General features: G+C 34.7%; 94 protein-coding genes, 1 tRNA gene, 1 pseudogene and 1 riboswitch (1 of these 97 running past the window's edge). Of the genes and pseudogenes, 28 read left to right on the forward strand and 68 right to left on the reverse strand.

Going from position 1 to position 115,343, the window contains the following annotated elements; translation table 11 throughout:
- The 16 genes and pseudogenes from KCG49_RS09645 to mraZ all read right to left on the reverse strand — a co-directional run.
- On the reverse strand, positions 1–865 hold an 865-nt coding region (locus KCG49_RS09645), incomplete at its 3' end, for a phage integrase SAM-like domain-containing protein (RefSeq protein ID WP_218546174.1).
- Positions 866–1,143: 278 nt separating this feature from the next.
- Positions 1,144–1,217: transfer RNA gene (locus KCG49_RS09650), tRNA-Arg, on the reverse strand.
- Between the two features lie 33 nt (positions 1,218–1,250).
- Positions 1,251–1,700: a GatB/YqeY domain-containing protein gene (locus KCG49_RS09655; RefSeq protein WP_218546176.1), complete on the reverse strand. Its 450-nt coding sequence runs from the start codon at positions 1,698–1,700 to the stop codon at positions 1,251–1,253.
- Between the two features lie 150 nt (positions 1,701–1,850).
- Positions 1,851–3,779, reverse strand: a complete 1,929-nt coding sequence (gene ftsZ, locus KCG49_RS09660) for a cell division protein FtsZ (protein WP_218546178.1) — start codon at positions 3,777–3,779, stop codon at positions 1,851–1,853.
- 48 nt (positions 3,780–3,827) lie between these two features.
- Positions 3,828–5,156 (reverse strand): cell division protein FtsA, encoded by a 1,329-nt coding sequence (gene ftsA, locus KCG49_RS09665; protein ID WP_218546180.1) that lies wholly within the window; start codon positions 5,154–5,156, stop codon positions 3,828–3,830.
- A 3-nt stretch (positions 5,157–5,159) separates the two neighbouring features.
- Positions 5,160–5,882 carry a cell division protein FtsQ/DivIB gene (locus KCG49_RS09670; protein WP_369680356.1) on the reverse strand — a complete coding sequence of 241 codons (723 nt, stop codon included), beginning with the start codon at positions 5,880–5,882 and terminating at the stop codon, positions 5,160–5,162.
- Positions 5,869–7,272 (reverse strand): UDP-N-acetylmuramate--L-alanine ligase, encoded by a 1,404-nt coding sequence (gene murC, locus KCG49_RS09675; protein WP_218546182.1) that lies wholly within the window; start codon positions 7,270–7,272, stop codon positions 5,869–5,871. The genes KCG49_RS09670 and murC overlap by 14 nt, the downstream gene beginning before the upstream one ends.
- Before the next feature lie 408 nt (positions 7,273–7,680).
- Positions 7,681–8,772, reverse strand: a pseudogene (gene murG, locus KCG49_RS09680) (undecaprenyldiphospho-muramoylpentapeptide beta-N-acetylglucosaminyltransferase); the annotation flags it as partial.
- Complete coding sequence (locus KCG49_RS09685) at positions 8,772–9,971, reverse strand: FtsW/RodA/SpoVE family cell cycle protein (RefSeq protein ID WP_218546399.1); 1,200 nt, start codon at positions 9,969–9,971, stop codon at positions 8,772–8,774. The pseudogene murG and the gene KCG49_RS09685, both read right to left, overlap by 1 nt.
- A gap of 113 nt (positions 9,972–10,084) precedes the next feature.
- A complete protein-coding gene (gene murD, locus KCG49_RS09690) occupies positions 10,085–11,422 on the reverse strand; it encodes a UDP-N-acetylmuramoyl-L-alanine--D-glutamate ligase (RefSeq protein ID WP_218546184.1) in 1,338 nt (445 codons plus the stop codon).
- 54 nt (positions 11,423–11,476) lie between these two features.
- Entirely contained in the window at positions 11,477–12,718 is a 1,242-nt protein-coding gene (gene mraY, locus KCG49_RS09695; RefSeq protein WP_218546186.1) for a phospho-N-acetylmuramoyl-pentapeptide-transferase, read from the reverse strand.
- On the reverse strand, positions 12,719–14,182 hold the full coding sequence (locus KCG49_RS09700; RefSeq protein ID WP_218546187.1) for a UDP-N-acetylmuramoyl-L-alanyl-D-glutamate--2,6-diaminopimelate ligase: 1,464 nt from the start codon (positions 14,180–14,182) through the stop codon (positions 12,719–12,721).
- A complete protein-coding gene (locus KCG49_RS09705; RefSeq protein ID WP_218546401.1) occupies positions 14,179–16,137 on the reverse strand; it encodes a PASTA domain-containing penicillin-binding protein in 1,959 nt (652 codons plus the stop codon). The genes KCG49_RS09700 and KCG49_RS09705 overlap by 4 nt, the downstream gene beginning before the upstream one ends.
- Before the next feature lie 57 nt (positions 16,138–16,194).
- On the reverse strand, positions 16,195–16,515 hold the full coding sequence (locus tag KCG49_RS09710; protein ID WP_218546189.1) for an FtsL-like putative cell division protein: 321 nt from the start codon (positions 16,513–16,515) through the stop codon (positions 16,195–16,197).
- A gap of 87 nt (positions 16,516–16,602) precedes the next feature.
- Positions 16,603–17,499 carry a 16S rRNA (cytosine(1402)-N(4))-methyltransferase RsmH gene (rsmH, locus tag KCG49_RS09715; protein ID WP_218546190.1) on the reverse strand — a complete coding sequence of 299 codons (897 nt, stop codon included), beginning with the start codon at positions 17,497–17,499 and terminating at the stop codon, positions 16,603–16,605.
- Positions 17,486–17,956: a division/cell wall cluster transcriptional repressor MraZ gene (gene mraZ / locus KCG49_RS09720; protein WP_218546192.1), complete on the reverse strand. Its 471-nt coding sequence runs from the start codon at positions 17,954–17,956 to the stop codon at positions 17,486–17,488. Before mraZ ends, rsmH begins: the two co-directional genes overlap by 14 nt.
- Before the next feature lie 282 nt (positions 17,957–18,238).
- Here mraZ and KCG49_RS09725 point away from each other — a divergent pair, with 282 nt between their 5' ends.
- From KCG49_RS09725 to KCG49_RS09735, 3 genes are all read left to right on the forward strand, one after another.
- The gene (locus KCG49_RS09725; protein ID WP_218546193.1) at positions 18,239–19,003 is read left to right on the forward strand and encodes an alpha/beta fold hydrolase; all 765 of its coding nucleotides are present in this window, start codon (positions 18,239–18,241) and stop codon (positions 19,001–19,003) included.
- 98 nt (positions 19,004–19,101) lie between these two features.
- Complete coding sequence (gene yihA, locus KCG49_RS09730; RefSeq protein WP_218546403.1) at positions 19,102–19,710, forward strand: ribosome biogenesis GTP-binding protein YihA/YsxC; 609 nt, start codon at positions 19,102–19,104, stop codon at positions 19,708–19,710.
- 14 nt (positions 19,711–19,724) lie between these two features.
- Entirely contained in the window at positions 19,725–20,528 is an 804-nt protein-coding gene (locus KCG49_RS09735) for a sulfotransferase family protein (protein ID WP_218546194.1), read from the forward strand.
- On the opposite strand, the gene KCG49_RS09740 is transcribed toward KCG49_RS09735, so the two are convergent.
- Entirely contained in the window at positions 20,525–21,619 is a 1,095-nt protein-coding gene (locus tag KCG49_RS09740) for an ABC transporter permease (protein ID WP_218546195.1), read from the reverse strand. The genes KCG49_RS09735 and KCG49_RS09740 overlap by 4 nt on opposite strands.
- A 149-nt stretch (positions 21,620–21,768) precedes the next feature.
- Complete coding sequence (locus KCG49_RS09745; protein WP_218546196.1) at positions 21,769–23,943, reverse strand: carboxy terminal-processing peptidase; 2,175 nt, start codon at positions 23,941–23,943, stop codon at positions 21,769–21,771.
- A gap of 169 nt (positions 23,944–24,112) precedes the next feature.
- Here KCG49_RS09745 and surE point away from each other — a divergent pair, with 169 nt between their 5' ends.
- The 6 genes from surE (at position 24,113) to KCG49_RS09775 (ending at position 30,294) form a co-directional block, all read left to right on the forward strand.
- Positions 24,113–24,883, forward strand: a complete 771-nt coding sequence (surE, locus tag KCG49_RS09750) for a 5'/3'-nucleotidase SurE (RefSeq protein ID WP_218546197.1) — start codon at positions 24,113–24,115, stop codon at positions 24,881–24,883.
- 37 nt (positions 24,884–24,920) lie between these two features.
- Entirely contained in the window at positions 24,921–25,208 is a 288-nt protein-coding gene (locus KCG49_RS09755; protein WP_218546198.1) for a hypothetical protein, read from the forward strand.
- The gene (lpxB, locus tag KCG49_RS09760; protein ID WP_218546199.1) at positions 25,209–26,330 is read left to right on the forward strand and encodes a lipid-A-disaccharide synthase; all 1,122 of its coding nucleotides are present in this window, start codon (positions 25,209–25,211) and stop codon (positions 26,328–26,330) included.
- A 23-nt stretch (positions 26,331–26,353) separates the two neighbouring features.
- Entirely contained in the window at positions 26,354–26,863 is a 510-nt protein-coding gene (locus KCG49_RS09765) for a C40 family peptidase (RefSeq protein WP_218546200.1), read from the forward strand.
- Between the two features lie 177 nt (positions 26,864–27,040).
- The gene (locus KCG49_RS09770; protein WP_218546201.1) at positions 27,041–28,498 is read left to right on the forward strand and encodes an alkaline phosphatase PhoX; all 1,458 of its coding nucleotides are present in this window, start codon (positions 27,041–27,043) and stop codon (positions 28,496–28,498) included.
- Positions 28,499–28,500: 2 nt separating this feature from the next.
- Positions 28,501–30,294 (forward strand): cytochrome-c peroxidase, encoded by a 1,794-nt coding sequence (locus KCG49_RS09775; RefSeq protein ID WP_218546202.1) that lies wholly within the window; start codon positions 28,501–28,503, stop codon positions 30,292–30,294.
- Between the two features lie 172 nt (positions 30,295–30,466).
- Here KCG49_RS09775 and KCG49_RS09780 read toward each other — a convergent pair whose 3' ends face one another.
- A complete protein-coding gene (locus tag KCG49_RS09780; protein WP_218546203.1) occupies positions 30,467–31,021 on the reverse strand; it encodes a DUF6705 family protein in 555 nt (184 codons plus the stop codon).
- A 26-nt stretch (positions 31,022–31,047) separates the two neighbouring features.
- Entirely contained in the window at positions 31,048–32,400 is a 1,353-nt protein-coding gene (locus KCG49_RS09785; RefSeq protein WP_218546204.1) for a hypothetical protein, read from the reverse strand.
- Between the two features lie 170 nt (positions 32,401–32,570).
- Here KCG49_RS09785 and KCG49_RS09790 point away from each other — a divergent pair, with 170 nt between their 5' ends.
- Both KCG49_RS09790 and KCG49_RS09795 read left to right on the forward strand, forming a co-directional pair.
- Positions 32,571–32,771 (forward strand): hypothetical protein, encoded by a 201-nt coding sequence (locus KCG49_RS09790; RefSeq protein WP_218546205.1) that lies wholly within the window; start codon positions 32,571–32,573, stop codon positions 32,769–32,771.
- 61 nt (positions 32,772–32,832) lie between these two features.
- Positions 32,833–34,863: a ComEC/Rec2 family competence protein gene (locus KCG49_RS09795; protein WP_218546206.1), complete on the forward strand. Its 2,031-nt coding sequence runs from the start codon at positions 32,833–32,835 to the stop codon at positions 34,861–34,863.
- A gap of 8 nt (positions 34,864–34,871) precedes the next feature.
- On the opposite strand, the gene KCG49_RS09800 is transcribed toward KCG49_RS09795, so the two are convergent.
- The 5 genes from KCG49_RS09800 to rsgA all read right to left on the reverse strand — a co-directional run bounded on the left by KCG49_RS09800 (position 34,872) and on the right by rsgA (position 40,938).
- Positions 34,872–36,818: a transglutaminase family protein gene (locus KCG49_RS09800; protein WP_218546207.1), complete on the reverse strand. Its 1,947-nt coding sequence runs from the start codon at positions 36,816–36,818 to the stop codon at positions 34,872–34,874.
- A gap of 5 nt (positions 36,819–36,823) precedes the next feature.
- A complete protein-coding gene (locus tag KCG49_RS09805; RefSeq protein WP_218546208.1) occupies positions 36,824–38,740 on the reverse strand; it encodes a DUF3858 domain-containing protein in 1,917 nt (638 codons plus the stop codon).
- Between the two features lie 113 nt (positions 38,741–38,853).
- Complete coding sequence (locus tag KCG49_RS09810) at positions 38,854–39,387, reverse strand: metal-dependent hydrolase (RefSeq protein ID WP_218546209.1); 534 nt, start codon at positions 39,385–39,387, stop codon at positions 38,854–38,856.
- Positions 39,387–39,839, reverse strand: coding sequence for a D-aminoacyl-tRNA deacylase (gene dtd, locus KCG49_RS09815; protein ID WP_218546210.1), 453 nt, complete (start codon positions 39,837–39,839; stop codon positions 39,387–39,389). The genes KCG49_RS09810 and dtd overlap by 1 nt, the downstream gene beginning before the upstream one ends.
- A 148-nt stretch (positions 39,840–39,987) precedes the next feature.
- A complete protein-coding gene (gene rsgA, locus KCG49_RS09820) occupies positions 39,988–40,938 on the reverse strand; it encodes a ribosome small subunit-dependent GTPase A (protein ID WP_218546211.1) in 951 nt (316 codons plus the stop codon).
- Between the two features lie 83 nt (positions 40,939–41,021).
- Between rsgA and KCG49_RS09825 the strand changes: the two genes are divergently transcribed.
- On the forward strand, positions 41,022–41,492 hold the full coding sequence (locus tag KCG49_RS09825) for a hypothetical protein (RefSeq protein WP_218546212.1): 471 nt from the start codon (positions 41,022–41,024) through the stop codon (positions 41,490–41,492).
- A gap of 48 nt (positions 41,493–41,540) precedes the next feature.
- On the opposite strand, the gene KCG49_RS09830 is transcribed toward KCG49_RS09825, so the two are convergent.
- From KCG49_RS09830 to KCG49_RS09845, 4 genes are read right to left on the reverse strand one after another with little or no spacing between them, the layout of a single operon-like run.
- A complete protein-coding gene (locus tag KCG49_RS09830; RefSeq protein ID WP_218546214.1) occupies positions 41,541–42,623 on the reverse strand; it encodes a bifunctional 3-deoxy-7-phosphoheptulonate synthase/chorismate mutase type II in 1,083 nt (360 codons plus the stop codon).
- A gap of 6 nt (positions 42,624–42,629) precedes the next feature.
- The gene (locus KCG49_RS09835; protein ID WP_218546216.1) at positions 42,630–43,502 is read right to left on the reverse strand and encodes a prephenate dehydrogenase; all 873 of its coding nucleotides are present in this window, start codon (positions 43,500–43,502) and stop codon (positions 42,630–42,632) included.
- 10 nt (positions 43,503–43,512) lie between these two features.
- On the reverse strand, positions 43,513–44,655 hold the full coding sequence (locus tag KCG49_RS09840) for a pyridoxal phosphate-dependent aminotransferase (protein ID WP_218546217.1): 1,143 nt from the start codon (positions 44,653–44,655) through the stop codon (positions 43,513–43,515).
- Positions 44,652–45,479 (reverse strand): prephenate dehydratase, encoded by an 828-nt coding sequence (locus KCG49_RS09845; RefSeq protein ID WP_218546219.1) that lies wholly within the window; start codon positions 45,477–45,479, stop codon positions 44,652–44,654. The genes KCG49_RS09840 and KCG49_RS09845 overlap by 4 nt, the downstream gene beginning before the upstream one ends.
- Positions 45,480–45,728: 249 nt before the next feature.
- On the opposite strand from KCG49_RS09845, the gene gldA reads away from it, so the two are divergent.
- On the forward strand, positions 45,729–46,622 hold the full coding sequence (gldA, locus tag KCG49_RS09850) for a gliding motility-associated ABC transporter ATP-binding subunit GldA (RefSeq protein ID WP_218546220.1): 894 nt from the start codon (positions 45,729–45,731) through the stop codon (positions 46,620–46,622).
- Between the two features lie 39 nt (positions 46,623–46,661).
- Here gldA and KCG49_RS09855 read toward each other — a convergent pair whose 3' ends face one another.
- The 5 genes from KCG49_RS09855 to KCG49_RS09875 all read right to left on the reverse strand — a co-directional run bounded on the left by KCG49_RS09855 (position 46,662) and on the right by KCG49_RS09875 (position 52,249).
- Positions 46,662–47,408, reverse strand: coding sequence for a head GIN domain-containing protein (locus tag KCG49_RS09855; protein WP_256259944.1), 747 nt, complete (start codon positions 47,406–47,408; stop codon positions 46,662–46,664).
- 75 nt (positions 47,409–47,483) lie between these two features.
- A complete protein-coding gene (locus KCG49_RS09860) occupies positions 47,484–48,578 on the reverse strand; it encodes an acyloxyacyl hydrolase (protein ID WP_218546221.1) in 1,095 nt (364 codons plus the stop codon).
- Between the two features lie 228 nt (positions 48,579–48,806).
- On the reverse strand, positions 48,807–49,877 hold the full coding sequence (locus KCG49_RS09865) for a homoserine dehydrogenase family protein (RefSeq protein ID WP_218546222.1): 1,071 nt from the start codon (positions 49,875–49,877) through the stop codon (positions 48,807–48,809).
- On the reverse strand, positions 49,840–50,856 hold the full coding sequence (locus KCG49_RS09870; protein WP_218546223.1) for an alpha/beta fold hydrolase: 1,017 nt from the start codon (positions 50,854–50,856) through the stop codon (positions 49,840–49,842). The genes KCG49_RS09865 and KCG49_RS09870 overlap by 38 nt, the downstream gene beginning before the upstream one ends.
- A gap of 100 nt (positions 50,857–50,956) precedes the next feature.
- Positions 50,957–52,249 (reverse strand): O-acetylhomoserine aminocarboxypropyltransferase/cysteine synthase family protein, encoded by a 1,293-nt coding sequence (locus KCG49_RS09875; protein ID WP_218546224.1) that lies wholly within the window; start codon positions 52,247–52,249, stop codon positions 50,957–50,959.
- Positions 52,250–52,367: 118 nt separating this feature from the next.
- A riboswitch (SAM riboswitch) is annotated at positions 52,368–52,492 on the reverse strand.
- A gap of 437 nt (positions 52,493–52,929) precedes the next feature.
- On the opposite strand from KCG49_RS09875, the gene metK reads away from it, so the two are divergent.
- The 3 genes from metK to KCG49_RS09890 all read left to right on the forward strand — a co-directional run bounded on the left by metK (position 52,930) and on the right by KCG49_RS09890 (position 58,077).
- Positions 52,930–54,183: a methionine adenosyltransferase gene (gene metK / locus KCG49_RS09880; protein WP_218546225.1), complete on the forward strand. Its 1,254-nt coding sequence runs from the start codon at positions 52,930–52,932 to the stop codon at positions 54,181–54,183.
- A 140-nt stretch (positions 54,184–54,323) separates the two neighbouring features.
- Positions 54,324–56,141: a hypothetical protein gene (locus KCG49_RS09885; protein ID WP_218546226.1), complete on the forward strand. Its 1,818-nt coding sequence runs from the start codon at positions 54,324–54,326 to the stop codon at positions 56,139–56,141.
- 127 nt (positions 56,142–56,268) lie between these two features.
- Positions 56,269–58,077: a hypothetical protein gene (locus KCG49_RS09890; RefSeq protein ID WP_218546227.1), complete on the forward strand. Its 1,809-nt coding sequence runs from the start codon at positions 56,269–56,271 to the stop codon at positions 58,075–58,077.
- 69 nt (positions 58,078–58,146) lie between these two features.
- On the opposite strand, the gene KCG49_RS09895 is transcribed toward KCG49_RS09890, so the two are convergent.
- From KCG49_RS09895 to KCG49_RS09910, 4 genes are all read right to left on the reverse strand, one after another.
- Positions 58,147–60,954: a TonB-dependent receptor gene (locus KCG49_RS09895; RefSeq protein WP_218546228.1), complete on the reverse strand. Its 2,808-nt coding sequence runs from the start codon at positions 60,952–60,954 to the stop codon at positions 58,147–58,149.
- A 23-nt stretch (positions 60,955–60,977) separates the two neighbouring features.
- Positions 60,978–61,886, reverse strand: a complete 909-nt coding sequence (locus KCG49_RS09900) for a GLPGLI family protein (protein WP_218546229.1) — start codon at positions 61,884–61,886, stop codon at positions 60,978–60,980.
- Positions 61,887–62,069: 183 nt separating this feature from the next.
- Complete coding sequence (locus KCG49_RS09905) at positions 62,070–62,933, reverse strand: GLPGLI family protein (RefSeq protein ID WP_218546230.1); 864 nt, start codon at positions 62,931–62,933, stop codon at positions 62,070–62,072.
- A 103-nt stretch (positions 62,934–63,036) separates the two neighbouring features.
- Entirely contained in the window at positions 63,037–63,894 is an 858-nt protein-coding gene (locus KCG49_RS09910) for a GLPGLI family protein (RefSeq protein ID WP_218546232.1), read from the reverse strand.
- Positions 63,895–64,015: 121 nt separating this feature from the next.
- Here KCG49_RS09910 and KCG49_RS09915 point away from each other — a divergent pair, with 121 nt between their 5' ends.
- The 4 genes from KCG49_RS09915 to KCG49_RS09930 all read left to right on the forward strand — a co-directional run bounded on the left by KCG49_RS09915 (position 64,016) and on the right by KCG49_RS09930 (position 67,641).
- The gene (locus KCG49_RS09915) at positions 64,016–65,482 is read left to right on the forward strand and encodes a sensor histidine kinase (RefSeq protein WP_218546234.1); all 1,467 of its coding nucleotides are present in this window, start codon (positions 64,016–64,018) and stop codon (positions 65,480–65,482) included.
- The gene (locus tag KCG49_RS09920; protein ID WP_218546236.1) at positions 65,475–66,158 is read left to right on the forward strand and encodes a response regulator transcription factor; all 684 of its coding nucleotides are present in this window, start codon (positions 65,475–65,477) and stop codon (positions 66,156–66,158) included. Before KCG49_RS09915 ends, KCG49_RS09920 begins: the two co-directional genes overlap by 8 nt.
- Positions 66,159–66,240: 82 nt before the next feature.
- Positions 66,241–67,023, forward strand: coding sequence for a hypothetical protein (locus KCG49_RS09925; protein WP_218546237.1), 783 nt, complete (start codon positions 66,241–66,243; stop codon positions 67,021–67,023).
- A 3-nt stretch (positions 67,024–67,026) separates the two neighbouring features.
- On the forward strand, positions 67,027–67,641 hold the full coding sequence (locus tag KCG49_RS09930; RefSeq protein ID WP_218546239.1) for a deoxynucleoside kinase: 615 nt from the start codon (positions 67,027–67,029) through the stop codon (positions 67,639–67,641).
- A gap of 25 nt (positions 67,642–67,666) precedes the next feature.
- On the opposite strand, the gene KCG49_RS09935 is transcribed toward KCG49_RS09930, so the two are convergent.
- From KCG49_RS09935 to KCG49_RS09950, 4 genes are all read right to left on the reverse strand, one after another.
- Positions 67,667–68,665: an App1 family protein phosphatidate phosphatase gene (locus KCG49_RS09935; RefSeq protein WP_218546241.1), complete on the reverse strand. Its 999-nt coding sequence runs from the start codon at positions 68,663–68,665 to the stop codon at positions 67,667–67,669.
- Positions 68,666–68,734: 69 nt separating this feature from the next.
- Positions 68,735–71,431: a choice-of-anchor I family protein gene (locus KCG49_RS09940; RefSeq protein ID WP_218546243.1), complete on the reverse strand. Its 2,697-nt coding sequence runs from the start codon at positions 71,429–71,431 to the stop codon at positions 68,735–68,737.
- A 128-nt stretch (positions 71,432–71,559) separates the two neighbouring features.
- Complete coding sequence (locus KCG49_RS09945) at positions 71,560–73,905, reverse strand: sodium-translocating pyrophosphatase (RefSeq protein ID WP_218546244.1); 2,346 nt, start codon at positions 73,903–73,905, stop codon at positions 71,560–71,562.
- Between the two features lie 112 nt (positions 73,906–74,017).
- Positions 74,018–74,545, reverse strand: coding sequence for an inorganic diphosphatase (locus KCG49_RS09950; protein WP_218546245.1), 528 nt, complete (start codon positions 74,543–74,545; stop codon positions 74,018–74,020).
- Positions 74,546–74,838: 293 nt separating this feature from the next.
- On the opposite strand from KCG49_RS09950, the gene KCG49_RS09955 reads away from it, so the two are divergent.
- From KCG49_RS09955 to KCG49_RS09965, 3 genes are read left to right on the forward strand one after another with little or no spacing between them, the layout of a single operon-like run.
- On the forward strand, positions 74,839–75,267 hold the full coding sequence (locus KCG49_RS09955) for a carboxypeptidase-like regulatory domain-containing protein (RefSeq protein WP_218546246.1): 429 nt from the start codon (positions 74,839–74,841) through the stop codon (positions 75,265–75,267).
- A 38-nt stretch (positions 75,268–75,305) separates the two neighbouring features.
- Positions 75,306–76,319: a transglutaminase domain-containing protein gene (locus KCG49_RS09960; protein ID WP_218546247.1), complete on the forward strand. Its 1,014-nt coding sequence runs from the start codon at positions 75,306–75,308 to the stop codon at positions 76,317–76,319.
- A 34-nt stretch (positions 76,320–76,353) separates the two neighbouring features.
- Positions 76,354–76,800, forward strand: a complete 447-nt coding sequence (locus KCG49_RS09965) for a hypothetical protein (RefSeq protein ID WP_218546248.1) — start codon at positions 76,354–76,356, stop codon at positions 76,798–76,800.
- On the opposite strand, the gene KCG49_RS09970 is transcribed toward KCG49_RS09965, so the two are convergent.
- Genes KCG49_RS09970 through mvaD form a run of 5 tightly spaced genes read right to left on the reverse strand, consistent with a single transcriptional unit; the run spans position 76,763 to position 81,592 of the window.
- Complete coding sequence (locus KCG49_RS09970; protein ID WP_218546250.1) at positions 76,763–77,602, reverse strand: pseudouridine synthase; 840 nt, start codon at positions 77,600–77,602, stop codon at positions 76,763–76,765. The genes KCG49_RS09965 and KCG49_RS09970 overlap by 38 nt on opposite strands.
- Before the next feature lie 41 nt (positions 77,603–77,643).
- Positions 77,644–78,591 carry a carbon-nitrogen hydrolase family protein gene (locus KCG49_RS09975; protein ID WP_218546252.1) on the reverse strand — a complete coding sequence of 316 codons (948 nt, stop codon included), beginning with the start codon at positions 78,589–78,591 and terminating at the stop codon, positions 77,644–77,646.
- A complete protein-coding gene (locus KCG49_RS09980; RefSeq protein WP_218546253.1) occupies positions 78,592–79,494 on the reverse strand; it encodes a geranylgeranylglycerol-phosphate geranylgeranyltransferase in 903 nt (300 codons plus the stop codon). It lies immediately after the preceding gene.
- A gap of 53 nt (positions 79,495–79,547) precedes the next feature.
- Positions 79,548–80,477: a mevalonate kinase family protein gene (locus tag KCG49_RS09985; RefSeq protein WP_218546254.1), complete on the reverse strand. Its 930-nt coding sequence runs from the start codon at positions 80,475–80,477 to the stop codon at positions 79,548–79,550.
- Between the two features lie 35 nt (positions 80,478–80,512).
- Positions 80,513–81,592 carry a diphosphomevalonate decarboxylase gene (mvaD, locus tag KCG49_RS09990; protein ID WP_218546255.1) on the reverse strand — a complete coding sequence of 360 codons (1,080 nt, stop codon included), beginning with the start codon at positions 81,590–81,592 and terminating at the stop codon, positions 80,513–80,515.
- Positions 81,593–81,728: 136 nt separating this feature from the next.
- On the opposite strand from mvaD, the gene KCG49_RS09995 reads away from it, so the two are divergent.
- The 3 genes from KCG49_RS09995 to KCG49_RS10005 all read left to right on the forward strand — a co-directional run bounded on the left by KCG49_RS09995 (position 81,729) and on the right by KCG49_RS10005 (position 84,297).
- On the forward strand, positions 81,729–82,382 hold the full coding sequence (locus KCG49_RS09995; RefSeq protein ID WP_218546256.1) for a porin family protein: 654 nt from the start codon (positions 81,729–81,731) through the stop codon (positions 82,380–82,382).
- Between the two features lie 99 nt (positions 82,383–82,481).
- Positions 82,482–83,318: a glycosyltransferase family A protein gene (locus KCG49_RS10000; protein WP_218546257.1), complete on the forward strand. Its 837-nt coding sequence runs from the start codon at positions 82,482–82,484 to the stop codon at positions 83,316–83,318.
- A gap of 97 nt (positions 83,319–83,415) precedes the next feature.
- Positions 83,416–84,297: a glycosyltransferase family 2 protein gene (locus KCG49_RS10005; protein WP_218546258.1), complete on the forward strand. Its 882-nt coding sequence runs from the start codon at positions 83,416–83,418 to the stop codon at positions 84,295–84,297.
- Here KCG49_RS10005 and KCG49_RS10010 read toward each other — a convergent pair whose 3' ends face one another.
- From KCG49_RS10010 to KCG49_RS10025, 4 genes are read right to left on the reverse strand one after another with little or no spacing between them, the layout of a single operon-like run.
- Positions 84,298–84,828 (reverse strand): DUF1697 domain-containing protein, encoded by a 531-nt coding sequence (locus tag KCG49_RS10010; RefSeq protein ID WP_218546259.1) that lies wholly within the window; start codon positions 84,826–84,828, stop codon positions 84,298–84,300.
- Positions 84,829–85,101: a type II toxin-antitoxin system RelE/ParE family toxin gene (locus KCG49_RS10015; protein WP_218546260.1), complete on the reverse strand. Its 273-nt coding sequence runs from the start codon at positions 85,099–85,101 to the stop codon at positions 84,829–84,831. It lies immediately after the preceding gene.
- Positions 85,085–85,336 carry a hypothetical protein gene (locus tag KCG49_RS10020; RefSeq protein WP_218546262.1) on the reverse strand — a complete coding sequence of 84 codons (252 nt, stop codon included), beginning with the start codon at positions 85,334–85,336 and terminating at the stop codon, positions 85,085–85,087. The genes KCG49_RS10015 and KCG49_RS10020 overlap by 17 nt, the downstream gene beginning before the upstream one ends.
- Positions 85,337–85,377: 41 nt before the next feature.
- Positions 85,378–86,580, reverse strand: a complete 1,203-nt coding sequence (locus KCG49_RS10025) for a BaiN/RdsA family NAD(P)/FAD-dependent oxidoreductase (RefSeq protein WP_218546406.1) — start codon at positions 86,578–86,580, stop codon at positions 85,378–85,380.
- An 89-nt stretch (positions 86,581–86,669) separates the two neighbouring features.
- Between KCG49_RS10025 and KCG49_RS10030 the strand changes: the two genes are divergently transcribed.
- Complete coding sequence (locus KCG49_RS10030; protein WP_218546264.1) at positions 86,670–87,485, forward strand: SdiA-regulated domain-containing protein; 816 nt, start codon at positions 86,670–86,672, stop codon at positions 87,483–87,485.
- Here the strand turns inward: KCG49_RS10030 and ppk1 are convergent.
- The 9 genes from ppk1 to KCG49_RS10075 all read right to left on the reverse strand — a co-directional run bounded on the left by ppk1 (position 87,471) and on the right by KCG49_RS10075 (position 100,748).
- Positions 87,471–89,495, reverse strand: coding sequence for a polyphosphate kinase 1 (ppk1, locus tag KCG49_RS10035; protein ID WP_218546266.1), 2,025 nt, complete (start codon positions 89,493–89,495; stop codon positions 87,471–87,473). The genes KCG49_RS10030 and ppk1 overlap by 15 nt on opposite strands.
- A gap of 69 nt (positions 89,496–89,564) precedes the next feature.
- Positions 89,565–90,848 (reverse strand): DUF2254 domain-containing protein, encoded by a 1,284-nt coding sequence (locus KCG49_RS10040; RefSeq protein ID WP_218546267.1) that lies wholly within the window; start codon positions 90,846–90,848, stop codon positions 89,565–89,567.
- Positions 90,849–90,854: 6 nt separating this feature from the next.
- Positions 90,855–94,559 (reverse strand): metallophosphoesterase, encoded by a 3,705-nt coding sequence (locus KCG49_RS10045; protein ID WP_218546269.1) that lies wholly within the window; start codon positions 94,557–94,559, stop codon positions 90,855–90,857.
- A 168-nt stretch (positions 94,560–94,727) separates the two neighbouring features.
- The gene (locus KCG49_RS10050) at positions 94,728–95,666 is read right to left on the reverse strand and encodes an L-histidine N(alpha)-methyltransferase (RefSeq protein ID WP_218546271.1); all 939 of its coding nucleotides are present in this window, start codon (positions 95,664–95,666) and stop codon (positions 94,728–94,730) included.
- 1 nt (position 95,667) lies between these two features.
- Positions 95,668–96,834, reverse strand: coding sequence for an ergothioneine biosynthesis protein EgtB (gene egtB, locus KCG49_RS10055; RefSeq protein ID WP_369680357.1), 1,167 nt, complete (start codon positions 96,832–96,834; stop codon positions 95,668–95,670).
- A 2-nt stretch (positions 96,835–96,836) separates the two neighbouring features.
- Positions 96,837–98,054 (reverse strand): bifunctional alpha/beta hydrolase/OsmC family protein, encoded by a 1,218-nt coding sequence (locus KCG49_RS10060; RefSeq protein ID WP_218546273.1) that lies wholly within the window; start codon positions 98,052–98,054, stop codon positions 96,837–96,839.
- A gap of 66 nt (positions 98,055–98,120) precedes the next feature.
- The gene (locus tag KCG49_RS10065; protein WP_218546275.1) at positions 98,121–98,402 is read right to left on the reverse strand and encodes a DUF427 domain-containing protein; all 282 of its coding nucleotides are present in this window, start codon (positions 98,400–98,402) and stop codon (positions 98,121–98,123) included.
- Positions 98,403–98,428: 26 nt separating this feature from the next.
- Entirely contained in the window at positions 98,429–99,154 is a 726-nt protein-coding gene (locus KCG49_RS10070) for a flavodoxin family protein (protein ID WP_218546277.1), read from the reverse strand.
- A gap of 28 nt (positions 99,155–99,182) precedes the next feature.
- Entirely contained in the window at positions 99,183–100,748 is a 1,566-nt protein-coding gene (locus KCG49_RS10075; RefSeq protein WP_218546279.1) for a protein adenylyltransferase SelO, read from the reverse strand.
- A 144-nt stretch (positions 100,749–100,892) separates the two neighbouring features.
- Here KCG49_RS10075 and KCG49_RS10080 point away from each other — a divergent pair, with 144 nt between their 5' ends.
- A complete protein-coding gene (locus KCG49_RS10080) occupies positions 100,893–102,164 on the forward strand; it encodes a Pycsar system effector family protein (RefSeq protein ID WP_439901100.1) in 1,272 nt (423 codons plus the stop codon).
- On the opposite strand, the gene KCG49_RS10085 is transcribed toward KCG49_RS10080, so the two are convergent.
- The 8 genes from KCG49_RS10085 to KCG49_RS10120 form a co-directional block, all read right to left on the reverse strand.
- On the reverse strand, positions 102,154–104,532 hold the full coding sequence (locus KCG49_RS10085; RefSeq protein WP_218546281.1) for a GAF domain-containing protein: 2,379 nt from the start codon (positions 104,530–104,532) through the stop codon (positions 102,154–102,156). The two genes, KCG49_RS10080 and KCG49_RS10085, sit on opposite strands and share 11 nt — an antisense overlap.
- 96 nt (positions 104,533–104,628) lie before the next feature.
- Positions 104,629–106,746 (reverse strand): glycoside hydrolase family 97 protein, encoded by a 2,118-nt coding sequence (locus tag KCG49_RS10090; RefSeq protein ID WP_218546282.1) that lies wholly within the window; start codon positions 106,744–106,746, stop codon positions 104,629–104,631.
- Positions 106,747–106,817: 71 nt separating this feature from the next.
- Entirely contained in the window at positions 106,818–107,774 is a 957-nt protein-coding gene (locus KCG49_RS10095; protein WP_218546284.1) for a Na/Pi cotransporter family protein, read from the reverse strand.
- 114 nt (positions 107,775–107,888) lie between these two features.
- A complete protein-coding gene (locus KCG49_RS10100) occupies positions 107,889–109,595 on the reverse strand; it encodes an alpha-amylase family glycosyl hydrolase (protein WP_218546286.1) in 1,707 nt (568 codons plus the stop codon).
- Between the two features lie 161 nt (positions 109,596–109,756).
- A complete protein-coding gene (locus tag KCG49_RS10105; RefSeq protein ID WP_218546287.1) occupies positions 109,757–111,652 on the reverse strand; it encodes an alpha-amylase family glycosyl hydrolase in 1,896 nt (631 codons plus the stop codon).
- Between the two features lie 86 nt (positions 111,653–111,738).
- The gene (locus tag KCG49_RS10110; RefSeq protein ID WP_218546289.1) at positions 111,739–114,171 is read right to left on the reverse strand and encodes a TIM-barrel domain-containing protein; all 2,433 of its coding nucleotides are present in this window, start codon (positions 114,169–114,171) and stop codon (positions 111,739–111,741) included.
- Between the two features lie 52 nt (positions 114,172–114,223).
- Positions 114,224–115,195: an alpha/beta hydrolase gene (locus tag KCG49_RS10115; protein ID WP_218546290.1), complete on the reverse strand. Its 972-nt coding sequence runs from the start codon at positions 115,193–115,195 to the stop codon at positions 114,224–114,226.
- Between the two features lie 67 nt (positions 115,196–115,262).
- Positions 115,263–115,343, reverse strand: the 3' portion of a protein-coding gene (locus KCG49_RS10120; RefSeq protein WP_218546292.1) for a glycoside hydrolase family 13 protein. 1,884 nt of this gene lie beyond the right edge of the window; 81 of the gene's 1,965 nt are visible here — the last part of the coding sequence; its start codon lies beyond the right edge, outside the window; it ends in the stop codon at positions 115,263–115,265.

Genomic DNA, 115,343 nt, shown 5'->3' on the forward strand with positions numbered 1-115,343 from the left:
GTTGAATACTAAAATATCCATTCTTGATATCGGAATATCTTAAATCAGTAGAATCACAGTAACTCAAACCTGTATAGCATAGAAAAACAAATAGATCACGATACACATCCAGCTTTGCATTATTTGACAAGCCAAGTTCGATAATGCTTTTAAAATTATCATTGGTTAAACGAGGTTTTTCTGTTCGCTTAAAAGTGGTCTTGATTCCCAAAAATGGGTTTCTGGTAATCTCTTCCTCCAAAAATAGTTTTGTAAAAAATGGCTTTATATTCTTAATTACACTATGAACCGATTGACCATTTAAAGCGATCTTATTATATTTTTTGTTTGGTTTCTTTAAGTAAGCAATAAACTTGGACGCGTGTTGTCTTTTGAACTCTGTCACATGCAATCTATCAAGCTTTGTATGTTTTAAAAAGTTAGAAAAATGAGTAACTGATCTTTTGTAATTGTTTTTTGTTCCAGGAGCTTTATCCACATCAGGAAGAATATCATACTCGTAAAAATGGTTTACAGCTTGGAGAATTGTTATTGTCTCATCCATTTTAACTCTGTTTAATAAATGATTAACAATTTCGTGAGGTGTTTTAGTTGCCATTTGTGTTTTATGATCTCTTAAATAATGATGAAATTCATTTTCGACTTCATTGAGAAAAAGATTATAACTAAGATATTTTTTGTCTTTTGAATTAAAACGCTGATTCGTTTCAATCCAATTATCAATTTCAGATCCGATAATTGGAGTTAAACTTGTTTTTCCTTCCGCTTTTTTGCGGTTATGAAGGACTCTCAGATAAAAAGGATAACGCTTGCCTTGTTCTAACTTTTTAGGGGCTTTGATGTAAAACTTTAATGTTGTTGCCATAATTTTTAAATTTTTAAAGGTTACTGATTTTTTTAAAAAATTGTGGAACAAAAAAATGACATCAACTAAATTCAATAGAATCTAGTTGCAAGCTACAGCCCAAAACACAATCAAATTATTTCCAAATATTTGACCAAAATCCAAATTTTGGTGAAACATGTCTCACTTGGTGAAACAATAGTGAAACATTTTATGTGTTTTACCGAATCCAACTGAAAACAAAAACCCCGTGTTTCCTACGAAACACGGGGTAATGAATTTAATTGAACCTATTTTAGTGACCTCGAGAGGATTCGAACCTCCAACCCTCAGAGCCGAAATCTGATATTCTATCCAGTTGAACTACGAGGCCAAATCCCTGCTTTCGCAGGGATCTCATGTTATATTAAGACAACTTAGCTTTCACTATAGTAGAAATGGTTTTACCATCAGCTTGGCCAGCAAGTTGTTTGGAAACGATCCCCATAACTTTACCCATATCTTTCATACCTTCTGCCCCTACCTCATCAATTGTCATAACCACAACTTTTTCAATCTCTTCTTCACTTAATGCTTCTGGTAAAAACTGGCTAATTACCTCAGCTTGATCAATCTCTGGCAATGCCAAATCCTTACGGTTCTGCTCTAAAAATATGGCTGCACTATCTTTGCGTTGCTTTACCATTTTAGACAAGATTTTAATTTCTTGTTCTTCAGTCAACTCTTCCCCAGAACCTGAAGCTGTCTTTGCTAATAATATTTCTGCTTTTACCGCTCTTAATGCTGCTAAAGCCGTTTGATCTTTCTCCTTCATGGCTGTTTTCATAGCTGCCATCACATCATTTTGTAAGCTCATTTTCTCATAATTTAATTGATTTGCGAATATACTAAAAAGTTATGGTGAATTTTAGATAAAACCTTATATCAAATAAAAACAAAGACCCAAAAAGTTGAGGGAACTTTTTGGGCCTGACAATGGTGCAAAACACTTAACTTAAACTTGCTATTAATCTACGTTATCGTGTAAAAATGAATTATTACTTCTCAATTGAATATCATCGTTATCATCTGTACCGACAGACATCCTAGAAGCGTTGGTTTCTGAAGAATGCTGTGCATCTTCTAAATTAACACCTTGTCTTTTATAAGCAGGTTCTTTTTCTATTTCGTCAATCTTTGCTGTATTGAACTTATAGTTAAAATCTTTCATATGCTTTCTACGCTCATCTGCACGTGCTTTAATGAGTTCGGAAATTGGGCTGTTCATAGGGTCGATTTCGTCCTCAATAGCTTCTTCATTATCTTCAACAGGAAGTACTTTTTTCTCAAAAACGATTTCTTCCTTTACTTCAACTTCTTTGGTATTTATATTCATCGAAGATTCAAAAGTTTCAAAATCGTCCAATGCATAGCGCTTCTCCCCTTCTTCATTCACTTCTGTAACCGAAATAATCTCCACAGGCTCGTTGACATTGATATCTTTTACATCTTCATCTAAACTGAAAAACATCTTTTCTTCTTCAGATTCTGGCTCTTCAACTTTTTCAGATTCATTGTTTGAGAGTGGTAAGTCGAATGTTAAGGTTATCTGCTCTTCTTCAGACTCAACCTCAAGCTCTTCTGCTTTATTTTCAATTGGCGTGATGATAAACTCCTCTGGTTCAACTTCAACTTCAGATTTAGTATCTAATACTTCATCATAAACCACATTCATATTCCTTAATAAATCTGTAGTGGGAATGATATCCATACCATTATCTATTTTAGGCTCAACCTCATCTTCATCAATCAAAACATGTTTTACAATTGGCGTTTCTTTCTTCTCCTCCAAAACAATGTCTGGAGTAATAATCGCTGGTTCTTTTTCTTGCGTACTAAGCTCTTCCACGAGGTCTTCTTCTAAAGCATGAATTACTTTTTTGGTCTCAGTATTTGAAATTTCATTTTGTTGATCTAAATCAAATCCTGTAGCTATAATGGTAACAGCAATTGACTCTTGTAAAGACTCGTCTTCACCAACACCCATAATAATATTAGCACCATGCCCAGCTTCATTCTGAATATGGTCGTTGATTTCACCAATCTCGTCAATAGTAATTTCCTGAGAACCAGAAACGATAAGCAACAATACGTTTTTAGCTCCTGTGATTTTATTATCGTTAAGTAATGGCGAATCTAAAGCTTTCATAATAGCTTCTTGTGCTCTGGTTTGTCCAGAGGCAGTAGCTGATCCCATAATGGCAGTTCCGCTATTGCTCAATACGGTCTTAGCATCACGTAAATCGATATTTTGCGTGTAGTGATGTGTAATGACTTCTGCTATTCCTCTTGAAGCCGTGGACAATACCTCATCAGCTTTTGAGAACCCAGCTTTAAAACCTAAGTTACCATAGACTTCGCGAAGTTTATTGTTATTTATAACGACCAATGAATCTACATGTGTACGCAGGTTTTCAATACCACGTTGTGCCTGCTCATTACGCATTTTACCTTCAAACTGAAATGGCATCGTTACAATACCAACGGTAAGAATATCTAATTCTTTCGCCATTTTTGCAATGATTGGCGCAGCACCAGTACCTGTACCACCTCCCATACCAGCAGTGATAAATACCATCTTAGTATTGGTATCTAACATTCTGCGAATATCTTCTAAACTCTCTACCGCTGCCTGCTCACCTACATCTGGGTTGGCTCCTGCACCTAACCCTTCGGTTAAGTTGACACCAAGTTGAATTTTGTTTGGAACTCCACTGTTTTGAAGTGCTTGTGCATCGGTATTACAAATCACAAAATCAACACCTTTAATTCCTTGTTGAAACATGTGATTAATGGCATTACTACCACCACCACCTACACCAATGACTTTGATAACGTTAGATTGATGTTTGGGCAAATCAAATGAAATATTTCCAAATTCGTTGCTATTACTCATACTTTTTGAGATTATGTGATTCTATATTTTGATTAATTAATTTTTCTATCATTCTGCGTTGTCTAAAAACTCTTTAACACGCTCTGTTAACTTGTCTAAAAATGAACGGCGCTCTTTAACTGGTTCTTCAACTACAGCTTGTGGTTCTGTTTCAGAACCTTGCTCTACTTCAGCTTCACCATGCACTTCTTCTGCTTCTTCTGCCTTTTTACGATCTTGACGTTTTAATCCATCCATAACCAAACCAACTGCTGTTGCGAATAACGGACTTGCAATGTCGTCGTCACTATCTCCTGCCAAATGCTCATTAGGGTAGCCTATTCTGGTATCCATTCCTGTGATATATTCCACCAATTGCTTTAAATGCTTTAATTGGCTTCCACCACCTGTTAATACAATACCTGCAATTAGTTTTTTCTTTTGCTCTTCGTGACCGTAATTTTTTATCTCTACATAAACTTGCTCTATAATTTCTACAACTCTGGCATGAATTATTTTAGACAAGTTTTTTAATGTAATTTCCTTTGGTTCTCTTCCTCTAAGTCCTGGTATTGAGACTATCTCGTTATCTTTATTTTCACCTGGCCATGCTGAACCAAATTTCATTTTTAAAAGTTCGGCTTGCTTCTCTATAATGGAGCAACCCTCCTTTATATCTTCGGTAATGACATTACCGCCAAAAGGAATAACAGCAGTATGTCGGATGATTCCATCTTTAAAAACGGCTAAATCTGTTGTCCCACCACCTATGTCAATCAATGCCACGCCTGCTTCTTTTTCTTCTTGACTTAATACGGCATTAGCAGAAGCGAGAGGTTCTAAGGTGATGCCCCCTAATTCCAATCCGGCACTTTTAACACATCTACCTATGTTTCTAATTGACGACACCTGTCCGACCACAACATGAAAATTAGCTTCCAATCGTCCACCATACATACCTATTGGCTCCTTAATCTCTGCTTGCCCATCAACTTTAAACTCTTGTGGCAACACATGAATAATCTCCTCACCGGGCAGCATTACCAATTTATGTACCTGATTGATTAAGCGATCTATATCCGTTTCATCGATTACCAATTCAGAATTTGCTCTTGTTATATAATCACTGTGTTGTAAACTGCGTATATGCTGACCTGCAATACCTACGGTTACTTCTTCAATCTTTTCTGATGCCGCAGCTTCTGCTTCTTGCACAGCTTGCTGAATCGATTGAATGGTCTGCGTAATATTATTTACCACACCACGATGCACACCCATACTTTTGGATTTGCCAACACCGAGAATCTCAACTTTACCATACTCATTTTTGCGACCAATCATGGCCACAATTTTTGTGGTTCCTATATCTAAACCTACTGATATGTCATGCTTGTCCATAGTTTATATTTTGGTGCAAATCACTTGTTTATCAAATTTGAGATTCACAAGCTTATAATTATCTAATATTTTGTCTTTCAATGCTTTTTGGTAAAAAGCCTTAAAATTGTTTATTTTCTTTTTTAGTTTTTTTAAAGTTCCTAGATGAACTATAAAATCACTTTTTCGAATTTTAAAATCGATCGTTTTATCACTATTCTGACGAATTTCGATAACATGCTTTTTTAAGAATTCATCTTCATCGACAGCTTTAGCAAATCGAAAAACTGTTTCAAGATCATTTTTCTTAATACTACCTGTAACTAGCGGTACTCTAGCAGCATAATTAGATGACAAAGGCATGTACAACCCTTGGTCATCTATGTAATACGATGCATTAGTATTAACTCTTGCAATAGGTCGTTTTTGTTCGACTTCTGCTGAAAGCTCACCGTTTACTGACATAAACACTTCTGCTCTCTTTATCATTGGGTTAGAATTTAGGGCAGTTTCTAACTCGTTCAAATCTATAATTTCTTTAGGCTGTTCCGTAACCGGTCGCTGATTTTGTATTAACAATTTACTAACAGTGGCTTCTGTGATAAATAATTTGTTTTCTCCAACAAATTCTACATCCGGTTTAGAAACTTTTCTATTGTCATTTCTATATTTAGAAAACGCAAATAAGAAGCCTACCAAAAGGATTAAGCCAATGATTTTTATGTAGTTATAATTAATTCTCAACACTAAATGCTTCTTTTATATGTTTTACTTCTTCACCAATATCTCCCGCACCAATGGTTAAAACAATCTGTGCATTGGATTTTTTAATTTCATCTATCAATGCTGACTTTGAAATCAGTTTTTTATTTTGATTTTCAATCTTTTCTAACAACCATTTTGAGGTCACACCTTCTATCGGCAATTCTCTTGCAGGGTAAATATCCAAAAGCAGCAATTCATCAAAATTTGAAAGACTTTGAGCAAATCCATCTATAAAATCACGAGTTCTTGTATAAAGATGTGGTTGAAAAATTGCCAAAACTCTCCTATCTGGATACATTTCCCTAACTGCTTGATATACTGCATTAATCTCTTCAGGGTGATGCGCATAATCATCAATAAACACAAAATCATCAGTCTTTATCTGGTATGTGAATCTTCGCTTAACACCTTTGTAAGATGCCAAACCCTTGGCGAGCTGGTTGTAAGGGCAACCAAAGTCAACAGCCATCGCCAGGGCTATTATTGCATTCGACAAATTATGTCTACCAGGTAGGTTAAATTGAAAATCTTTATATAATCCGTTAGGTGTCTGCACATCAAACACATAACTTCCATTCTCTATTCTTACATTTTTAGCGCTATAATCTGAATTATCTTCCACTCCATAAGTAATACCCTTTAAAGGCAAACCATTTCTGATGAAAAGCTTTCCATTAGGTTTAATGCATTCAGAAAATTCTTTAAACGTCTTTACCAATTCTGAGGCATCACCATAAATATCTAAATGGTCAGCATCCATTGATGTAATACAAGCCAAATCTGGTGTCAGTGTTAAAAATGAACGGTCGAATTCATCAGCTTCAACTACAGTAACATCAGTTCCGTTTAAGATTAGGTTTGAATTGTAATTCTCGCTTATACCACCTAAAAAAGCTGTAACAGGTACATCACATACATTAAGTATATGACCCAGAATACTTGTTGTGGTTGTTTTTCCGTGAGTACCTGCAACTGCGAGGCATTTGGTTTGTTTTGTAATTTCTCCTAAAACTGCCGAACGTTTTAAAACCTGAAAATTATTTAACTTAAAATAATTTAACTCGGAATGATTCTCTGGAATCGCCGGTGTGTAAACCACCAAAGTATCTTCTTTAATCAAATATTTAGGGTGAACCTCAGCAATATTGTCATTAAAATGAATATAAACTCCTAAATCTTGTAATGCTTTGGTTATATCGGTCGCTGTCTTGTCGTAACCTGCAACATGTTTTCCATTAGCTACAAAATAACGCGCTAATGCACTCATACCGATACCGCCGATACCGATAAAATAGACGTTAGCAGCCCATCCCAAACCCTTCCCAATAGGAAGGACTTTCTCATTATTCTCTATTTTATCAGTTTTACTCATTAACTATTCCCATTGTCTATCATTATAATCGGACTTAAAATCATCCACGTTCTTAAACCCAGAATCTTTTAGTTTTTTAAAGTATGGCGTGAAATCAAAATCTTCTTTATAACTATCTTCTAAATCCCAAATCAAATCTGATACCCAACCCATCCATCTTGGTGGTGGATCATATCGTAATGCATAGTTTAATTTATCATTCTGAGTAAAACTTTGTTCCGCCATCCATTTCCATAAAACTGACAAATGAGTTTCTCCTCCACCCATTCTCCATCTCATACTTACAGGATGAGATTTAGGCGCATAAATCCAAGGCGGTCGCACTTCCCCAAAGTTTTTAATTTCCTCGTCCCTCAATTTTACATACCAATCTTCAGTTTCTTCCCTCTGGGAAGACGGAAGATGGGCTTTCTTCAATAATTTTTCAACCTCATCAACAATATCATTAGTTGCATTCACTAATGCCAAGGCTTCAATATTCTTACTTAATTCTTTTCTTTTTTCTTCATTTGAAATCAATTCAGAAAACTGATTCTGAAATTCAGCGTCTAAATCTTTTTCTCGTATTAGCAAGGCCGCGTTTTTATCTGCAATCGCTTTTGCATTTTTGGTTTGATGATCTTCCGCCACGTTAGGTGATGGGATAAAAATTGTAGGTTTTCCAACAATACATAACTCTGAAACCGAAATTGCACCAGCCCTTGAGATAATAATATCTGCCGCCGCATAAGCCATATCCATGTTATTTAAAAAGGCATGAACCTGAACATGCTTCAATTCATCATTTTGCTTGTACCTATCGTAATACAACTTTCCACATTGCCAAATCAACTGTACATCGAGTTCTTCAAAAAAATCAAGATTTGCTTCAATTAATTCATTTATGCGTCTTGCACCTAAGCTTCCGCCCAATACCAATAGTGTGTGCTTTCCATGCCTAAGCGCAAAAGCATCTTTCCCTTCAATATGTTTTCCTTTGGCTTCGAGTAAATCCTTTCTAATAGGGTTACCGGTAAGCCTTAACTTCTCTTTTGGGAAAAACTCCTCAAGTCCTTCATAAGCTACACAAATCACATTTACCTTTTTGCCAAGTAATTTATTGGTAATTCCAGGATAGGAATTTTGCTCTTGAATGAGACTAGGCACATTTTTAGAAGCTGCCATTTGCAACAGTGGGCCACTCGCAAAACCACCTGTGCCAATAACCACATTTGGCTTAAAGGTTTTTATGATTTTTCTGGATCTTAAAAGGCTTATCAATAACTTAAACGGAAACATTAAATTTTTTAACGTCAATTTTCTTTGAATCCCAGAAATCCATAGACCTTCAATCCTATAACCAGCTTGAGGCACTTTATCCATCTCCATACGATCCGATGCACCAACGAATAAAAACTCAGCATCGGGATAACGCGATTTTAGCTCATCCGCAATGGCAACCGCGGGATAAATATGTCCTCCTGTTCCACCTCCTGATAATATAAATTTATAGTTACTCATTAAATCGTTTCACTTAAAATATCTAAAGGATTATCACCTTCAAAAATTTCTTTTTGCTTTATTTCTTCTCGCTTTGCGCTAACACTCAATATAATGCCAATGGCTAAACAGGTCATCCAAATGGACGTTCCCCCACTACTTATCAATGGCAAAGTTTGCCCAGTTACAGGAAATAATTCTACAGCAACCGCCATATTTATCAATGCCTGAAATACGATTGGCAGACCAACTCCCAAGACTACCAATTTTCCAAAAATGGTATCGGACTTCTGAGATACTATAACAATTCTAAACAAAAGCCAGGAATACATAATGAGCAAGAACAACCCTCCTATTAACCCGTATTCTTCAATTATAATGGCAAATATGAAATCTGATGATGATTGTGGCAAAATATATTTAGTTGGACTCTTACCTGGACCTAGCCCGAAAACACCACCAGATGCAATCGCAGTTTTAGAGCGTTCTATTTGGTAATCGGCTTCCGTATCTTCGCCATTTGAGAAATTTTCGATTCTACTCATCCAAGTATCGACTCGGTTTGGCATGGCTTCAGGAAAAGCTTTTGCTACCAAAACAAACAGCACCAAAGACAATATACCAGTTCCTATGATTATTAAAAGATACCTAATAGGATAACCACCAATAAACGTCAGCATCATTACCATGGTAAAAATGATGGCTGTAGTTGAAAAATTGGCAGGAAGAATTAATATTAAAACAAAGAATACGGGAACCCAAAGTGGCAAAACAGTGTCTTTAAAGGAAATTGATTTATCTCTTATTTTTGATAAATAACGTGCCACATAAACCATTAACACTACGGCTGCAAAAGTGGAAGTTTGAAATGACATATTCACCACGGGAATATTAATCCACCTACTGGTGTTGGTTCCAGATGTATTTGTTGATCCTTGTAAAATTGTAATTAACAGCAATACCAAAACTACCGGAATCAGTATCATTGACAATCCCTTAAAGTATTTGTAGGGAATTTTGTGCATCGCAAACATAATTGCAAACCCAAGGGACAGATGCATAAAGTGTTTTACGAAAAATGAAAGCGTATTGCCACCTTCCCCATAATCTGCTAAATTACTGGCTGCACTGTACACAGGTAAAAAGGAAAAAATAGCCAACAGTGTGGCTATAGCCCAAATAGCTCTATCTCCTTTTATCTGTGAAAATATATTTCCCATCCCATCTGTCCTTTCGGACATTCTTCCTAAAAGGAAGAAAACTTTAGTTATAATTAATCTCTACTGTTAGCCCCAATCGCTTCTTCTCCCTGTGAAGAATTAAGTGGACTTTTTTATAAATTACGTACCGCATTTTTAAATTGACGTCCTCTGTCCTCATAATTTTCAAACAAATCGAAACTAGCACAAGCGGGCGATAACAGCACATTATCACCAGCACCCGCTACTTTATAAGCAATCTTAACAGCCTCACTCATATACTGTGTTTCTACAATAACATCAACCATATTACCAAAAGCCTCAAACAGTTTTTCGTTATCCACTCCCAAACAGATAATGGCTTTTACTTTTTCATTCACAAAAGGGAATAACTCCTTATAATCATTTCCTTTATCTACTCCGCCAACTATCCAAACTGTAGGTGCATCCATGCTTTCTAAAGCAAAATATGTAGCATTAACATTAGTGGCTTTAGAGTCATTGATGTATTGAACCTTATTGATTTTTAACACATGTTCTAATCGGTGCTCCACCCCTTGAAAATTCTCGAAACTCTCACGAATAGTTTGCTTTCTAATTTTGAGTAAATGCGCCACAGTAGAGGCTGCCATTGCATTTTTAATGTTATGTTTACCTTCTAATGTTATGTTTTCTGTTGGCATAATGATTTGATTGTTATCTATTGTTATTATTATCTTATTATTGTCTAAATACGCACCTTCTTCGATAGTTTTGGTCAATGAAAAAGGCAACTTTTTGGATTGAATTTGATTATGCTGAAGCCATTCTGAAATCACTTCGTCGTCTGCATCATAGATGAAATAATCATCTTTTGTTTGATTTTCTGTAATTCTGAATTTTGAAGCTATATAGTTTTCAAACTTATACTCATAACGATCTAAATGATCTGGCGTAATATTCGTTAGAATAGCAATCTTTGGGTTAAAATCGTGAATATCATCTAGCTGAAAACTACTGACTTCCAAAACATAATTATCATAGTTTTCTTCAAGAACTTGTTTTGCAAAACTGTCCCCAATATTACCAGCCAACCCCACATCTAATTCTTGTTTGAGTAGATGGTGGGTTAATGTTGCAGTTGTTGTTTTACCATTGCTTCCGGTTATGGCAACTAATGTTGCATCCGTGTAGTTAGAAGCAAATTCAATTTCTGAAACCACTTTGATTCCTACCTCACGAATTTGTTTCACCAAATCCACTTTATCGGGAATTCCCGGGCTTTTCATAACCACATCTGCATCTAGAATCTTTGATTCTGTATGCTGCTTATCTTCAAATTCAATCTCATTATTTAAAAGAACGTTTTTATACTTTTTTTTAATTTCTCCTTTGTCCGACACAAATACATCGTATCCTTTTGATTTTCCGAGTAATGCTGTGCCTATGCCACTTTCTCCTCCTCCTAATATTACCAATCTTCCTTTCTTCATTTTATCCATAATACATACTTACAAGGTTTTTGAAACCTCGCAGGATTACAATAATTATCGAATTTTCAGGGTTACTATAGATATAATGGCCAACAGGATTCCCACAATCCAAAATCGTGTTACAATCTTACTTTCGTGATATCCTGATTTTTGATAATGATGGTGTAAAGGCGACATTTTAAAAATCCGTCGTCCTTCACCATACTTCTTCCTTGTATATTTAAAATAGCTCACCTGCATCATAACCGATAAATTCTCTGCAAGGAAAATTCCACATAGAATTGGTATTAACCATTCTTTTCTAACCGCAATAGCTATTACGGCTATAATTCCTCCAATGGTTAAACTTCCTGTATCTCCCATAAACACTTGTGCCGGGTATGCATTGTACCATAAAAATCCAACCAATGCACCTACAAATGCTGCAATATAAATTGTGATTTCTTCTACCTGAGGGATGTACATGATGTTCAGATATTTTGAAAAAATGATATTACCAGAAACCCATGCGAAAATCCCTAGGGTTAATACGACAATTGCAGAAGTACCTGCCGCCAAGCCATCAATGCCATCAGTAAGATTTGCTCCATTGGAAACAGCAGTAACAATTATTATGGTGACTAATATGAAAATAATCCAGGCGTACTTTTCCAAATTTGGACTAATCCAAGTGATTAGGTCTGAATAGTCAAATTCATTATTCTTTACAAACGGGATCGTCGTTTTGGTAGATTTCTCTGCCACATCAAACAATTGGGCTTCTTGTAAATTTGGGTTTTCAGCAAGCAACTCTCTTTGCTTTTGAAGTGGTAATTCTTCCTTTATGGTTACGTCTTCATGAAAATATAAGGTCAACCCAACTATAAGACCCAAGCCTACCTGGCCAAGCACTTTAAACTTACCTTTTAAGCCTTCTTTGTCATTTTTGAATTTTTTTATATAATCATCAATAAATCCTATGGTACCCATCCAAAGTGTTGTAATGATGAGAAGAATGATATAGATGTTTTCAAGTTTTGCCAATAGCAAAACAGGAATCAATGTTGCCAGAATAATAATGATTCCACCCATTGTTGGCGTACCTGCCTTTTCTACCTGCCCCTCTAAACCTAAATCCCTTATGGTTTCACCTACTTGTTGCTTTTGCAAAAAACGAATGATACGTTTCCCGAAAATGGTAGAAATCAACAATGACAGAATAATAGCAACAGCAGCTCTAAAGGTTAAGAAACCAAAGAGTGATGCTCCTGGGAATTGGAATTGTTGTTCTAAATATTCAAATAAATAATACAGCATCTATTTCTGTAATTGTTTTAAAAGTTCTCGTACGATTTTATAGTCATCAAAATCAAAGCGCTCCCCTTTAATCTCCTGATATGTTTCGTGTCCTTTTCCTGCAATGAGTATAATGTCTTTAGCGTCTGCCATTTGGCAAGCTGTTTTAATCGCCTGCTTTCTATCTGTAATGGATAAGGTTTTTTTAAAGTTTTGGGGCTCAACCCCTTTTTCCATATCTTCAATAATGGCTTCTGGCACTTCACTTCTAGGATTATCACTTGTAAAAATCACTTTAGTACTTAAAACAGATGCGATATGCGCCATTTTAGGTCGCTTGCTTTTATCTCTATCACCACCACAACCCACTACTGTAATTAGCTCTTCATTTTTAGTACGTATGCTATTGATTGTTTCCAGTACATTTTTAAGTGCATCTGGTGTGTGCGCGTAATCAACAATAGCTGTTATTTTTTCATCCGAAATGAAATACTGAAAACGACCTGAGACATTCTCAAGCTCACTTATTAACCTTAATATTTCGTTTTTTTCCAAGCCCATTAATTCAGCCGTTCCATAGATTGCCAAAATATTATATGCGTTGAAACTTCCTATTAAACGTGTCCACAATTCACTATCATTAACCTTTAACAACAAACCGCTAAACTCATTTTCTAAGATTTGCGCCCTGTAATCTGCATAGTTTTTTAAGGCATATGTGTACTTTTTAGCTGCAGTATTTTGAAGCATCACCAAACCGTTTTTATCGTCCATATTAGATAGGGCGAATGCATCTTTTGGCAAACCATCAAAAAAGGCTTTTTTCACATCTCTATATTCTGCAAATGTGTCGTGGTAGTCTAAATGATCATGAGAAAGGTTGGTGAAAATCCCACCTGTAAACTTTAGACCTTCCGTTCTACTCTGATGAATACCGTGAGAACTTGCTTCCATAAAACAGAACTCCACACCTTCTTCATTCATCAACTTTAGATACTTATTTATGGTCAATGAATCTGGTGTAGTATGTGTTGCTCTATAAGTAGCGTTATCCACCATAACCTTCACAGTAGACAACAGACCAACTTTATAGCCAGCTTTTTTAAATAGTTGATATAAAAGACTGGTAACGGTTGTCTTTCCATTTGTTCCCGTAACTCCGACAAGTTTTAGATTTTCTGACGGATGCTCGTAATAATTAGCTGCCATATAAGCTAATGCTTGATTTGAGCTGGCAACCTCTATATAAGTAACATCATCCTCAAGAGTCTCTGGAAGTGCCTCACAAATGATAGCTGATGCACCAGCTTTTATAACATCTTCAATATATTTATGACCATCAGTTACTGTTCCTAAAATTGCTACAAAAACATCATTAGTTTTTATTTGTCGCGAGTCGAATTCAATCTTGTTAACAGCAATACTCGTGCTACCAACCACAGCATTTATGGTAACTTTATACAATATGTCTTTTAGTATCATCATGATGCTTCTAAGATTATTGTTTGGTTAGGTTTTAACTTCTGATGCCTATCTACAGATTGTTTCTTTACAGTACCACTACCATTCAACTTTACCTTGACTTTAACCTGAAGATTCTCAAGCAAGGCAATAGCATCCATAGCTGGCATACCAACTACACTAGGCATTAACTGTTTATACTTACGTGCATTTTCGTAGTAATTCTCAAAATCTTGATCTACTACATTAGTATTAAATTCTAAAGTTCTAACCTCTTCAATAATTGGCGTGTCTGTATAGATTTTTTGGGCAATACGTTTGAAAACCGGACCTGAAACATCTGCTCCATAGTAACCAACCTTTGTGCTTGGTTTATGAATAACGACAATACAAGAGTATTTAGGATTGTCTACCGGAAAGTAACCAGCAAATGAAGAAATGTATTTTTTGTCCTTTCTCCATTCCTCATAGTTGGCATAATCCGTACGTGCAGTACCTGTTTTTCCTGCCATAGAAAAGGTTTCAGAATACATACGTCTTCCTGTACCACGTATCACAATATTTTTGAGAATATCTTGAATTTGAGATAGAGTTTTATCCGAACAAATTTTATCTACCAAAACTTCTTTTTCAAAAACCTCTATATCCTTATCAAAGGACTTTACAGAACGAATAAATCGTGGCTTAATCAACTCACCATTATTAGCTATAGCATTATAAAATGCCAAAGTTTGTAGTGGTGTCATCGTAAGGTTATAGCCATATGCCATTGACGGCAACGCATTTCTACTCCAATTACTTGCACCTGGCCTAGGAATATCGGGCTTACCCTCACCTATGATTGAAACACCTAGCGGTTGATCTAGCTTCCATTTGCTTAACCTATCCAAAAACTTTTTTGGTTTTTTAGAATAATTGTCATCAATAATTGTCGCCAAACCAATGTTAGAAGATACTTCTAGAGCTCTGGCTGCTGATATTTTTCCATATCCTTTACCCGAATCATTAATAGGACGACCATAAAACATTTTTCTACCATTTTTGGTATCAATCACTGTCGAAGTATCAATCACTTTATCCTCTAAAGCAGCCATCATAGCCATAACCTTAAAAGTAGAGCCTGGCTCATGGCTCTCCCCTACTGCATAATTCAACTTTTCGTAGTATGTTCCTTTTGATGTTTTCGCCAAGTTTGAAATTGCCCTAATTTCTCCCGTTTTTACATCCATCACCACAACGCAACCATGTTCCGCTTCATATTTTTCAAGCTGACCCAATAGCGAATGATGCGCTATATCTTGAATATTAACATCAATAGTTGTATACAAGTCATAGCCGTCTTGAGGCTCAACCTGATCATAATCCGCAATAGGTTTCCATTGCCCATTACCTATTTTTTGTTTTAGTCGTTCCCCTTTTTTGCCTCTCAAATATTTCTCACCAAAAGCCCCATCAATACCAACTCTTGTGGCATAATTATTTTCATCTATTTTTTCGTACCCGATTGATCGCGCAGCAATTTCTCCCATTGGATGCTCACGTCTTGTAGTTTGCTCAACGATTAACCCTCCTTTTATCGCGCCAAGATTTAAGAGCGGAAAATTGCGCATCTTGATGTAATCTGAATAACTAATATTTTTAGCTAAGAGAAAATATCTGTTTTTGTTGTTACGCGCTTTACGAATTATATTTTTGTAGTATGAAGCTGATTTGCCTTTGTAAACCGAAAGTGAATCTGCCAATGCCCCAATATGCTCATTGAACACAGCATCTTTAGCCTGTATAGCATCTATTCTTATATCATATTTTGGAATAGATGTCGCCAACAAACTGCCATCTGCAGAATATACATTGCCACGATTGGGCTCTATAGGAAATCTTTGTATTGTACGTTTTTCAGCAAGTGCCCTATATTCATCTCCTTGAATAAACTGAATGCTACACAATTTAAAAACTACGGCCAATGCAAAGACAAACATGCAGCCTGCCACAAAGTACAATCTGTTTAATATGTTGGTTTCTGTTGTTGCCAAAGCTTACTCCTGATTCGATTTAACTCTAATTTTTGTAGGCGGAATTTCAGAAATCTGAATTCCTTTTTTTGCTACCTTATTTATAATGGACGACTCCATTTTTAACCGCATTAGTTTTGAACGGCCATCTACAAAAGCAGATCTTAATTCTTTTACTTCGTTAGTGAGTCTTGCAATCTCGTGTACTTTTTTGTCTGCACTATGAGAACTCGCTATCATAATAATGGCCAGGAATGAAATAAAAATGATGATGCGCCAATTTTTAAACGAATCATCACTGATTAGAAATTTTCCACGTAATATGCTATAGATGTTTTTTTTCATACTACCTTCTGCGTAGGCAGAAATCTTTTATTATTCTAATTTATCTTTCAGAAATACTTCGACTGCGCCCAGTGTAACAATATTTCTTTATATCTTCTCAGCAATCCTCAACTTTGCACTTCGTGCTCTGTTATTCATTTTTATTTCTTCTTGTGATGGCACTATTAATCCATTCACTTTTTTTAACGGGACTTCAAAATTCCCATACACATCACGCTCTGGCTCACCTTCAAACAAACCGTTTCTTATAAAGCGTTTTACCAATCTATCCTCTAAAGAGTGGTACGAGATAAAACTCAACCTTCCACCAACTTTTAGAATTTCTGGCATTTGCATTAGCAATTCTTTTAACACTTCAATCTCTTGATTCACCTCTATTCTAATGGCTTGATAGATTTGAGCCAACACCTTATTTTCTTTTCTGTGATTAAGAAATTGCTTTAAAACTATCTTTAGGCGTTCACTAGTTTCAATAGGTATATTTTTTCGTTCTGAGACTATAACTCTTGCCATAGCTGGCGCCTGCCTTAACTCTCCGTACTGAAACAAAACTGCTCTAAGCTGCTCTTCCTCATATTCATTAATTACTTCAAAAGCGGATAACTTACTATCCTGATTCATTCTCATGTCCAGCTTTGCATCAAAACGGGTTGAAAAGCCTCGCTCAGCAACATCAAACTGGTGCGACGACACCCCAAAATCAGCCAAAACACCATCAACCTCTTTCACGCCATAAAATCTTAAGAACCTTTTTATATATCTGAAGTTCTCATTTATAAGAACAAATCGATCATCCTCAATCGCATTTGCTAAAGCATCTTTATCCTGATCGAATGCATATAATTTTCCATTTGCTCCAAGACGAGATAGAATCTCTCTACTATGACCCCCACCACCAAATGTGACATCGACATAAACTCCATCTGGCCTTACATCTAGACCATCAACCGTCTCTTTGAGCAAAACTGCGTTATGATATTCCATCGTCACCATCCTCTTGTCCCATTACTTCTTCAGCTAAATCGGCAAAATCTGAAGCTGCATCATCAATCGCCTTCTCGTATTTAGTCTTATCCCAGATTTCTATAATGTTTACTGCAGAAGCCAAAACCACCTCTTTTGTAATACCAGAAAATCCAATCAAATCTTTGGGAATTAATAAGCGACCAGCATTATCAACCTCTACCACTTTTACCCCAGCTGTAAAGCGTCTTATAAAATCATTATTCTTTTTCTTGAAACGATTTAGTTTATTCACTTTAGCCATCAACGCGTTCCATTCTGCCATAGGATAAAGCTCCAAACATGGCTGAAACACAGCACGCTTAAGCACAAAGCCATCTTGCAAAGCAGCAGACAACTGCTTCTTTAAAACCGCTGGAATCATTAATCTTCCTTTGGTATCCGCTTTGCACTCATATGTTCCTATAAATGAATTCAAGATGTTTTATTTCCCACTTAAACGATTAAGATTCAAATATATTGAAAATTTTACCACATTTTACCACAGAATCCCACTTTTGTTAATAAGTTTTATGTCTCTATTTTTTTGAAGGACATACAATTGAGTAACATCAGTGTATTAGAGAAATTTTGAGCGTGGGAATTATTAACACCTAAACCTCTGTGATTTTGAGTCAAAAAAATTCAAAAGCATTAATTCTATTTATTTTACAAAGGATTTAGTTATATTTGTTTTTAACACAAAGCACTAACTTTATAGATGGCACACCTTTTAAAAAAAGAAAAGGAATATAGTTATATTGAAGTAGGAGAAGGCACACCAATTATTGTGCTTCACGGATTAATGGGAGGTTTAAGTAATTTCGATGCTGTTACTGACTTTTTCAGCTCCAATGGTTATAAAGTGGTAATTCCCGAATTACCGATTTACACCACGTCACTTATAAAAACCAACGTTAAAAATTTTGCTAATTACCTTAAAGATTTTATTGAATTTAAAGGTTTTGACGAAGTTATCTTATTAGGAAACTCTCTTGGTGGGCATGTTGGTTTGTATCATACAAAATTATATCCTGAAAAGGTCAAAGGTTTAGTTATTACTGGAAGCTCTGGACTATACGAAAGTGCTATGGGCGGCGGCTACACAAAGCGTAGCGATTACGAAGTTATAAAGAAGAAAGCGCAAGATGTATTCTATGACCCAGCTGTTGCAACCAAAGACATTGTTGATGAAGTTTATAAAACTGTAAACGACAGGAATAAACTGATAAAAACCTTAGCCATTGCTAAAAGTGCCATTAGACACAACATGGCAAAAGACCTACCAAAAATGCACACTCCAACCTGTATTATTTGGGGAAAAAATGACAATGTGACTCCACCTGAAGTTGCTGAAGAATTTCATGAATTGTTACCCAATTCTGATCTGTTTTGGATTGACAAGTGCGGGCATGCGGCAATGATGGAACATCCTGAGGAATTCAATACAATTTTGAATGGGTGGCTTGAAAAACGAAAACTATAAGTCTATTCTTAATCTTTTCCCAAGGAAAGGAAGCACTCTTATGGAAAAACACTAAACGTTTAATTTAAATGAGATTCCCGTTTTCATGGGAACTAAAGATGAGAATAAAATCTGCTGAATTTGTAATGAGTAATTCTGATGTGGCTAAATGTCCTAAGAATCCTATCCCAGAATATGCTTTCATTGGCAGAAGTAATGTTGGCAAATCTTCATTAATCAATATGCTTACTGACCGAAAAAGTTTAGCCAAGACTTCTGGTCGACCTGGTAAAACACAGCTTATAAACCACTTTATAATCAATGACAGTTGGTATCTGGTAGACTTACCGGGTTATGGCTATGCTAGAGTGTCAAAAACTTCCAAAAAGAAGTTTCAAAAGTTTATTACCAATTATTTTGAGCAACGCAAGCAATTGGTATCTGCTTTTGTTTTGGTAGATATACGCCATAAGCCTCAACCCATCGATTTAGAGTTTATGCAGTATTTGGGAGAAAGCGGCATTCCGTTTGGAATTATTTTCACCAAAGCAGATAAATTGAAACCTCAGGCTATTGACAGACAAGTTGAAAATTATTGTAATGTTCTTTTGAAAACTTGGGAAGAACTGCCACCTTACTTCATTACATCTTCGAGTAAAAAGATTGGACAAGAGGCCGTTCTAAGTTTTATTGAAGATACTAATACAGAGATTAATGCCTTGCAATAACTCTTTCTAAGCTTATGAAAGTTAACTTTTTACTTATAGGTGCGGCAAAATCTGCCACAACCAGTTTAAGCGCAGGGCTAGCACAACATCCCGATATTTGTTTCAGCACCCCTAAAGAGCCCGATTTCTTTAATAGAGCGGATTGGAGATTACAGTTAGACGATTATCATTCTTTATTTAAAAAGTCGGCAAAACTATATGGTGAAGGTTCAACAAATTACTCCAAATACCCACGTTATAACAAAAACATCGTCAGTGATATATATGAGTACAATTCCGATATGAAAATCATTTATATAATGCGGCATCCAATAGATAGACTACTGTCTTATTATATACATAGCTATAACAGAGGTTACGAAACCATCAACGACGTAAATATAGCCCTAAAGACAGGCCAGCACTACATCGATACCGGCAAATATGCAATGCAGATTGAACCCTACATTAAGACCTTTGGTAAATCCAATGTACTATTATTGTTCTTCGAAGACTTTATAAATGACCCAAAAAAAACAACCAACCAAGTTTTTGACTTTTTACATTTACCGCTATTTGTCCTGAACAGTAAATCTCTTAATATCAACAAAAGTTTTAATAGACGTACTTTACACCACAAGTATGATGACCCAAAAAGTTTTGGTGCCAAACTAAATAAATTAATTCAGATTTTACGAAACTATTCCAATTCAGATTTTATTGACCAAAAACCATTAATTTCAGAAGCTACAAAAGCTTATGTAATTGAGCATTGCAAAGAGGACATTTTGAAGATTGAAAAAATAGCTCAAAGGGATTTATCTCATTGGATGCACTAAGTCTTCACATCCAAGGCATCACGCAAAGCATTCCCAACTAACATGAAAGCCATAACAAGCAACATAATACATAGCCCCGGAATCAGGGCTAAGTACGGCTTTCCTAGGATAATATAATTGTAATGGTCTTTTATCATCGCACCCCAACTTGCCATTGGTGGTTGCGCACCAATACCTAAAAAGCTTAAACCACTTTCTATTAAAATAGCTGCTGCAAAATTAGCAGCTGAAATCACAATCAGTGGCCCAAAAATATTTGGCAGGATGTGTTTAGTAATAATTCTGTAGTCATTATAACCTAAAGCTCTAGCCGCAGTAACGTACTGCATTTCTTTAGCACTAATAATTTGTCCGCGAACTACTCTTGCTACCTCTACCCACATTGTTAAACCCACAGCAATAAAGACTTGCCAAAAGCCTTTTCCCAATGCTAACGTTATAGCAATTACCAATAACAATGTTGGTATAGACCAAGTGACATTAATAACCCACATAATTAGCGCATCTACTCTTCCACCGTAATAACCCGCTAGACTTCCCATTAAAAGCCCAACTATAAGTGAAATAAAAACTGCTACAAAACCGATAAAAAAAGATATTCGTGAGCCAATTAGAATACGGCTTAAATAATCTCTACCATATTTATCTGTACCGAAAATAAAGCTTCGATTGTCGATGTAGGATCTATAATCTGAATTGGGGAATTGACCTAATTCAACTTGTTTTTCTAAACCTATCAATCCATCTGAAGCATATTCAATATAAGTTAGAGCATTAGCACCAACTTTGTAGGATGCTATCGGAATTTCGGTATCCGTATTTTTCTTTCCGAAAAATAATTTTGAAAAAAAGTTTTGATCAGATTGTATTCCTGAGGGAATGGTTAACATTTGCACTTCAAATCCAGGAGACTTGGAATGAATGGACAGGTGCATCTGGTTGGCATTCTCAGAAGCGTCTGGTGCGAATATATAAGCGAAAATTGAAATGAAACCAATACATCCGATAACCATCAAACTAAAAACGCCCCAAAAGTTCTTTTTAAACTTTTGGAGCGCCAAACTTGTAAGTGAGTTATTGTGATTTTTCATTTTATAAATACACTCCCTATAGTCCCGCTTCGGCAAGCTCAGCACATCGCCTTAAAGGGGACAATCTCAAAAACTATTGATATTTAAGATTATTTTTCTTTTGTAATTAAACGCATCATAGAATCCGATATGTGCAAATTAAACTCTAATCAATTCTTAACTCCTGCAACGTTATTTTTTATCGCATAAGTCATCTTTAAATCGTTTAGTACATTTAAGGCTTCTTCTATATATACATCTTTTGCTAAACTTTTGTGCCACCGCTCACGCTTCTCTTTTAAGACTGAATCTTGCTCCATCAACTTTATCTCATATGGCAATGAACTAAATGTTAAATTGGTGCTGTATTCAGATAGTTTTTCAAATCGTTTTGCCTCTTCTTCATTGAGTTCCATTTCTTTTTTATACGCATCATAATTCAACGAATATATTTCACGATCTCTAATCTTCTTAACCCATTTAGCATTAGCGTCGATTAGCTTTAACTGCTCGTTGTTGGCCATACGTGCTTTGCTTCTTTCAATAGTTGTATCGTAATCAAAATAATTTCCCCATAGGTCATAATCTACAGCATCAATCTTATCCCAAGGTAATGGATTCTCTTGATCTTTTTCTCCAATATTTATATAGCTATAACGATCTGGAACTACCACGTCACTTTTAACTCCTTCCAACTGGGTAGAACCACCATTAACTCTATAAAATTTCTGAGTGGTAAACTTTAAAGCCCCCATATCTCCATTAGAATTGTTACGCACCATTCTATTTAAATCCAATACATTCTGCACAGTTCCTTTTCCGTAGGTTTGCTTACTTCCAATTACTATGGCACGCTTATAATCTTGCATTGCAGCAGCTAAAATTTCTGAAGCAGAAGCTGATAATTCATTTACCATGATTACCAATGGCCCATCCCAAATAATGGCTTTATCTTTATCTTTAAGAACTTCTTTAGGTTCTCCTGTAGTTTTAACTTGCACGATTGGACCTTCTTCAATAAATAGACCTGCAATATCTACAACGGTTTGCAGCGATCCACCACCATTATTTCTAAGATCTAAAACTAAACCTTCGATACCTTCTTCTTTGAGTCTAAGAATCTCCTTCTTAATATCTGAAGCTGCATTACGCTTATTATAATCTTCGAAATTGATATAAAACTTAGGTAAATTAATAACCCCAAACTTTTTATCTTCTTTAATAACGGTTGATGATTTTGCATAAGTCTCCTCAATCTCTACTATATCTCTTGTGATTGAAATCTCCTCAATGGTACCATCTACCTTTTTGAGCGTTAAATTAACAATGGTTTCTTTTGGCCCTTTGATCAATTTTATGGCATCATCTAAACGCATCCCAACAACATTAACTGGTGCTTCTTCATCTTCTTGTCTTACCTTCATGATTTCATCACCTACTTCGAGTTCGTTTGCTCTCCATGCTGGTCCACCACTAATAATTTCATTTACAATGATCGCATCCATCTTTTTCTGTAATCTTGCTCCAATACCTTCAAAATTTCCAGACATAGCGACATCGAATCGGTCTTTGTCCTCTGGTGCAAAATAGAATGTATGCGGATCGAATTCCTCTACAATTGCATTTATATATACTGCAAACCAATCCTTACGCTGCCTATCATCAATGAAATCGTAAAGCTCATCAAGCGAACGTTTTGTCATTTCTCTTGCTTCTTTTTCTATTTCTTTTAGAGATTTCTTCTCATTGGTTTTAAACTTTTCGTTTTCAGCAGAAAATGCACTCTCCGGAAGATTATTAGTTTCTAAATCTGTATTGCGCTGCGAAACGGCATCATCGTAATTTGCAATAGTAGAAAACTTAAGCTGTTGTCTCCAACGCTCTTTCATTTCACGCTTATTGGATGCATAATTCAAATTTTCGTAGTCAGAAGAATAGGTTTCCTCTTTTGAAAAATCGAAAGGTTTATCCAAAATTTCAGAATAAATCTTTTTAGATTCTTCTATTCGCTTCAATAATCGCTCGTGCGTAATGCTAAAAAAGGACACATCATATGCTTTTATCTGATCATCAATCTGATCTTTGTAAGCTTCAAATTCTTTGATGTCCGATTCGTAAAAATAACGCTTAAACGGATCTAATTGATTTAAGTAATCTTCAAACACATTAGCCGAAAATTCATCATTTATATCTTGAGGGTTAAAATGCCCTTGGTCTAGGACATAGGTAATCAGTTGTATTAGTAATTTGTCTTTATCTGGATCATCAAACTTTTTGCTCGTAAAACTACATGAAGCAAAAGCGATTAATAACGCTAACAATAAAAATTTATAATTCCCTTTCATCTGTTTAAATTTTATAGTTCGTACCATAAACAAGTCTCAATAATTCACTAAAATAGCAGAAAAAACCGTGCCATAAAAAAACAAGGCACTAATTTTTTGTTAAAGGTACTATTCCATACAATTCGTAAGCTTTTAGTATTTTTACGCTATTAAAAGTAAGCTGAAGCATATGAGTAAACGTCCTTTGATTTTAGTGACCAATGATGATGGTATTACCGCACCCGGAATTAGAGCCTTGATTTCTGTAATGAACACTATTGGAGATGTGGTTGTAGTAGCACCAGACAGCCCTCAAAGTGGAATGGGACATGCAATTACAGTAAACGCAACACTATATATCGAAAATGTGGAAATTGATGGAAAACAACAAGAATATAGTTGTTCTGGTACACCGGCAGATTGTGTAAAACTGGCGGTAAGGGAGATTTTAGACCGAAAACCAGATATTTGTGTCTCTGGTATTAACCATGGCTCTAACTCTTCTATAAATGTTATTTATTCTGGTACAATGAGTGCTGCACTAGAAGCTGGTATCGAAGGTATTCCTGCCATTGGGTTTTCATTATTGGACTATAATTGGAATGCCAATTTTGAACATTGCAAACCTTTTGTAGAAACCATTACAAAGCAAGTTTTAGAACACGGCTTACCAGATGGAGTTGTTCTGAATGTTAACCTTCCCAACTTAAACGGAGAAGACATTAAAGGTATAAAAGTTTGCAGACAAGCGCGTGCCAATTGGGTAGAAGAGTTTGATAAACGCACCAACCCTATGGGTCGTGATTATTATTGGTTGGCTGGTAAATTTGTAAATATGGACAATGGCGAAGACACCGATGAATGGGCTTTAGCAAATGGTTATGTATCTGTAGTACCTGTTCAGTTTGATTTAACAGCACACCACACTATACAAAAGCTAAACACTTGGAAATTAAATTAAGTTTCATTAATTAAAATTACCGCTTTTGCGGAAAAAAATGACTAAAAAAGAAATAACAATTGGTTTTTTTGTTGGATTAATTGCTGCAACTTTCGGACTGATTGTTGCTATTCAAATTTTTGGAAAGTCCGATGACTGGGGACAAGTTGTTTCGCAAGCTATAAAAAATGGCACACTTACAAAATTGATGAGCATTGGCGCCTTATTAAACCTAGGTGCTTTCTTTTTGTTTCTGAAGAAAAATCAAGATCAAAGAGCTAAAGGTGTATTAATTGCTACATTACTTATTTTTATTACAACGATGGTTATAAAATTTATAAACTAAATGAAGTATTATATCATTGCTGGCGAAGCTTCGGGCGATTTGCATGGTTCTAATCTTATGAAAGCCTTATTAAAACAAGATGATAAGGCTGATATAAGATTTTGGGGAGGAGACTTAATGCGTGCTGTTGGCGGTGAATTGGTTATGCATTACAAAGAACGTCAGTTTATGGGTTTTGCAGAAGTGATTTTTAACCTCCGAAAGATCGCTAAGCATATAAAATTCTGTAAAAGTGATATTGAAAAATTTCAGCCAGATGTTATTGTTTTTATTGATAATTCTGGCTTTAATTTAAGAATTGCCAAATGGGCCAAATCACGCAAATTTAAAACGCATTATTATATATCCCCTCAAGTTTGGGCATCTAGAGCGAGTCGAATAGAAAAAATTAAACGCGATGTTGACCAAATGTACTGCATTTTACCTTTTGAAAAAAAATTTTACAAAACATACAATTACGATGTACACTTTGTTGGCCACCCGTTAATTGATGCCATTGCAGACCGTCCCCAGACTAATGAAAATGAATTTAGAAAAATACATCAACTCAGTGCCAAACCCATAATAGCCTTATTGCCTGGAAGCAGAAAGCAAGAAATCACCAAGATGCTCGGCATTATGCTAAATGTGGTTGATGATTTTGAAGATTATCAATTCGTTATTGCTGGAGCTCCAAGTCAAGATTACGAATTTTATAAAGATTTCATCAAGCAAGAAAATGTGAGTTTTATTTCTAATAAAACCTATGATTTATTAAGCATTTCGAATGCTGCCTTAGTAACCTCTGGCACAGCAACTTTAGAAACCGCATTATATAAAGTTCCGCAAGTAGTGTGTTATAAAGCCAATGCCATTTCCTATCAAATTGCGAAGCGCATTATTACTTTAAAGTTTATTTCGTTGGTTAATCTAATAATGGATCGTGAGGTAGTTACTGAACTTATTCAAGGTGATTTAAACAAGAAACGCCTCAAAAAAGAACTTTCCGATATATTAAACTTCGATAAGCGCGAACAACTATTTTTAGACTACTATGACTTAGAACAAAAACTTGGTGGTAAAGGGGCGAGTGAGAATACGGCGAGGTTAATCTTTAATGCTGTTAGAAATTCAAACAACTAAATTCCAAATCTCAAAAGCTATAGATGAAGCGATTACTACCAATACTATTACTAGCTCTCTTATTAAGCAGTTGCAAATCCAAAAAATCATATTCCAACAAAAAAAGGCAAACCCATACGGTTAAGGTCAATACGACTGCAAAACCGTCTGAAGAAGCTGAAACCATTGCTAAATACGCCAAAAAATTCAATGGTACACGCTATAAATATGGCGGCACCACAAAACGCGGTATGGATTGCTCTGGTTTGGTATACACATCATTTAAAGACAATAAAGTTTCTGTACCCAGAACTACAAGAGATTTATCGAGTTATGGTGATTGGATAGATTTAAAAGAAGTCAATGTTGGTGATTTGGTATTTTTTGCCACTAAAAAAAATAGCCGTAGAGTTAACCATGTTGGTATTGTAACAAATGTTCGACCTGGCAATGTTGAGTTTATCCATGCCTCAACCAGTAGAGGTGTTATAATTTCATCATTAGCCGAAAAGTATTGGTATTTTGCTTTTGTACAGGCGAGGCGCGTGCTATAAAATAAATTTCTATCAACTGACGCATCCAAAATACATTAGATTTCCTAATTTAATTTCATTCTAATTATTAATAATAAAATAACAAAGTTTACATTAGGAACACCTTTTCTTAATAATCCATTCAGCATCTGTTAACGTAGTCAAAGTAGTTTTGTTTCAACAAATAATAAAACTACCATGAAAACACTTAAACACATTTCAATTCTTTTTACCTTATGTTGCTTATTATCCTGCAACGACGATGATGACAACAATCGCCAGTCCCCAAACTTGGTTGACTTACAATCACACTCTGACACACCAGTTTTACTAAAATTAGAGCCAGAATTCTCGAGTGTAAACATTTACAACTTTTTGAGTTCTGAAGACCAATTAGAAAACACACCAAATTTTGTGTATGGTTCTATGGCTGATGGTGCTGGATTGTTAAAAAACAATGACAATACTTACACGCTTATCAATAATATTGAAGCTGATTATTCTATTGCCAGGATTACTTTAGACGAAACCTTTAAGCCTATAGCTGGCGATTACATTCTAAATGCAGCAGCTACTGCTTCTACTGCACAATGCTCTGGATCTCTCATTACGATGGAAGAACATGGGTTTGGCCCACTATATCTTTCTGGCGGAGAATGGGGAGGATCTTCTAAAGGCGTTTTTGCTACCGACCCCTATAAATCAGCAAATTCTGCTTCCTCTGCATTAATGTTGCCAGCGTTTGGGCAATGGTCTACTGAAAATGCCGTAGTTATCGGAAAAGATGCCTACCCAAACAAAACTGTAGCCTTTATTGGAGACGATCATTCTGACAACACTATCCCTTCTGGCCAGTTAGGGATGTATGTTGGAGATTTTGGAGACTTAAACGGCGGACAACTTTACGGTTTACGAGTAACGCAGGCTGGTATCAACTTTGAAATGGATATGCAAGAGGGCGTATCATATCCCATGAATTTTGTTGCCTTGAACGAAACCAATATAGACTTATTGGATGCTGAGGCAAAAACTAAGGGCGTAATGGGGTTCTCTAGATTAGAAGATATTGATTGGAGAAGGGGTTCTGCATATAACAACAGGGAAATCTATTTTTGTGTTACAGGAAGACAAAAACCAGATTTAGTTGGTAAAGGAACAACTTATGGCCGTATCTATAAAGTCGTTTTAAATGAAAATGACCCATCTGGTGCCGGAACTATAACATGTGTATTGGATGGAGATTTAACCAATGGCGTTGCCAAAGCATTTCATAGCCCTGACAATATTTTAGTTACTGAAAACTACGCTTACATACAAGAAGATCCCAATGGCTATTTTGATACCGCAGACAAAACCCATTTTGCAAGACTATACCAATACAACCTTAATACAGGTGCTCTAAAAGTTGTATTGGAATGTGACCAAACAACAGCAGCAGGTCTAGGCTATGGAACAATTGACAGAATATGGGAGCTTACAGGCATGATTGACATCTCTGACGTGATAGGAGTCGATGAATCCTTTATTTTGATTACTCAGAATCATGGTTGGGAACCAGCCGACGGCTCTGCGTTTACCGATCCTAATGCAAACCCAGATCCTGATAGCAGAAAAGAAGGAAGTATGTTATACGTGCTCCAAGGATTAGACCGATAATTATGAAATATTTAAACTCAAAAAAGGCATACATTGTTTTTGTATGCCTTTTTTCAATCGTTTTTGGTTGTAAGGACAATACACCCAATTATTCTGAAGTAATTACAAAAACAAAGCAGCCCCTAGACGTATTAGAACTCAATTACAAAAAACTACTCAATAACTGCATTAATAATTTAAACGCCCTAGAACATTGCGAAGATTATGAAACTGCCCTAAAATACTATACAAAAGCCAGGCATAACTTTAAATCCCTAGAACCTATACTTGCATTTGTGGACAAGAACAATTACATGTCGCTCAATGCCCCCAACATTCTTAAAGTTGAAGAAGAAGATGCTACCGATATAAAAATCAAAAAGCCCTTTGGTTTTCAGGTTATAGAAGAAGCACTACATGATGATGCCCTTAGTTTAAAGGATGTTGCAAAAGTTACCCAAATTACTAAAAACCGACTAAAACTTATAGAGCAAAACACACAACTTAAATTAAAGAATTACCATGTCATTTGGTTACTGAGAGATCAAATAACAAGAATGGCTCTTACAGGAATAACAGGCTTTGATTCACCTGTTCTAGAAAATTCACTTGAAGAAGCCAAATTGAACTACACAACATTAAAAAATATATTGAACCTATACTCCAACAATTTTAAAAGTCTAGATTTATTAAACGAATGGAAAAAAGAGATTAGTGTATCACAAGATATGCTGAGTGGTGATTTTAATACTTTCAACAGATATAGTTTTATAAAAAACCATACACACAAACAGTTGAAGTTGTTGAATAAAACAGTATACGATTGGAATGTGAACTTTCCTTTTGCGTTGGCATTCAATAATGATATGACCTCATTGTTTTCCCATAACACTTTTAATATTGATTTTTTTGCCAATTATGTAGAAAAAGATTCAATACGAGATAAAAAATCAAAGCTTGGCAAAATACTTTTTAACGATAAGCGCCTTTCAAGAGACCAAACCATGAACTGCGCCACTTGTCATAAACAGGAACTTGCATTTACAGACGGACTTAAAAACTTTCCGGAGCAAAAACGCAATACACCTACGTTGACATATGCCGCATTGCAACAGAGCATGTTTTATGATGGTCGTACGGGAAATCTAGAGGGCCAAATTGTGGATGTGGTAAACAATAAGGATGAATTTCACAGTAATTTAGAAGACTTGTCTTTAGTAGTAAAATCAGATTCTACATACACAAATTTCTTTAATAGGCTTTACGAAAAAGGTGTTAACGATGCCAACATTAGAAATGCTATTGCCGTTTATATTAGAAGTCTAAACAAGTTCAATTCAAAATTCGACAATAACATCAATGCTTTGGAAAACACAATAACCGAATCTGAAATAAATGGTTTTAATCTATTTATGGGTAAGGCGAAATGTGCCACTTGCCATTTTGCTCCCGTTTTTAACGGCACTGTACCACCTAACTTTACAGAAACCGAGTTTGAATTGTTAGGTGTCCCAAAATCCAAGCATCTTCCTGCAGTTACCGATACCGATTTGGGACGGCATGATGTATTTAACACCCCTGAACGCAAGCATTTTTTTAAAACCCCAACCGTAAGAAATATTTCTAAAACAGCACCTTATATGCACAATGGTATTTATGATGATTTAGAAGAACTTATGGATTTTTACAATAACGGTGGTGGTGCCGGGCTAGGACTTGAGTTTGAATACCAAACCCTACCATCTGATTCCTTAAATTTAAATGCAGATGAGATAAAGGACATTATTGCCTTTATGAAAAGTCTAGAGGACAATTGACCGTTAAAATAATCGCACCATAAAAAAGCTGTAGTGTATATTACTTTAGTGACTTATTGTAATGAAGTTACTAAATTTTAATATCATAAAGCTTACTGCATGCTTAATCTTAGGGATTATCCCTGCGCATTATTTTGTTAACGACGCTAGAGTTTCGTATGGTGCTATTATACTATTTTTGTTTGTTTAGGATTAAACTTGTTGGCACTGAGAATCCTTTTTTTGGCTTTGTTCTATCAAAAGTTACTTTTCCACGCTCTGTCTCAACTAAAGTCCATGAAGCTTTACCATTTTTTAATATTTCAAATGTAACCTTTCCATATTTTTTATAGCCAGTATCGAAAAAGCTAAAACAAATTTTATCTTCAAATTGATCATCCCATTCACTTTCATAAACTAGAGTCTTATTACTTTCATTGCTATATTTACAATCATTACTTGTATTAGAATGGCAATAAATACCTTTTAAAACTTTAACATAATTACCTGTAATCTTTGAAAGCTCTTTAACACTCATAATTTGAACCTTGAATGTTGTATTAGCATCTTTATAAATCCACTCACCTTCAAATTTTTCCGATACTTTGTCAGGAACTTTATAGGTAATTCCTTTTTTTGATGATTTAGGCCACACTTTACCTTTTTGCACTATTATTTCATCTTTTTCTTGTGCGCTTATATTCATTATGTTTAAAACTATTGCTATTATAAATATTAAATTTTTCATTTTTTTGTTTTTGTTTTTGTTTTATATTAATTACAATCACCATTAACTATGCCATTGTTCCTATTCAAGTTTAGTTTTTCCCAACTGTCAAAGTTTGAGCTTCCTTTAGTTAAAATTAATCCTGAATCCTCTAATGCTTTTAACAATGCTATCTCGCGAGCTGTTATTTGATTTTCCCCACTACTAATTAGGGTCATATATTCTAAAGTATAAGCACTAAACCATGTATTGAAACTTTCTTGTGAACTCAGATTTGTGTTTCCGAAGTTGCTAAACTCATCAGCATTATCAATTACAATTGTATAAGCTGTATCTTGTGGAGTGACAACACTAAAGATAAATGTGTCAGTATTCTGTATTAGATCATAATTATATAACTCATATAGTCCAACTATATCTCCTGGTGAAAATATTGAATCACCCATTCCAAAATGTGAATGCAAAAACCCGGCAATAGGTGATTGTGGATTTATATCAATATATTGTTCACTTGCATTACCGTCAATAGGCGTATAAACATTATCACCTTCTAACCCTATATAATAACCTTTCTCATAATTAAGTCCTGTGCTGTTTTTCAGATCATTCATTTTATTTTTAAATTCAATATCGGTGCCGAGACTATTTATTTTATCACATGGGTCGCTGGATGGTGTAGCTACAGTGCCAGAAGATCCACCACTTGCTCCAGCATCCCAAGAATTAACACCACTACCATTGCCTTGATCAAATATATCCGATATAACAACATAATTTACTGGTGGTCTACCTCTTTCTACAATGATAACGATTTCATCTAATTCACCACAATAACTGCAAGCTGAAAAAGGACAGTCCGGGCAATCTGGATTAGTCTTAGCACTCGTCATTAATTCCCCAATTCCAATTTGGCTACTACTAATATATTCTGAGTTTAAAATACCGTTAAGAACTTTATAACCATATAAGAAATCACCCGATAAATCTGTAATTAATACATCACCCGAAAAAACTTCGTCTGTTGAGTTTTCATCACTAACCATACTAAAAATAACACTTTGTATTTCGTTATCAATCTCTAAAAACAATATTCTACTATAATGATGATCGTAAATAGTGGTAGCAGGAAAAATTGTTAAAAGCTCATCACTGTTGGTGATTTCTTCTTGTACAGCATTATCAGATACGGAAACTAAGTAACTATCTTCTGTAATTGTTTTATTAACTATGCCTTGATTATTTAAGTTCAAAAATTCTAACGCATCATTTATTTCTACAGTCTTGAAATTCCCTTCCGTTGTTTGCTCTTCTTCTTTCTTTTCACATGTAAAAAGAAGAATTGGTATTCCAAGGATAAGTATTCCGAACTTAAGATAAGTTTCAAGTTTTCTATGTTTCATTTAATGTAGGTTTTTTTGTTCATAATCAAACTTAGGCTTAGATAATGTAATATTAAACTGATAATGAGTAAATTGTATTTTTAGATAAGTAAAACACATCATTGACTTATTGAAATAAATTACAAAACTATCTATAAGACACTTTTTTCTTACAAAAGTCACATCAGTTAATGGTATGCCATAATCTAGACTCTATAAAGCAGCATAGCGGTAACGTAATTAGAAATTATAAAGTTGGTGAACTCGTCAATAGTGGTGAGGGGCTGGGCCTTGAGTTTGAATACCAAACCCTGCCAGCTGATTCCCTAAATTTAAATACCGATGAGATAAAGGACATCATTGCCTTTATGAAAAGTCTAGAGGACAATTGACCGTTAAAATAATCGCACCATAAAAAAGCTATAGTGTATATTACTTTAGTGACTTATTGTAATGAAGTTACTAAATTTTAATATCATAAAGCTTACTGCATGCTTAATCTTAGGGATTATCCCTGCGCATTATTTTGATCTTGACACTAACGTTTCGTTATGTATTATCATTATACTATTAGCTTTCTTAGGTGGTTATTGGTTAGTTCTTCGCCAAAAAATAAACCGTTCGCCCTATTTTGCGCTCTTGACATTTTTCTGCATGATTGGTATTGGCATTAACACCTACAATATTAAAAATGAAAAATTAAGATCAGAGCATTATACCAATATTCACAAAAAACATGAACCTGTAGCATTAGATTTTAAAATTGAAGAACGGTTAAAACCAGATGCCTTTAGCAACAAATATATTGTTTCAGTAAAATCTATTGCAAATAAAAAGGCTTCAGGAAAATTGCTTATCAATGTAAGACGAGATTCAACATCTACAATTTTACCAGTTGATACCGTTTTATTTACATCAGTTGAACTTGAAACCATTCAAAAGCCACTAAACCCTCATCAATTCGATTATAGTAAGTTTTTAGAATTGAGACAGGTTTACCATCAACTGTATGTAGAACAATCTGAACTCTTCTTGGTCTCAAATGAGAAAACCACTATTTACGGTCTTGCAGACCAGTTAAGAATATCAATCAACGAGAAGCTTATTACCGCCGGATTTAAGGACGATGCTTTAAGCATCATAAATGCTTTATTACTTGGCCAACGCCAAACTATAAACAAAAGCACTTACAACAATTATGTAAACTCTGGTACCATTCACATTTTAGCAGTTTCTGGACTTCATGTTGGTATTTTACTTTTGATTCTAAATTTTATACTTAGACCGCTACTTTACTTTAAATATGGCAATTTTATTAGACCTCTAATTATTGTTATTTTACTTTGGGTTTTTGCCATTATTGCTGGCTTATCTCCGTCAGTGACTCGTGCTGTAACTATGTTTAGCATTATTAGTATTGCCATGCACCTTAAGCGTCCTACAAATATTTACAACACCTTGGCGATTTCTGCATTTTTTATACTTTTGGTTAAACCTCATTTTTTATTTTCAGTGGGGTTTCAAATGAGTTATTTAGCGGTTTTAGGTATTGTGAGTGTTCAACCCATAATCTATAGTTTATGGCGACCTAAATATTGGATTTTGGATAAACCGTGGCAAATTTTTACAGTGACACTAGCTGCCCAATTTGGTGTTTTGCCTATAAGTCTGTTTTATTTTCATCAGTTTCCCGGTCTGTTTTTTATCTCTAATATTGTGGTTATTCCATTTTTGGGTTTGATTCTAGGCCTGGGACTGTTGGTTATCGCTTTAGCATTATTGAATATGTCACACAGCTATATTACCACTTCTTATAGCTATATTATTGATAGCCTAAATGAGTTTATTGCTTGGATTGCACAATTTGAAAGCTTTCTTTTTAGGGATATTCCATTTACTTTGTTACAAATGGCATTGAGTTATTTCATTATTGTGACTTTCGTTAATACCTACAAAACCAAGATTTTTAGATGGGTAACATTGTGTTTAGTAGGAATAATTGCCTTTCAGAGCACGATGATTTATAATAAAATTACGGCTCAAGATGATGCGTTTATCGTTTTCAACAAAAGTCGTTTTACTATAATTGGACAAAAAAGCGGCCATCAGTTAATAGTACATCATAACATGGATTCTATAAAGCAGCGTAACGACAATGTTATAAGCAATTATAAGGTTGGTGAATTGATTGATTCTATTTCAAAAGATAGCCTACAACATATTTACCAATTTAAGGATAAGACCATTTTGGTTATTGACAGTTTGGCAGTATATAAAGGTATTAGATTTAAGACCAATTATGTACTGATACGTAATTCACCAAGATTAAATCTCAATCGTGTTATTGACACTTTAAAACCTACGCAGGTTATAGTAGACGCTAGCAATTACAAGTCTTATGTAAAGCGTTGGAAAGCAACATGTGCAAAAAGAAAAATCCCTTTCCATTACACAAATGAAAAGGGAGCTTTTATTCTAGAATAAGTACTGTTTTAAGGCTGTGCTTTTGCTAATACGATTTGTTCTTTCTGTTTGTTAATCATTTGATTAAAGAACTCTTTTAGAAAAAGATATGAATCTGCACTCATAGTAGCTTCATTAAGCTCAAGAGATGATGATAGTTGGATTTTGTTTCCAATCACCTTTGACACAAAATTAAATTCTCCAAGCCCATTTGGAATTTTAACGGCTACGGGCCCAGGGTTGGATTCTAACACATAGCCTTCGGGAAATGCAATATTAACCATGTACCTATTTTTCATTGGGTATCCAAAATCTATGGGAAATGCCCTCGTTTCAGATCGAAATGGATTCTCATTAATCTTTAAGAATAGAAGCGGTTGGATATATATTTTACCGTCGATAATATCGGCACTAGACTCTTTGTAGAAATCATACGATTCAGAAACATAGCCCTTATAGTCATCTGTGTTTTTGGCTTCGTAATTTGATATTTCGATATTTTCTAAAACTTCCTCTTTTTCAGTAATGAACGCATCTAAATCACGGTTTTTAAAGTTCTGTCTAAATTCATAAGCACTGTGATTGGTATGTCTAGATTTGATATTTCCCTCAATAATGCCTTCTTCATCTAATTTGGCAGTAACCATGTATTGAGATTCACCTGTTTTTGGTGTAGAAATACCTACCTTCTTCCATACAAGTTTATTGTTATCAACTAAAATTCCTTGCCAATTGTAGTCTTTAAGCGGCAATAGATTAACATCGCTAAATTCATCTGTTGCATCCAAAAAGTATCTTTTACTGTTTATGTAAGCATAGGCTATAACATAATTTAATCTATCGACTGTTGGAAAAAATGGAATCAAATTATCCTTAGTGCTTATTATCAGAGGATTAGCATCAATACCCGCATATCTTAACATAGCCACTAGAGTAAGATTAACGTCCGCAGCATTACCTTTTTTCTCCTTAATTGCGTTGCGTATGCCTTTTTGAAAATACTTCCCATCTAATCCATTCCACTTAATATTTTGTTTTACGTGCTTAAAAATGGCATTCATTTTTTCAATATCATTTTCTTTATCCGCAATTATCGCGTCCAAAGTATCATCAAAAGATCTTGTTTTATCTAATTCTTCTTTATAATCTTCTGTACTCCCTATAGTCTTGGCCACGTCACCCCAAGTTTTTGCAAAATATCTACCACTACTTCCGTGTCTTTCAATTGAAACGAGCTCAAAAACCACTCCCGCTCTATAATTATCGATATTATCAACAAAACTTTCTTCCTTTAGAGCTGGCACATCATTTAAGGTGTAATTTAGGACGTCTACAGACATACCTATAGCATTGTCCTGCTTCAACGTATGTTTTGGCGAAAAACTTAAATAACCTTTTTGTTTAGCATTAAAATTATATCCTTTAGGTGTTCTAATTTCTGCCTCTAATCGCTTTATTGGTATATCGTATTGAAATCTGAACTCATCAATATTAAAATAAAAAGGTGATGAAATTTTATATCTAATATCCATCACAGAACCTTCTTTTACATTAGGTAATGTGAATTTTACTTGATTATAATTATAGCTATACTCGGTTTTAAAAATTTGATCTTTATCTAGTGCTGTTTTTTCAATCTTACCGTCTATCAAATTAAACGTGTAGGCCTTTATTCTGCTAACTCTCTCTTTTGTATTTCTACTTTTATATAAATTTAAACTTACAGTAGCCTTATCAAAACCATCTTTATTATATATTTTTATGCGCTTATGTATCTCAGTGATAAGCTCTACACCTATGGAACTAGAAACAAAATAAGTTTCTTGATTCTTATACAAAATAACAGCATTGGCCGATGAGTCTTTATCATAGTGTTTTTCTAAAAGCTCAGCTTTATCAACTTTACCAAACTTTGGGGATTGAGAAAAAACAAATTGAACAGAAACCAAACTTAAAAGTAGATATATTTTTTTCATTATAATTAATTTATTGCTTTTAGTACTATTTTTGAATTATCGTTTTTAGATACTTTCTTTCTAAAACTTCTGTAATCCTCATAATCTGTTTTAGGATATTCTCCTTTTTTTATCAATAACTTTCGTTTATAAATAAGCTTACCTTCTTCTTGCCTAACAGTAAAACTGTACTCCCCAAATTTATTTTTTATCTCCACATTATCAGGCATTGCTTCAATTTCATAATTTTTTGGAATCACAAAAATGAACACATCTTCATCGAGATAACCTCGAGTTATATCTACTGGTGATTTTCTGTTTCTATACCTATTGGGAACGTAAGTGTTTTGGTTTAAAGCATTTGGTTTAAAAAGAATTCTGTCGCCAGTTTGTGTTGTGTAGTTTTGGGCTGAAACATCCAGCGTTTCTGTAAATTCAATATGGGTTTTATCATTATGGAACTTGTACTTATCTACCATCAGATCATTTATATAACCCCAATTCTTCTTGTAAAAATTTATTACATCTTTATCAGATTGTCTTTCTATTGAGAAACGATTGTCATATCTTAAACCTTCAGTTTTCCTTGTAACGTGAGCTATAATACCGCCATAACTGTCAAATTTTATATCTGCTTGTGTTAACTGATAATTTAAACTATCGGGATAAATTGTGGTTTTAACTATTTCGCTAGAATCAGGTTTAACTATAAGAACATTTCTATTATCCGTAAAATCTCCTATGAAGTTAAAAGGGTGTATCTGACTAGTGCAATCTAGCCATAACATATCATCCTCGTGTGGTATTGCCAATATAATGTGGTTACCTTGCTCTAGTGAAGCAAAATCATCTTCTAGATCAATCGGATCAGTACCTGCTTCAACAATAGAATAATAAGATTCAACTCCTGCAACTTCTAATAAGGATTGTGTATAATTAGTTAATCCCTTACAATCGCCGTATTTTAGTTCGTCAACTTCTAATGCAGGGATTGGTTGCACACCACCAATACCAACCTGTACGCTAATGTACCTTGTATTATTTTGAACGTATTCGAAAATCTGTTTTGCTTTTTCAACAGGGTCTTCAATGTTAGAAGTCATATCCAAAACTTCTTGTTTGGTTTCTTCAGTAATTTCATTTCTTCCCGAAAGGAGTGCATTATAAACCCAATCTCCAAATTCTTTCCAGTTTTTAGCTTTACCTTCCACTCCATAAAAACTAAAACTTTCCACTGCTACCATCACTTGAGGGATCATTTTATAAAGCGAAGGACTTAAACTCTCTGGCGCTAAAGGTTTAGCATTTTGCAATAAATATTGTAAAGAACTTGCTGTATTCGACTTTTTTAACTCTAATTCGTCTAAATTCTTTTCCTTATATCTCAAACCTAGGCTTGCTTTATCTACCAAGCGATATGAATCTTTTTGTACACTAACATAGTAACTTGTCAATGGTCTCCATGTTGGTATTGCAGCAGTATTTGATGTTTCAGTTTCGCATATAAACTCTACGGTATAAGGATATGAAACAGGGTCATATGCCATAGCAACGACCCGAGAATCGGAATATAAAGTCCCTCCATCTACTGCACTATGATCTATAAAATCTCTTCTCTTTATTTTTTTAATCTCTTCACCTTCAGCGTTAAAAATCCTAGCTCCAATTTTTTTGATCTTATTGTATCTATCATAACCAGAATATGCTTGTGTTGCTAAATTACCTTGTTCGTTAAGTACAGTCACTATTCGCTTTTCAGTGATCTTCATTCGATCATTAGATTCTATCTCAATAAGTACGTCGTTGAATCTCACCACAGCATTGGCCTTGGTCATTAATTCTGGTGGGATAGTAGAGGAATCATACAAAGATTCTTCTTGCGAAAAACTACAGTAGGCAATAAGGATTAAGAAAATAGATAGAATAGGTTTTTTGTGGGGCATGTAAGAGTAAAATTTTATTTATGCTGAGCAATATATAAAGTATATACAGTTTTACAAATGACAATTATCATATTTCCCTGCTCATCTAAATTTTATGCAGTTCATAGAGATAATTACACTTTTTTCTTGGACATTGATCTCTTTTTAATGATAAAAACCATAATTAAAACTATAAAACAGGGCAAACCTATGTATTTTAATTCACTAACAATAACCCTAATCCCCCATTCTGAAAAGAATTGCTCAAAACCAATTGGCGAGACCCTAATCGCTCTAAAAGGAAAAAAGTATCTGGAGTTTTCAAAAGGAATAAAAAAACCCACACCCTTTCCACCCGAAGTCATTGCGTCTAAAATACCGTGGGAAAGTATTGATAAAAACATAACTATAGCAAAAACCCACTTTCTAGTCTTACCAAATAATAGCGACAGCAAAATACACCAAATTAAGGCAAACAAAATAGAATGCGTAAAACCTCTATGACCTAAAGGGTGAGCATAAGGAATACCAAATTTAAACGCTAAAACATCGATATCTGGTAAAATAGCTGAACCAATGGCTAAAAACAAAAGTAGCTTACTTGACTTATAATCAATGATTTTCGATGTCGTAAACGCCACTAATCCATGACCAAAAATAGATGCCATTATGCTCTGTGTTTTGAATCTATGATAATAGTTACTGGCCCGTCATTTATTAAACTCACTTTCATATCGGAGCCAAAATCACCTGTTTGAATCGATTTTCCCAATTCCCCTTGAAGTCTTTTTACAAATTTTTCATATAAAGAAATCGCAATATCTGGTTTTGCTGCTTTAATATAACTTGGACGATTTCCTTTTCTTGTACTGGCATGAAGTGTGAATTGACTTACCACGATAATATCTCCCCCCGAATCTAGCACAGATACATTCATAATACCATTTTCGTCTGGAAAAACCCGAAGATTTACAATCTTTTTGCACATCCAATCTATATCGTCTTGGGTATCCTCATCTACAACACCCAATAATACCAAAAGTCCTTTTTGAATAGAAGCAACCTTTTTTTGACCTATAGTTACCGAGGCTTCTAAAACCCTTTGTATTACTATTTTCATCTCTTTAAGTTCTTATCAGAATCTTTTTAGTCATTTAACCTTGTTAATGATTTAACCTTTGGTTGCCAAATATCAACTAAGCCTTCCCGTCATTTTCTGCAAAAATGAAACTCTACTTTTTTGAAAAAATAATTTTGTGTACAACAATTTACTTTTCATCCCAATTGTCGGTTCGGTAATGTTCATCTTCACCTTCGAGTATTTGAAGATAGCTTCTATACCTTGAGTAGGAAACCTCATCATCCTCGAGTGCTTCTTTAACGGCGCATTTTGGTTCTTTAAGATGTAGACAATTATTGAATTTACAATCTTGTTTTAATGCAAAAAACTCAGGAAAATAATCCCCAACTTCCTCCCTTTCCATGTCGACTACTCCAAAACCTTTTATACCAGGTGTATCTATAATCTTTGCGCCGAAACTCAAATCGAACATTTCTGCAAAAGTTGTTGTATGTTGGCCTTGCATATGCTGTTGGGAAATCTCTTTGGTCTTTAAATCTAAAGCAGGTTCTATTGCATTGACCAGAGTAGACTTACCCACACCAGAATGACCTGCAAACATACTCACTTTATCCACCATAAGGGTTTTTACCTTATCGATATTTTTACCATTTGTGGCAGATATTTCTATGCATTCATAACCTATTTTTCTATAAATACCCATTAAATATTTTACTTCTAGCACTGCATCTTCGTCATAAGAATCTACCTTATTGAACAACAAAACTGTTTTAACCGAATAGGCCTCAGCAGTCACCAAAAAACGATCGATAAAGCTCGAAAACGTGGGTGGGTTATCTATGGTAATTAAGAGAAAGACCTGATCTATATTAGATGCAATGATATGTGTTTGTTTGGATAAGTTTACAGACTTACGAACAATATAATTTTTGCGTTCTTCAATTCTATTGATGACGCCAGTTTCGGCATTGTTCTTTGTTTCTAATTCAAACTCAACTATATCACCAACGGCTATGGGATTAGTACTCTTTATACCTTCCAATCTAAATCTACCTTTAATTCTGCATTCGTAGAATTTACCGTTCATTGTTTTAACGGTATACCAGCTTCCGGTAGATTTATATACTGTCCCTGTCATTAATAAAATTTGCTAGTAACAAAGTAACAACTTTTTACTAGAAAAGTATTTACTTTATAGGCTTAAAACAAACATTGACAATCATGAAAAAAAATTTATTAATTATCGGATTAATTATCATGGGGCTTATTTTATTCTCATTTGTAGACCAAAATCAAACCCCTAACGTAGAATACAAAGTGATTACTAGTGTAGAATCAATTGTTCCAAGTGGGTTAGGTCGTTCTAGGTTAATATCATCTAATGCAGAAAGAGACTATTCAGAATTTACGTCTGAGCAAACTGAAGATAACAATACCAGAAATAAGTCCAAGAGAAAAAATATCCGCGTTAAGGATTTTGAAGAAACAAAACTTTTAAATTTTTACAATATTGGTGGTATTCGTTTTCAAAATATTGTGGCAAACGACGCCGTAATAACTTCTAAATTAATTGCAATGGGAAAAGATGGATGGGAACTTACATTTGTATCTAGCTCATCAGAAAGTGATGCCGGTGAAGGAGATGGCCAAGGCATATTTGTTACAAGATATATTTTTAAGAGACATTTTTAAGTCAAAAATTAATAAAAAAAGGCTCATAAATACGAGCCTTTTTTGTTTTTAATGATTAATAATTTCTTCTTGATGGTTAATCGATTCTTGGTGTATCGCCTTAAACATCCTAAGTATAAACTCTTCACTTAAGTTCTTCTCCTCACCCTCTAAAATCATTTTGCCCAAGATTTCATTCCAACGTTTATTCTGAAGCACCGCAACATTATGCTTCTTTTTCAACATTCCTATATCATCTGCCACTTGCATACGTTTCCCTAAAATTTCAATCAATCGGTGATCTATAACATCAATCTTTGTCCTTAGGGTATTTATCTTGTTCTTAAATTCTGCAGCTTCGCCGACTTCTTTCCTAATTCTTAAATCTTCAGTATACTTTACTAAAGTCTCTGGCGTAATCTGCTGTGCGGCATCACTCCATGCGTTGTCTGGATCGTGATGTGTCTCTATCATCAATCCATCATAATTTAAGTCTAATGCAGTCTGGCTTAAATCGAAAATGATATCCCTTCGTCCTGCAATATGCGAAGGATCTAATATTAACGGTAAATCTGGAAAACGATTCTGTAGATCTACAGCAATTTGCCATTCGGGATTGTTTCTGTACCGCGTTTTCTCGTAGGTCGAAAAACCTCTATGAATCACTCCAAGATTGTTAATGTTGTTGGTATAAAAGCGTTCGACCGCGCCTAGCCATAATGACAAATCTGGATTCACTGGATTTTTAATCAAAATGGGTTTATCTGTCCCTTTTAATGCATCTGCAATATCTTGAACTATAAAAGGACTTACAGTAGTTCTTGCTCCTATCCAAAGTATATCAACATCATGCTTTAAAGCCAATTCTACATGGTTGGCATTGGCAACCTCCGTGGTAATCCTCATACCAGTTTCTTCTTTGGCTCTTTGCAGCCATTTTAAACCTAAAGCTCCTACTCCTTCAAAATTACCTGGCCTTGTTCTTGGTTTCCAAATACCAGCTCTAAAAACCGTGGCATCACTATCTTTCAATTGATGTGCAATTTTTAAGACCTGATCTTCTGTTTCGGCACTACATGGGCCAGCAATGACAAGAGGGTGATTGAGGTTAAAGGCATCTAACCAATTTCGTAATTCTTTTTTATTTTCCATTTGCTATTAATCTGTTTGGGGTTGGATTGAATTAATTCCGTTTAATATATCTTTTATATGGTTTGTTGTTTCCATTTCATTGTAGACCGCTTCAAAATCTTCGGCCTCCATAAGCTTTTTAAAGTGTTTTAGGTTATTGATGTACTCATCTAAAGTTTCAATAACATTGGTCTTGTTTTGCTTGAAGATTGGTGTCCACATTGCTGGCGAACTTTTAGCTAAACGCACAGTACTTTCAAAACCACTACCAGCCATATCAAAAATATCGCGCTCGTTTTTTTCTTTTTCAATTACGGTTTTACCTAGCATAAACGAACTTATGTGCGATAAATGTGATACATAAGCAATATGTTTATCGTGTGCCTTTGGGTTCATGTACCGTATGCGCATTCCTAATTCTGAAAATAACTTTAGAGCTTTTTCCTGAAGCTTAAAAGCCGTCTCTTCTACCTCACATATAATATTGGTCTTGCCTTTGTATAAGCCATGAACTGCAGCACAAGGCCCAGAATGTTCCGTACCGGCAATAGGATGTGCTGCAAGGAAATTTCTACGTTTGGGATGATTCTTAACCTTTAAACAAATATCCTCTTTGGTTGAACCCACATCAAATACAATGGTCTCGTCCGATACGCAGTCTAAAACATTTGGTAAAACTTTTAAGGTAGCATCAACAGGAATTGCCACAATGACCAAATCAGCTTTATTTAAATCCTCAAAGCTTACCTTTTTATCAATGATGCCCAGCTCAATAGCTTTGTTTAAGTAATTGCCATTTCTGTCTATGCCAAAAATGGTACAATCAGGATTTTGTTTCTTTATGTCCAATGCGAAACTGCCACCAATTAAACCAACTCCTATGATAAATATGTTCTTCATGTACTTCTATTTATAATCTAGCTATTGCCTCTTTTATTGTTACTTCTGGCGCGCATAACGAAAAACGTACATAGCCTTCTCCATTACTTCCAAAAACTGTTCCTGGTGCTATAAAAATGGAATATTTTTTTAGTATTAAATCTGTGAACTCTTCAGATTTCACTTTAGGCGGTAACTTTGCCCAAACAAACATCCCTGTTGCATACTTATCGTGAGTACAATTTAACTTACTAACTAATTCCCATATTAGCTCACGTCTTTGTTCGTAAACACTATTTAAACTTACAAACCACATATCCGAACATTTTAATGCTTCAATAGCACCTTTTTGAATACCATAAAACATACCAGAATCCATATTGCTCTTTACTTTTAGTACTGCACTTAAATACTCATAATTACCCACCAACATACCAACTCTCCAACCCGACATGTTAAATGTTTTACTCAATGAATTTAACTCTAAACAAACTTGCTTGGCATTGTTATATCTCATAATGCTAATAGGTCTATCGTTGAGCACAAAACTATAGGGGTTATCATTTACAATAAGTATGTTATGGCGTTTACCAAAGGCTATGACCTCATCATAAAACTTGTTAGGTGCATTTGCTCCTGTGGGCATGTGTGGGTAATTGATCCACATTATCTTTACCTTACTTAAATTCATGCGCTCTAAAGCAATAAAATCTGGTAACCAATTGTTATCTTCCTTTAAATCATAAAAAATCGGCTTAGCCCCTAAAAGCTTGGTTACCGAGGTATAGGTTGGGTAACCAGGATTTGGCACCAACACTTTATCTCCTTTATTTAAAAATGCCATAGAGATATGCATAATACCTTCTTTGCTACCTAATAATGGTAATATTTCTGTTTTACCACTTAGATTAACCTTATAGCGTTTCTTGTAAAAATTTGCGATTTCTTCTCTTAACTCGGGCAATCCTTGATAGCTTTGGTATTTATTTGCTCCATCATCTTCCAAGCCTTCTTTTAATTGTAAGACTGCGTTAGATGGCGGCAATAAATCAGGACTTCCAATACCGAGGTTGATAATTGGTTTCCCTTGTGATTTTAGAAATGCTACTTCTCGCAATTTTTTAGAAAAGTAGTATTCTTCTACGTGTTTTAAACGGTTGGCAACTTCGATCATAATCTTGCGTTTTTATATTCGCCCAACACTTTAAAATTTTCTGCCATTAATTGCATTATTGCGTTTGCTTTTTTATAATCTTCGTAGTCTTCAAAAGTGATGTCTACAAAAAAAGCATACTTCCAAGGTGTATCAATTTTTGGCAAGGATTGAATTTTGGTTAGGTTGAGTTTACAATCACTCATTACATTGAGTATCGTAGCTAAGCTACCACGTTTGTGATCTAATTCAAACTTTAGAGAAGCTTTATTGATGGCTTTTCGTTCAACCTTACTATTTTCTCGCTTAACAATGGCAAAGCGGGTTTCATTATGCTTAATGGTTTGAATACTTTCTGCTAGAACCTCCAAATTATACATCTTAGCAGCATTTTTACTGGCAATAGCTGCAATTCCACTTAAATTTTGTTCTACTATTTGTTTGGCAACATCAGCGGTATCCTTGGCTTCCACTAATCTTATATGCGGATAGTTCTTCAAAAATACCTTGCATTGTAACAAAGCCATAGGGTGAGAATGTACCTCTAATATTGACGCTATAGTTTGCCCTTTTAAAGCCATTAGATTATGCTGAATATCTAGATAGTATTCACCGACTATAGACAAGTTATGGTTGTCAATAAGTGCATAATTAGGAATAATAGAACCCGCAATAGAATTTTCTAATGCCATAACAATATTATCCGTATCGCCTTCCATAAGACGATCTACCGCACTATCAAACGACATGCACTCCACTACTTCTGTTTTTGTGCCGAAGTATTGTTGAGCAACCTCATGATGAAATGAGCCTTTTATACCTTGTATTGCTATTGGTTTTTTCAAATTAGAATTTCATTCAAAGAAAAAGTCCCGATTAAATCGAGACTTTTAAAAACTATATTTTAAATAAAACATACTAAGCCCCGTTCCTTTTGTTATAAAAGAAATAAAACCAGTTGTAATATGTTTTAGATGTGTTCATGTTTATTATGTGGCTAAAGTAACCAATAAAATGAAAAAACAAAACCGATTAAACCAATTTTTATATTTATACGTTTAGTATTTGATTATTTTTACAAAAACTTGACCTAAATGTCTATCGAAGTTAAAAACATTACAAAACGCTATAAAGACCAAAAGGCACTAAACAATGTATCCTTTAAAGTCAATGATGCTGAAATCGTTGGATTTCTTGGTCCGAATGGCGCAGGTAAGTCAACCATGATGAAGATTTTAACGACTTACATTAATGCTTCTGAAGGTGCTGCTAGCGTCAATGGTTTTGATGTGGTTTCAGATAAAAAGAATGTGCAACGTAGCGTAGGCTATTTACCTGAGCACAATCCGCTTTATACCGACTTATACGTAAAAGAGTATTTAAACTTTAATGCCAATGTTTACGGCACATCTAAATCTAGAATTGACAAAGTTATTGAACTCACAGGCCTTTCTCCTGAAGCTCATAAAAAAATAGCACAGCTATCTAAAGGTTACCGGCAACGTGTGGGTTTAGCAAATGCGTTATTACACAATCCTGATGTATTGATTTTAGATGAACCTACAACTGGTTTGGATCCCAATCAATTAGTAGAAATTAGAAATTTGATTAGAACCATTGGCAAAGAGAAAACCGTATTTCTCTCAACCCATATTATGCAAGAAGTTGAAGCGATGTGCGACCGTGTGATTATTATCAATAAAGGTGAAGTTGTAGCCGATAAATATTTGAAAGATTTAAGAGATGGGCAAGAGCAAATCGTAGTCGTGGAATTTGATTATCGAGTAGAAGATGCTTTTTTAAATAAACTCCCTAAAGTAACAGATGTAAAAAACCCTATAGGTTTTGTTTATGAAATTACGTTTTCTACAAAAGACGATATGCGATCTCATGTTTTTGACTTTGCACATGATAATGAATTGAAAATTCTTCAGTTGAACCAGAAAAATGCAAGTTTAGAAAGTTTGTTTAGGGAATTGACGAGTTGAGAAAATAGACCTTAGATCACTTGGCTTTTAGATTATAGACTAGTTAAAAATCAATTCTCCAATATAGATTTCCTCGACATCAACCAAAGGTGGTTCGTTAACAGAAATGACATCTCCAGTTCCTCGTATCAATCCGGTTAGGCTTAATTGCGGATTTACAATCATATCGTTACTTCCACGATGACTTATCACCACGTTTTGAGCAATTAAATCCTCACCTTCAAAACGACCAGAGCCAGAGAAAAAACTAACCGAAAGATTGTCAGTATTTCCGTTAATATAGAATGACGAAATATTATTGGATATAATATTTAAATTCTGATTGTTGATGCTTAGCCTATAATCTCCTACAGTAAAAGCTACATTTTCATTAACGTCTTCTGAAATTAAACTTAAATTGGGATAAGATAGTGTTCCGTTTGATGACACTTCGTACTGTGACGAATTTCTTATCTCTGTTAAGACAGGAGTCTCAACATATATTTTTGTAATACCAAAATCTCTCACATAATTGCAGTTATTATCGTCAGTAAGCACTAATCTATTTCCAATGACTTCCGCTTTAACATCATTAATTAAATTTTCCCCTGTTTCAATAACAACTTTGTAATCTGCTGCTTGAGTAATAATTAATTCTACGTCTCTGTTAACCAGAATTCTTTCAAAACTAGATATTACAACTTCCTCTTGGATAATACTTCCTGCAGTTTGAAAACAATCATTAGCATCCTCGCTATTACAAGCAAAAATTAATACTATGAATACATAAATAAATTTTCTCATCATTTAATTAAAAATTGATTCAGTCCTCACCTCGACAATGTTTCGATAAGCCCAGTACGACACACAAGAATGACAAATCTATAACCTGACTCCTACCCCAAATTCAACAGCTTCGGCTTTTGCACCATGAGACTTTAAAGTCATGGCTCCAAAAAATTTCTTACCAAAATAACGTTTTAAGCCTATTCTAATATATGTTCTCCCTTCAAAATCAAAAGGGTAGTAAACGTAATAACCCAGTTGTGTTTCTATGGACATTCTATTAATAAACAACTCATGCCCAACAAACAAACCAACACGTTTGTAATCTTCATCACCGCTCACATTTTCTTCAGGAAAAGCAACCGATTGGTAATAAATCAATTCTTCCAAAAACTTGGAAAAAAATACATCTGCACCAAGTTGAATGGCACTGACATGGCTTAAGCGTTTATCTGCATAAGCAGACACAATATAAAACGGAAACTGACCACTACCAATAACATCACTTTGATTAATACCTGTCCTAAATGCAATATTATACTTAATGCGTTCTGTAAATTTCTCGTCACTTAAGTTGTCTATATATTCTGAGTTCTCTTCGTCTAAATCATAAGTAAGTCCTAAATTAAAAGCTACAGTGTTTACACTTGTGTTTGGAGCTTTAACATTGGCGTTAGAATAATGTATTAAAGATAAACCTGCTTGCAAACCCACACGATTAAAGAGACGCTCTTTCTTATAATTTACCATCATATAAGTAGAACTCAATATATGCGATCCAAAAGCTATATTTTTATGATTATCTACTTTATCGTAAGGATTGGTATTATAAGCTAAACCTTGCCCAATGCGTAACATTAAATTTCGTTTAAAGAAATAAAAATTATAATGTGCGTAAAGTCCATAATTTTCGCCTAAAACTTCATTTCTTAAATTCTGAAAGATGAAAGACGCTCCATAATCAGGATAGTTATACCGCTGTTGCCAATCTTCGTTTCCAAAGGTCTTTTTATTCCAACTAAAAATAACACCTTCGGGATGGCCAGTAATTAAATGCAGTATATCATTATTATGAAGTGCAATATTTCCTGAGAAATAATTGAGATCAAAATATGAATCTAAAGCTTCCTCGTTTTGCGAAAACAAGGAAAGTCCGAATAGAATTATTAAACTCGTAAGCCAGTACTTCATAAATAAATGGTTACTGGCAAAAGTAAGAGAATATTTAATTTATAATAACGTTGCCAATAAAGATACTACAGTTATTAGCAATAATTTAAATGCAAACCTAAGTTCTATTTTATACTTTTTCATGATTTAGGGTTTTTTCAAAATTCTATAATATCTGGGATTAGAAGTTTATCTATAGCTAAAGAAACCGTTATTAAAACATTATATAAATCAACTTACCTATTTAGATTAATGCAATTGAGCCGATAATTTTAAAACATCAGACAAGACCCCTCTTGCCGTAACAGTTTTTCCTGCGCCAGCACCCTGAATTACCAAAGGCTGTTCTTTGTAAGCTTCAGTATAAAATTCAAATAACGTATCTGCTCCTTTTAGTTGACCCAATGGTGAAGCTTTAGGCTCTGAAATCAATTTTACTTCCAATGAATTATTAACTGTATCTAATTCACCCACGTAACGCAGAACTGATTTAGGTTTTTGTATCTTTTTACTATTTTCAAAAACAGAATTCAGCTCATAAGAACGCGCTCTAAACTGTTTTAAACTTGTTTGCCCATTAAGTTTTTTAGGCACCAAAGATTCTATCTTCACTTGGCTTAACTCAGCCTTTACTCCAAGTTCTCTTGCTAAAATCAATAGTTTTCTGGCCACATCTTTTCCAGATAAATCATCCCTAGGATCTGGCTCTGTTAAACCTGCTTCAGAAGCATTATTGAGTATCTCATTAAAGGGTAAATCTTCTTCAGAAAATCGATTAAAAATATAACTTAAAGACCCCGAAAACACACCTCTTATTTTAGTGATATTTTCACCAGATTGATGCAAGTTTTTTACAGTTTCAATTATTGGCAGCCCAGCGCCGACATTAGTTTCGTATAAAAACCTCCTGTCATTCCTTTTTAAGACTTTTCTTAAATTTTCATAGAATTTATGACTTAACGTATTCGCTACTTTATTTGCTGAGATAATATGGAACCCATTTTCAATAAGCAGTTCGTAATTATTTACAAACTCCTTACTTGCAGTGAGATCAATGGCAATGGTATTTTTGGCATCAATGGATTTAAAATACTTAATAATATCCATAATATTGTAAGGTTCAGAAAAAATCTCAAAGTCGACTTTCCAATTCCCATCAGTCTCATTTGCAAAAAAGGCCAATTTTGAATTTGCAATTACAGGAATCCGTATATCTAATTGCTGTTCATTTTTTAGCTTATGCTTAAGCTTTTGAATTTGATTGATTAACGTAGAACCTACATTACCAATTCCGAATATAGCTAGATTTATAGTTGTCATTTTTTTCGATTTTTAAATTAAAAACTGGTTGTAATAGCTTGGCTAATTGATGGTATTCGATTAGAAAAGCATCGTGTCCATCATTAGATTTCAGCTCACCAATGGTAACGTTTTCCTTAACTGATTTTAGCTCAACAAACGTACTCCAGTTCTCATCCGACTTAAATAATAAATCGGAGTTAATAGTTATAATGTGGATGTGTGCTTCTATACGTTTTGCCACATCTGTAAAGCTATTTTTCCCTTGGGTAACGTCTATGGTCTTTAAAATTTGGTTCATCATTTTATAGGCCGAAAGTTTAAAACGAAGATTCAGCTTTTCACCATGATGCTTTAGCCACGCCTCAATGTTATAAATAGCTTTGGATTTTTTTGATCTATTGAATTTTGAAGTAACCGACTCTGGTGTTCTATAAAATGTCATAGCGTGTAGCCGCGCATCACTTATAGGCTGAGACGAATGATTTAATATTTCATCTTGAATAAAACAATTACCGATTACCCAGTCAGTAGATTTCCAATCTGTAGCAATAGGAACAATATAATCCGCTAAACTAGGTCGCAAGGCAGCTAATTCCCAAGTAACTCCTCCACCAACTGAAGCGCCAATAACAGCATGTAGATGGTAAATATTGAGGCGATTTAAACCTTCTGAAAAAAGCCTCGCAATATCCCTAGCCGTAAATTCTTTGTAATATTTTGTGAAAGATTCATCAATATCACCAAAGCCGTTTCCAGGGCAATTAAATGCTAAAACACAATATCTATTTGTGTCTATGACCTTGTCTTTTCCCACGATATCATTCCACCAACCATTTTCTCCTGTAACTTGTGAGTTTCCTGTTAAAGCATGATTGACTAAAACAATAGGATAATCAGCTATCGGTTTCCCAAAAATCTGATATGATAATCTCAGGTTTATTCTTCTCCCGCTGCAAAGTTCAAAATGATCGAACTCTATATATTGAAGTACACTCATAAAAAAAGATTTCATTATTAATTTTGGTGATTGATAATAAATCAAACCGAGCGAGACCTATCACTCAGTTTGATTAACACAACACTAATAGATTAAGGTATTAAACTAAATGCGGTTTATTTACCCACTGAAAAGCTTCTTTTAAGTCTGCTTTTAAATCTTCAATATTTTCCAAACCAACAGACAAACGAATTAAGTCTTTTGTTACTCCTGTACTTTCTTGAGCTTCATCGCTCAATTGCTGATGTGTTGTACTTGCTGGATGAATAATCAATGATTTTGTATCTCCTATATTGGCTAAAAGTGAAAACAGTTGTGTCTTGTCCGCAATGGTTTTTGCAGGTTCATAACCACCATCTACACCAAAAGTTACAATACCGCTCTGTCCTTCTGGCAAGTATTTTTTAGCAAGATTTCTGTATTTGCTTGTTGCTAATCCAGGGTAGTTGACCCAAGTAACTTCGGGTTGTTCTTGCAACCATTTTGCAAGTTCGAGTGCATTTTCGCTATGCCTTTTTATACGTAACTCCAATGTTTCTAAACCTTGTATAATCTGAAATGCATTAAATGGGCTCAGCGCACCTCCATAATCCCTTAAACCCTCAATCCTTACCTTAGCAATAAAAGCAGCAGCTTCTAAAGCTTCGCTATATATTAATCCATGATAACCTGCTGATGGTTCTGTAAATTCTGGGAATTTCCCATTGGCCCAATCAAAAGTACCTGCATCAATGATGACTCCGCCAAGTGCTGTTCCATTACCATTGATATATTTTGTTAGCGAATGAATAACAATATTGGCACCATAATCAATTGGGTTTAACAAATAAGGAGTCGCCACCGTATTATCCACTATCAAAGGTACTTTATACGCTTTGGCCTCTTTTGAAATGGCTTCTATATCTAGGACATCGAGTTTTGGATTACCAAGTGATTCAATAAAAAACGCTCTTGTATTTTCCTGAGCTGCCTTATTTAAGTTTTCTGGATTTGAAGGATCTACAAATGTTGTTGTAACACCATGTCTTGGAAGTGTTACGTTCAACAAATTATACGTACCACCATATAAACTATTTGAAGCGACAATATGATCTCCAGCTTTGAGTAGTGTAAGCAATGTCGTAGCTATTGCCGATGTTCCCGAAGCTGTAACAACTGCAGCAATACCGCCTTCTAAGGCTGCTAATCGCTGTTCTAAAATATCATTGGTGGGGTTGTTGATTCTAGTGTATATGTTTCCTGTTTCTGCCAAAGAAAATAGATTGGCAGCATGATCCGAATCATTAAACACATACGCTGTCGATTGATAAATAGGAACTGCCCTTGTTCCTCCATTGTTTTGGACATCGTGCCCTGCATGCAACGCCTTCGTTGCGAATTTTTGCGTACTCATTTTTCTAGTTTTTTGAGTTAAAATAAATTAAACCAAAAGCCAAATGCGCCTTAAAAAAGCGTACTTAATAGAAAAATGTTATAAAGAAATTGCTAATCACAGATGAGTAATTAGTCTCGAGTTATCTATCCGAATTTACAAAAAATGACTTGCACATTCAAGTAGAATTTAGCACCTTCTTAGTGAATCTAAGGGTTGCTAAGGCTTCAACGGGTCTATTCCCTCCACCTTTCTTGATAACATTTCAGTAAGTGTTTGAACTTTGTGAGTACAAATATTGCATTACAAAAATTTAATTTCAAAATAATTTGACCACTTTTTTATTTTTTTAACAATCCAAAACTACACAATTCACTGTAAATAAAACTCTTAAGCCAAGAAAGCAACATTAAATACTTATCACAATCATTCTATTTTTAAGATTTACTTATCAGTTAAAGACTTTCTATCTTAAATTTTAATCTTTACTTTTGCCAAGGCTATTTAAATTTTAAACAGTCTTAAAATTAAGAGGAAAAATTTGCCTGATTGCAACCTCTCTGTTTTTTTTATTTTAGAAACAGATACCTAAATAACTTTTAGGGATAAAAATGCTAAAACAGAAAGTAACCCACTTTTGTAGCGACAAAGCAATCACCGAAATTCCTTTTTAGTTTAATAACCTTAACAAAAAGATATTTATGCCATATTTATTTACTTCTGAAAGTGTTTCGGAAGGACATCCAGATAAAGTAGCAGATCAAATAAGTGATGCTTTAATTGATAATTTTTTAGCCTTTGACCCAGAATCTAAAGTGGCCTGTGAAACATTGGTCACTACTGGTCAAGTTGTGCTTGCTGGCGAGGTAAAATCCAACACCTACTTAGATGTACAAAAAATAGCGAGAGATACGATCAACAAAATTGGTTATACCAAGAGTGAATATATGTTTGACGGTAATTCTTGCGGTGTGTTCTCGGCAATACACGAACAGTCGGAAGATATTAATCGTGGTGTGGACAGAGCTTCTAAAGAAGAACAAGGTGCTGGCGATCAAGGAATGATGTTTGGCTATGCGACAAATGAAACCAATAACTATATGCCCCTGGCTTTAGATATTTCTCATTTAATCCTAAAAGAGTTAGCAGCACTTCGTCGCGAAAATTTGGATATCACCTATTTAAGACCAGATTCTAAAAGCCAGGTTACAATAGAATACAGTGATGATAACACACCTCAGCGTATTGATGCTATTGTCATTTCTACCCAACACGATGATTTTGACTCTGATGATGCCATGCTAGCAAAAATTAGAAAAGATATTGTTGAGATATTAATCCCTAGAGTCGTTGCTAAAGTACCAGATCATATTAAACCACTGTTTAATAACGATATTACGTATCACATTAACCCAACAGGTAAATTTGTTATTGGTGGGCCTCATGGGGATACAGGTTTAACTGGTCGGAAAATTATTGTGGATACTTATGGCGGAAAAGGTGCACATGGTGGTGGTGCTTTTTCTGGTAAAGACCCAAGTAAAGTAGACAGAAGTGCAGCTTATGCAACACGGCATATCGCTAAGAATTTAGTTGCAGCAGGACTTTGTGAAGAGGTATTAGTACAAGTCTCTTATGCAATTGGTGTTGTAGAACCTATGGGAATATTTGTGGACACCTATGGCACTTGTCCTTTTAACTTAACCGATGGAGAAATTGCAAAGAAAGTTGAAGCTATTTTTGATATGCGACCAGCCGCAATTGAAAATCGTTTAAAGTTGCGTCAACCAATGTATAGTGAAACAGCCGCATATGGCCATATGGGAAGACAAAATGAAGTCGTAAATAAAACCTTCGATCAACCTTATGGAGAACCTATTTCTATTGATGTTGAATTGTTCACATGGGAAAAACTTGATTATGTGGATAAAGTAAAATCGGCATTCGGTATTTAGTACGCATAATAAGCTTATAGCTTTTATAACCTCACAAACATTGTGGGGTTTTTTGTTTAGTCAATTTATAAAAAGGTAGGGAATTATTAAATCTATCTGTTTTATAAGAAAGATTAGCAACTCAATTAAATCAATACATTATGAAAAACATTAAAAATTTCCCAAATCTTATTTTAATGCTTCTACTTTCGTTATTCCTAGCAACGTCTTGTGAAAAAGACGATGGTGGTTCTGGAAGTGGAGAACAACAAGAAAATATTCCAGATACATTCTCAGAATATTTTGGCAACCAAATATCAAGGGATTTCCTTGGAAATGTTATCGATACTGACAGAAACCCAATCGAAGGCGTTACCATTACCATTGGAAATCAAACAGCCATCACGGACAGTAATGGTATATTCATTTTAAACGATGCTAATGTTAATGAACGTTTTGGCTATATAAAGGCTGAGAAAACGGGCTACATTCATGGATCACGAAGTGTCGTGCCCAGCAATGGAACCAACAAAGTAACTATTATGTTACTTGATGCTACTGTAACTGGCACCGTAAATAGTGGAACATCAGAAACTATAACTGCTAACGGTGGCAGTTCGGTTAGTTTTGACGGTAATTTTATGAAGGAAGATGGCTCTGCATATTCGGGCTCTGTGGATGTGATCATGCATCACTTAGACCCATCAGACGAGGATATGTCCATGCAGATGCCAGGAATGCTCTATGCACAAAATGAAGATGGTGCAGAACGTATGTTACAAACCTTAGGTATGCTTGCCGTAGAATTAAGAGGCTCTGGTGGTGAAGATTTAAATTTAGCAGAAGGGTCAACGTCTGAAATCAAGATTCCTGTGGATGCGAGTTTAATCAGTATAGCACCTGCTACCATTCCATTGTGGTATTTTGATGAAGTCAATGGCTACTGGAAAGAAGAAGGAGTGGCTACACTACAAGGTAATATGTATGTTGGTACGGTTTCACATTTTTCGTTTTGGAACTGCGATATACCAGCTCAAGCGATTACACTTTGTGTCACTGTTACTGATGAAGATGGCAACGCCCTAAACAATCTAAATGTAACCATAACAAGTGGAACATTTGGTACAAGAGGAGGCTATACCAATGAAAATGGTGAGGTTTGCGGTTATGTACCTAGCAATGAAAGCTTAGAACTCAATGTTTATAGTTATGAACTGTGTGGAGATGCTACATTACTTACAGAAATAGTTGGGCCATTTAGTACAGACTCTAGTATCTCAGTTATTTTACCTAGTAATCCAGACATAATACAAGAAACTATTACAGGTAACTTTAATACCTGTAGTGGTGATGCTGTTACCGATGGCTATGTACAAGTTTCTTATGGTAACCAAACCTTTACAGATGTTGTTAGCGACGGAACTTTTGAAGTCAATTTATTACGATGTACAGATAATGACACTTTTGGTATAGAAGGAAGTGATTTTGTTAACCTTCAGTCTACAGATAGTATTAGTTACACGTTTACAACTCCATTGACTAATATTGGCACCATTAGCGCATGCAATACAATTACGGAGTTTATACAATACACTATTGATGATGGTGATTCAGTATTTTTGACGGAAAATATTGATGCAAGCTTTTACATGAGTGGTGATATGCTTCCTAGATTAGGTATATCATCATATTCTAATGACCAAGAAGATTTTTTCTATTTTCAATTTAGACTCAATGACAATCCTCCTTATACTGGAGAATATTTGGCAAATGGATTTGGAGACGCCATAGGCTTTGGGTCAGAAAGTCAAGATTTACCATTTTTTGATGCTAACCCAAATAATACTGTAATTAGTAATATTACTAGCTTTGGCGACGTTGGAGACTATATTGATATTAACTTTAGTGGTGATTTCGTAAGTGTTAATGGCAATATAAGTTCCGTTACAGGAATAATCCATGTGCTGAGAGATAACTAAAGCTCATAAATATATTTTTAGTAAAAGCCTTCTTATAATAAGAGGGCTTTTCTTTTTTTATAAGAATTTTCACGCAACCATTTATTGATTTTTACATCTATTAAAAAAGAAAACTAAATCAATCGCTATGAAATCAACAAAAATTATCTCAACACTGCTGTTCACTTTTCTGTCACTACTTTCTTCTTGTCAAAAAGATGATGGTATCTCAGAACGCAACCAACAACAAGAAAATATTCCAGATACATTCTCAGAATATTTTGGCAACCAAATATCAAGGGATTTCCTTGGAAATGTTATCGATACTGACAGAAACCCAATCGAAGGCGTTACCATTACCATTGGAAATCAAACAGCCATCACGGACAGTAATGGTATATTCATTTTAAACGATGCTAATGTTAATGAACGTTTTGGCTATATAAAGGCTGAGAAAACGGGCTACATTCATGGATCACGAAGTGTCGTGCCCAGCAATGGAACCAACAAAGTAACTATTATGTTACTTGATGCTACTGTAACTGGCACCGTAAATAGTGGAACATCAGAAACTATAACTGCTAACGGTGGCAGTTCGGTTAGTTTTGACGGTAATTTTATGAAGGAAGATGGCTCTGCATATTCGGGCTCTGTGGATGTGATCATGCATCACTTAGACCCATCAGACGAGGATATGTCCATGCAGATGCCAGGAATGCTCTATGCACAAAATGAAGATGGTGCAGAACGTATGTTACAAACCTTAGGTATGCTTGCCGTAGAATTAAGAGGCTCTGGTGGTGAAGATTTAAATTTAGCAGAAGGGTCAACGTCTGAAATCAAGATTCCTGTGGATGCGAGTTTAATCAGTATAGCACCTGCTACCATTCCATTGTGGTATTTTGATGAAGTCAATGGCTACTGGAAAGAAGAAGGAGTGGCTACACTACAAGGTAATATGTATGTTGGTACGGTTTCACATTTTTCGTTTTGGAACTGCGATATACCAGCTCAAGCGATTACACTTTGTGTCACTGTTACTGATGAAGATGGCAACGCCCTAAACAATCTAAATGTAACCATAACAAGTGGAACATTTGGTACAAGAGGAGGCTATACCAATGAAAATGGTGAGGTTTGCGGTTATGTACCTAGCAATGAAAGCTTAGAACTCAATGTTTATAGTTATGAACTGTGTGGAGATGCTACATTACTTACAGAAATAGTTGGGCCATTTAGTACAGACTCTAGTATCTCAGTTATTTTACCTAGTAATCCAGACATAATACAAGAAACTATTACAGGTAACTTTAATACCTGTAGTGGTGATGCTGTTACCGATGGCTATGTACAAGTTTCTTATGGTAACCAAACCTTTACAGATGTTGTTAGCGACGGAACTTTTGAAGTCAATTTATTACGATGTACAGATAATGACACTTTTGGTATAGAAGGAAGTGATTTTGTTAACCTTCAGTCTACAGATAGTATTAGTTACACGTTTACAACTCCATTGACTAATATTGGCACCATTAGCGCATGCAATACAATTACGGAGTTTATACAATACACTATTGATGATGGTGATTCAGTATTATTATTTGAAAACTTTTCAGCTGCATTTAACGAAAACCTCAATAGCTCTTCTGCTCCTAGTATAGATATCGTAGGGCGAGGCAATAATCAAGTTGATTGTTTTTATTTAAATGGTCGATTGGATAACTCAAACTATCTGGGAACATATGACCACATCAACTATGATATCCTTAACGATACTGGATTTTTCATCGGCGAATGCATAAGCATTTCAGACGAAAATAATAGTATTATTTATAACCTTTCGGCCATAGGCGAAATCGGTGAATACATTGATATAAATTTCAGCGGATCTTATGAAGATAATAATGGCAACCCTCACACAATTAATGGAGTTGTACATGTCTTAAGAGACCAATAGAATAAAAGGAAACGAAAAGCCTTATCCACTTCGGATTTGCCAGGTTAGAAGAGAAGGCATCCTTTTAATTTATAAAGTATAAGTCAATCGAAACGTTACGAACCGCGCCTGTATAAAGGTCTCAGAACTAAATACTGAGATATTACCAGCTCCATTGCTAATATTAGAGTCAATGTCTAATAAGTTAGAGGCGATTAATGAGTATTCCCATTTGGCATCTCTATTCTTTCTGTAACGTAAAGAGGCATCCCAAGTTTTAAAGGATTCTTTATTGCCGTCGTTATTTTGCTCTGTAAAGGTAAAATCCGTAATAAAGGTTAAGGCATCCCATACATAAGCATCGAACCTTACAGATGGTGCATGTGTGATAAATTTTGTTGAGTTACTTCCCTGGTCATTATCGTTAACCGTATATCTATATCTTAACCTAACATTTGGTGCTTCTCTAAAGTTGGTTCTTATTTCTGGTGAGTAGCTCTGTGTAAAACTCTCGTTTAAGGATTGCCTCCCCTGTACAAACTGGTTAAGCTTACTATACGAGAAGTTTGCTCCTAATCGTGCTCTAATTTTCCCAAAAGTACGTTCTACACGACCAAAAACTGTAGCGTTTTCATCCGCAAATTGCGAATTAAAGAACGAACTTGTTCTAATAACACTTTCAAAATTTGTTAAGGAACGTATCTGGTCTTCATTAATACTATAATTAACCCCAGCAAAAACATTGGTGTAGTTAAATAAATTAAAACTACTATAGAATAACCTAAAATTATGTGATAAGGCATTTTGTAATTCTGGATTACCAAATTGAATACTATTAAAATTATTTAAGACCAAGCCTTCAGCTATATTGGTGACATCCGTAAAAGTGTTGGTCATGTTATAGTTGAGTTGTAAAGCTTCACTTTTCTTAAACTGAATTCGCATTTCAAAATCTGGCAACACATCAAAGAAGTTATCTTTAAATGTATTATTTGCTTGTGTATTTTGATTGCTATAGGCATGAAAAGATACTCCAGGCGTAAAGATGAATTTACCGGTTTTAAATCGATAATGCACACCCAAATACACATCACTAAAGCGGTATTCAACATCTTCATTTTCAGCAGATAACAAATTACCATCTAAATCTGTGAGTATTGGTGTTGGATCTAAACGTGTATCATCATCTAAAAACTGAAAGAGATTTGAATTGAACTTTTGGTTACTAAAAATTGTCCCCAAAGTAAGATTGATATTGCTCTTAGAATTCAAAATATTATAATAATCTAACTTTACATCTAATTGGTTACTCTTAACACGTCGTTCCTGATTAATATTGTAATTGAACTGATCTCTGTTGAAACCGAGATTTTCAGCAGTTTCATCAAAAGCATCTTCATCTGGCAACATATCATTGGGGTCGTTACCATTATCATTATTTGTAGGATCATTTACCAGCAAAGCATTATAAAACGGATCCTCATCTTTTAGAAGATGTTGTACCTCGAGTGCAAAAATATTATCCTCATTTAAAGTGTAGTAGTAATTTAGATTTTGGTTGATACTATAAGGATTTACCTGGTCTACTTGGTCTGTACTACCTACTACGGATGAGAATAAATCCTGGCGTTCTTCATCATCAGAAATACGTGCTAAAATATCGTAATCTAATTGATTGTTTACATTAGGTTTGTAAGATGCACTCAACTTCGCTATAGCTTGATTTGAAGCTTCTCTACCACTTTGTACTGTAGATTCATCTGGCGGTAAACTTGCCGATTCGTCTATTGGAGTACTTGGGTCATCTTCTACTTCAATATAGTCAATAAAGCTTTCCTCTCTAGTTCTTAAGCGACTGCTGTTGTATATTAAAAACCCACTTAAGTCCAAAGCTTTATTTGGGGAATAGCTAAAGTTAGCTGTGGCTAATTTTGTAATAACTTCTTGGGCATTTTGTATATTGGTAAGACCTCCAAGCCCATTGTCACCCAAGTTAATACTGGTTCCACTTGTTCTACTTGGCAATCTAAATCCTCCACCAAAACCTCTTAAATCTCTGTTAGTAAGTGCCACTTCCCCAATATTATTCATATCGCCAATAATATTGATACTGTATTTTGGACTATAATAAAATAGCTTGGGCTGTACTAAATATAATTCATCATTTGGAGATGGTGCGGCACCAGCACCTGCAGTAATGTCTCCAAACCAAAAATTTTCTTTACCTTCTTTTAGTTTGATATTTATGGCTACATTGTCTTGGTTATTGGTAACACTACGCAACTGACCAACCTCAGAATAATTACGCAATACCTGAACTTTATCCACAGCATTGGATGGAATATTTTTAGTAGCCAGTTTGGTATCTCCATCAAAAAAATCCTTACCATTTACCATAAGTTTACTTACCGTTTTCCCTTCGACTTCAATCTGTCCATCTTCATTAATCTCAACACCCGGTAACTTTTCTAGAACATCTTCCAACTTTCGTTCTGACCCATTTTTAAAGGAATCTGCATTGTATATAAGTGTATCACCTTTAATGGTCACTGGCATCTCATAAGTGAGCTCCACAGCATCTAACGCGTTATCAGTAAGCAATTTAAAGTCTTTGAGGATATTTGCTTCTTTGGTAGAAACAACTTCCTCAAAAGTCTTTAGGCCGATATAGCTCACTTGGATTTTATATGTTGCGTTTTTACCTAAAGCCAAAACGTATTTACCTTTATCGTTAGTAATAGCATAAGACTCTAAAGCACTGGTTTGTTGATTAATGGCAATAACATTAGCTAACTCTAAAGGGTTACCAATACTATCTTTTACAATACCCTGCATTTTAATTTGGGCAAAAGAATAGCTTGCTACTACACAGCATAGTAGTACTAATAATTTTCTCATAAGTTGATTAGATTGTGTTGTTTTTAGTTTCTTCGACCACCTCCGCGACCTCTTCGGCCACCATACATTTCGCGCATTTCTTGCATTTTCTTAGTGATAATTTCGTTATACTCGGCTTGGGTCACCTCTTCTCCTTTTTCAGGTTTTTCTATATTGTCTTTTTCTTCAGGGTTCATTACAATCTTAGTACATAAAATTGTTGTTCTATCTGCACTCACTTCCAAAATAAGTCCCGGTAAACCCCAAAAATCATCAGGACCTTGATTAATCGGTATTTGTGGTGTGTACCATGCCACAACTTCTATAGTTTTTGGAACTTCAATGTCTTGCATTGGGTCGTCACTTGTTTTTGTTGAATCCTTAGCAACTTTCCCTTTGGCCTTTTCTTTATCATCATTTTTTGATCCTTGCCCCGGCCCTCGTCTTCGCATGCTTCTCCAATCAAATTTATCAACAGTTTTTGTAGCTGTAGCTTTAAAGCATGTGTACTGACCTATTTGTTTGGTTTCTGTTCCCATTTTCCACTCCAAGCCTTTCAGTTCATCTTTAATCAAAAACTGTTTACCAAAAAATTCTTGATCTTGTAGCATTTCTTTGGTCTTAACATTTTTATATTTGGGTCCACCCGTAAAGCTACTTCCAAAACGACCAAAGCCTCCGCCAGATCCAGGAGCTTCAAGTTTTTCATCCTCTTCGTATATGGATTCCGTTTTATTAAAAGTTAGTATGTACTCTTTTTCTAAAAATTTTTTCATACGCGCTTCTACTTCCTTTTTTCGTTCTGGTGTCATTTCTCGTCCTCCCCACTGATCGAGATCCATTGTGGTTTTGGACATATAATGAGCTTTACCTTGAAAATCTTGCGAAAAAGAAAATAGACCAGTGCATATAGCAACTATTAATAATATGGTTTTTGAAATTGAGGTTTTCATCTTAAAGGTTTAATGTTGAACTACAAATGTAATCTTAAATATCATTTAGTCTTTCATTAGATAAGCCTTACATTGATAGAATTCAATCTGATTAATATTGAACTCGTTTAATAGAGTTCTTGTGATTTGACCTATTTAGATGCTAAAGGTTAAATTTAATTGTGCTAAACTTATGTTAATTTATTAACCTCGTCTACGCCCCATTCTGTTATTACGGAATTCTTTCATTTTCTCTACTATGGTTTCTTGATATTTTGCTTTGGTTATCTCTTTACCTTTATCTGGAGCTTCAATCTCTAACTTCTCTTCGGGATTCATTACTATTTTAGTACAAAGCATTGTGGTATTACCAGCACTAACCTCTAAAATTAAACCTGGAAGTCCCCAATATTCTAGTGGCCCATGACTAACGGGTATTTGCGGAGAATACCAAGCTTCAACATCTGTCATCGCAACTGTAGTCTCTTCTGTTTCTGTACTTTCGGTATCAGATTCTTTAACGGTATTGTTAGCATTTCTTAATCGGCTCCATGAAAAATCATACCATGCTAAATCGTTGGTTGGAATAGATGCCGTAGCTTTAAAGCACATATAATTGCCTATCTGTTTCGTTTCTTTTCCCAGTTCCCAATCTATGTCTTGTAATTTATCTTTCACCAAAAACTTTTTTCCGTAGAATTCTTGACTTTGAATCTGCACATCTGTCTTTACATTTTTATACTGTTTCCCTGGCGCAAAATTCTTTCCCCAAGAATCAGTCGCTCCAGACATGGCATCTAACTTTTCGTCTTCGTAAAACAATGCTTCTTCTTTATTAAAGGTCAGTATGTATTCTTTTTTTAACCTATTTTTAAGTCTTGCCTTAACTTGCTTTTTCTGTTCTTCACTTAGTCTTGCTCCCCATCTTCCCAATTCCAAAGTAGACTTTGAGATATAATGGGCTTGTCCCTGAAACTCATCAGTCTTAGATTGAGTTACTGGATTAAAATCATTGGGGAAAAAAAATAATACTATTATTAAGCTAAGCTTAAATGCTATTGATTTCATGATATGAAAGTATTAATGTTAATGCTGTTCAACAAAACTACACGAACATTAAACAAAAATGATTTGATTTATCATAAAATTAACTCCTTCAACATATTAATCCTTAACCGCCTATAGTGAAACTCATACTTTCCCCATTTCTATCTCCTTTTTTTGGTCTAAAACGCTCCATCATTTCTTTAGCCTTTTTATCCATAATCTTATCATACTTCTCCTGATTGACCTCTTTACCTTTTGTAGGTTCTGCGATTTCAATCTTTTCTTTAGGGTTTAGTACAATCTTACTACAAATTACAGTAAGTTTTCCGTCATGCACTTCTAGGATTAAACCCGGTAAGCCTTGGTAATAATCTGGCCCATTATTTACAGGAATTTGTGGTGTGTACCACGCAGTAACGGTACGCTCTTCCATATCTGGCTCTTCATCTTCCCCTTTCATTTCTTCATCATTTGTACTTGAAAATAATCTCGGTTTTTCAACCATCTTGGTGAATATTGCTTTATAACATTGGTATTCCCCAATGTATTTCGTTTCGGACTTCAACTCCCAATCAATTTTTTCGAGATTATCTTTCACTAGAAATATCTTACCATAAGTATCTACTTTTTCAGAAAATCTCTGATCTTTTGTATTTTTATAGAGCACATCAGAACCACCGCCACCTCCAATACTGACAATTCTAACACCTTCACCTAAACCAGCATTGGGTTTATCCAATTCTTCCTCTTGTTTATACACAGACTCTTCTTTATTAAAGGTTAACTTAAAGGTCTTTTGAAACTGTTTTTTCATCATTTCCACCATCTTGGATTGCATTTCAGGATTTACCTGAGTACTATCTAGCTTAATATCTAATTGCCTCTGAGTTTTGTAAGTCGCAATACCCTGAAAATCTTGTGCTTGCAAAGTCGCTACCAAACTCAAAAGCGCCATAATCAATGTCCGTATGAGTGTTGTCATTTTACTGAATTTTAAGTGTTACACTACAAATATGTATAAACTATTTTTTCTATTGAGTTAATGAACGTTAACGTGTGTTAAGCGATTAGTTTTACTTAAGTATTACCCATACTTTTGGTGTATGAATGATAGATTGTACAAATATATTCTTTACATCATTTCATTAGTTATTCTAGCAACTATTGGAATTCAAGTCTATTGGAATTATAAGAACTACCAGACAAATAAGCAGCAACTAATTAGAGACGTGCAGATAAGTTTAGACAAAGCCGTGGACGATTATTATGCAAGTTTGGCCAAAGAAACATCTTATACATTTACCACAGACACAGTAGCACCGGATTCTTTAGGTAAAAATAATTCTATAGTAAAATCACATCTAGATGGTTTTAATATAGTCCCAGATTCAATAAACCTTATAAAACTGAAGGACGTCAGTGGTTTGCGAGTAGTGAAAGATTCAAAACCCGATTCACTATTTGTTAATTTTTTTGCCGATTCTGATGCTTTAAACCTTCAGCAAATCGAATTGTTAACTACAAAAATCTTCATCTCCATGCGAAACGACTCATTAGATGTTAGAAAGGTAAACACGCTTCTTATTGAAGATCTAAAAAGAAAAAAACTAGATTTAGATCATCACCTTTCTTATTATCATAATGTATCAGATTCCTTTTTTTCTAATAAAAACATTCATAAGCCCGAACGTGAATTTCTTAATAGCTATAATATATATGTAGAATCTAACTCAGAATTTCTTCCAGAAAACAGTTATTTAAAATTAGGCTTTGCAAACGAAACCAAAACCATTTTAAAACGGAGTTTGGTTGGTATTTTAATATCTTCACTTTTGGTACTTGCGGTTATAAGTTGCTTGTTCTATCTATTAAAAATTATTAAGCGTCAAAAACAATTAGCTGAAGTAAAAAACGACCTCATTAGCAATATTACCCACGAGTTTAAAACCCCAATAGCTACCATTGGAGTTGCTTTAGAAAGCATCAATGATTTTAACGGTATTGATAATAAAGAAAAGACCAAAAAGTACATTGCTATGTCTTCTGAGCAATTAAAAAAATTGAACTTAATGGTAGAAAAGCTCCTTGAAACCGCAACTTTAGATAGTGATAATTTAGAACTCAACAAAACACCTGTAGATGTCGTAGAACTGCTTCACCAGTTAGTCCATCATTATAAAATTCAATATCCCAATAAAGAGTTTAACACTAATATGGAAGTTGACAGTTTAAGGATTAATGTTGATGCTTTTCATTTTGAAAATGCTTTGAATAACATTTTAGACAATGCCATAAAGTATGGAGGAAATCGTATTTCTATTGATTTAACCTTAAAAAAAGGAATTTTTAATATTCTAATTTCTGACGATGGAAATTCATTATCAAAAGAAAACAAAGAGCGTATATTCGAAAAATTTTACCGCATTCCAAAAGGTAATACGCACGATGTTAAAGGCTTCGGAATTGGATTGTATTACACCAAAACCATCATTGACAAACACCAAGGTTCTATTGTGCTTGATTTAAATAAAAGCTTAACCACATTTATAATTACACTTCCAAATGACTAAAAACATAAAACTTTTATTGGCGGAAGACGGAACTGCCTTAGGTCAAATTGTGAAGGAAAGTCTCGAAACTAGGGATTTTGAAGTTGTTCTATGTCACGATGGCGAAAAAGCTTTTGAAAAATATCAAACCGAGTATCCAGAATTATTGGTACTCGATGTTATGATGCCAAAAAAGGATGGTTTTACTTTAGCTAAAGAAATTAGAGCTATTGACGATACTATTCCCATCATATTCTTAACCGCAAAATCCCAACCTGCAGATGTCGTCGAAGGGTTTTCAATTGGTGGCAATGACTACCTTAAAAAACCTTTTAGCATGGAAGAGCTTATTGTTAGAATTCATAATTTATTAAAGCGCACAAAAGTTCAAAAAACAGCTACAATTATAGAAATTGGCAACTACACATTCAATTTCCCTAAGCAACAGTTACGGTATAATAATGAAGACACTGTACAATTAACACATAGAGAAGCGCATCTCTTATTTCATCTTGTACAAAATAAGAATCAGGTTTTAGATCGTTCCTTAATTTTGAACAAACTATGGGGTACCGACGATTTCTTCTCTACTCGTAGTATGGATGTTTTTATTACCAAACTTCGTAAAAAACTTAAAAAAGATGAGAGTATTAAGATTATCAACGTGCGTGGATTTGGCTATAAATTAACGGTTTAATGGCATTTCATCCATAAGATTTTAAAAACCTAATAATTCTCCGTATAAGAATTGGTTCAATTTTTGTACTTTTCTAAATCCTATGCGAAATGTGCTTTTTTTCTTTTTCCTAATAAGTTTTTCAGCAATTGCTCAAAAACAAATACATACCAGTGCAAAAGATTCTACAATATTAAAAGCTGATAGAATATTTGGCGTAGATACTTTTGGAACGCTATACTACACCACAGAAGATAATACGTTTTACCAAAAGACCAAGGACACTACGATTACCTATACCAACTTTCAACTGAGTGAAATAACAACCGCAAATGCTTTTAATCCCCTGAAGATCAATATATTCTATCAAGATTTTAATACCGTAATTATTTTGGACAATCGATTGGCTGAAATTTTTAAAGTCGACTTTAATACTGTTCAACCCTATAAAAATGTGAGCTTTGTTTCTACAGGCTTTGATAATACACTTTGGATTTTCAATCAAGATTTACAGCAGTTAGAATTGTATGATTATAAAACCAATAAAATACGATTAAAAGCAGTACCAGTACAGGCTGATGTCCTAGATCTTAAGAGTGATTATAACTACTGTTATTTACTGACAGAAAAATATCTATACATTTATAATTATTTTGGAAGTCTGGTCAACAAACTTGAAAATATTGGTTATGAATCTATGGCATTTAGTAAGGCACATTTGGTTTTAAAAAAGGGGCAGCAACTTTATATTTTACCTAAAAAAGAGACTGAAATACAACCTATTGCACACCCAAATTTGTTAATAAATCAGTTTTTGGTAACCAATGAAACCTTGTATATTTACGACGACGAAATTCTACGTCAATACCAACTTAAACTAGAATAAATTATGCACATTGCTGTTGCAGGAAACATAGGAGCAGGTAAAACGACGCTCACGAAATTACTGGCCAAACATTACAGGTGGGAAGCGCAATTAGAAGATGTAGTTGACAATCCATATTTGGATGATTTTTATAATCAGATGGAACGTTGGAGCTTTAATTTACAAGTGTATTTCTTGAACAGTAGATTTCGCCAGGTCAACCAAATCCATAATAGCGGAAAGGATATCATCCAAGACCGAACCATATATGAAGATGCACATATTTTTGCACCAAACCTTCATGCAATGGGTTTAATGACCAATCGCGATTTTGAAAACTATTCTTCTTTGTTTGAGCTCATGGAATCTTTTGTAAAAGGTCCCGATTTGCTCATTTACCTACGTAGTTCCATACCCAATCTAGTCGCACAGATCCACAAGCGTGGTCGAGATTACGAAAATACCATTAGCATCGATTACTTAAGTCGACTCAATGAGCGTTATGAAGCTTGGATTACCAAATACGACAAAGGCAACTTATTGATTATTGATGTAGACGATTTGGATTTTGTTGACAATCCTGAGGATTTAGGCGGCATTATCAATAAGATCGATGCGCAGATCAATGGATTATTTTAGGTCATAAAGCCTTTCACAATTATTTTTAAATAACGAACCCATGCTTTTTAGCGTGTTCAATAGCTTGTGCGCTACTTTCTACCATTAAAACTTCTGTGGTTTTAAAACTTTCTACCAGACCTCTAACACGTAACATTTTCTTTTTGTGCTTAACACTACGTAGATAAATGGCCAAAATCCGATCTGGGAATTCCTCTGCAATCTCCATGTATATATCAGGGTCGTGCTCACCACTATCACCTATCAAAATAAACGGTAAATTTGGATATGTTTTTAGTAAATTTAAAATCTCTTTTTGCTTTTGAGGTTTTTCATCCTGCGATCTTCTTTTAAGCAGATTGCTCATGCTCCGCAATAAAATAGGGCCTTTTGGAAAATTGTTCTGTCTTAAAAACAATTCGAGATAACGGTACAAATTCCAAGGACTATGGCTCACATAAAATATAGGATTAGCATTTTTACCAGAAGCACCTCTGTGTAATTTATGATAAAATTCGGCAGCACCTTCAAGCGGAATTCTATTTTTGGCATGTCTAAATACCGAATTATAAATTACTTTCCACTTTAAGGTCGAAACTACTCCCGTATGTAAAATGGTATCATCAATATCACTTGCAACACCAAATTGCGCATTTGTTGAAGGAATAAGAATTTCTCCTGGAAATCTATTTTCGTTTTGAATCGTTCGCTTAACATTAACGTCGTTATAAGATAATTCAAAGGACAGCCAACCTTCCTTATTTGTTATGGCCTTTAAACTTTCAAGATTGGCCTCAACTTTATAATAACCTTCACTGTCCGTAACTCCCTTTAGAATTTTATTGTTTGGCAGTTTTATATTGATACCAACATTTTTGATTTCATCAGTTTCAAAACGTTTCCAAGTATTAACGATAAGATGCCATGTATGCTGGTGCTCAAGGTCAATAGATTCATCTTCCAAGGCTCGTCCACGGGCATAGAAATGAGAGTCTGTGCCATAACCTTGAAATGCAATAATCTGCAGAGGATCTTTTTTGAACATTATATATGTTTGCTATAAAAATAAGAAAGCCTCGTTAAAAACGAGGCTCATAAAAACTAAATTTAATAATTATTTGATTAAAAGCTTTTTAGAAAGACCTTTAGAATTATTAATTATATATAATCCTGAAGTCAAATCTTCTAGATTAAGAGATTTTGAATCAGCGACTTGTTTTATAAGTCTTCCCGACATGTCATAAATTTGGTAATCATCTACTTTACTAAAATTTACTTGATGCGTAGCTGGGTTTGGAAACATACTAAAATTGTCATTTAAGTTATATTCATTAAGACTTAAAGACACATTATCTAGTGAATAGATAGTCAATGTAGCACTGACTTCATTAGAAACTATAATAAGGGCTGTTCCTGTAGGACTATCGTCTTCACTTACAAAAACAATACCTTCTGGCCCAAGGTCTCCACTCTCAGGATCTCCAGCAACTGAGCCACGATTGTTAAGATACTGAATAAATACAGGTGCAGATGGGATGGTGACATCATATATCATTACGCCACCAATACGTTCTAGAAGTACAAACGCATAATATGAGCCATCTATTTCTTCTACTATTACCGCTTCAGGCTCAGGACCTTTATTATCACTTCTATTCTTGAAACTATTGTTGCTATTGCTTGCATTAAAGATTGCACCATAAGTAGCATCTGCCGCAGTTATCACTTCAAAATCATTACCACTATCTGAGACTAAATTACCAGTATCAGCCTCGAAAATACTGAATGATCTACCACCATAAACATGAATCTCTTCAAATTCTGGATCAGTATCTGTATTACCAGAAGCGATAGTTACGTTAATATCCCCCAAATTGGTTTCCAAAGCTAAAATATCGGCATCCCCAAACACCGACGGGTCTAAAACGTAATCACTGTCTCCTAGTTTACGTTCCTCAGCATAACCATTATAATCACGGGCATCACCTTCATTAGCAGTTATGATATAAGATTGACCACCAATGTTAAAATAATCAATACCATCTGGCATATACATTCCATATATTGGCCATGTGGCATCAAAGATAAAATCAGTTTCATCACTTGTATCCAAACTATTCTCTATTTGGCTGTGGTCTTTTAAGCCAAAGGCAACAACATCTGTAACCATATTTGTTGATAAATCCACAATGGCCATAGCATTATTTTCCTGTAATGCAACATAAGCTATTTGGCTATCATCGGATACAGCTATGTACTCTGGCTCCAAATCTTCTGAAACAGTTGCGCCTGGCCCAAAAATACGAACACCTTCTGCCAATAAAGTAGTTTCTTGAGAATCAAAAGCGTTAAAGCTTATATTGATAACATCACTTTGATCTATACCTGCTAAACCGCCTGTAACATCAATAACAGAAATACTGCCTTCTGGATCTATGGTATAGTCACCGTTAGGTTCTCCTTCATTAGCAGAAACTAACTTTGTACCATCTGGGGTAAATGTTATCATATCTGGCAAAGCTCCTACTGTTACTATTACTTGGTTATTGCCGTCAATATCTGAAAACATTACAAAACCTGGATCCGTAGAAGGGTCTGCTGCAATTGCTACCGCTAATAAACCATCACTGACAGCAACACTTTGAACTCCATCTGTATTTGCAGGTAGACCAATAGTTGCTATGGGTGAAATACTACTCGGATCCGAAAAATCCAAAACTTCGATACTTTCATCATTTGTTACAAATAAACGCTGCGATGCTGCATCGTAAGTGGTGATTTCAGCAGTACCGCTCACATCCACCAAATAATCTGACAAAAAATTTACATCTAAAGCAGAAGTATTTTCTGTCGGCACTATGGTATCATCGTCTAATATATAGACAGAAAAAGCAGCCTCGCTTCCAATAGATGCACCAATAGCATTTTCTAACATAACCATAAAATACAAATCACTACCATCCGCACCGTTATCTAAGATCGGGATACTCAATGTTTGATCATCTGTACTGCCTGATAAAAATGTTAATGCTTGTACAGTTGGAAATGTAAAATCAACTCCTTCTGATGCCGTACCTCCAGCAACTAAAACAACATCAACGGTAACGTCTGATGTAGGAGCTTCTGAAATTGAAACAGTCAAAGTGATACTAGTATCGTTTTCCATTACTGAATCATAAACTGCAGTAAATTCTACCTCAGGAAGTGTTGATGGTAGTACATTACCTGGAGAACCGATATTCGGAACATCATTCATAGCTCCACCTAAAGCATCTGTTGCAACCGCATTATTGGCATTACCAACTGTACTAAAAGCTGTAAGACTGACATCGTAAGACTGTCCGTCATTAGCTGCTGTATCTGGATAAGAAGCAGTTTCAAAAGGCGATGACATATTTGGATCCCCTAACCAAAGGGTTACACTGTCGCCACTTCCACCAAGTCCAGCTCCGTCTGTAAAACCAATTTCAATTCCTGTGAGATCCACAACAGCTCCCCAAATATTAGAGAATGTATCTACCTCCCCAGATGCATTATCAGAAATTAAAACGATTACAGTCTCACCAGGTTGAATATCCGTAATACCCAAAATTACATCGGCATCAGCTGCATCTGCCGACTCATCGTCATAGTATAAATCTTCGTTAACACCAGAAACCCAAGCTACAGTGCCTGAATTATAAATTTCGAACCAGTCCTCGGTTAAATCTGTACCGTCCTGACCAGGAAACATTTCGGTAATTTGCAGATTAACTTGTGCAAAACCGATAGTTTGAAGTAATAAAGTTAAGAGTAAAATAGTTTTTTTCATGTTGGATTAATTTTATTTCCATAAAACTAATATCAAAACATATCACCTTTGTTAGGTCTAAGTTAACATATTGTAAAACAAAAAACCACGCCAAATAGCGTGGTTTTTTATCAGTCAATACTTTATAATTATTCTTTCTCTTTTTGTGTTTTTTCGTGAGCACTAGACTTCTTTTCAGTTATAACAGTTTCTACATTTCCAACTTCTGTAATAGTTGCCACAGCTTTTTCTGAATTAGCTGTGCTCTTATTATTTTCTTCCGTTACAACTGAAATTGAATGTTCTACTTCAGCTTCATTTATCACCGCATAACCTTCTTCTGTACCATGACCACCTAAGATAGGTGCAATCACTAAACCAACCAAACACGTCAACTTAATTAAGATGTTCATAGAAGGCCCAGAAGTATCTTTAAATGGATCACCAACGGTATCACCTGTAACGGCAGCTTTATGAGCATCTGAACCTTTCTTTTCTATCTTACCGTTTACCATAGCACCAGCTTCAAAAGACTTTTTAGCGTTATCCCAAGCACCACCTGCATTGTTTTGGAAAATCGCCCACATTACACCACTTACACAAACACCTGCCATATAACCACCTAATGGTTCAGCACCAAATACTAATCCAATAATAATAGGAGTAACAATTGTTATTAAACCAGGTAATAACATTTCTTTTAAGGATGCTTTAGTTGAGATTTCAACACATTTATCATATTCTGGTTTACCTGTACCTTCCATAATTCCTGGAATTTCACGGAACTGACGACGTACTTCTTTCACCATTTCCATCGCAGCCTTACCAACGGATTTCATTGCTAATGCAGAAAATACAACTGGAATCATTCCTCCAACAAATAACATTGCTAAAACATCAGCTTTAAAGATATTAATACCATCAATTCCTGTAAACGTTACGAAGGCTGCAAATAGAGCTAATGCGGTTAACGCAGCAGAAGCAATTGCAAATCCTTTACCGACAGCTGCAGTGGTATTACCTACTGAATCTAATATATCCGTACGCTCACGAACTTCATTTGGCAATTCTGCCATTTCAGCTATACCACCAGCGTTATCTGCGATAGGGCCAAAAGCATCAATTGCTAATTGCATCGCTGTAGTTGCCATCATTGCTGAAGCCGCTAATGCTACACCGTAAAATCCTGCTAATTCATAAGAACCATAAATGGCTGCTGCAAATAGTAATACAGATGCTGCAGTACTCTTCATACCAACAGCTAAACCTGCAATGATATTAGTTGCTGCGCCTGTTCCAGAATTCTCAACAATATCATTTACTGGTGCTTTTCCTAAACTTGTATAATAAGCAGTTACCCAAGAAATCAATCCACCTACGGCTAAACCGATTACAGCACTCCAAAATACATTTATTGAAGGAATAAGTTTCGCACCTTCACCAAAGAAATTCATTGACATTTCTGAAGGTAACATCCAATCAATTAAGAACCAACTCGCTATTAATGTAATTAAAATAGCACCCCAGTTACCCATATCTAAAGCTTTCTGAACCTGTGGTTCTTTAGCCTCATTATTTTTAATACCTACTAAGAATGTGCCCAATATAGAAGCAATGATTCCAACACCTGCAATCACCAATGGTAAAAGAATTGGACCCATCCCGTCAAAAGCTTCTGTGACAGTACCTGCAGCTCTCATATCACGCAATACATAATTACCTAATACCATAGAAGCTAATACCGTTGCTACATACGATCCGAATAGGTCAGCTCCCATACCTGCAACATCACCAACATTGTCACCTACGTTATCCGCAATAGTAGCTGGGTTACGAGGATCATCTTCAGGAATACCAGCTTCAACCTTACCTACCAAATCAGCACCAACATCGGCAGCTTTCGTATAAATACCTCCACCTACACGTGCAAATAACGCAATAGATTCAGCCCCTAATGAGAAACCAGCTAAGGCTTCTAAAACTACAGTCATATTATCATAAAAAGAACCTTCACCAGTCATGTACATATTAAGGAAAAGTATGAAGAAGATACTTAAACCTAATACAGCTAAACTCGCTACACCCATTCCCATTACTGTACCACCACCAAAAGAAACCTTTAATGCTTTTGGTAAGCTAGTTCTTGCAGCTTGTGTTGTACGTGCGTTGGCATCAGTTGCAATACGCATCCCAATATTACCTGCAAGTGCACTGAAAATAGCACCTACAATAAATGCTAGAATAATAATATATTCCGTTGATGGTACTAAATAAGCCACCACGCCTAATAATGCACTAGCAATGACAACGAATACAAGAAGTAAGCGGTACTCTGCACTTAAAAATGCCAAAGCACCTTCTTTAATACTTGCAGAAAGCTCTTGCATACGCTCGTTACCTGAATCTTGTTTTTTAACCCAAGCATATTTTGCCCCCATAAAGATTAGACCAATGATTGCCAAGATTGCTGGCACATAGAGAATGTATTGTTCCATTTTAAATTTGATTTGTTTTTAGCTGGGCAAAAGTAGTAAAATGAATGCGAATAGAAAAACCCTTTGTCGAGTATTGCCAAAGGGTTTTGTAATTGTTATGTTATTACATCAATCAGATGGTAAAATCACCATTAATTTTGTGTTCGCTATTATTATATCTATCAATACATTTGTCAAATATTCTCACAGCTTCAGCTGCGTCTCCCCAACCCCCGACATCTACTTTCTTTTTTTCCAAATCCTTATATACCTGAAAAAAATGTTCAATTTCCTTCAATCTATGAGGATTAAGATCAAAAACATCATTTCTCTTATTCCAAATAGGGTCAGAGACCGGAACACAGATAAGCTTTTCATCCGGACCTTTTTCGTCAGCCATGTGAAACACCCCAATCGGTTTAACTTCCATTACACACATAGGAAAGGTGGGTTCTGCCGTTAGTATAAGGACATCGAGCGGATCACCATCTAGAGCTAAAGTTTCTGGTATAAAACCATAATCACCTGGATACATCATTGAAGAAAATAACATACGATCAAAGCGAATTTTATTCAATTCAAAGTCGTATTCGTATTTATTACGGCTTCCTTTAGGGATTTCTATTAACACATCGAAGGTTAATTTTCCTGTACTTGTCATTGAATTTTTTTTTAATCCCATAAAACGGGAGACTATTACATTATACTCTAAAAAGGCTGTAAAGATAAGTAAGTGTTTAAGTTTCACCAACTAAATAGTAATTGAGTTTTTTGATCTTTCCCTTCTCTCTTAATTACTATCTTATCGTCCTATTTTCATTAATCGGAAAAAATCATAAAACGCTTCCCTAACTAAAAACAGTACTTTACGCATTCATCTATTGGTATAACTAAAACCAATTTTATACCTTTAGCATTAACCGCTAGTTTTGACATAAACAAAACACAACTATTATGAAAGTACATGTATTTACTCAAAAACAATCGTTTAAAGTTTTAGGATTTATAGGATTTTTAATTATGGCTTTACTGGCATTTAATCCAGCTTACGGCCAATCCGAAGTAACAACAACTGAAACCGCCTCTGGTGAACGTACAGTTAAAGGGGTAATAAGCGATGAGAAAGGACCGCTTAAAGATGTTAACATCATTCAAAAAGGTACTAGAAATGGCACTGTTACCAATGAGAAAGGCGAGTTTACATTTCCTGTGAAACTAAATACGGGTGATATTTTATTGATTACTTATTTAGGTTACGAAACACAAAGAGTTAAAATTGAGGATGATACAACTTTTATTGATATTGTATTAACCGATGACTTAATCGAGATCATTGGTACTTTAGACACGGGTAAGCCATACAAGTCTAAACGAAAAAATTAACTAAACGTATTGATTGTCTTAAGCGTAATTCTTCGGATTTGAAACCATTATTAATTAGTCTTCTTTTCTTTTGGATAAATGTAAGTTTTGCTCAAATATCGGATTTTAATCATATCGATTTTAAAAAAGCAGATAGCATAGCATTGTCTTATCCTAATGAAGGTTTGATAAATTTACCCGAACTCTCATTAAAGCTTACATCTCATTTAAATACTGACGTTGAACGCTTTAGGGCAATTTATAGATGGGTTTGTGCAAATATCAAAAATGACTACAGCTTGTATCTAAAAAACAAATACAAGAGGGAACGATTTAAGGATGACAGCATAAAGTTTAAGAACTGGAATACTGATTTTAGAAAAAAATTATTCAACAAACTACTAAGGAAAAAACAAACCATTTGTACAGGTTATGCTTATCTCATAAAAGTATTAGCAGAATTCTCTGATTTAAAGTGTGAAGTTGTACAAGGTTATGACAGAGTGAGCACTACAGATACTGAAAACCTAACATTACCCAACCACTCTTGGAATGCTGTAAAACTTAATGAAAAATGGTATCTCTGTGACCCAACTTGGGCAAGTGGTATACCACACCCAGAAACCAATCGATTTACGTTTAATTACAATGATGGATTTTTCTTGGCAAATCCAAAATTATTTGCAATTAATCACTTTCCGATAGAGGCCAAGTGGTGGCTTTTAAAAGGTGATATACCAACTTTTGAAGAGTTTCTTAACGCACCAGTAATTTACGGAAATGCGTATAGAAAACTTGAGCTTCATGTTGCACCAAAACAAATGCATAAAAACATCAAAGTATCAGAAAAAGTTATATTTAAATATCAGCTCAAAGAACCTTTGGATAAATCTAAAATTCGTTTTGTAATAGATAGTGGCTCAAATCAACGAAAAGTAAAACCTACTTCTATTAGATTTAAAGAAAATTTACTAAATATTGAACAGCAATTTGATACATCGGGATTTTACGATCTTCACTTTTATATAGATAATGATTTAATTTCTACTTATACTGTAGAAGTAAATAACTAAAAGTCTTTGGCTTAATATTTGATTCCCACCAATTATGAAAAGAATATTATTACTTCTAGTTTTATGTATTTCACCTACTATAATAACTTCCCAATCAAAAATTAAAGCATCTGAATTAATTGGCTGTTGGAAAATCTACTCTGAAGAAAACAAGTTCTACAAAAATGCTACAGTATACAGACCCTGTGATTATCAATCTATGTTTGAAAAAAAAGGCAAAAGATTTAGATATAAAATGGTACTAGAAAGTAACCATACTTGTTATTATTTAACCATAGGTGTATCAGACATTCACAAAATGAAACGTGGTAAGTGGGTTTTTAATAAGGAAAATGGTAAAGTGATGATTTACAACAGTAAAGACTATTTGATAAAATCATTCAAAATTCAACTTTTGGAAAAAAACCTTTTACTCATCCAAAATATAAAGGATAAAACTAGATTTAAAGCATTTTTAAAGTATTCACTTCTTGCTCTGTAAGATGCTTCCAGTGACCTCTAGGAATATCTTTTTTGGTTAAGTGACCTATTGCAACACAATCGATTTTTACTAAGTCGTACTTGAAGGCATCAAAAATGGTACGTAAAATGGTATTACCTGTATTTTTAATTTTTATACCTACTTTATTCTTAGACTCTCCTTCAATATAACTTATCTCTTCAACTGTAATGAGCTTACCTTCAACTTTAAAGCCTTCTTGAATTTTTTTTAAGTCCTCAAACTTTAAGTTCTTATCTAATTCTACTTGAAACAAACGTGCTACACCATTTTTAGAATTGGTAAATTTCTGTACCACTTTATCATCATTAGTAAACAATAACAAGCCCAAAGAATTTCTACCAAGTCGTCCGATAGGTTTTATGTTGACATTGGTTGCATTCGCCACTAAATCCATAACTGTTCTACCTTTTCCTTCTGCAGTAGTAGTGGCAAATCCTTTTGGTTTATTTAATAACACATATACCTTTGCTTCTGGTGTAATACGCTGACCATCGAAACGAACCTCATCGGTACGTTTTACTTTATAGCCCATTTCTGTTACGACTTTACCGTTAACGGAAACTAAGCCTATGGCAATGTTTTCATCAGCTTCACGGCGCGAACACATACCCGAATTAGCGACATATTTATTTAAACGAATTTCATCTGGATTAGAAGTCTTCTTAGGCTGTGATTTCTTTTTAAAAGGAGCATTTCCTCTGGAGAATCCTTTGGATTTACCTTTAGCATTTCCCTTACCTGAAGTTTTTCCTTTTCCTCTGCTATCTTGATTTCTGCTCATATTCAAATTTTTTGCAAAGGTATAACAATAGTTAACATTAACTATTTAATTTCTACAGTAGTTTGCCTTTCTGTATTTACGGTAAGTTTTGTGACATCTGGTCTTGAGTAATGACCAACTGGGTCAAAGTTTTGGCGTTCTTCCAATACACGGTTAAAATCAATAGATTGAATGATTAAGGCTTCTTTATTAATCACAGGTTCTACAATCCATTCCCCGTCAGGTCCTGCAATGCAACTTCCTCCATTGGCTAAAGTATTTGGTGCATTCTTAAGAATCTCACCTAAATGCGGGGTGTTTTTAGGGAAATCTGTTTTAAACATCAGACTCGATACCGAAACCACGTACGAACGTGATTCTCTTGCTATGAATCGTGTTATATCTTTTGTATTATGATCGCTTCCAGGCCAAACCGCTATATGTAAATTCTCTCCTTGACCATATAAAGCTGTTCTTGGTAATGGCATCCAATTCTCCCAACAGTTTAGTCCTCCGACGGTAAATCCTTTTAGAGGATGCACCTTTAGTCCATTCCCATCTCCTGGTGCCCAAGTTAAACGTTCGTCGTATGTGGGCTGCAGTTTTCTATGTACAGACTTAATCTCCCCAAATTCATTTATATAAACTAAAGACGCATAGATACTATGTCCTCCCCTATCTGTTGGGCGCTCTATAATACCAAGGTAAATAGCCATTTCGTTTTCTTTTGCCAGTTGACAAACACCATCTAATTCGCCTTTTTCAATACATATAGAGTTATTGACATAATGCGCGTGCAATTTTTTGTTTACATCTGTATTCCACTCCGCACCACCTGTTAAAGCCAGCCAAAAAGGATAACCAGGCAGTAAAGCTTCACCAAAAACAATGAGTTCACAATTATCTTTTGCAGCATCCTTAATTGCTTTTTCTATCTTCTTCAACGTTGCTTCTTTATCTAACCAAACTGGTGAGATTTGCGCCATTGCAATTTTTAAAGTAGTGTTCATTTATATACGATTTAAAACCACTGAGATATCTATTAATAAAATTGAAAACACACCGGCTACAATAATAAACTTAAGAATATTATGAAGTATTAAATAATGTGTTTTCCTGTTTGATTTCCAGAGTATCAGTAGGAAAATAATAAGCAACATTACACTTAAGTAAAAGAAATAATACATATGCCCAATTTTAAAGAATAAAATCAAGGCTATTGTTGCAATTACAGTTAAAACTCCCAATACGGTTAGCATGGCTTTGGAGACTTTTTCTCCATACACTACAGGAACTGTTCTATAATTTAATGCCAAATCTCCTTTAATATTCTCGAGATCTTTTGTGAGTTCTCGCATGGACACCAATAAAAACAAAAAGATAGCGTGTGCAAATATGACGAGCTCAAAATTTTGATAATAGATAAATATGGCAAAAAATGGAGTAACTGTTAATATGGCTGAAACTATATTACCCGTCATAGGTTGTTTCTTTAAACGATGCGAATAAAACCAAATCGCAAAAATGTAAAGCGCAAAGAAAATAACCGCTTTAAATGACACATAGCTTGCAAAGACAACCGCCAAAAAATTTAGTGCAAAATAAAAAGACAGCTTGGTATTCTGGCTCACCAAACGGTCTAACATGGTTTTTCTCGGCTTGTTGATTAAATCTTTTTCAGAATCGTAAAAATTATTAATGATGTAGCCCGCAGCGATTGTAGCTGAAGATGCCAGTACAAGCATTAATAGATTAACATCAAAAAGTACTGACTTAATTGTTTTATTTGGTGCAAATATGTAAATTGATGCCAAGTATTGGGCAATGACAACAACAAGAATGTTATAGCCACGTACTACAGAAAACAAACTGAAAAATTTAATAACAATGTGTTTCTGTCGTCTTGATAACATGACTTAGATTTAGTTATATGACCTCTAGACTGTGCTCAAGGTGACGGACAGAATTAAAAATTATAGACTACTTCTAACTTCTGACCTTTTAAAGCTTCTTTAGCTCTATCAATATTTTCAGTAAATCCTAAAATATAGCCTCCACCACCAGAACCGCAAAGTTTTAAATAGTAGTCATTAGTCTCAATACCTTTTTTCCAAAGTTCGTGAAATTGTTTTGGTATCATGGGTTTAAAGTTATTCAACACCACTTTAGACAGTTGTTTTGTGTTTTTGAACAACGACTTAATATCTCCCTTAAGAAAATCATCCACACACGCATCTGTATGCTTTATAAATTGGTCTTTTAGCATACTACGGAAGCCTTCATTCTTCATACTTTCCATAAAAATGCTCACCATTGGTGCAGTTTCTCCAACAATACCACTATCTAATAAAAATACGGCTCCTTTACCTTCTGTCTTTTGTGAAGGGATGCCCGTTGCTTCGATATTATCTTTAGAGTTGATTAAAATCGGAAGACTCAAATAGCTATTTAATGGATCTAAGCCAGAAGACTTGCCGTGAAAGAAAGATTCCATTGCAGAAAAAATCGCTTTTAATTTTAAAAGCTTTTCGCGTGTTAGATTCTCTAAAACCGTAATTTTATTTGATGCATACTTATCATAAATTGCTGCCACTAGAGCGCCACTGCTACCGACTCCATATCCTTGGGGAATAGAGGAGTCAAAGTACATACCTGAGTTGACATCGTTTCGTAGAGTTTCAACATCAAAAGACACCAAGTCTTTATCCAAAGCTTCTAAATATGTTACAAAACGTTTAAGACTTTCATTAGATTTTAATGCTTCATCCGATGGATTTTCATCCACTTTTAATGCTCCGTTATAAAAGTTGTAAGGAATAGATAACCCTTTAGAATCTTTGATAATTCCGTATTCACCAAAGAGTAAAATTTTAGAGTAAAAAAGAGGTCCTTTCATTTTAATTTGAACAAATTACTTTACAAATATACGTATTAATCTTCTATTTGGTTTGCACCCAAGCCTGTATAATCACATATATAGTGCCCATTCTGGCAGTATTTAGTTAATTCTTTCTTAATAAAATTGAGTACAGCTTCTTTTTCATCGGCAGGATATAACACATGAACATTTGCTCCCGCATCTAATGTAAAACAGACATTAGAATCGTTTTCTGCCCTATAGTTCCATAGTTCATTTATAATCTGAAGCGTATTTGATTTCATCAAAATAAAATAAGGCATACTCGTCATCATCATGGCATGAAGCGTTAAAGCTTCACTTTCAACAATTTTTATAAACGCCTTTAAATCTCCAGAAGCCAGTATGTCCTTAAGCTTTGCCAAATTACTATGAGCTTGTGCAAAACGTTCTTTCGCAAAAGGATGACCAAACATTAATTTATGACCGACAGTGCTGCTCACTTGCTTCTCTCCTTTATCTACCAACAGAATAGTGTCTTGGTAGTTTTTAAAGTTTGAATGCACATCTCCTTGAAACTTTACACCATATAAATCTGAGCTTTCTGTACTCTCATTTTGTCCCCAAACCACTAATTCTCCTTCGACACTTCGGCATGCACTACCTGACCCTAAACGTGCTAAAAAAGATGCTTTTTTGTTAAAATAATCATCGGCATAATCTATTCCTAAATCCTCCTCAATACTCATTAAGCACAAAGCCAATGCGCTCATGCCAGAAGCAGAAGACGCAATACCAGAACTGTGTGGAAATGTGTTAGACGTTTCAATCTTAAAGTGATAATCTCTTAAAAAAGGCATATAGCTTTCTATGCGCTCAAAAAAGGTTTGAATCTTTGGTTTAAACGCTTCATTTTTTTCACCTTCAAAATACACATCGAAACTAAAATCCTTATCACCTTTCTTAGTGTAAGTCACTTCAGTAATTGTCTTGCAATTTGAAAGTGTAAAACTTATTGAAGGATTTTCAGGAATTTGATGTTCTCGTTTTCCCCAATATTTTATTAAAGCAATATTACTTGGTGATGACCATTTTACATGGCCATTTTCTATGTTAGAATTATAGGATCTGAGGATAAAATCTTGATTTGTCATTTACATTAATTCTAGGGCAAAGATACTAACTTAGTAAAACAATATTCGTCTATAAACTACAAGTTTTGGATATGTTGATGACAATGGGCATTTTTTCCGATATACGATAAAGCATATAACCTAAAATTTTACCGTAATGAAAAAATTATTATTTCTATTGATTAGTGTTTGCTGTGTCACTCATCTCATTGCCCAAGAAAATGACAAATCATCATCCTTTTTTGACAGTCTGAGCTTTGGTATTAAAGCAGGTCCTACGATATCTACAACTCAATCTGGGAGTGCTGGTCTTGAAAATGAACAAAAAGATGGAGGTAGAACTCAAGTATCATATCATTTTGGAGCCCTAACTGAATTGAGGATAACCAAACATTTGTCATTTCAACTTGAGGCAATTTATTCAAATGAAAAGTCACAAACAACCAAAAAGGATGAAATGTATGAAGCATCTTACATACAAATTCCATTATTGGTGAAGTTTTATTTTGCTAAAGGGTTTAGCATTGAAGCAGGCCCACAAATAGGGTATTTATTGTCTTCTGAAATAACTTTTGATGAGGACACAAATTCTAGATCACCAGTAATTATAGATGAATTACCAAAGACTGATTTTAGATTTACCACAGGTCTTTCATATAGATTTAATAACGGCATTTTCTTTGGTGGGCGTTATGATTTTTATATCACAGACCCCGAAAATTTGGATAGAGAAGACGACGGTTTTTTTCTCGTATCACATTCAAAATTTAGAAATGGGCTTATCAATGCATTTATTGGATATATGTTTTAAATAATGTTTGGTTGGAAAAATTTAAAGATTTGATAATTATTCCTAAAACTTTTAGCAACACTTGATTTTTAACTTGTTCAATTAAATAAATGCCAAAAAATGAAACTAAAAGAGTTGCCAAAATCGATTAAGAAAAGTATTTCTCTTAGCTTATTATCGTTAGAGGAGCTTGAAGACCAAAATAAAAAGAGGATACCAGTGATTGTATCCTTAACCACTATTCCGTCTCGTGTTAGAACACTTCACATTACTATTAGAAGTCTACTGAATCAAGACACTTTACCAGAAAAAATTGTGCTTTGGCTTAACGATAGCTATAAAAATAAAGTTCCGAGAAAACTACAAAAATTAACTGGAAACACATTTGAAATTAGATTTTCAGAGTATACATTTTCTCATCGCAAACTTATTCATAGTCTGCAAGCATTTAAAAACAAGGCTATTGTTACTGTTGATGATGATTTAATTTATCACAGAGAGTTTTTAAAATTGCTTTATATCGAACATTTAAAAAACCCAAATGTGGTGATAGGCAACAGGTGCCGAGAAATCTCATATAATGAAGAGGGAAATATTTTACCTTATCTAAAATGGCCATTTCTCAACGGTGAAAATAGAAACTACAACAAAAAATTATTAATGCCTGTAGGAGCCTTTGGTGTTATATATCCAGCCAATGTATTAAATGATAACGTTCATAATATTGATCTCTTTAATAAGCTATCTCCCAAAAGTGATGATCTTTGGTTTAAGACCATGACATTGCTTAATAATAATCTAAGCATACAAGCAGAAAACAAGGCACCAGACCCAACACCAATTATAGCTACCCAAGGTATCTCATTAAAAAAAATCAATAATAAGTTAGACTATAAGAGAGTGCAGTGGGAACAGATAACAAAACATTTTAATCTTTCTTTTAATCATGGGATATAGTATGAAGGCTCTTAATGGGCATTTGGCAGACAATGGTCAATGCCAACCAACTTAACAAATGATTAAAAAAACAGATTATCGCAAAAAAATTAAACAAATGAAAATACCAAACATATCAGTAATTATTAGCACTTATAATGCTGAAGATTGGCTAGAAAAAGTACTTTGGAGCTACAACGCTCAGAGCTTTGCGGCATTTGAAGTTATAATAGCAGATGATGGATCTAGAGAAGCAACAAGAAAGTTAATTGAGTCCATGAGACCCTATCTTGATTTTGATATTGTGCATGTATGGCATGAGGATCATGGGTTTCAAAAATCCAAAATACTCAATAAAGCACTTTTAGAGTGTAAATCTGATTATATTCTAATGAGTGATGGTGATTGTATAGCAAGAGCTGATTTTGTAGAAACACATTTCTGCAATAGAGAGAAAGGTTACTTCCTCTCTGGCGGTTACTATAAATTACCAATGTCCATTTCAAAGCTTATTACTAGGAAAGATATAATTGATCAAAACTGCTTTGACTTAAATTGGTTAAAGTCTAAGGGGTTAAAATCGTCTTTTAAAAACAATAAATTGAATTCCAAAGGGCTAAAAAGTAAGCTGTTAAACTTTATTACACCAACCAATGCGAGCTGGAACGGCCATAATTCTTCTGGTTGGAAATCTGATATATACCACGTTAACGGTTTAGATGTAACCATGCAATATGGTGGTCAGGATAGAGAACTCGGAGAACGATTGATGAACTTAGGTATAAAATCTAAGCAGATAAGATATTCTGCTGTGTGCCTACATTTAGACCATGACAGAGGTTATAAAAATGAAGCATCAATTGAAAAGAATAGAGCGATAAGGCATCATACCAAAAAGACAAAGAAAATCTGGACCGATAATGGTATAGTAGACACAAATGATATAGATAAAATTACAAAGCTACATTTCCCAAAAAAAACAGTAGAGCTACAAGATTAACTATTCACTCATACCTAATAGCTTGTTTAGTGTATTATAATTTCTAGATGTAGCATTGACATTTAATTTTCGCTCAAAGAAATTAAGATTAAACTTGGCCTTGCCATAACCATTGGCACAGTAGAAATATAGACAGTTATTTAAGATTTTATATTCTTCGTTTTCATAGGTTTTTTTACAAGCCTCAAGAACTAAATCTTCATTTGGAATTTCCGTAAGAACAGCAAAATAGCTATTCACTTTTTTCTCTTCTGAAAATGGACAGTCATCAAATATTTTTTTTAATTGTGCTCTAGTTTTAACTAAAACAGAAACATCAAAACCAAAATGATCTAAAATTGATTGTTTGATTTGCTTCTCAAGAGCTTTGTTATCATTACCCAAAGATTGAAAAATCACATTACCACTTTGTATATAGGTTTTTACGTTTTTTAAACCAAATGAAGTCAGCAATTCTCTTAGTTCTGCCATTGGGACTTTTTTGTGTCCACCAACATTAATTCCCCTTAAAAGTGCGATATATGTATTCATTCAATAATCTTGAGATTGATTGATAACTCGATAAATAATAATACTGTTATTATCTCTTACTTTGTAATGAATCGTATAATTAAAATATTCGAATTTAATAATTCTAACCGCTTTGTATCTTTCTTGAAAAGCTCTTGGCATAGAAATTATTAATCTGAGTTGATTTATTAAATCATCAAGGAACTCATTCTCCTTATCAATTAATTTAAAGTAACATTCAGCTTTATACAATTCAAGCCTTGCCTCATCTGAGAACTCATAACTTTCTTCCATATTGTTTCAGAACTTCTGCCCAAGTATGTGTTTTTAAAAGTCCTTTTTCATCACGCTCAATCATATCATCCATCATCTTTTTGTATTCTTCTGATGGTTCACTAAATCGTAATGCCTGATCTTCTAGAGTATATTCAATATAATTTTTTAACGAGCGCTTTTGAAGTTTTGCTTGCTTTTCTAAAATTGCAATGGCTTTATCGTCTAACTCTATAAGTTTTTTTGTTTTACCCATGATATATATTTTATATAACTAATATATATAATTTATATCAACTATACAATAGACTGCGATACAATATAAGCTCCTGTCCAAGCATTCTGAAAATTAAATCCGCCTGTTACCGCATCTATATTAAGAACTTCACCTGCTAAATACAGATTTGGGATGCGTCTACTTTCAAAGGTCTTAAAGTTTACCTCCTTTAAATCTGCTCCGCCAGCCGTAACAAATTCTTCTTTAAAGGTACTTTTTCCTGTTACTTTAAAAACAGCTTTAGTTAATTGTTTTGACAAAGCTTCTAACTGCTCCTTATTGATGTCTGCCCAACGCACATTTTCATTAATATTTGAAGCTAAAACCAGTTGCTTCCATAAACGTTTTGGTAAATTGAACTGAGCAGAACCAAAGACTAATTTTTTTGCAAATTGATATTTAAAGTCTTTGAGTTGATCTAAACACAATTCGTAATCTTGTCTTATAAAATTAATCGCTATTTCAAAGTTATAGTTCAGTTTTGCCAATGCAATGGCTCCAAATGCCGATAATTTTAAAATCGCAGGTGCACTCATCCCTACATGGGTAATCAACAATGGGCCTTGAGAAACCAAATTAGTTCCCAAAACCTCAACTTCCACATCTTGCGCCACAACTCCTGGAATCGCTGCAATACGGTTATCCTTAATATCGAATGTAAACAAAGATGGCACAGGTTGAATAATGGTATGCCCTAGGTCTTCTAATAATTTCCAAATTTTCGGATTACTTCCTGTGGCGACAACTATTTTATTACAATTAAAAATCCCTTGTGAAGTTTCAACTTTAAAATTATCTGTTTGAAAAATAGATTTTACAGAATGATTATACAAAATCTCTACATTGTGCTTTTTAGCTTCATGTAAAAAACAATCTATAATAGTTTGTGAAGAATTTGAAACTGGAAATATCCTGCCATCTTCTTCTATTTTTAACTCAACCCCACGTTCCTGAAACCAAGAAATAGTATCTCCTGTCATAAACGTATGGAAAGGCCCAAGTAACTCTTTTTCACCTCTTGGGTAATTCTGCACCAATTCTAAAGGTATAAACTCAGCATGGGTTACATTACATCGTCCTCCTCCTGAAATTTTAACTTTCTGAAGGCCTTCTTTACCGCGTTCTAAAATAGCTACTGATAATTTGGGATGTCGCTCTGCAATATTGATGGCCGCAAAAAAACCTGCAGCTCCACCTCCGATAATTATTATATCTTTATGTATGTCCAATACCTAGATTTAAGAAGATTTTATGACAGATTCTTTGTTATTAAAATTGTCAATCCTTATCATTAATAATCAATAAAACTACAATGATATACTTTAAAAGACTAATATTTCTCTTTCTTATTACAAGCTCTTGCCAATCTAATGGCCAACTAAAAATTGAAGGTGATATAAATAACAGTATAGATGAAGCTTCGGCTGCTGAAATTACGACACAATCTGATTTGATATGGACTATCCAAGACTCTGGAAATGACAGTGAATTATACGCTCTAAATACCAATGGAAACATTGTTAGGGATATTGCCATTACCAATGCTAGTAATATTGATTGGGAAGACTTGACATCGGACAATGAAGGCAATATCTACATAGGTGATTTTGGAAATAATAATGAAAAACGAAAACTCTTTAGAATACTAAAAATTAAGCATCAAGATTTGAATAAAAGTCGTGTTAAAGCAGAAATCATTGAATTTACTTTGCCAAAAAAACAAGATTCAAAAGACTTTGAGGCGTTCTTCTTTTTTAAAAATTCATTTTACATTATCAGTAAGGAAAATAAAAAATTTATTGTTTTAAAAGTACCCAATGAGATTGGCAGACATGAAGCAATCATTAGATCTGACTACAATTTGGATGGCAAAAACAATAAAATTACTTCAGCAGATATAAGTAACGATGGTAAAGTTGTTGTACTTCTTAACCATGATAAACTTTGGAAACTAAGCAATTTTGAAGATGACGATTTCTTTTCGGGCAATATTGAAGCGCTTTCTTTTGGGCACAACTCGCAAAAAGAAGGAGTTGGCTTTAAAAATGATTCCATAGTATATCTCACAGATGAACGCAATGGTGTAGAGGGTGGAAATATCTATACTTTTGATTTATCTGGGTTCTAATTGATAATGTTCTGCATTTAAATATTTGCGGAAATCTTCTTGCGAATTAATTTTGGATTCACCATTCTTTTGATAAGAATTGGTCTGTTTAGCATCAACTATTCTCCCTTTAACATTATCGTGCCATTGTAAACTTAGACACATTTCAATGGTTCTTTTTATTTTTTGATTCGCAATAGGTACTAAAACTTCTACCCTACGGTCTAAATTTCTTTCCATACAATCTGCAGAACCAATAAATATGTCATTTGAGCCTTTATTACCAAAAATATATACCCTTGCGTGCTCTAAATATTTACCAACAATACTTATTATTTTTATATTTTCACTCATATTTTTTATACCTGGTATTAGGCAGCAAATACCTCTTACCAAAAGTCTTATCCGCACACCAGCATTAGACGCTTCATAAAGTTTATCAATGATCCCTTTATCTTCAAGACTATTCATCTTAAAAAACAAATAACCATCACCACCTTGTTTTGCGATAGCAATTTCGTTATCTATTCTAAGGTACAATTCCTTTCGTGTTGTAAAAGGTGACATCCAAATTGAATTTATATTCGGCTCGTAACTCGTATCCAGAAGGAACTTAAAAACTTCTTCCAAATCCTTGGTTATAGTTTTATCTGCGGTTAAAAGTGTAAAATCCGCATAAATCTTAGCACTCTTCTCATTAAAATTTCCAGTACCGACGTAACTAATGTTGCAATGATCAGTTTTAATAAGCATTATTTTAGAATGTACTTTTAGGTCGACCATACTGTATAATACATTGGCACCTAGTTTAGCAAGCTTTTCTCCCCATTCGATGTTGTTTTCTTCGTCAAAACGCGCCTTGGCTTCCACAAATACCGTGACCTTTTTTCCTCTTGCCAAGCAATTAATCAGACCTCTAGCTACAGAGGAATTTTTTGAAATCCTGTACAAAGTGATATAAATATGAGTAACACTATCGTTTGTAGAAGCCTCTTCAATTAATTTTAAAACAGAACTGTATTGATGATACGGAAAACAAAGCAGTTGGTCTTGTTCTTTTACTGTTTCAATGACACTATCGGTATTTGCTAAATTTTGATGTGGAATTTCATCTACACTTTCAACAGAAATTCTATTTTCTATGTCCGGAAAGCTGAAAAAATCACTGAAATTATGAAACTTTCCACCTGGCATTAGGTCTGTCTTCTTTAATTTCATCTTTTTTCGTAATGCTTTAATTGATTGTTTGGGCATAGCAACATCATAGAGAATTCTTGTTGGCATACCCAAATCTCTTTCCTTTAAACTTTCCTTTATCAGTTTAATGAGTTCGCCATTTTCTTCTTCTTCATAATACAACTCCCCATCTCTAGTGATTTTCACACTAAATAGATTTTTACTGTCAAAATTTGGCAAAATTTGGGTGATATTGTTCCTTATAACTTCATCAAGAAATGTAATATAGGTTTTACTTTTATGCGCCTGAAGAGTTATAAATCTACCACAAGTTTCACTTGGAATGGAAACTAATAACGCTCGATCCTCATTATTTAAAAAGAAGAAAAGCCCTTTATCTTTTATAAAATCAAAATTCTGTTGGTCATCTAAATCATAAATTGAGATGTGCTCCTTTACGGTAGATTCAAAAACCTCCTTGGAAATTTGGTGTTGAGTGTCACTGAACTGTGAGGCTTCTATAAGTACAACACCTTCAGCGGCCAACTCTTTAAGCAATTTCTCCTTATAGATGTAGCCAAATTTGTTTTGAAGCCTATCGACAATCTTTTGAATACGTTTTACAATCTTTTTTGGCTTTTCCTTTAAACGAATTGGTGAATCTTTTCTTAAACTTCTAAACTGTCTCAGCTTAGAAACCCTTACCCGATAGAACTCGTCGAGATTTGAAGAAAATATAGCTAAGAACTTAAGCCTTTGATTGAGACTATTGATGGGATCTTCCGCTTCTTGCAGTACTCTTTCATTAAATGAAAGCCAGCTTATATCCCTATTAATATAACGTTTTTGAGACATATCGTAATAATACAAAACGATTGTAAATACAAGGTTAAATTATTATTACCAGACGAATTATTTTTAACTCTAAAGAGTATTGAAGTAAGTTTCTAATTCCTTTAAATCTGTTTTATTATTGATGCTTTTTGACGCATCTTCGTACAACTTTTCAATTTCTTGTTTTACGACATCTTTAGATGTTAACATTGCAATATTATCACTGCTCAGTAACAATGAAAGCATATGCATTAACTTCTCAACTATTAAAATATCAGATTTACAATACATCCTTAGAGCTGCAAGAGTATTGCTTATCAATTGTTTGAAGCTAATAGAACTTTCTAACAAAAGTGGTTTACCTTCTTCATTTAAAACCACAATTTTGTCATTTTTCTGAATTCTCAAAAGAAAAAGCTCCGTTAGATAATCAATGGCGTTAATAGCCGTACCAGGGTCGTTTATGCCCGGCGACATCGCCTTAACTGCAATTTCGGCAAGCTGTTTAAAGGCAAGTATATAATTATCTTCAATTAATTCACTTTTTGAATAATGGAAAGCAGACAACAAATCCTCCTTTATTTTATCGCTGCAAGACTTACTATATTTTAGTAGTGGAGAATTCTTCAGAGAATAAAATCCTTTTGAAGGCACAATCTCAAACTGTAAATTGTTTTCTTTTGCAATCATTACTATGGAATCAGTAGATATATCTTGAATATAACCTGAGTTGGTAGAGGTTAGAATATTCCATTCGTCTGTATCTGGAAAATCTGAATCGCTTGTGTTTTGATTGTCAATCAATTCTTTGAGTCGCGAATTTGCCGTAGAAAATATACGGCTCATAATATTGTTAATCTGAATTTCTTGAGAAATAGAATGTATAAAATAAATAAAAGCACCTAAACATAAAGTCATTGAAACTATGCCAAGTAGAACCGAAAAGCCAGGGAGTTGATATTTATTACCATCGGGTTCTATACTCACCAAGGTGAAAATACAGTATAACAATGTTGCATTATAAATTCCTAAAATAATTTGATGCCTACTATTAGAAATTAAACCCGGCAATACTCTTGGAGAAAAATTACTCGACGCTTGATTCAATAAGATCATTACCATGGAGAAGCTAAATACCATAATTGAAATAAGGCCAGCAATAAATGTAGTGAGTAAACTCCTTGCTGTTTCCCCATCGTTAACCACAAGTAGTGGCATGTGCTCTATTAGATAACCTGAAATACCTTTGCTCTCTAGAAAAATCATTAGGAAAGCAAAAAACATACCTCCCAAACTTAAGATTGTAGGGTAAAAAGCTATTTTACTTTCAAGCTTGTATATGTATTTTAGGCTTTTGGTAACTAGATTTTTCATCTTACACTAGAAGTTGAGTCCAAACCCAAAAGAAAACCACAAGCCATCTACGCTGTTAAAGAAGTTAAATGTTCCTGAAAGCGACTCCGCTGCGGTTACCCAAAATCCACCGCCATAGTCGTTATGCCACTTATCAGAATTATCACCACTGACCCATACCCTACCAACATCAAATCCTCCGAAAATCCCTATCTGCAAAGGTAAAACACTGGTTTTAAATGAATTGAAACTGTATCTTAGATCGGCACTGCTTACTAAAGAGCGTTCGCCCGTAAATCGTTCACCTCTAAATCCTCTCAGTCCATTTCTGCTTCCTATGTTTGCGGCTTGGTAAAATAAATAGTCATTTCCAATTCTAAACTGGGATCTTACATCTGTTTTTAAAACCAACTTCCTGTTTCGTGATATCGCATTATAAAAGCCTATATCTGCATTGATATAGCCGAATGTGTTTTCAGTATCCTTAAACTCAGTTTTTGCACCTGCATTAAACATAAATGTCATTCCTCTTGTGGGGTTGATTTTATCATCAAAACTCTCATAGTTGTACTGTGCTTCAAGTCCTCCAAAAAATCGCCTTTCGTAAAACTCTTCGTTTGATTCTGGGATAACATCCGTAATAAACCTACCATCCGTATCGTCTAATTCTATACCTTCAAGAATAGCTCTAAAACCATAATCACTACCAAAATTCCCTTTTTTGATTATCCCAGCTTTCACCATGTAAATACTGGTTTTAACTCTATTATAGTCAAAATCTAAATCATCATCTAAATTTTCGGTTTCGTTACCAAATCCAAAAAAGTTATTCGTAAAATTCGCAGATGTAATTTTCCCTCCAATATGCAAATTCCAATCATTCATTATATTGGCAAACTCACCATCATAACTGAGCGCAAAACCTTTTGTAGCAAAGAAGTAACCTCCTTTAAAACGGTGCTGTTGTGAAAATGGATTCCTCTGAAAACCATTTTTAGTCCTTACGTAAGACAGTCCTAGAGATACCCCATCGTCTGGATTAAACCCAATAGCTGGTGTAATTACACTATTATTTACAATGTTCTTTTTAAAATCATACAGATTGAGTTTATATACATCGGTAAATCGTGTAAAAGCTCCCTTATTTTCTTTTACGGTGTTGGGCTTACTTTCATGATCGTAAATTTTTATACGCCTTCCGGATTTAATGATATAGGTATCATTTTCTTGACCACCAATTAATCTTGTAAATATGAGATTATTACCTTTTCCTGTGACTTCAAAAACATCTTTGTCATCTAATCCGTAAATCCAAATTTCTTCAGTAATATCTCTATTAAAAACCTTATCGACAATAACATCTGCCTTCTCACCGTCTTTAATACGCGATATAATAACTCTTGTTTCCTTATCGCCTTGCCTGATCACTTCAATGTAATCGTCCTTATCTGTTCCTGTGAGTATTGCCAATTCATTTAAATATTCGTAGTATCGTGCTGCAATATCTAAAAGGTTACCACGCCTTCCCTTTAAATTCTGTTTTATTTCTTCTAAGGTTTCATCCTGTACTTCTTCTGGCACTTTAGCAAATGCTTTTTCTATAACTTCATCCGTGATGTTTTCCTGTAAAAACTTGGCATGTTGTAACCATGTTTCTTTATCTGCTTGCTGAATTAATGCACGATCTAATTTTATACCAGCATTATTCATCCATTCGATGTCCTCTAACTTATCATCGTATACTTGAAGTTGTTTTGTAGAACCAGAAATGATACGCATAACATCTAGCAATGCACCATCGAAATTTGAAAATACCTGATCTCTATCTCTAGGAATTGGTCTATAATACTTATCACCATCATCCATATTAAACTGTGCCCAACGCCATTGGTCTTGGTGTCGGTCCCAATCTCCAATAAGCATATCAAATAATCGTGCTCTTACAAAGGCATTTTCATCAATTTTGTACTTCTCATCCTTTCGGACTTTCTCAATAATATCGTGTGTACTTTCAATATCATCAGCATATCCAAAATTACGTTCGTCTGTGTAATTTTCTTCAGGGCGTTCTTCAATCATATACAATTCGCCACCATATTCTTCATTGTAATTCCCTAAATGTTTGTGTTTAGGGATGTAATACAATTTCGGATTGGTATGATATATCTTGGCCGCATCAGATAAGTCTGGTACAACACTAAAAGCATACGGATGCGCTGCTGTGTAAAAATCTAGAATTAGTCCTTCAATGGCTGTTCTTTCAAATTCATCTTGTATATAAGTATCCTTAAAAAGTACAGTTTGTAGATATTGGGTCGCACTTTTACGAAGTGCCCTCATATTTAATTCTTTGCCCGATTTCGTCTTTAGACGTAACGAGCGTGTTTGGTGTCCACCGCCTTTTCTTACAATCTCCAAACCACCATACAATGTATCTAACGTAGCAACTTTAGCTTTGATTTTAGTGCTGTAAACATCTCTATAGTGATCTCCCCAAACAGACTCAAAAAATCCTGTTCTATCGGTTTCCTCTTTGCTGTAAACAGATACTTCGACTTCGTTTGGAAATGTTTCTGGTAAGTTTGAAACATCATAAGATACCCTTGGTTCAAAGACTTTATGCTCAAACAACACCTTTGGCTCTCCAGCTTCTGCTCCATAAATTTTAACCCAAGAACTTCCATCTTTATAAATAATGAGTTCTGCAAAACCTTGCCCTCCATAACTAAATAATCCATTGTTGCTTAGTGCAGCGGCAGATGATTTTGCGCCAGAACCAGACACGATTTGCTTTATACGCTCATTCTCTATGTATTGTAAGGTGTGCTCATGACCGGAAACAAATACCACATTATCCGCATCAAAAGTCAGTGTTTCTATACGTCTCATCAACTCATTATAGCGTTCGTTATACCTATCTTGTATAGAAACACCACCTTGTGTCCTCACTTGCGTTAAGAATGATGCTAAAATTGGAAGTGGGATTTTTTTCTGTGTGGGATATAGATGTTTATTTGCTCCATAATAACCCCCATGAATACCATTAGTATACATAGGATGGTGCATGGCGATAACCGTTGTTCTGTTTTGTGCTTTTTTTATTTCACCTTCTAGTTCTTCAAAGAAACGTTCTCTGGTTTTGATTTCACATTCGTCATTGATAGTCGGATTTTCGTTCCAATTTTCTAAATACCATTGCGTGTCAACAATGATTAATTTTACATTATCACCAATATCTATATCTTCAATTGGGCAACCATTTTCGGGCTGAAAAGTATTTTTACCCAAGGCATCTTCAATATATTTTTCTTGACGCTTTAAGCCTTTGAGGCCATTAGAATACCAATCATGATTACCTGGAATAAAAAGCACTTCACCTTTGAAATTTTCTACAGATTTTATTTGTGCATTCAATGCATTCTCTGCTTCCTTTCTGTCTTTGTGATCTTTTTTTGGCAAGCCTGAAGGATAGATATTGTCACCTAAAAAAATAACATGATCTTCTTTTGTATTTTTATCCTCAACATGCTTGTGAAAAGCCGAAAGCGCATCAGACATCCCATTCATTGGTGATTTACCAGCATCACCAATTAAATAAAAGCGTTTTTCTACTTCTTTTTGTGGTGTCTTGTTTTGCTTTAATCCTTCATCTTTGTATTGCGCTTCGTAAGTGGCGCACGCACTTAGGAATATCAAAAGGCATATTCCTAATATTTTTTTGATGCTTTTCATCTGCTAGTATCTATTATTTTAAAGGTCAGGTGAAACTCGCCAGTTATAATCTTGGTTGGTATCAACTTAGTTGTTGTGGTTCATTTCATATAATCAGATAGGCTAATTTACAAAGTAAATGATTTTCTAAACAAGTTATTGACTCAAAAAGGACAGATCCTAGGGAAATCATTTTTCCCATAAACTATCTACAAAGTAATGTTTACAATCCAAAAAAATTGAACTTGGCTTAAATTTAGAGCTTAGGGCTAAGTTACGAATTTCATCTAAACTGTACTTTTTAGAGAGCTCTGTCCAGATTAATTCATTGTAATCAAAATCAATAGTTTTATCAATAGCCTTAATTTCTACTATTTGCTTCTTGAGACTTACGATGTAACTTTTAACATTCCCTGTTATTGGATTATAATGGCAGTAGAAATCGAAATCATCAATTTTAAAATCCGCATCGAGTTCTCTATTTATCCTTAAAAGCAGGTTTAAGTTAAATCGTTTTGTAATACCATGCTTATCGTAATAGGCATTGTGAATGGTTATTGGGTTTTTCTTTAAATCGAAACCAACCAAAAGCTTATCACCCACTTTCATATTGGCATTAAAAAGCCTTAAAAGTTCCTCAGCCTTATCTTCTTTATAATTGCCAATATTACTACCCAAAAATAGAAGCAAACTCGGATAGTCACTTTTTTTATTTGCTTTTAGGATCTCAAAATAATCTCCTATTTGTGGCCTAACATTAATACCTGGCAAACGTTCTTTTAATCGTGATGTTAACAGATCTACTGCTTCTTGAGAAATATCTATTGGTACATAATAAAAGTGAATATTATTATTTACCAAATACTCTAAAAATTTAAAGGTCTTTAAACCATCACCAGCACCAAGCTCTATGATATTAAATGGTTGAGAAAACTGTAATGCCTCAACGATCTGTTTGGACTGCATAGACAAAATCTCGAACTCTGCATCTGTTAGATAATACTCTGGCATATTCATTATTTCCTGAAATATGCGACTTCCATTATCGTCGTAAAAATACTTTGAGGATAAATGTTTGTTTTTAGCGGTTAAGCCCTTAAGCACATCTTGCGCAAATTTGTCTGTCATTCTATCTAGCGAGTCTAATTCCTGAAAATTGCCATCGGGTTTCTGGCGTAAAGAAGTTTCTGTAGGTTGGTCTGCAGTGTCCTTTGGGCGAAGCTACTGAGGCACCACGCATAACCATAGTATTTACCATAAATTTGCCATTGTATTCACCTATGGCACCTTCTGCTTTAGAGTAATTGGGGTAGGGCAAATAAGCACTATTAGTCCACTCCCACAGTTGTCCGTACTCTAAATGAGGTGAGGCTACTTCCCATTCAAACTCAGTAGGCAAACGCATATCTATCCATTGTGAAAATGCAAAAGCCTCATAAAAAGAGAGGTGATTTACAGGTAAATTTGCTTCAATTGCTTTAAAACCTTGAAGTGTGTAATGCATCCATTTACCATCTACCTTATACCAATATAAAGGTGCATTTATTTGGTTACTCTGAATCCAATCCCAACCATCAGCGTGCCAAAGATTAAAATCTTGGTAACCCCCAGCTTCAATAAATTCAACATATTCTTTATTGGTTACCAATCGATTTGAAATTTCAAAACCATGTAGATATACTTTGTGTTGTCCTAATTCATTGTCCCAGCAAAAGCAGTTTTCATTATGACCTATGTCGTAAATACCTTCATCAATCTTAATAAACTCCTGTGTGCTGTTTTCAGATTCTAGCTTTATTTCAAAATCTAATTTTGGAAATGAAGGCTGGTGACCAAATATGTATTTGATATCATATATTAACAATTCTTGGTGCTGTTGCTCATGCTGCAAACCGATTTCAATGACATCACATATATCTTTCTCAACCTTATCCTCAAGGAATTGTGCAATATGTTCATTTACATAAGCTCTGTAAGCTATTATCTCGTCTAAAGTTGGTCGCGTCATCATACCACGATTAGCTCTAATGACACGTTCGCCAACATTATTGTAATAACTGTTAAAATAATACCCAAAGTCTTTATGAAAAACTTGATAATTAGACTTGTATTTTAACAGCACAAACGTTTCAAAAAACCATGTAGTATGCGCTAAGTGCCATTTTGGTGGTGATACAAAATCCACAGGTTGTATAGATACATCTTCAGGCTTTAAGGATTTACAAATTTCTTCTGTACGGCTTCTAATGTCCAAAAACCGTTCTTTAGTAATAGGGTTTGCAGTTGCTATTTGCACTATTAATCTTTTATTATTTGGGTTTCAAAAATCACTTCACTTGCAATAGTCTTATGAACCGGACAACGTGAAGCTATTTCTTTTAATCGTTCTTTTTGTGTAGCATCTAAATTACCAACAAATTTTAGTTTTTTAGTAATATGGTCTAAGTATTTTGGTTTATCGATCTCAACCTGTAAATCGTCACTATGCTTTCTAGAATGTGAAATATAAACAAATACTTCTTTCAAATCCCATTGCTTTCTTTCTGAGTACATTTTTAGTGTCATTGCAGTACAAGCTGCTAAAGCTGCATTAAGATATTCATAAGGTGAAGGCCCAAAATCGTCTCCTCCAATATCTTTTGGCTCATCTGCTATAAAGGTGTGATTTTTGGTTTGAATAGAAGTTGTAAAATTGTCCTCAATAATATTTAAGTGCCCAACCAATTGTTCTCCTTCTGTGCTCAACATTACATTTTCAACTTTTGGAAAATAACGTTTTGCCCAAGTCCCAATAACATCGCCCACATATTGACTGTCTTTTTCTTGCATTAAAAGGTGGTCTGCATCATCTAAGGTCACAAAACTTTTTGGGTGATGTGCATTAATATATAATTGCTTGGCGTTTTCGATGCCCACAATTTTATCGAAAGGTGAATGCATAATGAGCAGTGGCTTTCTTAAATTTTTAACGATCTCAGGTAGATCGGTTTTATCAAATTCAGCAACAAAATCTTGATTGATTACAAATGGTCTCCCTCCAATATTGACCTCAACATCTCCTTTATCGTCTCCAATTTGGTGTGAAAACAAATGTTTAACATGGCTAACCGTAGCTGGCGCCCCAACTGTTGCAACCGCTTTTACAGCATCTAGTTTAGAAGCTGCAACCAATACGGCTGCTCCGCCTAACGAATGGCCAACCAATAAACTTGGTGCATTGTAATGTTCTGCCATATATACATGTACATCTAGTAAATCGTCAACGTTTGCTGAAAAGTGACTGTCCGCAAATTCACCTTCGCTACGCCCTAAACCTGTAAAATCAAATCTAACTACAGCAAAACCATCTTGTGTCAATGCTCTACTGATGTGCCTTACAGCACTAAGGCTACTACTGCACGTAAAACAATGTGCAAAAATGGCGTAGTAATTTGGCTTTTGATTAGCTGGCAACTCCAATTGTGCGTTAAGGGCTATACCTTTTCTGTTTTGTATTTTTAGTTTTGTGCTTTTCATTTTATTAGTATAAGTTCTCGATACAATTTTTCATAAAAATCACTCGAACTGACGTTAAATTAAATTTTAATCTTCGACTTGTACACCTTTCCAAAAAGCAACCCGATTTTTAATGCCTTTGGCTAATTCTGATACTTCAGGATAGAACCAAGCCGAGTCTGTATTTTGAGTTCCGCCTACTTCTATAGTGTAATAGGAGGCTGTACCTTTCCAAGGGCAAACTGTGTGTGTATCACTAGATTTAAAAAATTCTTTGTTTATACTGTCGTGCGGAAAATAATGATTCCCTTCAATCACAACAGTATCATCGCTTTCTGCTATAATTTGATTATTCCAAATGGCTTTCATATTAACTTTTTTATTTTATTTAAATGCTATCGGTATTCAGGGTTTTCAAAAGACCATTTGGTTCCATCGTCCCATGCTTCTCGTGAATTTCCGTAGTTACTATAGCCGTTATTTTCTTTTAATAATTTTGCTAAATGCAATAAATTATAGGTCATAAAGGTGGTGTTTCTGTTTGTGAATTCAGAATTAAACCCTACTGGAGGATCTATATTTTCATCTTTCCATTCTGAATCACCGTAACTTGGGCCAGGACCAACTTCCCCTATCCAGCCACAATCTGCTTGAGGTGGTACAGAATACCCAATGTGTTGTAATGCATATAATATACCCATGGCACAATGCTTAACACCGTCTTCGTTACCAGTGACTATACATCCACCCACTTTACCGTAATACACATATTGTCCTTTATCATTGGTCTTTCCGCTCATTGCATAGAGACGTTCAATTAGTTTTTGGGCTTCAGAAGATTTTTCACCCAGCCAAATTGGCGTGCCAACAACTAAGACATCTGCTTCCATAACTTTCTCGTAAATTTTAGACCATTCGTCTTTATCCCATCCATGTTCTGTCATATCTGGATACACTCCAGAAGCTACGTCTGCGTCTATAAGCCGAACCGTTTCGAATGCAACATTTTCTTTTTCTAAAATATTTTGCGACACTTTCATAAGTGTTTCTGTATGGCTCTTGTCTGGCGATTTTTTTAGCGTACAATTGATATACAATGCTTTTAAATGTGAAAAGTCCATGTTTTTGCTTTTGATTATTGTTTACGAATTAAGAGCTACATGACAACATGGAACAGCCAACTTTATGACGTGCCCACTCAGGACGTTTAGCAAACCATTTTTCTTGTCCTGGTTGCTCATCGTATGGCTTTTTTAACAGCTTAAATAATTCATCAATTAAACTGTAGTCTCCTTTGTTAGCACTATCAATCGCTAACTGTGCCATATAATTTCTAAGTACATACTTTGGATTTACCAGATTCATTTTAGATTGGCGTTGTTGGTCTGTTAGTTCTTCTATCTGTAGTCTTTGGTCGTAAGACACCAACCAACCTTTCCATTGTTTTAAAACATGGTCTTTAATGTCTTCTGGTTTGTAAAACGCCTTATGAATGATTTCTAATCCAGATTCGGAATTGCCTTGTTTATATTTAGACAATGATCTGAAAAAAATTGTCATATCGATTTCATGAAGGGTTAAACAATCTTCTAAGTCTGCCATTAATTTAGCATCATTTTTATCTTGTATTTCCAATCCTAATTTAGAACGCATCATGCTAAGCGATTTTTCTTCAAAATCTATTTTATATTGATTTAAGATCGTTTCAAAGGGCTCTGCTTCTTCTACTAATGGGTATAAAGCGTTTGCTAGCTGCAACACGTTCCAAAGTGCAATATTAGGTTGATTGCCATAACGATAGCGTTTATTTTGCCTATCCGTGGTATTTGGTGTCCATCCAAAATCAAACCCTTCTAACCAACCATAAGGTCCATAATCTATAGTGAGGCCGAGAATAGACATATTATCGGTATTCATTACACCGTGTACAAAGCCTACACGTTGCCAATGTATAATCATCTCTAAAGTTCTATTGGTAACTTCTTGAAAAAACTTTACGTAAGTTTCTTTTGATGGTTTACCCAAGTGGGGATAAAAATGATTTATCGTGTAATCTGTTAATTTTTTTAGGTTTTTGTAATCTTGTCTGGCAGCAAACAGTTCAAAATTACCAAAACGGATAAATGTAGGTGCAACTCGACAAACAATGGCTCCTTTTTCATAATCGGCATTGCCATCGTATAGCATATCTCGTAATACATCATCACCGGACAACATTAAGCTTAATGCTCTAGTCGTGGGCACTCCCAAATGGTACATAGCTTCACTACATAAATACTCACGAACTGAGGATCTTAAAACGGCCAAACCATCTCCTTGTCTAGAATAAGGTGTTTCGCCTGCACCTTTTAGTTGTAATGCCCAACGGTTATTATTATGTTCTACTTCAAAAAGATTAATTGCTCTGCCATCTCCTAACTGCCCAGCCCAATTTCCAAATTGATGACCAGCGTATGCCATAGCATAAGGTTTTGTTTTGGGATAAATTTTGGTACCAGAAAATATATCTAGAAAATCTTTAGACATAACACTGTCTTTGTCTAGGCCAATTGCTTCTGCCATTTCTCTAGAGACATGAATTAACTTAGGACTAGAAGGTTTTTTAGGTTTAACGTAAGAATGTGAAGCATCAAACACTTGCCTTCTGGTATTATCGGTATTAGAATCTGATGCCAATTCTACATTAAACGTATTACAGATATTTAGTTTTACCACTTATCTTTCTTAGGTTGAATTACATAATAACTTATATAAAAAAATCACATCTATAAAAATACAATTTCATTATGACTCATATGGCATATAAAATGGTAAGTGTTTTAATTTTTTGTAATTTCACGTGTATTTAAAATTAAAGTAATGATGGCTAAGTCTCTAGTAGAAAAAACTCAAGAGTTTGTTTTTAACCTTTTAAAAGACGAGCTTCCCAACACCTTTCTATATCACAACTACACACACACAGAACGTGTACTAAAAAGCATAAGGGAAATTATTGAACATTCTGAAGTATCTGATAAAGAGGCAGAAATTTTAGAAATTGCGGCTTTATTGCACGATACAGGGTACACCAAGGGTGAAGAAGACCATGAAGAGAGAAGTGTAGAAATTGCTACTGAATTCCTTAAAGAGCAAGGTGCTGGCATTGCGCTTATTGATAGCGTTAACGAATGTATTATGGAGACCAAGTTTAAGGAGGTGCCTAAAACAAAGTTAGGTGAAATTATAAGAGATGCTGATGCTTCTCATTTTGGCAAAAAATATTTTGAGGAGGCCAGCGAATTTCTCCGCAAGGAATTAGAAATGAGAAACGTTAAGACCTATTCTCCATCTGAGTGGCGTGACGAAAACATAAGAGTTCTTGCAAAAAGTCATCAGTTTTATACTAATTACGCTATTAAAGAGTGGCAACCCAGAAAAGCCAAAAATCTTTCTAAGTTAATGAAGGCCAAGAAAAAACAGAAGAAGAAATTTAAGAAAGAGAAAATGAAGGCGAAATACAAAATGCAATATAAAAATGAGAGCCCAGAACGTGGTGTACAGACTTTTTATAGAGTAGCGTTAAGAAATCATATAAAGTTAAGTGACATTGCAGATACAAAAGCCAATATTTTACTTTCTGTAAATGCTATCATTATTTCGGTTGTATTAGCTAATTTAATATCTAAATTAGATACTAATCCATATCTCACTTGGCCAACAGTGATTTTCACTTTATTTTGTGTCATTTCAATGATTTTGTCAATTATAGCAACTCGACCTAATGTTACGAGCGGACAGTTTACCAAGGAGGATGTAAAAAACCAAAAGGTGAATTTGAGCTTCTTTGGCAATTTTCATAAAATGAAACTGGACGAATTTGAATGGGCCATAAAGGAAATGGTACAGGATAAAGATTATATCTATAAAGCGCTTACTAAAGATCTATACTTTTTAGGCAAGGTTTTAGAACGAAAATACAGGCTGCTCAGAATTACCTATACAGTTTTTATGATAGGAATTATTATCTCATTAATCTCTTTTGGAATTGCAGTAAAGAATAATCCAGGTATTGAAATTGAAGATGTATTGCCAAAAGCTAACACAACATCTTCTATAATTTCAAAAAATAAAGTTGAGAATATTATAATTTAATGGTTTCCATTAAATCATTATAAGTATAGAAGTTTTTATCATCATTTTCATCGTGGTACAAAATACTTGCACGTAATGCCTTTAAACCAGTAACACCTTGTAGATCTTCTAGCTCTAAAATTTCTAAATCCGTATCTAAAACATGTTTAGACTGTAAGAATTTAATGTATCTCACATATTCTTCTTCATCTTCTTTTTGAGAATATACAATGGTGAGTTTACCTTTTTCTGTAATACGCTCTTCCGTACCTTTAATTAATGCCTTATCCACACGTTTTTTCACAACTTCATAACGTGCGTTGTATGTACCATCTACATCAAATCGTTTTTCGTCCATTCTAAAACGAATAGATAATGGCTGGTTAAATACCAAAACCATTGAGGCTACATCTAATGCAATTGGATAGGCGTGCTGATTATGGTAATACTCATTTTCCATTTCGCACATTACCTGCAATTGCCATAATCTAAGGTTGTATAGATAAATCATACTAAAGCTGTCTTGTTTAGTAATGGACTCACCTATATACATGTTGTGCTCTACTCCATCGGTTTTAAAACGTTCAAAAAAGTGCGGATACATTTGTTGCGCTTCGACTTGTTTCTCATCTAAAAGTGAAGACATATTTGTATTTATAAGCTTTACTGTATCATCGTAATGCTTTCTGTAGTAATAAATCACATCTAAATCTGTATCTACTTTACTGAAATAATCATCAATATCTTCTTTTACAGACGCTTGAGTTTTAGCAATTAAATGAAATACGGGTTTGACTTCGTCCCTAAGAAATACGGTAATTGCATGCTCGCTATCCACCTTAAAATTCTCATTGAGATTTTTGTTGAATTCTGCAACCTGAAATTTAATCTGCTCGTAAATTGGCAAACTCTTTTCCTCAAGGCTTTTATCTAAAATTTTCTCTGCCAAGGTAAGCTGTAACGCTAAATCTTTTTGCGTGGCTTCATTTCTTGCATTAGACGAACCTTTAACATCTATTTGCCCAAACAGAGGATAAACATCATCAAAAGTAATTTTTCTGAAAGTTGGAGATTCCCCCGTGTTGAACTCTGTTTTAATATAATTTCTAGCTTCTTGTTCAAACCTCCAATGTACACTCGAATGAATGGATGTGCATTCTTTTTGAATAATGGCTTCTATTAAATTCTCTTCTTCATTTTTAGAACGTTCTACAGCAGACACAATGAATGGCATAACGTCTACCAATTTATTAGCATTGATACTGTTTAACGCTTGTGGCTCTTTAGATACAATTTCTAAAATCCCCATTAAACCATCATCGTTTGCTATTGGTGCAAAAATGGCACTTTTAAAGCCTTGTTCATACAGCACTTTAATATGTGGTGCTTGTCCTTTTGAAAGTTTATACATTCTGTCTACATCAGATACCGAAAAGTACGAGTTCTCTTTTATCAAACGAGAATACGACCATTCGCATAATGCGTCTTCACACGACAAACTCTCCGCTTGATTAAGCAAAAAGCTATTCATCCCTACTCCATAAACGCGCTCAAAAGTATTCTCTTCTTCATTGTATATAGAAAAGCCAACTTCGAGATTCTTAAATCCAAATAAAGAACGAAAGATTTCATAAAAGCCTTGCATAAAACTTTCATCCTTGCGCTTATCTTCACCTATTAAAGACGATTTTATGTTAGAAATAGATTGGTCATCTGTGACGTCAAAAATATTTGAAATTACAAAGCCTTTAAACTCATAACTGTTCGGTGGAAACTTTTCTTTCCAAAGCTCAATGTTTTCAAAATTATCGATTAATTCATCATAATCTTCCTTAGTAATTTTTGGTGCATTTTCCTTTGGAACAATTTCAGTAAAATCTGCATTATACAAAATCTTGTAATAACGCATTATACCATTTGCATCTGGTATTTCGTAAAAAAATGGTCGCTTAAAGTTAAGATTGTAACCGTAACAAAAATTTAAAATTATTGTACATGCAATAATATACCTTTGGTCTTTAGGCATATTTTTTATTTCCAACTCAAAATCGTCCCCTGCTGTTTTTAGTATAGATTTAAAACGCTCTGATGTGTTAAAAACAACATCCTGAAAAGGCACAGAAGCTGTTTTTATTTCATTTTTGGTTAAGATAGGACTAAAGGAATCTTGCAAAATACCTGCAATTTCCTTTGCATACTTATCCAGCAATGTTAGGTCGTTAAACCCATCTCTTAACACTGGGTTTTCTTCTGCAATTTTCAACACACGACGTGCATTAGCTGCAATAAAATCATTGTCAGCTTCAATTAAATTTTGATACTGATTGAGTAATTTATTGAAACCAACTTTAATCACTAAAGGTGAATCTAAATTGTCGTTAATGTCCAAACCTTAAAATTTAATATATGTAAAGTTACGAATATTTAGAATAGTCGTTTAATAGTAGACTTCCTTACGATTAAATTGTTACATAATAATGACAACTTATTTCTTTTTCAAACTAATGGCAAAACCACCTCCCGGAGCAAGCTTTATCTTTAATTTTGAATCTTTATTAAGATCTACTTGTTCTATGACAATATCCAATGGATTTTTGTCCCAATGTGCATCTTCACCATCTTTATAAATCCTCGCTTCGTAAGTTTGATCGGTATCAAGAAAATCGAAAGTTACTTCTAAAGTTCTGGCATTTTCATCTGTAATTCCACCAACAAACCAATGATTAGTTGCTCTTTCTTTTCTAGCGATTGTCACGTAATCACCTACTTCGCCGTTTAAAACTTTAGTTTCTTCCCAATCTACACCTACATCTTTAATAAACTGTAATGGTTTTGGGTTTGCTTCATAATGCTCTACCAAATCAGCAGCCATTTGTACTGGGCTGTATATGACAACATATAATGCCAGTTGCTGTGCCAAGGTAGTATTGACTTGATTATCTTTTCGATACTCGTTAAACTTAATATTAAAAATCCCAGGTGTAAAATCAATAGGACCAGCCAACATTCTTGTAAATGCTACAATGGGCAAATGTTCTGGGGGATTTCCTCCATCGCCAGACCAAGCATTAAACTCTTGTCCACGCAAACCTTCACGAGAAATTATGTTTGGGTAAGTTCTTCGCAAACCTGTGTCTTTAATAGGTTCGTGGGCATTTATGGCAACCTGATATTTCGCTGCTTTAATAGCTGCATTATTGTATTGATTAACCATGTATTGCCCGTGATGATATTCTCCCTTAGGAATTATTTTACCAACATAGCCAGACTTAACAGCGTGCATTCCATACTTTTGCATTAAAGCATAAGCTGTGTCTTGTTGCTTTTCGTAAGTCTGTGTTGCTGCAGATGTCTCGTGATGCATAATGATCCCCACTCCTTTCTCTTTGGCATAACGCGTTACTTCATCTAAATCATAATCTGGGTAAGATGTTACAAAGTCGAAAACACCCTCTCGATCCTCAAAACCAATCCAACGCTCCCAACCTGTGTTCCAACCTTCAACTAAAACTCCACCTATATTATTCTTTGCAGAAAAATCAATAAAGCTTTTTACATTTTCTGTGGTTGCTCCATGTTTGCCATGTGCTTTTCCTGTATCGGTCCATTTGCCATCTACCATTTCCATGCCGTAATCCCACGACGATTTCCCCAAGTGCATTTCCCACCAAACTCCAGTATATTTCATAGGTTTAAACCACGAAACATCACCTAGCTTATTAGGCTCATTCAAATTCACAATGAGGTTAGATGCGATTAGATCTGGTGCATTATCCGTTATTTGAATTGTTCGCCAAGGTGTTGTGAATGGTAAGCTTTTTTTAACTTTATAATCTGTGTTTTCTGAGCCAACCAGACTACTTTTTAAAATTAGATTTTCAGTATCTACTTTTAAGGTCATACCTGAATAATCTATTAAAGATGCTTCATGAAAGCTAAGATGAATGCCCTCCTTGCCAACCATAGTAACAGGTGTATTTACAGAATTTTCTGAAATATGAGATTGTGCTAGATGTGTTTTTGGTATATACGATTTTGCATCAATTTCTGAAAGTTTTGTAGTACTGTATAAATGCTCATAAATATCCCAATCCCCAGGAATCCAAAAGGTTTTATAATCTTCAGTTAAGTTGAATTCTGTATGCTCTTCTTTTATTAAAGCTTCGATCCAACCATCTTGCTTTGGGAATTCATAACGCAGACCTATGCCATCATTGTATACTCTAAACTCTATAGTAACTTTACGATTTGGTGCTTCAGATTCTTCAAAATTAGCTTTAATGAATTTATAATTATTCTCAACTGTGCGTTGTTCTCCCCAAGGCATTTCCCAAGTTTCATTAAATGCATTTACTTCAGACCCCAAATGTTTTAAACCGCCTTTAAGTTTAGGTGCATTTGTAAATTCAAAACCTAAATACGATGTATCCACGATCACCTTGTTATTATATAAAGTTCTATAATACGGCTCTCCTTCTTTATTTAATTGCAGTTCAACCCTTAATTTACCATTAGGTGAAGTCGCTACCAAATTTACTTGATCATTATCAACAGTGTTACAAGCCATCAATAGTGCAAATAAGAATATATAGACTGTTTTCATATACTACTAATATTAGTAAAATTCAAAATAACGAATCTATACAAACCTTTAAAATTATCTCTTAAATTATTTTATACATTAGATACTTTCATATCTTTTTCTGGTAAAATAGTATTGAGAAGTTTTTCGGCAAGACCCACAAAAGGCAGAAAAAAAAGTACACCCATAATATTGAATAACATATGGGCATTGGCGATAATACCTCCTATGCTCTTTGTGCTAGAGATATTGTTTACCAAATCAACAAAAGGCATAAAGAAGATTAACCCAATGATGATAGTAATTAGATTAAATATTAAATGAAAAAGCCCTGTTTTTAATGCCTCTCGTCTTCCGTTAATAGTAGCCAGTAAGGTATCAGAGCAAGTACCCAACTCTGCACCTAGCATAATAGCGATACCTCCAGCCACAGAAAGAATTTGTTCTTTGCCCAATAGAATAGACATACCTACCGTTCCACTTGATGATTGAATAATAAGTGTCACCAAACCACCTATGAGTGTTCCTTGAACAGGATTATCCTCTACTCTCGCAATCCATTTTAAGAATGTCGCACTATTCTTTAAAGGCTGTACTGCATCTTCCATAATATAAAGACCAAAAAAGAGCATTCCAAAATAGAAAATGCTCTTACCGTATAATTTTTTTTTCTCGTTTTTTACAAATACTTCAAAAAATAAACCAATAAAAAGGGCAATAATGGAATATTTACCTATATCGAGAGCTATGATTTGACTAGAAAATGTAGTTCCTATATTAGCACCCATAATGAGCCCTATACTTTGCCTAAAATTGAGTGTTTTCGCATTGACAAAAACAATGACTATGATTATCATTGCAGAAGACGAACCTAAAAGAATCGTAAGAACAGTGCCAATAAGAATCGTAGCAAGCAGATTAGGTGTATAAGTTTCTACTATCTTTTTAGCCTTGTCCGTAAATAATTCTCTTAAAGCACTAGAAAGCTGAGTTATGGCATAGAGAAAAAGTGAGATACCACCTATGAGTAAAGGTAAAATTTCGTTCATGTTTCTTCAAATAGCTTGTAATCTAAAAAACCTATTGAAAGAAATCGTTAACTTAAGATGAACTTTACTTAACTTTTTTTATTAATTTGAAATATACCCAATACTCTGTTTAAGCTATAGATTAGATTTTTTGACAGGTTTTTTGCTCAATAAGACTGTACCAAATTCAGAATTAACAGTAATTTTTCCATCCACCACTTTTATATCTTGGCCTGAATATGCATCATGTAATACCTCACCTTCTTTAAGCACCTTAGATAAGTCCAATACTTTTTTACCATTATTTAAATCTAAACCGATTACCACGAAATCTTTATAATCAACTTTAGTTAGGCTTCTGTAAAATACGTAAGGTTCTTCTGTAACCACTTGATGCATACCGGCACCAACGGCAGGATGTTTGGCTCTAAATTGTCCCAATTTCTGCCAGTGAGCCAAAACGGTTTTGGTCTCGCTATTGTTTTCGAGCTCTTCCCAATTCATAAATGAGCGTAATGTTGCATCACCTTCAGTACCTTTAATAACTAAAGAACGCGCAGACTCATCTCCATAATAGACTTGTGATGTTCCAGGTGACAGTAACAACTTATTAGCTGTTTCAAAAGGCTTTTTTCTTTTTGCATCAAAAGGACTGCCATCATCATGAGAACTGAGGTAATTGAGTGTTCCGAAATCTTTCAATTCACCGTTTAGCACATCAGAATATTTTTTGAATAATTCTTCGTAACCTAATTCTTTTGCATTCCATTTAAATTCGAAATTGATTAGACTGTGGAAGCTTGCTGGATCGAAGTAATTGACCTTTCTATCTCCGAAGTCGAAAAACTGCCCTCCACTGATTCCATAATTGTAAACTTCACCAACTAAGTAAAAATCATTGTCGTCTAGAACTTTCTCTGGATTATTTTTCTTGAATTCTGAAAACGCATAATCGCATTCGGACTTAAACTCTTCCCAAACATACTCTTCAGTGTGTTTAACGGTATCGGCTCTATACCCGTCTATACCAAATTCCGTGATATAATCCGTAAGCCACTTAATGATGTAAAATCTTGGTGCTCTTGGATGGCCTGTACGTTCAAAAAATGCATCTAATTCTGCAACTTCTTCCTCGTAACGGCCTTCTGCCTTCCACTTTTCAACGAGTTGGGGTGGCAACTCTACGTTGTCATTGCTTTCAGTTTTAATATCTGGAAGGTTGGCTACCAATGTACATGTTATGGTATTTTCGTAATTACTGTATTTACACTGTGGATCGGTTCTTACCCAATCGTCTGGCCAAACAGGATCTTTTTCAGTTACAGGACCCGTATGATTAATTACGGCATCTAAAACCACTCTTATACCTCTCGCATGTGCTTCCTTAACCAGCTCTTGCAAATCTTCTTTTGTGCCATAATTAGGATCGATACGTGTCCAGTCTTTTGCCCAATAGCCATGAAAACCATAAGTCACTCCTGTACCTTCATCAGTTCCTCCATGTATTTGTTCTACAATTGGAGTCATCCAAATGGCATTGATTCCTAAATCCGTAAAATAACCTTCTTTAATTTTTTGAGTAACCCCTTTGAGGTCACCTCCTTTAAACCCACGCAGTTTTGCCGTTTTTTTTGTTCTATCAAAATTAACATCGTTTGATGTATCGGCGTTGTTAAAACGATCTGTCAACAAAAAGTATAGATTTGCGCCTTCCCAAATAAATGGTATTTCAGAGGGATTTGTAGGTTCAACGACGTTGATATTAACGTCTTCTTTATTTGGATTGTTTTTACAATTGACTAGCATAAAACTAAGTGTTACTACAACTACTAATTTTTTCATATTTATTGCCCATAAAACTGGGTATCTTATTAATTAAACTTTTTATTAAATATCTGCAATACCCCTAAAGTATCCTCAAGGGAACAATCATAATTATTAAGTTTTATCAATGCTCTCACATTCATCTTCAAATTCAAATTTGAGCTCAAAGCGATTCTTAATTACTCTGCTATTTTGAGAATAAATGATTCTAATGGCTTTATATCAATACGAGCTTGGGCTTTACCATTTTCTACTTTTAGAATTGAACTGTATTCATTGTACAATTGGTCCTTAAGCTTATATTCACCATCTTGAAGCTTTAATTTTGAAACCAAATCTTCTGGTAATTGCAGTTCAAATCCATAGTTGTTATCAGCGTTAAAGTTTGAAACCACGATCAATTGTTCAGTATCAGACCAGCGCGCAAAACTCAAAACTTTGTCATTATACCATTCCGTATTTTGCTGATTGTACCAATGAATATCTTGGTACTCGCCCATTAATGCAGAACTATTAATCGTGAAGTTCAGTAAACGCTTATAAAAATCTCTTAACTCTAATTCTTCTTTGGTGGATTGACCTCCATCAAACTTTTTATCGTTTACCCAACGCACCAAACTTGGCACTGAACCATAATCGAAAATAGACGTACGTGTTGGATCACCAAAGCCTAAATCTTCTGCTCCTGGCTCACCAAACTCCTGGCCAAAATATACCATGGTTGGTGCTGTAGTTGACGTTGCAGAAACTACCATTGCTGGTTTTCCTTTTAAAGCATTACCTGCAAAATCTGGACTCGCGATACGTTGTTCATCATGGTTTTCTAAAAAATGAAGCATATGATGTTCAATATCATTTAAATCGTCTAAAATTGGCGGAATATTATCAGTTTTCCCATGACCTTGAATCACATGTTTTAGTGTATCATATAATTGAACTTTATCATATAGATAATCCATTTTTCCTTTTTTGATGTAATCTCTATACAAACTTGGGTTGTACACCTCAGCCAATAAAAATGCATCGGGATTTTTCATTTTAATGTGCGAGTTCATGTAGCTCCAAAACTCCACAGGCACCATTTCTGCCATATCAAATCTAAAACCATCAACACCTTTAGCTGTCCAATACAAGGCAATATCCTTAAATTTTACCCAAGAACTTGGAACGGTTTTATCGCTCCAGAATTCAAAATGTTTATTATAATCTTCGTTATCAAACCCTTCTGGAAGTTCATCAAAATCTTTGTTCCCATCTGGTGATACTCCATAATTTACTTTTACGGTTTCGTACCAATCGTTCATGTCGGGTTGAGAAGCCCTAGATCCGTTTCCTGTCCATTTTGCAGGCATTTCCTTAAACTTACTATCTGCCATCGCATGGTTCTCGCCTCCCAAAGGTTGGTAACCATTTTTCCATTCGGGCACCTTAAAAGGCTCACCTGGATTGTAATAAAAATTATTGTTTACATCATAGGTCACTGTTTTATCATCTTCAGCACCAAAATCCGTGGTTCCTTCTGGATTGGTTAAACTTTGATAATTACGTGCCACATGATTTGGAACAATATCAATAATCACCTTAAGTCCAGCTTTGTGTGTTCTTTCGATTAACGCTTCAAACTCTTGTAAACGATTCTCAACATTTTCTGCCAAATCGGGGTTAACGTTGTAATAATCCTTTACTGCATAAGGCGAACCCGCACGACCTTTTACTATATCTGGATCGTCGTTAGAAATACCATATTTAGTATAATCTGTTATCACATCATGATGCGGAACTCCCGTATACCAAATATGTGTAACCCCTAAATCTTTAATTTCATTTAAAGCCTTGTCCGTAAAATCATTAAACTTACCTACTCCATTTTCTTCAAGCGTTCCCCAAGGTTTATTAGTGGTATTAGTGTTACCAAAAAGTCTTGTAAAAACTTGATATACAACTTCTTTTTTCTTCATTTGGGTTTTCATATCTTCAACAGTGTTGAGAGGTTCTGGTTGATTTTTAGGTTCATTTTTACAAGCTATTACACTGAATAGCACTAATGCAATTATGAGTAAATTTTGTTTTTTCATATTGTTTTCGATTATGAGATTTAACTTCGTTGAACCTAATGGTTTCTCGTCGCTCATCCTTCGCTCTGCCGAAATGGACAAAGAATTTATTTTGCAAGTTTAATTCTCACTTCTTTTTCTTCCGCTGTATCCCAAGTAATATTTAAGGTCAGAGTTTTATATTTTTCGTTGTAAGTGCCATTTACTTTACTCTTATCAATTTTTATACGTTTAGGCATTTTTCTAATATTATGAATAACCAACTCAACTGTTTTAGTTTTTGGTTTGTGATTTTTCCCGTTATCGGCTTCAAAGTCAATCTCTAACCAACGACCTTCCATTTCTGCTTCAAACTCTAAAATTTGATATTGCCCTTTTTCTATAGCGTCTACTGTTTTTCCATCATCGGAGTAGAACTTTCGTTCGGATTTTTCAATAGAACCATGATGATAATATTGCAACTGAATAAAATTAGAATCGTAATCTTTAGTGGATTGCATTGATTTTGCCAAAGGGATAAAGGCACCAGATCTTACATAAGTTGGAATATAAGCGGGATGCGTTTTTATCGATTTGGTTTGTCCGCCTTTAATCATTTCATCAGTTTCGATATTAAACCAATCTGATGTTTTCGGAAAGTAAACCTGTTGTTCTTTTTTACCAGCTTCTAAAACTGGTGCTACCAAAATATCATTTCCCCATAAATAGGTTTCGGAATAATTAAACAGCTTTGGATTATCGGGTTCCTCGAACAATAAAGGTCGCATTAGCGGCTTACCGTATTGATGGTTTTCGTACATCAGATTATAATTGTAAGGCAACATACGATAGCGCATTTCTATAGCAAATCTGGCAAAATTTTTCGCCTTATCACTTCTAAACACAGGCTCGCTGGGAACATCTTCTTGAGCGTGTGGTCTAAAAATAGGTTGAAAAACCCCATACTGCAGCCAACGTGCATAAAGCTCATCATCTAGGTTTGCTCCTGCAAAACCACCTAAATCTGAATGCATGTATGCCAAACCCTGCATGCCCATCTGTAGGGCAATTTCTGGCTGGCTTTGTAAGCCTCCCCAAGTTCTGTTAACATCCCCAGACCACGGTACCATTCCGTAACGTTGCGAGCCCGAATAGCCTGCACGCATTAGAATAAAAGGTCTTAACTCTGGTTTGGCTTCTAAACTTGCTTCGTAAACGAGTTTTGCCCAATCGTGACCATAAGTGTTATGTACTTGTTGTGCTGAACCTGTAGCATGTTGCACCCAATGTGGATGTACTTCTGGCTCACCTAAATCTCCCCAAAATCCTGTTACACCGAAATCAGATAAGTCTTTATAAATATCTTTAAACCATGTATTACCTTCAGTTTTATAAATATCTATAATCCCAGTATTACCAAAATAGAAATCGTATTTGGCAGGGTTTCCGATGGAATCTTTAGCTAAAATATTTTTTTCGACGGCCTCATTCCATTTTTTTGAGTTGGTTAAAATAAACGGTTCGGTTATTAGAATAGTCTCAACATTTTTAGCTCTCAAATCCTTAATCATTTGTTTTGGATCTGGAAAGGAATCCTTTAAAAACTCAAGATTTCCCATAGTGCCCTTAATGTCCTTACCAAACCAATATAAATCAAGAATGATAGCATCTACAGGAATGTTTTCATCCTTGAACTTGTTTATTGTTTCGATGGTCTCTTTTTGGGAATGGTATCCAAATCGGCTAGAAAAATTACCCAACGCCCAACGCGGCAGCATGGGTTGTCTTCCTGTTAACTGCGTGTAATTATTCATGATATCGTACCAAGAATCACCCACAATGATTTGATAGGTTTTTCGACCCGAAATAGTTTCGTAGGTTAGCGTATTATCTTTTTTGCTGTCTAAATCTAGGTAGCCAATTGGTGCGTTGTCAAAATGAATCATGTATTGGTTTGATGACATTACGATAGGCATGGTGTAATTCATCAGTTTGGATTCGGTTTCGTAACCATAATGTGCCCTGTTGAATAGTGGCAAACGGTTTCCTCGACGGTTCATTCCCAAAGCTCTGGATCCACCTCCATATAACACCTCATCTTTGGTAAGATTAAATTCTATCTTTTCGGTAGAATCTGCTACTATATTATCTTTTACCATGTCCATTGGCTGGTGCTTACTTTTATAGTAGCCGAGCTTTTCAGATATTACTGGTTTGTCTTTGTATGAATAGCTGATCTGAAAAGGCTTTGTTGTTATAGTAACTGATAGCGCTTTGCTTCCAAAAGTAATATCATCTCCTACATATTTATAAGTAGTTTCAATAGTTTTTGGGGGCGTTACAACTGCATGCGATTCATTTTTATAACGTTCTCCATTTGGAATAAAACTGGTCTGAAGTATTTCTGGTGAATAAAACTGAAATACGTATTTACCATCGTTGGTTATAACTGTAAATACTCCTTTTTCTTCGTTATGGGATTGGTATGTTCGATTTGGATTTTGAGCACAAATTGAAACTGTGAACAGTATAATCGATATATATAGAATTATGTGTTTCATACTTAGTCTTTAATACCTTTAAGATTTTTGAAACCTTACAGGATGTAGCAATTTATTTACCCAACAAAAAAATCAGAGGCTTATCTAATCTTTGATTCCAAGAATTTTCTGAATGGTCTGTACCTTCAAAAAACAAGTTCTTAGAATTGGTTTCTGAATACCCTTTTGTTTCTAAAATTTTATCTACTCTTGATGCATATTGCGGGTAGTGTTGGTCTAAAGTTTTGTTGCCGTAATCAAAATACAATTTGTGTGTACTTGGATTAGGCAAATTGGCTTCCATATATTTAAAAATGGCTTCAGGATATGGATTGTCTTCCATTGGCATGGCCCCTACCCAATGCGTCGATATGCATGCAGCACCACTGAAAACAGTCGGATACTCACTAATGGCATACATAGACATTAAACCTCCCATACTAGAACCCATGACAAAAGTGTGTTCTTTATTTGTATAAACCGAATAAGAACCATCAATGGCAGGTTTTAGTTCTTCGACCAAAAACCTTAAATAATTGTCACCATTAAGCTTTATGTTACTTTTTTCTGCAATATCAAATAGAGAATCTTTTATACTTTTATCAATAAAATCGAATGCCTTTTGAGGAAATAAATCTTGCCAACGGATTTGAGGAATATTATGGATGGCAACAACTATAAAATCTTTGGTTGTTCTATCACCCATTAATTGGCTTGCCCATTCGTCTACTTTCCATTCTTGCTTATTCCAAGTAGCTGTACTATCGAATAGCATTTGTCCATCGTGCATATACAACACACTATATTTGTTGTCTTTGGAATATGTTTCTGGCAACCAAACATCTATAGGTCTCGGTGTAATATATTTTGATGGAAAACTATCTACTCTGCTTAGTTTTCCAGCAGACAGCTTAGCATCTTCAACTGTTTTGAATTTATACTCAGTATTTACAGCATTAATTTTGGAACTATCTACATTAGCCTCCTTTTCATTTTTACATGAAAAAAACAACAGTAATATGAAAATGCAAATTAGGTATTTCATGCTTTAACTTTACACCACAAGATTTAGACTTCGACTACGCCCAGTCTCTGCAAACCTTTTATGATAATTATAGTTTTGTCGTTAATACTGTTACACCCTTAGATTTTAAATCCATCACATCTCCCCATTTTATAGTTTCGCCAGTTAT

The sequence above is a fragment of the Winogradskyella luteola genome, assembly GCF_019203985.1.
Taxonomy (GTDB): domain Bacteria; phylum Bacteroidota; class Bacteroidia; order Flavobacteriales; family Flavobacteriaceae; genus Winogradskyella; species Winogradskyella luteola.

Coding starts and splice junctions, on each gene's coding strand:
- KCG49_RS09655 (WP_218546176.1), bottom strand. CDS start 1,700: ATGAGCTTACAAAATGATGTGATGGCAGCTATGAAAACAGCCATGAAG.
- ftsZ (WP_218546178.1), bottom strand. CDS start 3,779: ATGAGTAATAGCAACGAATTTGGAAATATTTCATTTGATTTGCCCAAA.
- ftsA (WP_218546180.1), bottom strand. CDS start 5,156: ATGGACAAGCATGACATATCAGTAGGTTTAGATATAGGAACCACAAAA.
- murC (WP_218546182.1), bottom strand. CDS start 7,272: ATGAGTAAAACTGATAAAATAGAGAATAATGAGAAAGTCCTTCCTATT.
- KCG49_RS09685 (WP_218546399.1), bottom strand. CDS start 9,971: ATGGGAAATATATTTTCACAGATAAAAGGAGATAGAGCTATTTGGGCT.
- murD (WP_218546184.1), bottom strand. CDS start 11,422: ATGAAGAAAGGAAGATTGGTAATATTAGGAGGAGGAGAAAGTGGCATA.
- mraY (WP_218546186.1), bottom strand. CDS start 12,718: ATGCTGTATTATTTATTTGAATATTTAGAACAACAATTCCAATTCCCA.
- KCG49_RS09700 (WP_218546187.1), bottom strand. CDS start 14,182: ATGATGATACTAAAAGACATATTGTATAAAGTTACCATAAATGCTGTG.
- KCG49_RS09705 (WP_218546401.1), bottom strand. CDS start 16,137: ATGTTTGTCTTTGCATTGGCCGTAGTTTTTAAATTGTGTAGCATTCAG.
- KCG49_RS09710 (WP_218546189.1), bottom strand. CDS start 16,515: ATGAAAAAAAACATCTATAGCATATTACGTGGAAAATTTCTAATCAGT.
- rsmH (WP_218546190.1), bottom strand. CDS start 17,499: ATGGAATATCATAACGCAGTTTTGCTCAAAGAGACGGTTGATGGTCTA.
- KCG49_RS09725 (WP_218546193.1), top strand. CDS start 18,239: ATGGCACACCTTTTAAAAAAAGAAAAGGAATATAGTTATATTGAAGTA.
- yihA (WP_218546403.1), top strand. CDS start 19,102: ATGAGAATAAAATCTGCTGAATTTGTAATGAGTAATTCTGATGTGGCT.
- KCG49_RS09735 (WP_218546194.1), top strand. CDS start 19,725: ATGAAAGTTAACTTTTTACTTATAGGTGCGGCAAAATCTGCCACAACC.
- KCG49_RS09740 (WP_218546195.1), bottom strand. CDS start 21,619: ATGAAAAATCACAATAACTCACTTACAAGTTTGGCGCTCCAAAAGTTT.
- KCG49_RS09745 (WP_218546196.1), bottom strand. CDS start 23,943: ATGAAAGGGAATTATAAATTTTTATTGTTAGCGTTATTAATCGCTTTT.
- surE (WP_218546197.1), top strand. CDS start 24,113: ATGAGTAAACGTCCTTTGATTTTAGTGACCAATGATGATGGTATTACC.
- KCG49_RS09755 (WP_218546198.1), top strand. CDS start 24,921: ATGACTAAAAAAGAAATAACAATTGGTTTTTTTGTTGGATTAATTGCT.
- lpxB (WP_218546199.1), top strand. CDS start 25,209: ATGAAGTATTATATCATTGCTGGCGAAGCTTCGGGCGATTTGCATGGT.
- KCG49_RS09765 (WP_218546200.1), top strand. CDS start 26,354: ATGAAGCGATTACTACCAATACTATTACTAGCTCTCTTATTAAGCAGT.
- KCG49_RS09770 (WP_218546201.1), top strand. CDS start 27,041: ATGAAAACACTTAAACACATTTCAATTCTTTTTACCTTATGTTGCTTA.
- KCG49_RS09775 (WP_218546202.1), top strand. CDS start 28,501: ATGAAATATTTAAACTCAAAAAAGGCATACATTGTTTTTGTATGCCTT.
- KCG49_RS09780 (WP_218546203.1), bottom strand. CDS start 31,021: ATGAAAAATTTAATATTTATAATAGCAATAGTTTTAAACATAATGAAT.
- KCG49_RS09785 (WP_218546204.1), bottom strand. CDS start 32,400: ATGAAACATAGAAAACTTGAAACTTATCTTAAGTTCGGAATACTTATC.
- KCG49_RS09790 (WP_218546205.1), top strand. CDS start 32,571: ATGGTATGCCATAATCTAGACTCTATAAAGCAGCATAGCGGTAACGTA.
- KCG49_RS09795 (WP_218546206.1), top strand. CDS start 32,833: ATGAAGTTACTAAATTTTAATATCATAAAGCTTACTGCATGCTTAATC.
- KCG49_RS09800 (WP_218546207.1), bottom strand. CDS start 36,818: ATGAAAAAAATATATCTACTTTTAAGTTTGGTTTCTGTTCAATTTGTT.
- KCG49_RS09805 (WP_218546208.1), bottom strand. CDS start 38,740: ATGCCCCACAAAAAACCTATTCTATCTATTTTCTTAATCCTTATTGCC.
- KCG49_RS09810 (WP_218546209.1), bottom strand. CDS start 39,387: ATGGCATCTATTTTTGGTCATGGATTAGTGGCGTTTACGACATCGAAA.
- dtd (WP_218546210.1), bottom strand. CDS start 39,839: ATGAAAATAGTAATACAAAGGGTTTTAGAAGCCTCGGTAACTATAGGT.
- rsgA (WP_218546211.1), bottom strand. CDS start 40,938: ATGACAGGGACAGTATATAAATCTACCGGAAGCTGGTATACCGTTAAA.
- KCG49_RS09825 (WP_218546212.1), top strand. CDS start 41,022: ATGAAAAAAAATTTATTAATTATCGGATTAATTATCATGGGGCTTATT.
- KCG49_RS09830 (WP_218546214.1), bottom strand. CDS start 42,623: ATGGAAAATAAAAAAGAATTACGAAATTGGTTAGATGCCTTTAACCTC.
- KCG49_RS09835 (WP_218546216.1), bottom strand. CDS start 43,502: ATGAAGAACATATTTATCATAGGAGTTGGTTTAATTGGTGGCAGTTTC.
- KCG49_RS09840 (WP_218546217.1), bottom strand. CDS start 44,655: ATGATCGAAGTTGCCAACCGTTTAAAACACGTAGAAGAATACTACTTT.
- gldA (WP_218546220.1), top strand. CDS start 45,729: ATGTCTATCGAAGTTAAAAACATTACAAAACGCTATAAAGACCAAAAG.
- KCG49_RS09855 (WP_256259944.1), bottom strand. CDS start 47,408: ATGATGAGAAAATTTATTTATGTATTCATAGTATTAATTTTTGCTTGT.
- KCG49_RS09860 (WP_218546221.1), bottom strand. CDS start 48,578: ATGAAGTACTGGCTTACGAGTTTAATAATTCTATTCGGACTTTCCTTG.
- KCG49_RS09865 (WP_218546222.1), bottom strand. CDS start 49,877: ATGACAACTATAAATCTAGCTATATTCGGAATTGGTAATGTAGGTTCT.
- KCG49_RS09870 (WP_218546223.1), bottom strand. CDS start 50,856: ATGAGTGTACTTCAATATATAGAGTTCGATCATTTTGAACTTTGCAGC.
- KCG49_RS09875 (WP_218546224.1), bottom strand. CDS start 52,249: ATGAGTACGCAAAAATTCGCAACGAAGGCGTTGCATGCAGGGCACGAT.
- metK (WP_218546225.1), top strand. CDS start 52,930: ATGCCATATTTATTTACTTCTGAAAGTGTTTCGGAAGGACATCCAGAT.
- KCG49_RS09885 (WP_218546226.1), top strand. CDS start 54,324: ATGAAAAACATTAAAAATTTCCCAAATCTTATTTTAATGCTTCTACTT.
- KCG49_RS09890 (WP_218546227.1), top strand. CDS start 56,269: ATGAAATCAACAAAAATTATCTCAACACTGCTGTTCACTTTTCTGTCA.
- KCG49_RS09895 (WP_218546228.1), bottom strand. CDS start 60,954: ATGAGAAAATTATTAGTACTACTATGCTGTGTAGTAGCAAGCTATTCT.
- KCG49_RS09900 (WP_218546229.1), bottom strand. CDS start 61,886: ATGAAAACCTCAATTTCAAAAACCATATTATTAATAGTTGCTATATGC.
- KCG49_RS09905 (WP_218546230.1), bottom strand. CDS start 62,933: ATGAAATCAATAGCATTTAAGCTTAGCTTAATAATAGTATTATTTTTT.
- KCG49_RS09910 (WP_218546232.1), bottom strand. CDS start 63,894: ATGACAACACTCATACGGACATTGATTATGGCGCTTTTGAGTTTGGTA.
- KCG49_RS09915 (WP_218546234.1), top strand. CDS start 64,016: ATGAATGATAGATTGTACAAATATATTCTTTACATCATTTCATTAGTT.
- KCG49_RS09920 (WP_218546236.1), top strand. CDS start 65,475: ATGACTAAAAACATAAAACTTTTATTGGCGGAAGACGGAACTGCCTTA.
- KCG49_RS09925 (WP_218546237.1), top strand. CDS start 66,241: ATGCGAAATGTGCTTTTTTTCTTTTTCCTAATAAGTTTTTCAGCAATT.
- KCG49_RS09930 (WP_218546239.1), top strand. CDS start 67,027: ATGCACATTGCTGTTGCAGGAAACATAGGAGCAGGTAAAACGACGCTC.
- KCG49_RS09935 (WP_218546241.1), bottom strand. CDS start 68,665: ATGTTCAAAAAAGATCCTCTGCAGATTATTGCATTTCAAGGTTATGGC.
- KCG49_RS09940 (WP_218546243.1), bottom strand. CDS start 71,431: ATGAAAAAAACTATTTTACTCTTAACTTTATTACTTCAAACTATCGGT.
- KCG49_RS09945 (WP_218546244.1), bottom strand. CDS start 73,905: ATGGAACAATACATTCTCTATGTGCCAGCAATCTTGGCAATCATTGGT.
- KCG49_RS09950 (WP_218546245.1), bottom strand. CDS start 74,545: ATGACAAGTACAGGAAAATTAACCTTCGATGTGTTAATAGAAATCCCT.
- KCG49_RS09955 (WP_218546246.1), top strand. CDS start 74,839: ATGAAAGTACATGTATTTACTCAAAAACAATCGTTTAAAGTTTTAGGA.
- KCG49_RS09965 (WP_218546248.1), top strand. CDS start 76,354: ATGAAAAGAATATTATTACTTCTAGTTTTATGTATTTCACCTACTATA.
- KCG49_RS09970 (WP_218546250.1), bottom strand. CDS start 77,602: ATGAGCAGAAATCAAGATAGCAGAGGAAAAGGAAAAACTTCAGGTAAG.
- KCG49_RS09975 (WP_218546252.1), bottom strand. CDS start 78,591: ATGAACACTACTTTAAAAATTGCAATGGCGCAAATCTCACCAGTTTGG.
- KCG49_RS09980 (WP_218546253.1), bottom strand. CDS start 79,494: ATGTTATCAAGACGACAGAAACACATTGTTATTAAATTTTTCAGTTTG.
- KCG49_RS09985 (WP_218546254.1), bottom strand. CDS start 80,477: ATGAAAGGACCTCTTTTTTACTCTAAAATTTTACTCTTTGGTGAATAC.
- mvaD (WP_218546255.1), bottom strand. CDS start 81,592: ATGACAAATCAAGATTTTATCCTCAGATCCTATAATTCTAACATAGAA.
- KCG49_RS09995 (WP_218546256.1), top strand. CDS start 81,729: ATGAAAAAATTATTATTTCTATTGATTAGTGTTTGCTGTGTCACTCAT.
- KCG49_RS10000 (WP_218546257.1), top strand. CDS start 82,482: ATGAAACTAAAAGAGTTGCCAAAATCGATTAAGAAAAGTATTTCTCTT.
- KCG49_RS10005 (WP_218546258.1), top strand. CDS start 83,416: ATGAAAATACCAAACATATCAGTAATTATTAGCACTTATAATGCTGAA.
- KCG49_RS10010 (WP_218546259.1), bottom strand. CDS start 84,828: ATGAATACATATATCGCACTTTTAAGGGGAATTAATGTTGGTGGACAC.
- KCG49_RS10015 (WP_218546260.1), bottom strand. CDS start 85,101: ATGGAAGAAAGTTATGAGTTCTCAGATGAGGCAAGGCTTGAATTGTAT.
- KCG49_RS10020 (WP_218546262.1), bottom strand. CDS start 85,336: ATGGGTAAAACAAAAAAACTTATAGAGTTAGACGATAAAGCCATTGCA.
- KCG49_RS10030 (WP_218546264.1), top strand. CDS start 86,670: ATGATATACTTTAAAAGACTAATATTTCTCTTTCTTATTACAAGCTCT.
- ppk1 (WP_218546266.1), bottom strand. CDS start 89,495: ATGTCTCAAAAACGTTATATTAATAGGGATATAAGCTGGCTTTCATTT.
- KCG49_RS10040 (WP_218546267.1), bottom strand. CDS start 90,848: ATGAAAAATCTAGTTACCAAAAGCCTAAAATACATATACAAGCTTGAA.
- KCG49_RS10045 (WP_218546269.1), bottom strand. CDS start 94,559: ATGAAAAGCATCAAAAAAATATTAGGAATATGCCTTTTGATATTCCTA.
- KCG49_RS10050 (WP_218546271.1), bottom strand. CDS start 95,666: ATGACAGACAAATTTGCGCAAGATGTGCTTAAGGGCTTAACCGCTAAA.
- KCG49_RS10060 (WP_218546273.1), bottom strand. CDS start 98,054: ATGAAAAGCACAAAACTAAAAATACAAAACAGAAAAGGTATAGCCCTT.
- KCG49_RS10065 (WP_218546275.1), bottom strand. CDS start 98,402: ATGAAAGCCATTTGGAATAATCAAATTATAGCAGAAAGCGATGATACT.
- KCG49_RS10070 (WP_218546277.1), bottom strand. CDS start 99,154: ATGGACTTTTCACATTTAAAAGCATTGTATATCAATTGTACGCTAAAA.
- KCG49_RS10080 (WP_439901100.1), top strand. CDS start 100,893: ATGATGGCTAAGTCTCTAGTAGAAAAAACTCAAGAGTTTGTTTTTAAC.
- KCG49_RS10090 (WP_218546282.1), bottom strand. CDS start 106,746: ATGAAAACAGTCTATATATTCTTATTTGCACTATTGATGGCTTGTAAC.
- KCG49_RS10095 (WP_218546284.1), bottom strand. CDS start 107,774: ATGAACGAAATTTTACCTTTACTCATAGGTGGTATCTCACTTTTTCTC.
- KCG49_RS10100 (WP_218546286.1), bottom strand. CDS start 109,595: ATGAAAAAATTAGTAGTTGTAGTAACACTTAGTTTTATGCTAGTCAAT.
- KCG49_RS10105 (WP_218546287.1), bottom strand. CDS start 111,652: ATGAAAAAACAAAATTTACTCATAATTGCATTAGTGCTATTCAGTGTA.
- KCG49_RS10110 (WP_218546289.1), bottom strand. CDS start 114,171: ATGAAACACATAATTCTATATATATCGATTATACTGTTCACAGTTTCA.
- KCG49_RS10115 (WP_218546290.1), bottom strand. CDS start 115,195: ATGAAATACCTAATTTGCATTTTCATATTACTGTTGTTTTTTTCATGT.